The sequence below is a fragment of the Pseudomonas sp. TE3910 genome (assembly GCF_056279025.1).
Genome location: NZ_JBWBQN010000001.1, coordinates 3,304,232 through 3,417,872, shown reverse-complemented (window position 1 = coordinate 3,417,872; position 113,641 = coordinate 3,304,232). Strand labels below are relative to the sequence as shown.

The following is a 113,641-nucleotide window of genomic DNA, read 5'->3' as shown; positions in this document are numbered from 1 at the left end:
CGCATTGGAGCGCGACCCGGTGGTGCGTACCGCCCACCCGCGCTGGCTGCAGAAGTCGCTCAAGGCCTTCTGGCCAGAGCAATGGGAAGCGATCTGCGCCGCCAACAACGCGCACCCTCCGATGATCCTGCGGGTGAATCGTCGTCATCACAACCGCGACGCCTACCTGCAGTTGCTTGCCGAGGCCGGTATTCAGGCCGCGCCGTGCCAGTACAGCCGCGATGGCATCGTTCTGGCCGAGGCCAGCGACGTGCGCAACCTGCCTGGCTTCGACCAAGGCTGGATCAGCGTTCAGGACGAAGCCGCGCAACTGGCCGCCGACCTGATGGACCTGGCCCCAGGGCAACGGGTGCTGGACGCTTGCTGCGCCCCGGGCGGAAAAACCTGTCACCTGCTCGAAGCAGAGGCCGGGCTGCAACAAGTGGTCGCCATTGACCTGGAGGCCAAACGCCTGACACGCGTACGGGAAAACCTCGACCGTCTGGGCCTTGACGCACAATTGATCGCCTGCGACGCACGGGATACCGCCAGTTGGTGGGACGGCAAGGGCTTCCAGCGCATCCTGCTCGACGCCCCCTGCTCGGCAACCGGGGTCATCCGCCGCCACCCGGACATCAAGCTGACCCGTCAGGCCGAGGACATTCCGGCCCTGGCCAGCCTGCAGGGCGAACTGCTCGATGCCCTGTGGCCAACCCTGGAGGTCGGCGGGATCCTGCTCTACGCCACCTGTTCGAGTTTGCCAACGGAAAACACGGAAGTAATCGACGCCTTCCTCGCCCGCACGCCAGGTGCCCGCGAGCTGGACCTGGCGACTGCCGCTGGGCTGCGTCAACCTCATGGTCGCCAGCTGCTGGCGCAAGAGGGTGGGCACGACGGTTTCTATTACGCCAAGCTGATCAAGATCGCCGCGGCTCGCGGATAACGACAATGGAAGGGGAGTAGTGGATGAAGATCATCATCCTGGGTGCGGGGCAGGTTGGCGGTACGCTGGCCGAACACCTGGCCAGCGAAGCCAACGACATCACCGTGGTCGATACCGATGGTGATCGCCTGCGCGACCTCGGCGACCGCCTGGATATCCGCACGGTCCAGGGCCGGGGTTCGTTCCCGACGGTCCTGCGTCAGGCCGGTGCCGACGATGCCGACATGCTGGTTGCGGTGACCAACAGTGACGAGACCAACATGGTCGCCTGTCAGGTCGCCTACACCCTGTTCCATACCCCGACCAAAATCGCCCGGGTACGCGAGTCGGCCTACCTGACCCGTGCCGGCCTGTTCAATAACGAGGCCATTCCGGTCGATGTGTTGATCAGCCCCGAACAGGTGGTGACCCACTACATCAAGCGCCTGATCGAACACCCGGGTGCCTTGCAGGTGATCGACTTCGCCGAGGGCAAAGCCCAACTGGTGGCGGTCAAGGCCTATTACGGTGGCCCGCTGGTGGGCCAGCAACTGCGCCAGATCCGTGCGCACATGCCGAATGTGGATACTCGCGTCGCGGCGATCTTCCGCCGTGACCGGCCAATCCTGCCCCAGGGCGACACCGTGATCGAGGCCGACGACGAAGTGTTCTTCATCGCCGCCAAGGCGCACATCCGCGCCGTGATGGGCGAGCTGCGGCGTATCGACGAAACCAACAAGCGGGTGGTCATCGCCGGTGGTGGGCAGATCGGTGAGCGCCTGGCCGAGGCCATCGAAAGCCGCTACCAGGTCAAGATCATCGAAATGAACCCGGCACGCTGCCGCTACCTGTCCGACACCCTGGACAGCACAGTGGTCCTGCAAGGCAGCGCCTCGGACCGCGACCTGATGGTCGAAGAGAATATCGCCGAAGCCGACATTTTCCTGGCCCTGACCAACGACGACGAAGCCAACATCATGTCTTCGCTGCTGGCCAAGCGCCTTGGTGCGCGCAAGGTGATGACCATCATCAACAACCCGGCCTATGTCGACCTGGTGCAAGGTGGCGAAATCGACATCGCCATCAGCCCGCAACTGGCGACGATCGGTACCTTGCTGGCCCACGTACGTCGAGGTGACATCGTCAGCGTCCACTCGCTGCGCCGAGGGGCGGCCGAGGCCATCGAGGCCATCGCTCATGGCGACTCGAAATCGAGCAAGGTCATCGGCAAGGCCATCGAAGACATCGCACTGCCACCGGGCACCACCATCGGCGCGATCATCCGCGACGAGGAAGTGCTGATCGCCCACGACGACACCGTGATCGAAGCCGGTGACCGGGTGATCCTCTTTGTTGTGGATAAAAAGTACATCCGTGACGTCGAGAAACTCTTCCACGTTGGCTTGAGCTTCTTCTAAGAGGAACGGCAGATGCGCGAATCACTGGAAAAAATGCTCGCCAAGGGTGTGGATAACGCCCTGTTGCGCTTCGGTCTGGGCAAATCCTGGCTGGATGAGGGCAACGCTGCCGAAGCCGCTGTACACCTGCAACGCTGTGTGGATTTCGATCCGAAGTATTCCGCGGCGTGGAAGCTGCTGGGCAAGGCACATCAGGCGCAGGGCGACCTGACAGCGGCACGCCAGGCTTGGCAGCAAGGCCTGGACGCAGCAAAGGCGCATGGCGACAAGCAGGCGGAAAAAGAGATGACGGTGTTTCTGAAAAAGCTCGACAAAGCGCAACACTGAGGCGTGTTTGTCGCAGGCAAGGCCGGCACCTGCAGGGCCCGACCTTGCCAGTGACGCAACCTCAATACCAGCGTGATTCGCCTGCCGGGCGCTTCTTGAAGCGCTTCATGCTCCACATGTACTGGCTCGGGTAGGCCCGCACATAACGCTCGATCACCTGGCTCATCGCCGCAGCCGAGGTTTCAGTGTCTTCGCTGTACATGGCCTCAGGCGCTGCCTCGAGGATGACCTTGAAACCGGAACCGTCCGGCAGGCGCAGCGCATGCAGGAACACCCCTACGGCTTTGCCACCGGCCAGCATGTTCGGCACGAACTTGCTGGTCAGCGCCTGGGTGGCGAAAAACGGTACGAATATGCCTGCCGATTCGGCTGGCTCAGGGTCGGCAGGAATCCCCACCTGACCGCCCTTGCGCACTTCCTTGATGATGCTGAGGATGCCTTCCTTGGTCGACGCCGCGACACGGTTACCCAGCTGTACACGCTGTTCACGCAGCAGGTCATCGACCGCCTTGAGTTTGGGCGGACGGTAGAAAATGATCGGTTTGCACTGGCTGCAGTAGAAGTGGTTGAGCACTTCCCAGTTGCCCAGGTGGCTGGTGATACCGACGACCCCCTTGCCCGACGCCAGGGCTTTTTCCAGCACCTCAAGCCCTTCGACCTCACGCACCAGCGCCAGCGAGCGCTTGGCTGGCCAGATCCAGGCACAGGCGCTCTCGGTGAACGACTTGCCGATGTCCATCAGCGTACGGCCTACCAGCCGCTCGCGTTCGGCGGCGTCCATCTCCGGAAAACACTTGGCCAGGTTGATGCGCACGACATTGCGCGAGCTGTTCGGCAGCTTCCACATGATCCAGCCGATTGCCGCGCCGACCCGTTGCACTGCGCCCCATGGCAGCTTGGCAAACAACCGCAGCACCCCGACCATCAAGGCGCCCTTGAATTTATCCACAGGCAGGTTCCTCCTTCTGCAAGCCGGGCATTGTACCCCTCAGCGCAGCAAGGCGGCGTAGCGATCACAATTGATGGTGTGATCCATGACCATGCCCGTGGCCTGCATGAAGGCGTAACAGATGGTGGGCCCGACAAAGGTGAACCCGGCTTTCTGCAGTGCCTTGCTCATGGCCTGGGCCTCGACAGTCACTGCGGGCACCTCACTGCGCTGGCTGAAATGATTGATCTTCGGCTCACCGCCGACGAACGACCAGAGCCAGTCGGCCGGGTTTTCAAGTTCAAGCCAGGCCCGGGCATTGCGCCGGGCGGCATTAAGCTTCAGACGGTTGCGAATGATGCCCGGATCAAGCAGGCGCTCCTCGATTTCGTCGTCACTCATCTGTGCCAGTCGCTGTGGATCGAAGCCAAACAGTACCTGCCGGTAACGCTCTCGCTTCTTCAATACGGTGATCCACGAAAGCCCTGCCTGAAAGCCTTCAAGCAGCAGCATTTCAAACAACCGGCCGGGATCTCGCAGCGGAACACCCCACTCCAGGTCGTGATAGGCCTGATAAAGTGGATCGTCGGTACACCAAAAGCAGCGTGGCATAAGGCTCCAGAGGTAGAGGCCCGCAAGAATCGGGTTATACTCCCGCTCTTTATATTCGCAGCCCTAGAAACAGGTGAATTTCGTGAGCCAGCCTACGCCAGCCGTGCGTACCTTCCAAGACTTGATTCTCGCCCTGCAGAACTACTGGGCCGAGCAAGGTTGTGTGGTACTTCAGCCCTACGATATGGAAGTAGGCGCCGGCACTTTCCATACCGCCACGTTCCTGCGCGCCGTCGGCCCGGAAACCTGGAACGCCGCCTATGTACAGCCAAGCCGTCGCCCGGCTGACGGCCGTTATGGCGAAAACCCTAACCGCCTGCAGCACTACTACCAATTCCAGGTGGTGCTCAAGCCGAACCCGGCGAACTTCCAGGAACTGTACCTGGGCTCGCTGAAAGCCATCGGTCTTGACCCACTGGTCCACGACATTCGTTTCGTTGAAGACAACTGGGAATCGCCGACCCTCGGCGCCTGGGGTCTGGGCTGGGAAATCTGGCTCAACGGCATGGAAGTCACCCAGTTCACCTACTTCCAGCAAGTGGGCGGTATCGAGTGCTTCCCGGTCACCGGTGAGATCACCTATGGCCTGGAGCGTCTGGCGATGTACCTGCAGGGTGTCGACTCGGTCTACGACCTGGTCTGGACCGACGGCCCGTTCGGCAAGGTGACCTACGGCGACGTGTTCCATCAGAACGAAGTGGAGCAGTCGACCTACAACTTCGAACACGCCAACGTCGAGAAGCTGTTCGAGCTGTTCGACTTCTACGAAAGCGAAGCCAACCGCCTGATCGAGCTGGAACTGCCGCTGCCAACCTATGAAATGGTTCTCAAGGCATCGCATACCTTCAACCTCCTCGACGCCCGCCGCGCCATCTCGGTAACCGAGCGTCAGCGTTACATCCTGCGTGTACGGACCCTGGCCCGGGCCGTGGCACAAAGCTACCTGCAAGCCCGCGCCAAGCTGGGCTTCCCGATGGCATCCCCTGAATTGCGTGATGAAGTGTTGGCTAAGCTGGAGGCTGCACAATGAGTGCTCAAGATTTCCTGGTTGAACTGGGCACCGAAGAACTGCCACCCAAGGCCCTGAGCGCCCTGGGCGACGCTTTCCTCGCCGGTATCGAAAAAGGCCTGCAAGCTGCCGGCCTGAACTACAGCGACAAGGTCGTGTTCGCCGCACCACGTCGCCTGGCGGTATTGATCCGTCAACTCGATACCCAGCAGCCTGACCGCAGCATCAATGTCGATGGCCCACCGCGCCAGGCCGCGTTCGATGCCGAAGGCAACCCGACCCAGGCGGCCCTGGGCTTCGCCAAGAAGTGCGGCGTAGAGCTGGCGCAAATCGACCAGAGCGGTGCCAAGCTGCGCTTCTCCCAGCACATTCCAGGCAAGGCCACCGCCAGCCTGCTGCCGACCATCGTTGAAGACTCGCTGAACGACCTGCCGATTCCCAAGCGCATGCGTTGGGGCGCGCGCAAGGAAGAGTTCGTCCGTCCAACCCAGTGGCTGGTCATGCTGCTGGGCGATGAAGTGGTCGATTGCACCATCCTTGCCCAGAAAGCCGGTCGTGAATCCCGTGGCCACCGTTTCCACCACCCGGAAAACGTACGCATCAGCTCGCCGGCCAGCTACCAGGAAGACCTGCGCAAGGCCTACGTACTGGCCGACTTCGCCGAGCGCCGTGAGCTGATCAGCAAACGTACCGCTGAGCTGGCGATGCAGCAGGAAGGCACCGCGATCGTGCCACCGGCACTGCTCGACGAAGTGACCGCGCTGGTTGAATGGCCAGTGCCGCTGGTCTGCTCGTTCGAGGAACGCTTCCTCGAAGTGCCACAGGAAGCCCTGATCACCACCATGCAGGACAACCAGAAGTACTTCTGCCTGCTGGACATCGACGGCAAGCTGCTGCCGCGCTTCATCACCGTGGCCAACGTCGAGAGCCGTGATCCGAAGCAGATCATCCAGGGTAACGAGAAAGTCGTGCGCCCACGCCTGACCGACGCCGAGTTCTTCTTCAAGCAAGACAAGAAGCAGTCCCTGGAAAGCTTCAACCTGCGCCTGCAGAACGTCGTCTTCCAGGCCCAACTGGGCAGTGTCTTCGACAAAGCCGAGCGCGTAGCCAAGCTGGCCGCCTTCATCGCTCCGCATATCGGTGGCGATGCCAAGCGTGCCGCCCGTGCCGGCCTGCTGTCCAAGTGCGACCTGGCCACCGAGATGGTCGGCGAGTTCCCCGAGATGCAAGGCGTAGCCGGTTACTACTACGCACTGAACGACGGTGAGCCGGAAGATGTCGCCCTGGCCCTGAACGAACAGTACATGCCACGCGGTGCAGGTGCCGAGTTGCCGTCGACCCTGACCGGCGCAGCCGTGGCCATCGCCGACAAGCTCGATACCCTGGTCGGTATCTTCGGCATCGGCATGCTGCCAACCGGCAGCAAGGACCCCTATGCCCTGCGCCGTGCCGCGCTGGGTGTGCTGCGTATCCTGATCGAGAAGCAGCTGGACCTGGACCTGAACGATGCCGTGGCCTTCGCCGTGGCCCAGTTCGGCCACACGGTCAAAGCCGCTGGCCTGGCCGATCAGGTGCTGGAGTTCATCTTCGACCGCCTGCGTGCACGTTACGAAGACGAAGGCATCGACGTCGCCACCTACCTGTCGGTTCGTGCATTGAAGCCCGGTTCCGCACTGGACTTCGACCAGCGCGTGCAAGCCGTTCAGGCCTTCCGCAAGCTGCCGGAAGCCGAAGCCCTGGCCGCCGTGAACAAGCGGGTTTCCAACCTGCTGAGCAAAGCCGAAGGCACGGTTGCCCACCACGTCGAGCCGAAGTACTTCGACAACGCCAACGAGTTCTCCCTGTACTCGGCGATTCAGCAAGCCGATCAAGCGGTGCAGCCAATGGCCGCAGCGCGTCAGTACAGCGAGTCGCTGGCACGTCTGGCAGCCCTGCGTGAACCGGTCGATGCCTTCTTCGAGGCAGTGATGGTCAACGCCGAAGACGCCAAAGTGCGGGCCAACCGTTATGCCTTGCTCAGCCGCCTGCGCGGTCTGTTCCTGGGCGTAGCTGACATCTCGCTGCTGGGGTAAGCCTTGAAACTGCTGATTATCGATCGGGACGGGGTGATCAACGAGGACTCCGACGCGTACATCAAGTCGGTGGAGGAGTGGATACCGATCCCCGGCTCGATCGAAGCGATCGCGCAGTTGAGCAAAGCCGGCTGGACGGTGGCAGTCGCCACCAACCAGTCCGGCATCGCACGCGGCTACTACCCCACGGCCACCCTCGACGCCATGCATGAACGCTTGCGCGGCCTGGTGGCCGAGCAGGGTGGCGAGGTCGGCCTGATAGTCCATTGTCCGCACGGCCCGGATGACGGTTGCGATTGTCGCAAGCCGAAGCCGGGTATGCTCAAGACCATTGCTGCGCACTATGCCGTGGAATTGGCCGGACTTTGGTTTGTCGGTGACAGCAAGGGTGACTTGGAAGCTGCGCTGGCCGTCGATGCACAACCCGTTCTGGTAAAAACCGGGAAGGGTGAACGGACCCTGAGCAAAGGGCTACCAGCAGGCACCTTGGTTTTCGAGGATCTGGCGGCCGTCGCCAGAGCACTTATCCACACGTAGAGCGCCGCCGAATATTCGTCGCCTCCAGGGCCGCAGTAGTGGTTCTGCGACGAGCGTTCCCCCGGTGCACTCCAACAGGCGGGCGAGCCCGCAACGGTACATGCCGCTATGTCGATCCTGCAGGCGATCAGAATATTTCTTTTTTACCTGCTGTTGGGTACCAGCTCCTTGCTCTGGTGCACCCTGAGCTTTTTTATTGCGCCGTTCCTGTCGTTCCGCGCCCGATACCGTTTCATCAACGTGTATTGGTGCCGCTTCGCACTGCTTCTGGTTCGGGTTTTTCTCGGTATACGGTTCAAGGTAACCGGGGCTGAGAACATTCCTGAACAGCCCTGTGTGATTCTTTCCAATCACCAGAGCACCTGGGAGACCTTTTTCCTCTCCGCCTATTTCCAGCCCTTGAGCCAGGTGCTCAAGCGCGAACTGCTTTATGTACCGTTCTTTGGCTGGGCGATGGCCATGCTCAAGCCCATTGCCATTGATCGCGACAACCCCAAGGCCGCGTTGAAACAGGTCGCCAGCGAAGGTGACAAGCTACTCAAGCAAAACATCTGGGTCCTGATTTTCCCGGAAGGCACCCGTGTGCCATTTGGCACCATCGGCAAGTTTTCCCGTGGCGGTACCGCCTTGGCGGTAAATGCCGGGCTACCGGTGCTGCCGATCGCCCACAACGCTGGCAAGTACTGGCCCAAGGAAGGCTGGGGTAAATTGCCCGGCACCATCGAGGTCGTCATCGGTGCGCCAATGTGGGCCGAAGGCACCGGGCCACGGGCTATCGCCGAGCTCAATGACCGCGCAGCTGCCTGGAACGAGCAGACCCAACGCGACATGGGCTCCCTGCCGCCCGTGGCGCAAAATGAAGCCCAGAGCACACACTGACGATCTGTGGATAACTTGTGTACAGTATTTTGATAAATCACCACTACGATGAGCTAAGTGCTTAATTTAAATACTTATTTCTCTGTATGACTGTTTTCTGAAAATCGTGCATAAGTTTTTTCACGGCATAAAAAAACCGGCGTTTACGCCGGTTTTTTTATGCCATCAGATCAGACCTTGTCGATGTCCACGTCGCGGGTTTCTTTCAAGCAGAACAGCCCCACCACCAGGCTGATGCCGGTAATCAACACCGGGTACCAGAGGCCATAGAAGATATCGCCGGTGTACACCACCAAGGCGAATGACACCGTCGGCAGGAAGCCACCAAACCAACCGTTGCCAATGTGGTAGGGCAGCGACATCGAGGTGTAGCGAATGCGGGTCGGGAACAGCTCGACCATCACCGCCGCCAGCGGGCCATAGGTCATGGTCGCAATCAGGATCATCACCACGATCAGCAAAACCACCATCGGCTGGTTCACCGAAGCCGCATCTGCCTTGGCCGGGTAACCCGCCTTGTCGATAGCTGCACGCATCGCCGCTTCATCGAAACCACTGATTTGCTGATCGCCAATGGACACGACCACAGGGCTGCCAGCGGCTGCCGTCTCGGAACTGTATGGCAGGCCCTGCTTGACCAGGAACGTCTTGACCTTGTCGCATGGGCTGTCGAAACGCGCCTTGCCCACCGGATCGAACTGGAAGGTACAGCCTTGTGGATCGGCAATGACCACAATCGGCGCCTGGCGGCTGGCTGCGTCGATCTGCGGGTTGGCGTAATGGCTCAGGGCTTTGAACAACGGAAAGTAGAGCAGGGTGGCCAGCAGCAGGCCTGTCATCAGGATCGGCTTGCGCCCGACCCGGTCCGACAGCCAGCCGAAGAAGACGAAGAACGGCGCGCCGATGACCACGCTGATGATCAACAAGGTGTTGGCCTGGCCAGGGTCCATCTTGAGCATCTGGGTCAGGAAAAACAGCACATAGAACTGCGCGGTGTAGAACGTCACGGCCTGCCCGGCATTGATACTGAACAGCGCGGTGAAGACCACCTTGAGGTTTTCCCAGGAACCGAAGGACTCGCGAATCGGCGCACGGCTGGTTTTACCCTGAGCCTTCATTTTCACGAAGGCCGGCGATTCGTGCATGCTCATGCGAATCCAGGTGGAGATCGCCAGCAGCACAATCGACAGCAGGAACGGCAGGCGCCAGCCCCAGACTTCGAACTGATCACCACTGACGTAACGGCTGGCCAACACCACCAGCAGGGACAACAGCAATCCCAGGGTGGCTGTGGACTGGATGAAGCCGGTATGGAAACCACGCTTGCCGGGCGGGGCGTGCTCGGCAACATAGGTCGCGGCGCCGCCATACTCACCACCAAGCGCCAACCCCTGAAGCATGCGCAACACTACCAGAATGATCGGTGCGGCAATGCCAATGCTTGCATAGGTCGGCAACAAGCCGACGGCAAAGGTCGACAGGCCCATCAGTACAATGGTCACCAGGAAGGTGTACTTGCGCCCGATCATGTCACCCAGGCGGCCGAACACCAGCGCCCCGAATGGGCGTACCAGGAAACCGGCAGCAAAGGCCATCAAGGCGAAGATAAAGGCTGTGGTGTCGTTGACCCCGGCAAAGAACTGCTTGCTGATGACGGCCGCCAGGGCGCCATAGAGGAAAAAGTCATACCACTCGAAAACCGTCCCGAGGGATGACGCAAAGATGATCTTGCGTTCTTCCCGGCGGCTATTCACCACCGTTGCCGCGCCACGCTCTTGGATGTAGTCCGACATCGTTGTTGTCCTCGGCCTTGAGGCCACAGTGATTATTGTTGTTGTTCCACTGTCGGTGCCGGGCGACTGCATCCGGCGCTCCGTTTACCACATCACCCTGTCAGATCAGGGTGTAACAACTGCCGCTGTAACGGTCCCCCTTGGGCTTACCGCATTGTTGAGTATCAGCTGTGCCGCCTTCTCGGCGATCATCAGGGTCGGCGAGCAGGTATTGCCCGAGACAATCTGCGGCATGATCGACGCATCGGCGATACGCAGACCGGATACGCCGTGTACACGCAATTGAGCATCCACTACATCCAGCGGCCCGCTGCCCATACGACACGTACCGACCGGATGGAAGATGGTGGTACCGATCTTGCCGGCCGCTTCGTACAGCTGTTCCTCGGTCTGCAGCGCCGAACCCGGCAGGTATTCCCGCGGCTGGAAAGGCGCCAGGGCAGGTGCCCGCACGATCTGCCGGGTGAGGCGGATGGCCTGGGCGGCAACCTTTAGGTCCTGCGGGTCACTGAGGTAATTGGGATCGATGGTTGGTGCGGCTGCTGGATCTGCCGAACCGATGTCGACCCGGCCACGGCTGGCCGGGCGCAGGTTACAGACCGATGCAGTGAAGGCCGGGAAGCGATGCAGCGGCTCCCCAAAACGCTCCAGTGACAACGGCTGCACGTGATATTGCAGGTTGGCGCTGGCCTGCTCCGGCCCGGAGCGCACGAAGGCCCCCAATTGGCTCGGCGCCATCGCCAATGGCCCGCTACGGTCGTACAGGTAGCGCAAGCCCATGCCGACCTTGCCCCACAGGCTGTTGGCGACCTGATTCAGGGTTCGGACATTGCTGACCTGGTAGATCAGGCGTAACTGCAGGTGATCCTGCAGGTTGCCGCCAACCCCTGGAAGTTCGTGCCGTACAGCGATGCCCAAGCGCTCAAGAAGAAGTCGTGGACCGATGCCGGAACGTTGAAGAATGCCTGGAGAGCCGACCGCGCCAGCACACAGAACGATCTCTCGGCGCGCCGTAAAGCGTTGCCAGTGGCCCTGCCAACGAGCATTGACTGCCGTGGCACGCCCGTCTTCCAGTACCAGGTTGTCGACCAGAACATCGGTCAGTACGGTCAGGTTGGCCCGCGCCTGAACCGGCCGCAGAAAGGCTTTTGATGCATTCCAACGCACACCGGAGCGCTGGTTGACCTGAAAATATCCACAACCCTGGTTATCACCGCCGTTGAAATCACTCACGCTGGCAATGCCGCTCTGGGCCGCCGCTTCGCGAAACGCGTCGAGAATCGCCCAAGAATAGCGCTGTTGTTCGACCCGCCACTCACCGTCGGCACCATGCACGTCGCTGGCACCGGCAAAATGCTTTTCACTGGTTTTGAACAGTGGCAGGACATCCTTCCAGGCCCAGCCGGGGTTGCCTGCCTCTGCCCAGCGGTCATAGTCCTGAGCCTGGCCACGCATGTAGATCATGCCGTTGATCGAGGAACAGCCGCCCAGCACCTTGCCCCGTGGATAGCCCAGGCTGCGGCCTTGCAAGCCGGGTTGAGCCTGGGTCTTGAAGCACCAGTCGGTGCGCGGGTTACCAATGCAATAGAGGTAACCGACAGGGATATGAATCCACGGATAGTTATCGCGTCCCCCTGCTTCCAGCAGCAGCACCCGGCAACCCGGATCGGCAGAAAGCCGATTGGCCAGGAGACAGCCGGCAGGGCCAGCGCCGACGATGACATAGTCGTAGGAATGATCGGCTGATGCCATGAGGGACCTCGCGCCTATTTATTATTCTTGTCCCGGACCATGTTATTGATTAATTTCGCGATGAAAACGTTAGATTTCGCTCAAGTGCTGTGCGTTTTAGAACAACGCACGTGAATACCTGATTCACAAGGAAAAGCATGTTCGACTGGAATGATCTGCGGTTTTTTCTCGAGTTGCAGCGCAGTGGCCGGCTACTGACCGCCGCCAAGCGCCTCAACACTACCCACAGCACTGTGGCCCGGCATATTGAAAGCATCGAACAAAGCCTGGGCACCCCCTTGTTCGTGCAACATGCCCAAGGCTACGAACTGACCCCGTCCGGCCAGGCCCTGCTCAAGCACGCCGAAGCCATGGAAAACGTTGCCCTGCTGGCCCAGGAAGAAATTACCCAGGCCATGACGCCGCTGGGCAAGATTCGCCTGGGCGTCACCGAAGGCATCGGCATCATGTTCTTCACCCCACGCATGGCGGGCCTGTTCGAGCGCTATCCGGGGCTGGAGGTGGAGTTGGTGGCCGTGCCACGCTTCGTCAGCATCCTCAACCGCGAAGCCGAAATCAGCATTCACCTGGAACGCCCCAATGCCGACCTGCTGATCACCCGCAAGCTCACTGATTACCGCCTGGCGCTGTATGCCAGCCCTGATTACCTGGCACAGGCGCCGCTTTTGAACTGCCGCGAAGACCTGGCTCGGCATAACTGGATTGGTTATGTAGACGACCTGCTGTTCAGCCAGGAGCTGCTGTTTCTCAACAGCTTCTGTCGAGCCCCGAATGTGGTTTTCCGCAGCACCAGTGTGATCGCTCAACATCAAGCTGCACGGGCGGGGTTGGGTATCGCTGTGCTGCCCAACTACATGGCCCGTCACGACCCGGGGCTGGTACGCGTGCTGCCCAGCGAAACCATCCAGCGCAGTTACTGGATCTGCACCCGTCGCGAGCTGCACAAGTCGGTACGCTTGAGAGTGGTTTGGGACTACCTGCTGGCACTCTGCGCCGAAGAGCAGAGCGCCTTGCTGGCCGAGTAGGGCGCCGTATCAGGCGCCCAGGGTCTTGACCATGAGCAGCAGGGCGGCGGCAATGCCGACCAGAGCAAACACCTGCTGAAGTCGAGGCCCGGCGACTTTGTGTGCAAACTGCCGGACGATGACCAAACCGACCACCGCGCCAATGGCAAAGGGCAGGCCAACGCTCCAATGCATCACACCGCCCAGGCTGGCACTCACCACACTGCCAACGGACACCAGGGCAATCACCGCCAGTGAAGTGGCGACAATGCTCCTCATCTCCAGGTTGGTGTAGCGGCTCAAGGCCGGGATGATTACAAAGCCACCGCCCACCCCCAGCAAACCCGACAGCAGCCCGGAGAGCAGGCCCGTGAAGGCCAGTGCTCGGGCACAGGGCAACGTCCACCGCAGGCGCCCCTGCAGAGGGTTCAGGACACAGGGCTGAACATCACGCGGCAGCGATCCACACCCCCCTTTCAGTTCATGCCGCGCCTTGAGCAACATCCGCACGCAGACATAGATCAGAACCACGGCAAAGGCCAACGCCAACGGCGCGTTGGGCAGCCGATGCGCCAGCAGCAAGCCCAGTGGCGCCGTGAGCAACCCAAGCGAGGCAACGAACAGCGCTGCACGGTAGCGCACCACGCCCTGACGCAAACCCAGCACTGCACCAACGCCTGCGGCCAGGCCCACCGCCAGCAAGCCAACGGGCGCAGCTTCGGCCATCGACAAGCCCAAACCGAACACCAGAAGCGGCACGGCAAGAATGCCACCGCCAGCACCGGTCAGCGCAAGAATGGCCCCAATGATCGCGCCCAGCCCGGCCCCCAGAAATTCATGCTCGATCACTGATGGGCCTCACGTGGTGCGGGTAACGGCTTGGCCATCCACTCACGGCCTTTGAGCATGCAACGCCAGTACAGCGGCGGCAGGATACGCTCCTTCAACAGCCAGGCCAGACGGGTCGGCTTACGCCCATCAAGCAGCCAACGAGGGAAGCTTGGGGCAACCTTGCCGCCATAGGTGAACTCGGCCAACACGATCTTGCCGCGCTCCACGGTCAACGGGCAGGAACCGTATCCGTCGTAGTGCACGACATCCGCCAGGCGCCCCAACGCGACCAGTACGTTATTGGCAACCACAGGGGCCTGCTTGCGCGCAGCGGCGGCGGTCTTGGCATTCGTGGTGTTGGTGGCATCGCCAAGGCCATGGATATTGGCAAAACGACGGTGGCGCAGGGTTGCCGGATCGACATCGATCCAACCCGCTGCGTCCGACAAGGGGCTGTTACGTATGAACGTCGGCGGCACTTGCGGGGGCACCACATGCAGCATATCGAATGGCTGCACCAGGGTTTCGCTGCTGCCGTCAGGCAGGGAACGCACAAAGGTTGCCTGCTTCGCCGGCCCATCCACCGCTACCAGACGATGGGCGTAGTTCAGATCGACCGCATACTTGTCGATGTACTCCATCAGCGCAGGCACGTAGTCGGCCACCCCGAACAACACCGCGCCGGCATTGAAGAACCGTGCCTGGATATTGTCCAGGCGGCCGCTGCGCAACCAATGATCGCACGACAGGTACAGGGCCTTCTGCGGTGCGCCAGCGCACTTGATCGGCATCGGTGGCTGCGTGAACAGGGCCTTGCCTTTCTCCAACTGCTGAACCAGCTGCCAGGTGTAAGGCGCCAGGTCATAACGGTAGTTGGAGGTCACACCATTGCGCCCCAAGGTTTCACTCAGGCCTTCAATCGCATCCCAGTCAAGCTTGAGGCCCGGACAGACAACCAGTTGTGCATAACTGATCAGCCGACCATCCTCCAACTGCACCGTCTGCGCCTGAGGGTCGAAGAACTGTGCGGCACCCTTGATCCAGGTCACGCCCTTGGGAATAGCCGAGGCCATACTACGCACCGTGCTCTTGGGCTGGAACACGCCAGCTCCGACCAGCGTCCAGCCAGGCTGGTAGTAATGAACCTCGGCCGGATCAATGATTGCCACATCGAGGGACGAATCGCGTGCCATCAGGCTGGAGGCAGTGGCAAGGCCTGCTGCGCCGGCACCGATGATCAGGACTTTGTGGTGCGCACAGGCGGGCGACGTTGAAGATGATTGAGCAAGCATGGCAGTGTTTCCTAAATAATAATTCTGTCGCGCCGGAATCAGATGGCGTTGAGCGGGATCTTCAAGTAGCGCACGCCGTTGTCTTCAGGCTCGGGCAACTGACCGCTGCGCATGTTGACCTGCACCGAGGGCAGGATCAGCACCGGCATCTCCAGGGTCGCGTCGCGGGCTTTGCGCATCGCCACGAACGCCTCTTCGCTGATACCTGCATGCACATGAATGTTGTTCTCCCGCTGCTCGGCGACCGTGGTCATGTAACGCAGCTCGCGACCGCCTGGCAGGTAGTCGTGGCACATGAACAGCCGGGTATGGTCAGGCAGGGCAAGGATGCGCTTGATCGAGCGGTACAACGTGCCTGCGTCTGCACCGGGGAAATCACACCGCGCAGTGCCGTAGTCAGGCATGAACAAGGTATCGCCGACGAACGCTGCAATTTCACCGCCCGCTTCAACGATGTACGTCATGCAGGCCGGGGTATGACCTGGGGTATGCATGGCCCGCGCACGCAAGCCGCCAATCAGGAATTCGCTACCGTCCTCAAAGAGCACGTCGAACTGACTGCCGTCACGGGCGAATCGACTATCGGCATTGAACAGCGCACCGAAGACTTTCTGCACTTGGGTGATATGGCTGCCAATGGCGACCTGCCCACCGAGCTTCTCTTTCAGGTACGCCGCCGCCGACAGGTGATCAGCATGCACATGGGTTTCCAGAATCCATTGCACCTTGGCACCCAACTCGGTCACCCGCGCAATCAGTTTGTCCGCCGAGCACGTATCGGTACGGCCAGACTTGGGATCGTAGTCCAGCACACTGTCGATCAGTGCACAGTGTCCGCTGTCGCGATCCATCACCAGATAACTGATGGTCCAGGTCGCGCTGTCGAACAGTGCTTCCACATACAGGTTGCCGCCAATGATCATGACCTTCTCCCGATAAATCCATTGATGCCAACGTAAGGCATAGCTGGCAGTCGCAGGGCTGTCATCAAGATATGTGCCATCGGTCGGGAAAGGCGTAGCCCCCGCGTTTACAGGGCCCGGCTGTACCTCAGCGAACAGACTGCCGCGCCATTTGGCAGTGATGTGGCAGTACCTGGCAGTTTTTGGCAGTCTTCGTCGCCTTCGGGTAAGCTCTTGGTGTGATTGCCTAGGTGTCGCCATGTCTCAGTTGATTACCGTTGCCCCGAAAATCCCCGCCGTTCAGGCGCTGGTGTCATACCTCGAACATGACCCTCAGCCCACCATCGTGCTGGATACCCACTACAACATCCTTGCTGCCAACAGTGCGTACCAACGTCAGTTCGGCGTAGAAGGCCAATCAACCCTTGGCGCGAAGTGCCACCAGGTCTCCCATCACTACGCCGTACCCTGCGATCAGGCCGGCGAGCATTGCCCGATGCGCAAGGCGAGAGAAAGCCGTGTGCCCGAGCGGATGCTGCATATTCACCACACGCCGCGTGGTCCGGAACATGTCGATGTAGAACTACGGCCGATCCTCGATGAGCAGGGTGAGGTGGTCGCGTTCGTCGAGCGCCTGACCAGCATCACCGTGGCCTCGGCTCAACCCCAGCAACATGGCCTGGTTGGCCGGGCGCCAGCGTTCAAGCAGGCACTGGCCAGCCTGCAACGTGCGGCACCGTCACAGATTCCGGTACTGCTGCAAGGTGAGTCCGGCACGGGCAAAGAGCTGTTCGCACGTGCGCTGCATCTGAGTGGCCCACGCGCCAACGGCCCGCTGGTGGTCGTTGACTGCACCGGCCTGACCGAATCACTGTTCGAAAGCGAGCTGTTCGGCTATGAAAAGGGCGCCTTTACCGGCGCTCTGCAACGCAAGATCGGTCTGGCGGAAGCCGCACATGGCGGTACCCTGTTTCTCGATGAGATCGGTGAAGTACCACTGGCAATGCAAGTGAAGCTGTTGCGTCTGATCGAGTCAGGCAGCTTCCGCCCGGTGGGCAGCCTGCGTACTGTTCACTCGGACTTCCGCCTGATCTCGGCCACTCACAAACCCCTCAAGGAAATGGTTGCCAACGGCACCTTCCGTGAAGACCTCTACTACCGGATCAGTGCCTTTCCGATCCGCCTGCCGTCATTGCGCGAGCGGGTCGAAGACCTGCCGCTGTTGATCGACAGCCTGTTGCAACGCATGGCCGGCGCCCAGGCACCGCGGGTAGATCCGCAGGCCATGCACTGGCTCAGCCTGCACACCTACCCGGGGAACATTCGCGAGCTGAGAAACATCCTCGAACGCGCTCGCTTGTTTGCCGACGATGGCCTCATCAGGGCAGAGCACTTACCCGACGATGTGAAACCTGACAATGCCACGGCAGGGCAATCGCAGCGACGGAAAAAGGATCACCTTGGCCAACTGGCACAAGCACTCCAAGCCTTTGAAGGTTCGCGCAGTGAATTGGCCCAACAGTTGGGAATGAGTGAGCGAACACTGTATCGGCGCTTGCGCGAGTTGGGGCTGTGAGCCGCGCCGGGCATGCCGGCCCTTAACCCTGTGCGAGAAAATCAATAACACCATTCCTTGATTTTCAGTTGCCGAGACAACAGTTTCTTCACGGTCCCTCGGGCAAGATCTTGGCTGAATCTGCCTAGCTCTTGATGGGGTCCCGCTTTATGTCGTTGTCTTTCACAGGGTCGAACCAGCGCGCAAGAAACGTGCTTATCACTGTACTTGCAGTCGTGCTCGTAATTGTCGGTTCGTACTTTCTATTCAGAACCCCCCGGCTGACCAATCTTGCCCAGAGCAACGCTGCACAACTGGCCCCGCTAAAATCGGCATGGGCCAGTGGTGACGCTATTGTCGTGATTCGCCATGCGGAACGCTGCGACCTGTCCAGTGCGCCGTGCCTGGATGCCCCAGATGGCATCACCAAACGCGGTAAAGACATCGCCGTAAAGTTGGGCAAGCATTATCAAACACTCGGCCTGGACCAGGCTGATATCTTTACCAGCCCCCTGACAAGAACCCGGCAAACCGCGAACTTCATGTTTAACCATGATGTCGAGCCGCAGCAGTGGCTCGCCGCCTGCAAAGGCATCATGCTTAAGACCGCGCTTGAAACTAAACGCCCAGGACACAACCTGATTCTGGTTACACACAGCGATTGCATTCGGGAAATAGAAAAGCACTTGAATGTGCATGCCCCTGAAAAACCACCCTATGCCTCGTCACTGTTCATCGTCCTGGGTCAGGGCGACAAAAAGCCACGGGCGCTGGGTTTCTTTTATTCGCGAGACTTTAATACCGAATGGATGAGCCAGAAGTAATAGCCGTCATCGCTGCACACCTGAAGACGTTTTGGTTTTCCTGACGAAGTAAAAAACGCCCCTTGAACCGGGGCGTTTTTTGATCCTGCTTGTACGCAAACAACTCAGGGTTTGCAGGGGACTCAATTAGTTGTCAAAGCAACCGTTACCCATTGCAGCGTACTGCATGGTGTGTACCTGACCCTGGTGGTCTTCGTAGGTCATTTTCATCTGCACCACACCACACACATCAGGGATACGATCCTGGTGGATCACGTGGGCAATATCAGGGTGGCTACCGTACGTGTATTGCTCTACTGCAGGTGCTTCGGCAGCGAATGCCATTTGAGTGCCGATCATTACACAAGCAGTGGTAACCAGAGCGGTAAACAGTTTCATTTTTACAGTGTCCCAACGATGCAAACGATCTACGTCTTCAGTCGGAATCGGTAAGGCTGAAGGCTCTGCGAAACGTGGCAGGGTCGTTTGCTTACACCCTTTGGAGTCTGCGTTTCGCGGCTTTGTTTGGAAGCTGTGTACAGTCTATTCCGCTGAACTTTTAGATAAATGCCAATGTTGGCAAAGCATTCTTTAGCGAAATGGAACAATCGCTTCGCGACGACCGCCCTCGTATCTACAACCTGCCCCAAAACGGTTTGAACACAGGGTATTTTGCAGAGGTCGCATTACGCCAAAGAGGAAAGCGGCGGCAATGTGCAGCACGCCGCCATGTTGCTTGTCACGGCCAACATCATGGTCAGCAGGCCACCAATGCTTGGTCAGCCCAGAGGGCCAAGAGAACATGCCAGGCACTCGATAATGCTGTTTGCATGATCTTCACTCCAGATCGGAATTACGAAGGAAAGCGGCCAGCAACCTCATTGCTGGCCACTATCGACACCACCAGTTCAATCAGTGCTTGAACATCACATGGCGTACAGCGGTGTAGTCCTCCAGCCCATACATGGACATGTCCTTACCGTAGCCAGAGTGCTTGACCCCACCGTGAGGCATTTCACTGGTCAGCATGAAATGCGTATTCACCCAGGTGCAGCCATATTGCAGGCGCGCAGACAGGCGATGGGCACGACCGACATCCGACGTCCAAACCGACGAGGCCAGGCCGTAGTCCGAATCGTTGGCCCAGCCCAGCACCTGCTCTTCATCATCAAACACCGTGACCGAAACCACGGGGCCGAACACCTCGCGACGGACGATTTCATCGTCTTGGCGAGCGCCCGCAAGCACGGTGGGTTGAAAGAAGAAGCCAGGGCCTTCGACACGATGACCACCAGTGACCACCTGAATGTGCGGCAAGGCGCTGGCGCGCTGGACAAAGCCTTCGACGCGCTCCAGGTGTTGCTCGGTAATCAGCGGACCGAGTTCGGTGGCCGGGTCGTCCTGCAGGCCCGGCTGGATGCTGCCCACCGCTTCGCCAAGCTTGGCCACGAACTGCTCGTAGATACCTTTCTGTGCATAAATGCGGCAGGCGGCGGTGCAGTCCTGGCCGGCATTGTAGAAGCCGAATGTACGGATGCCTTCTACGGCGGCGTCGATATCAGCATCATCGAAGATGATGACCGGCGCCTTGCCGCCCAGCTCCATGTGCATGCGTTTCACACTATCGGCAGTGCTACTGATGATCCGCGAGCCCGTGGCGACCGAGCCGGTCAGCGAGACCATACGCACCCTAGGGTGGGTGACCAGCGGCTCGCCAACGCTCGGACCTCGGCCGAACACCATGTTCACCACGCCAGCGGGGAAAATGTCGGCGATGAACTCAGCGAGCTTCAGCGCGGTCAACGGCGTCTGTTCCGAGGGTTTGAGCACCACCGTGTTGCCGGCGGCCAGGGCGGGGCCCAGCTTCCAGGCAGCCATCATCAGTGGGTAGTTCCACGGCGCGATGGAGGCAACCACGCCCACCGGGTCGCGGCGAATCATGGAGGTGTGGCCGGGCAGGTACTCGCCTGCTGCCGAACCGCTCATGCAGCGGCTGGCGCCGGCGAAGAAGCGAAACACGTCGGCGATGGCCGGCAGCTCGTCGTTCAAGGCGGCGGTGAAGGGTTTACCGCAGTTCTGCGACTCCAGGCGGGCAAGTTCCTCGGCATGGGCGTCAATGGCATCGGCGAGCTTGAGCAACAGGGTGGAACGGTCCTTCGGCGAAGTCTGAGACCACAGCGCAAAGGCATCATCGGCGGCGCGCACGGCAGCATCGACCTGGGCCGCGCTAGCCTCAGGGATTTCCACCAGAGCGGTCCCCAAGGACGGGTTGAGCACGGCGATGCTGGGGCCTTCGCCAACAACAAGTTGGCCGTTGATCAGGAGTTTGGTTTGCATGATTCAGTCCTTCGGTAGCCTTAGCCCCTTCTCCCTGAAAGGAGAAGGGGGGGCAGCATGAGTAGGGAGGTTTGATAAAGGCGTTGGCTTAACGCACTGGCACGCCAGCAACGTTGGCGGCCTTGGGCAGAGGCTTGGAGAACTTCCAGGCGTCGCCGGCCGGGGCCGTACCTTTGTCATAGGGCTTGGCCAGCAGCATGTAGAGGAAGCCTGCGCCCATCACCACCACCGTGGTCAGAATCATCGAGTAGTTGATGTACCAGGCCGCATCAGGACTGCGCGGCCAGACCATATTGATGATGGCGCCAACACCGTAGATCAGCGCGGCGATGTTCACCAACAGCCCCCAGCCACCGAGGCTGAACTGGCCGCTCGGGCGCCAGCCCTTGCCACGGGCGATCAGTGCAGCGATCACAATCAACTGGAACGCCACATAGATGCCAATGGCGGCGAAGCCGACGATGGTTGCCACGGCATCGGCCATGAACAGGCCAAGGCAGACAATACACGCCGGCATCACGCCGCTCACGACCAGCGCGAACGACGGTACATGGTTAGCGGACAAGCGCTTCAGCAGGTTGCTGCCAACGATCATCTCGTCACGTGCGTAGGAGAACAGCAAACGGCTGGCAGCAGCTTGCAGGCTCAGTACACAAGAGATGAAGGAGACCATCACTACCGCCATCACCAGTTTCGAACCTACCGGGCCGAAGGCATTGGCGAGGATGGTGGCAACCGGGTCAGTATCTTCGCCAGCGATCACTTTCTGCATGTCCGGGACTGCCAGAATCAGCGCCAGGCAGGCGAACATGGCCGCAGCACCACCAATGTAGATGGTCATGCGCATGGCCTTGGGGATGCGCTTGCCGGGGTTGGGGGTTTCTTCCGCCACGTCACCGCAGGCCTCGAAGCCGTAGTACTGGAACAGGCCCGCCAGGGAGGCAGCGAGGAAGGCTGGCAGGTAGGAGCCGTTGACGTTGAGCTCAAAGGTGTTGAACAGCACGCTGATCGGTTGATGACGCTCGAAGATCAACAGGTAGCCGCCCACCAGAATGGCGCCCACCAGTTCACAGAGGAAGCCGAACATGGCCACTCGGGCGAGCAGCTTGGTGCCCACCAGGTTGAGTGCGGTAGACATCAGAATCAGGCCGAGGGCGATATAAATGTTGGCGTTTGAGCTGGCGTCAAAACCAAGCATGGCAGCCATGTAAGGGCCCGCACCGACGGCGACACCGGCGATGGTGGCGCACAGCGCCCAGGCATAGACCCAACCCACCATCCAGGCCCAGCGCTTGCCGACCAGGCGTCGCGCCCAAGGGTAGACGCCACCAGAGATGGGGAACTGCGACACCACCTCACCGAACACCAGACACACCAGCATCTGGCCGAGGCCAATCAGCAGGTAAGACCAGAACATCGGCGGACCACCTGCCGCGAGGCAGAGGCCGAACAGGGTGTAGACGCCGACCACCGGCGACAGATAGGTGAAGCCCAGGGAGAAGTTTTCCCACAGGCTCATACTACGGTTGAAGTTGGAGCTGTAGCCGAGCGCACGCAGTTGCTCGGCGTCCTGATCGAGAGAAGCGGTTGCACTTGCCGCAGAAGACCCACTCATATTGTTTTCCTCATTTGAATGGCAGTCGTTTGCATGGCGGCGGGTCGCTGCCCGCCGGTGCTCATCGAAGAGCCTTTATTGTTATGGGTGAAGCGAGATGCGCACTTATCCAGCCTTGGCCACCTCCTCATCTCGGCCGTCGTCAAACTGCGAGAGCCATTCAACGGCGGCATCGCGGTACCGGGTGAAGCCCTTGTAGTCCACCAGTTCCTGATTCAGGGTCTTGAGCACGCGGTGCATGCGTTTGGCCCAGGCTGGGTTGGTGGCGATGTCTTCCAGGTTCAGCAGGTAAGTGCGAATCGGGAAGACGATGGCGTTGCTGCGCGGCAGGCGGTGCAGGGGTTGCAGTTCAATGCGCAGATAAACCAGCTTGCCGGCGTTCTCGGCGGTGACCATGGTGCGGTCGGGCGCCCAGTCCGGCAGGCTTTCGGCAGAGACATCGAGCCGCGGATTGACCGTCAGCGACCAGTTCAGGCGGCGTACCGGATGGCCGCAGCGCAGACGCAGAAGGAACTTCAGCGCACGGTCGAGCATGCCGGTTTCCTTCAGCAGCGGCACCGGGCCGTGAAATTCGTGCCAGGCCATGCCGAGGTTGAAACGCAGCGAGTAGTCGGCGCGCTGGGTAGCGATACCGGCGCCCCAGTAGAGGGTGCCGTCACGCTCTTCCTGCAGTACCCAATCGCCCTGAGCCTGGCGGGTGATGTACTCCATTGGCTCATAGGGCAAGGTGGACGGATCACCGAAGGTAAAGGTGTCATCGATGTTCAGCAGCGTGTTGGTCCAGTGCCAGCGAGTGCCGTCCTTCTCCAAAGTGAAGTACTCGGGGTAGTCGCTGGCGTAGGACTCCATGATCAGCTCGAGCAGGTCCCACTGCGCTTCCATCATGTGCGGCGCCGACACGTAGTGCATGCCCGGATCTTTCTCCAGCGTGATCGCACGGTCACGGCACTCGCTGATGTAGTGCTCATCGATGTCGAAGACGGCCTTCAGCGCACCGTCGCCCACCGACACGTGAGGCTCCAGGTTCATTGAGTACATGTACTCGTCGTCCGGGAAGGGGAAGGGCGCACGGGCGATGCACTCGGGGCTGTTCGCGTAGGTGTAGTCGTCGCGGTAGGTTTCGTCGGGTCGGAACTGGATGGTCATGGTGGTTCTCCGTTCAGCAGTCGATGACCAGCCGCGAGCACTTGGCACGCGACACGCAGGGCATGATTTTTGTGTTGGCGGCCTTGTCTTCGTCGGACAGCCAGTCGTCGGTGTGGACGATTTCGCCGTCGAGTTCGAGCACGCGGGTTTCGCACTCACCGCAGGCGCCGCCACGGCACAGGTAAGGAATCGAGTGGCCGGCCGCTTCAGCGGCTTCCAGCAGGCTCTGGTCAGGCGACACTTCGATGGTCGCGCCGCTGCGCGCCAAGGTAACGCTGAAGGCCTCGCCGACACTGCCTTGTTCTAGAAAGCGCTCGTAGTGGATGTGGCTATCGGTCCAGCCTTGGGCATGGGCACTGTCGATGGCATCCTGGATCATGGATTCAGGGCCGCACACATACAGGTGGCTGCCCAGCGGGCGAGCGGCGACAACAACCGAGATATCCAGGCGCTGGCCGATATCGTTGCGATACAGGCGTACGGCATCGCCATACTCGCGCACCAGCTCTTCGCCCAAGCGTGCGTGCTCGGCACCGCGTACGGCCAAATGCACCTCGAACGGCGTGCCACGCAGACGCAGTTCGGCCAGTTGCGAACAGACCGGGGTAATGCCGACACCACCGGCGATGAACAGGTGCAGACGAGCATGCTTGCTCAGCGGGAACAGGTTCACCGGGCGCAGGATTTCCAGCACATCACCTTCGTTCACGGCTTCGTGCATCCGCAGTGAACCGCCACGCCCTTCGTCAACACGGCGCACGGCGATCTGGTAGGCACTGGAGTCGTACGGCGAACTCATCAGCGAGTAGGCATTGCGGTAGGTGCCGTTTTCGTGAGGGATCAACACCACCACGTTGCTGCCGCCCGAGAAGGGCGGCAGGTGCGCGCCATCGGTGGCCACCAGGGTAAACCGCTTGATTTCCGGTGTGACAGCTTCGATGCGGGCAACCCGCACACTCAGGGTTCCGTTGCTCAAGCTCATGTGTCGAGCTCCTCTGCTTCTGGCAATTCGCCGGGGACTTCGGCGTCGGCCTTCACGGCCTGGAAGGCGGCGAGACGGCGGGAATAATGGTCACGCACCACCAACATTGCGTTGCAACCAGGGCACTGGAACACGCGCTGGGTGACGTTCTCGGTGTAGCTGTCGCAGTGCACGCACCAGATACGACGGACGAACGACCCGGCATGCTCGCGGAGCACCTCGTCACTGTTCATGTCGTAGTGGGTGGCCACCTGCATGGCGGTACCGATAAAGCTCTCCGAGCCCGAAAGGTAGAGCCGGGTGCCCATGCGGGCATTGCCCAGGATGCGCTCCAGATCCGCTACCAACTCATGATTGCTGGGGTACACACGCAGCTCGGCGACCTGCCGCTGCTGCAGTTCGGCGAGGTAGTCCAGGCCGGAGAAGGATTCCTGTGAATAGAGCAGAGTGGTCTGCATGCCTTGCTCGGACATTTCATCCAGCAGACGCAGCATGGCGCGGCCACCACTACCCTGGCCTGCGACGAGGTGGCGGATTCCACCCGGCAGGGGGCGCAGTTGGTCATAGACCGGCCGACTCTTGATACCTGTGATCAGCATTGTTGTTTTACCTCCAGGACCGCCAATGCCCGATAGGGCATTCAGCATCGATGCAATGACCCATCAGCTGGATGGGTTGCAGGCTGATATTGCACATGCTGTGCCAATTTTTAAGTCACTGAAATTTATGGATTTTTATTATTCGCAGGCATTAACGTAGGCAAAAATAGCGTGTGCCGTAGGCATTCTTGCAGCGGTATGGGAGGCGGCGGAGGGGGAAAATTGCAGCAGACGGCACATCCCTGTGCCGGGAAAATCAATCGCGTTGCAGCTTGCGAATCAGGGTACCGATATCAATGCCCAGTTGCTGGGCTGCCTTGCGTTTGCTGCCTTGGCTCTGGACTGCCTGGAGAATGAGCTGGCGCTCATAGCGCTGAACCTGCGCCTTGAGGCTTTCACCCAGTTCGTCGTCGGCTGGCAGCTCTGTATCCATTTCCTGGCGTGGAGTCGTTGGCCTGATGGAAATCGGTGCGATCAGCCCCAGCAGTTCCGGTGGCAGATGCTGTTCACTGGCCTCGTCATCAGCCAGCACAGCCAAGCGCTCAAAAATATTCACCAGCTCGCGGATGTTGCCCGGATAGTCATAGCTCAGGAGCCGTTGACGGCAACCGCCGGACAACCGCAGCGTGGGCTGGCGGTCACGGTTGATGCGCATCAGCAGGATGTCCATGAGCACTGGCAGGTCTTCCAGGTGCTGGCGCAGTGGCGGGATCTCTACCGGCAGCACAGCAAGGCGGTAGTACAGGTCGGCACGGAACTCGCCGGACTCGACCAGCCGCCGCAAGTCCTTGTTGGTGGCGGCGATCACCTGGACTTGTACCGTCTTGCTCAATGGCGAGCCGACCGACTGAATGCTGCCGTCTTCAAGGAACTTGAGCAGCTTGGCCTGGACATGCAGAGGGATTTCGCCAATTTCATCAAGGAACAGGGTGCCCCCTGAAGCACTTTCGATGTAGCCGCGCTTGCCACTCTGCAGGGCTCCCGTGAAAGCACCGCGCTCGTAGCCGAACATCTCCGACTCAAACAGGCTTTCCGGAATGCTGCCGCAGTTGACGTGAATGAAGGGCCGGTCGCCCCAACCCGCAGCGCGGTGGATATGCCGGGCAATGGCGGTCTTGCCAACGCCGGGCTCCCCCAGCAGGAGCAAGCGAGCGCGGCGGCGAAATGCACGTACGCCAGTGTCGGCGATGCTGGAGAGCAGCGGCGAGAGGTGCAGGGCGTTGTCCTGTGGATCGCCAAGGCCGTTGTTTTCCACAGGGGCGAACGCCTGCTGCGACGTGCGACGAGGGCTCTCACGGCCTTCAAAATCGCGCTGCACCAATAGCGTATAGGGCTTTTCGTAAGCGCCGGTGGGAACCGCCTGAGTGCTGGTGAGGAACATGCGACCATCGCGGGAGCGGGTCAAAGCGCTGTTACCACCACGTCCAACAGCTTGCTGGAAATCATCGAAGCTCACGGCCGAACGCTGGAAGAACTCGGCATTGGGCAAGCCGATCGCGTCTTCTCGAGACAGGCGATTCACCCGCTCCGCGGCAAGATTGAGAAAGCGCACACGGGACTCACCATCGCACAGGATGATTGCCTCACTGAAGCTGTCCAACAGGGCGTGCAGCGCAGGGGTTTCCAACAGCGCGGAAAGCACTTCGCTGCTGACATTGACCGAAGATCGCATGCCCATCTTCAGGGGCGGCAAGAGACTTTTCTCGATCATGGATGCAGCTCGCCGTTGTGCTGGATAGTGCGCTCCGCCGCGCGCAGCACTGCCACCTTCCAGGCCACGCCTTCTTGCATGAGGATGCGCGAGCAGTGGACATTGAACAGTTGCAGGTGACCACTGAGATTGATCAAGTGCAGACTGTGCCAGGTGCGTTCAGGCAGTGACCGGTCGAGCAGGGCGTGGGCGATGCTCGCACCTTGGGTGATACCGAAGGCCTGCTCAAAGGCGGCGTTACGCCACCGCGGTTGCAACTCTTCGTCGATCACCAGCACAGCGTCCGGTACCGCATCGAAGACCCGGCGCAAGGCATCGATACGCTGCTCAGCATCGTGCTGCATACGCAGCTCCTGGCTGACGTCACGGATGCTGCCCCACATACGCAACAGGCGACCGTCGTGGATGGCGGCACGGACATCGTTCTCCACATAGGCAGGGGAACCATCGTGGCGGCGGTCCACCGAAAGCGCGCCGTCGACACAAAAATCGGTTTCCACCAGGCGCCTTACGAACTCTTCGTTGGCCGGGCTGCGCGGCCAGTAAAGCCGCACCGGCTGCTGATTAAAGTCGACGTCCGCCGGCATCTCGTAAACATCCGCCATGGCACGGTTACACATGCGCCAGTAAGAGCGGTTTTCGAACACCTGACGGACGACTTCATCGGGTGTCTGGGTAATGTCCACCGCTTCAGCGAACTCGATGCACCAGTACGCTACCTTGGCGCTGTAGAGCATCTGGGTCATGACTTCGTTGGCGTTTTGCAGTTCACTCAAGCGGTGACTCAACGAGCCCAGCGGTATAAACACGAGGTGAATACTGGGAGCGTCGGCGTCACGCCATTCGAGGAAGCCGCTGGCTAGCACGGGAAACAGGCTTGTGCTGTGACGGATGAACGTAAGCGCCAGGCTGCTCAGCTTTTCATCTGCCGGCGGGCAGGAAAACAGTTTACGCAGAAGGTGCGTGGATTCAGCAGTGAAGATGCTTTCGATGCTGCAGTTCTGCATCTCTACCGGTGAGTAACCGAGTTGGTCACTCAACGACGAAGAGACGTTGGTCATGCGTCCACTTTTACAGACCGTGCAGCTAAGTAGGGCACCCCGATCAGCGAGGGTTTGAATAAGCGACATGTGTGCGTCCGAACAGTGGAAATGGGCTCGGGGCTAGATGCGCACAATGCATGCCAACCTCAAGCAGCAGAAAGACCAAGGCTCTCAGCGAGAAAACGCCCCCCGCTGCTGCATTTTCGCAGCACCTGACCTCAAAAATGCAAACCCTCCCTGGCAGGCGTGCTGAGGGAATTTGATTTCCGAACGCACACAAAAAAGGCCAATTCAGAGAATTGGCCTTTTACGTCACTATTCACGAGATTAGCAGATCATCTGCTTTGTACTCACGGGCAACCGGCAGACGTTGAGGAGGGGAGTTTCATCACCACAAGCGTTTGCAGCCATGAGAGTATTTGTTCTTCCCAAAAACGCCACACAGGAGAGTGTATGACGGATAACACTTACAGCTTCAGCTTGGGTGCTGACGCCGAGGCCATGGCGGTAGTGCGCCAAGGCCTGGAACACTTCAATGTGGGGCAGATTGGCCCCTATACCTATGCGGATTTCCAGCTCTATGCCCGCGATAGCAGCGGCCAGGTCGTTGGCGGCCTATTCGGCCACAGTGGAATGGGCTGGCTCTACATTGACTATTTTTGGTTGAACGACACCCTGCGCAGCCACGGCCTGGGCCGCAACTTGTTGAAGCGGGCAGAAGAAGAAGCACGACGCCGGGGCTGCCAGGGCGTTTTTCTTTATACCTACAGCTTCCAAGCACCCGACTTCTATCAGAAGCAGGGCTACCAGGTGATGGGCGTGTTGGAAGACTGCCCACCTGGACACCAGCGTTACTACCTGAAAAAGCCACTGAAGGACTGAGGAAACGCTGAAGAAGACGAGCCGGTGTAGTGGTCTGATCAAATCGGACACCCAGCCGGCTTCTACGCTCCGTGCAAAACTTGCCCGGCATCCTCTTCCACCTCCGAGTCGTCCCAGCTAACGTCACTCAAATTTCTTCAGTCTCTACCTAGCAGTTCGTCAAGGATGCTCAGGTTGAAATGTCGTTGCAGCGTAACGGCAAAAAACTGCTCGGCAATCTCGGGAACCTCCGCGTAGAGCTGGAGCGAGCCGCTCTTCAGTTCATCCTGCACCACGACCGCCGGAAGCAAGGCGAGATCCCCCGAGTCGCGAGCCAGGAGGCGCAGCATGGCCATGTCGTCGACTTCTGCGCAAATGATCGGAGTAAAGGCGTGGCTATTGCAGTAGACCTCAAACTGGCTGCGGATATCGCTACTGCGGCCCGGAACGATTAGACGCGCACGGTTCAGGTCGCGGCTCAGGTCGAAGGGTTGTCCTGCACTGCGTGGTGGCCCGACCAAGCACACAGCCTGACGATCCAGGAGGCGGCATTGCCAGGTGCGCTGGGCGTCGGCGCTGACGGCCTTGTTGGTCAGCACGACATCCAGCTTGTGTAACGCCAAGCGCTCCAGCAACTCGTCCAGGCTCCCGGACTCGAGGGTTATGCGCAGATCTTTGCGGCCCAGGAATGGGCGCAGAAGATTCTCCTGGAAATTTCGCGACAGGGTTGCCACAGCGCCAATGTGCAGCGCCTGGCTGGCCTGCTGGCTACTCAGAAGAGTCGTTTGCAGCTCACTGCCGAGGGCGAAGATCGTATCCGCGTAGTCCAGCGCCATCCGGCCCGCCTCGGTCAGCAGCAAGCTTCGACCAGAACGGATGAACAGCGGGTGTCCGAGCTGGTCCTCCAGAGCACGGATCTGGGTCGACAGGGACGACTGCGAAACGTGCAGGAACTGCGCGGCGCGGGTGAGGTTGCCTTCCTTGGCCACGGCCCAGAAGTAGTGCAGGTGGTGGAAGTTCAATCGGCGCATGGTTTGTTCTTAAAAAGGGAACGATAGATTCTGATCTATCTATTTTTCATAGATCAAGTGCTACCGGAGACTATCGCCATCGACTCGCCATGGAGAAGCTCCCATGCCAACCATTCTTTACCACCTCGCTTCGCTTTTGCCTTGGGTCTATGCCCTGGCGCTGTTACCGACGACGTGCAGCCGTACCCCGACGCGCTTCTGGTTGCCCGCCCGCATAGCAGGTCACGTGGGGCTGATCCTGGTGCTGGGCGCTTGGCTGCAAGCCGCCATAGATGGACGCGACAACGACCGCCTGGGGCTGGCGATGGCCGGGCTGGTGAGTCTGCTAGCGCTGGTCATCATCGAATACTCCCGGCGCTACCTAGAGGGAGAACCGGGCCAGCGGCGCTATGTCCTGGCACTGCTGGGCACTCTGAGTTCGGTAGCCACGGTGGTGACCGCCGATGATCTGTTGCTACTGGTTGGCGCCTGGATCATCTCTAGCCTGTGCCTGCACCAGTTGCTCACGTTCTACCGCGACCGCCCAATGGCTCTGGTGGTGGCGCACAAGAAGTTCCTGGCCAGCCGCCTAGCCGATGCCTGCATGCTTCTGGCCACCCTGCTGTTGGTGCACGCTGCTGGCGGCAGCAGCATGGAGGCGATTCTCGAACACGTCACGATGCGGCTGCAGGCTTCCGGTGCCCTTGGCTGGGACCTGCAACTAGCAGCCGTGCTGCTGGCCTTGGCAGTGATTCTCAAGTCCGCGCAACTGCCGGTGCATGGATGGCTGATCCAAGTGATGGAAGCGCCCACCCCAGTCTCGGCGCTGCTGCATGCAGGGCTGGTCAACCTTGGCGGCTTCCTGTTGCTGCGCTTTGCGCCGCTGATTTCCGCCGCAGTACCCGCTCAGACCTTGCTGGTAGCAATCGGCGGCTTCACGGCAGTGCTCGCCGTCCTCGTGATGATGACACGCATCAGTATCAAGGTCCGCCTGGCCTGGTCCACCTGCGCGCAGATGGGTTTCATGCTGCTGGAGTGCGGTCTGGGGCTCTATGAGCTGGCCCTGGTGCACCTGCTGGCACACTCGCTCTACAAGGCGCACGCCTTCCTGGCTGCGGGCGAGACGGTTACACAGGCGCGGCACCATGCACTACAGCCGCCAGCCCCCGCGATCAGCCTGGGCGGGCTCTTGCTGGCCCTGCTACTGGCGGCTCTAGGATTACTGCTGGTACAGGGGGCCTGGCAGTGGTTGCTTCCTGGTCACGTATTGCCCCAGGTGGCCCTGGTGATCCTCGCCATCGGTCTGGCGCCATGGGCCCTACTACGCCAGGGCGCCAAGCTTTACGGGCTAGCCATTTTCAGCCTGCTACTGGGGGCATACCTGCTCTGGCACCAAGCCGCGGCCTGGATCCTCGGTGCGAGCCCGGCGCATGCGGTTCATCCACCGTACCTGACCCTGCTGGCGCTGCTGCTTTTCGCTGCACTCTACATGCTGCAGTCCTGGATCCTTGCTCGCCCGCAGGGTGCACTGGCCCGGCGGTTGTATCCCCTGGCTTTTGCCGGTTTCTACTTGGATGAGCACTTCACTCGCCTGACCTTCCGCCTGTGGCCGGTACGCAAGCCCCAGCCCACCCCATCCTTCGCCGGAGACTGCCCATGACCGCACTCGAACCCCTTGCCACCTTTCAGCGGGATGCCCTGATCGCGGTAGCCCGGCAAGCATGCGCGCGCATTGCGCCGACCTGGCCGCTGGATCGCATGATCGCGGTCAGCCCGCTCTGGGAACGCCGCGGGCAGCCCTGGCACGAAGTCGCCGAACAGCTCTGGAGGCGTGCTGGCAGCCGCCTGACGCTGGGACCTGACGACTATCGGCAGGCCTGGCGAGACGGGCGTATCGCCGATCGCCACCTGCGCCAGGCCCTCGCCGAGACCGTGCAGGACTTCACCCCGACGCAGCTAGTGCAGGCCCTGGACGGCCCGCCAGCGACTGCCCGGAGCCTGCCACTGCTGGAGGACATGGCCGAACCTGGCCTGCCGCTGCCGGGCTGGCCGGTGCTGATCACACAGCAGATCGGTCAGTGCTGTGCCGCTTGGTTCGATCGGGAGCAAGCCGACTGGCGGCCGGGCGAGGCGGGCGGGCTCTACCGGGCTTGGCGTGCGACCCTCCTGGAGGACCGGGGCCTGAGTGTACTCAGCGCCTGCCCACGTCTCAGCGAGCGCATCGCAGAGCTACCGGATGCGCCGCAGGTAGCGCTGGAGGCGGCCGTGCAGCACCTGGGCCTGCTTGCCGATGAATGGGAGGAATGGTTCGACTGCCTGCTGTTACGCAGCATCGGTTGGGCCTCCTGGTGCGCCTATCGGGGCTGGCAGGCGCGACTGCAGGGCAATGACGACGACACGCTGCTGGATCTGCTGGCCATTCGTGCAGCCTGGGAATGGTTGGTGGACGACCGTCAGCGAGAGCCGCAAAGCCGCTGGCACAGCTGGCGAGCGGCCTGGCAGGAGGGGCGTCTACAGTCGCCCGGAACAGCTTGGCAGGCATTGCAACTGTGGCAGCGGGCCGATGAGTTGGCTTGGCAGGAACAATTGCAGCGGCGCCTGTGCCATCCCCTGGCGTCTGCACCGGTACAGGCACCGCTGGCCAAGCTGTTCTTCTGCATCGACGTGCGTTCCGAGCCGCTGCGCCGTGCGCTGGAAGCAGTCTGCCCAGAGCTGGAAACCGGAGGTTTCGCCGGATTCTTTGGCCTGCCCATCGCCTACACCCCACTGGGGACCGCTGCCACGCGACCGCAACTGCCCGGCCTGCTCGCACCACAACTGCAGGTCGGCGATAGCACCGGTGATGAGCGACAGGACGATCTGCTGGCGCAGCTGCGTAAGGCTCGCCTTGCACGAAGTGGGCGCTGGCGCCTGTTTGAACGCCTGCCAGCTTCGACCTTCACCCTGGTGGAAAGCGTCGGATTGGGCTATGCCGGCGCGCTGCTTGGCCGCACTTGGGGGCTGCTCCGGGACCGTGGCGAGGCGCACCGGGCTGCCTTGCGTGGAGCGGAGTGGCAACAACTCAGGCCGGTACTGCCGGCACTGACACCGACCCAGAAAGCAGAGCTGGCCGCTCGTATCCTTCGCGCCATGGGTCTTGGCGCAACGGTTCCGCCGATACTGGTACTACTCGGGCACGGCAGCCAGAGCGCCAACAACCCTCAGGCGGCGGGGCTCGACTGCGGCGCTTGTTGCGGCCAGAGCGGCGAGGTCAACGCCCGTCTACTCGCCGACCTGTTGAACGATGGAGAGGTGCGCATGGCGCTGCGCGAGCAGGGATTGGACTTGCCTTATCACTGCCATGTGCTCGCCGGACTGCACAACACCAGCACCGACGAAGTGCAGGTGTTCGCCACCGAGAGCCTATCGCCCGCGCTGCAGCCTGCCTGGCAGCGGGTGCGCCAGGCGCTGGACGAAGCAAGTTTCCGGGTGCGCAGCGAACGGGCCTCGCAACTGGGGCTGGCGGCCCTGGCGGATCGTCCGCAGAAGCTGCTTGCTACGCTTCGCCGCCGCGCCCGCGACTGGGCGCAAACCCGCCCGGAATGGGGGCTGGCGGGCAACGCGGCATTCATAGCCGCACCGCGCGCGCGCACCCGTGGCGTGGATCTGCAAGGGCGCGCCTTCTTGCACGACTACGACTGGCGCCAGGATGGCGAGGGCCAAGTGCTGGAACTGATCATGACCGCGCCGATGGTGGTGGCGCACTGGATCAACCTGCAGTACTTCACCTCGACCACCGACAACCTGCGCTTCGGCAGCGGCAACAAGGTGCTGCATAACGTGGTGGGCGGGCATATCGGCGTGTTCGAGGGCAACGGCGGCGATTTGCGCATCGGCCTGTCACGCCAGTCGCTGCATGACGGTGAGCACTGGGTGCACCGGCCGCTGCGCCTGAGCGTCGTGATCGAGGCGCCGCGGAGCATGATCGACAGCGTGATCGACAAGCATGAGGTGGTGCGCAACCTAGTCGATCACGGCTGGCTGAACCTGCTGCGCCTGGATAGCAGTCCGGCGCGACTGGAGCAGCGCGTAACCGGAGGCTGGCGGGAGCTGGAGCAGGCCTGAACGGCGCTGTGCAGCACCCAAGCGAGGAGCCCGGCTTGCGCACCCGCCATTCGCGCAGCCGGACCTCAACCTCAGGTAGGCGTGAGTTAGCGGTTAGGCTTCCCGCAACAGAAATGTGAGCTTCGCTAAAACGGAGCACGGGGAGGGGGAATTTTCCTCGCCACAGACTTCAGGCGTAAAAAGAAAAGCCCGCTTACGCGGGCCGTTCTCTTGGCCTACCAACCTTGAAGGGCTGGTTCTGGCCGGTCACTTATTTGTGAGCCTACAGCTAATCAGAAGTCCAGGTTGGACACTGCCAGTGCGTTGCTCTCGATGAACTCACGACGCGGCTCGACCGCATCGCCCATCAAGGTGTTGAAGATCTGATCGGCAGCGATCGCGTCTTCAATGGTCACCCTGAGCATGCGACGCACGCTTGGGTCCATGGTGGTTTCCCACAGTTGGTCCGGGTTCATCTCGCCCAGCCCTTTGTAGCGCTGGATGGTGTGGCGCTTGGTGCTTTCAGTCATCAGCCAGTCAAGGGCTTCCTTGAACTCGGTGACGGCCTTTTTGCGCTCGCCACGTTGAACATAGGCGCCGTCGTCCAGCAGAGTGACCAACTGCGAACCCAGAGCGGTAACGGTCCGGTAGTCGTTACTGCCAAAGAAGTCACGGTTGAAGGTCACGTAGCTAGCCAAGCCGTGAGAGGTGATTTCCACTTCTGGCAGCCAGACATTACGCTCGCGGTCTTCACGCAGGCTGGCCTTGTAGACCAGGCCGGACTTCTCGCTGGTGCGCAGGCGCTCGTCGAACTTGGCCAGCCAGGCTTGCATCCCGGCATGGTCAGACAGTTGTTCAAGCGATACCGCCGGCAGGTAGATGAAGTGCTCGGTCAGCTCCTGTGGGTACAGGCGCGACAGACGCTTGAGGGTCTTCATCACGGTGCGGAACTCGTTGACCAGACGCTCCAGCGCCTCACCGGAAATCCCCGGGGCCGAGTCGTTCAGGTGCAGGCTTGCGTCTTCAAGGGCCGACTGGGTCATGTACTCTTCCATGGCCTCGTCGTCCTTGATGTACTGCTCCTGCTTGCCTTTCTTCACCTTGTACAGCGGTGGCTGGGCAATGTAGATATAGCCGCGCTCAACCAGTTCCGGCAACTGACGGAAGAAGAAGGTCAGCAGCAGGGTACGAATGTGCGAACCGTCAACGTCAGCATCGGTCATGATGATGATGTTGTGATAACGCAGTTTTTCGATGTTGTACTCGTCGCGCCCGATACCACAACCCAACGCGGTGATCAGCGTGCCGACTTCCTGGGAAGAGATCATCTTGTCGAAACGTGCTTTCTCGACGTTGAGGATCTTACCTTTGAGCGGCAGGATTGCCTGGGTCTTGCGGTTACGGCCTTGCTTGGCCGAACCACCTGCGGAGTCACCCTCCACCAGGTACAGTTCGGAAAGGGCAGGGTCCTTCTCCTGGCAGTCAGCCAGTTTGCCCGGCAGGCCGGCGATATCCAGCGCACCTTTGCGGCGGGTCATTTCCCGAGCCTTGCGCGCTGCTTCACGAGCACGCGCCGCGTCGATCATCTTGCCAACAACGGCCTTGGCTTCGTTCGGGTTCTCCAGCAGGAAGTCGGAGAAGTACTTGCCCATCTCCTGTTCCACTGCCGTCTTCACTTCAGAAGAAACCAGTTTGTCTTTGGTCTGGGAACTGAACTTCGGATCTGGAACCTTGACCGAGATGATCGCGGTCAGACCTTCACGGGCGTCGTCGCCAGTGGTCGAGACCTTGTTCTTCTTGGCCAGACCTTCCTGCTCGATGTAGTTGTTCAGGTTACGGGTCAGCGCCGAGCGGAAACCAACCAGGTGAGTACCGCCATCACGCTGTGGAATGTTGTTGGTAAAGCACAACAGGTTCTCGTTGAAGCTGTCGTTCCACTGCAGGGCAATCTCGACACCCACACCGTCTTCACGCTGGACATTGAAGTGGAACACCTGGTTGACCGGCGTCTTGTTGGTGTTCAGGTACTCAACGAATGCGCGCAGACCACCTTCGTACTTGAAGTGTTCGTCCTTACCGGAGCGCTCATCCTTCAGCAGGATGCCGACGCCCGAGTTGAGGAACGACAGTTCGCGAATACGCTTGGCCAGGATGTCCCAGCTGAAGTGGATATTCTTGAAGGTCTCAGCCGATGGCTTGAAGTGGATCTGGGTACCAGTCGTTTCACTTTCACCAACGATTTTCATCGGTGCCTGTGGAACACCGTGAACGTAGATCTGTTCCCAGATCTTGCCGCTGCGGCGAACGGTCAATACCAGTTGCTCAGAAAGGGCGTTTACTACAGAAACACCCACACCGTGCAGACCACCGGAGACTTTATAGGAGTTGTCGTCGAATTTACCGCCAGCGTGCAGAACGGTCATGATGACCTCTGCTGCGGAGACGCCTTCTTCTTTATGCACATCGACCGGGATACCACGGCCGTTGTCGCGGACGGTGATGGACTCGTCCGGGTGAATGATTACGGTGATGTCGTCACAGTGGCCAGCGAGGGCTTCGTCGATCGAGTTATCGACCACCTCGAACACCATGTGGTGCAGGCCGCTACCATCATCGGTGTCGCCAATGTACATACCGGGACGCTTGCGCACGGCATCCAGCCCTTTCAGCACTTTAATGCTGGAGGAGTCGTACGTTTGATTTTCGCTCATGCCTTCACTCCCGATGGTCGTGGGTCTGGGTGATACGGCCCTGTTCCACGTGGAACAAGGCAACTGGCGTTTCCGTCTGCCAGCCTTCCCTCAATAATTCGTGATCTACACAGGTGATAAATACCTGGCAGCGTAATTCTTCCAACAAACGACAAAGCGCGTGGCGGTGCTGCTCATCCAACTCGGACGGCAAGTCATCCACCAGATAAATACACTGACCTCGCCGAGCCTGGCTGACCAGATGGCCTTGGGCGATACGTAATGCGCACACCACTAGCTTTTGCTGGCCCCGGGAGAGAATCTCCGCGGCGTTATGCCCGCCTAGCCTCAAGCGCAGATCCGCACGTTGCGGCCCGGCCTGGGTGTGGCCCATTTGCTGATCCCGCTGCAGGGAGCTGGCGAGAACTTCACTAAGCTCCCGATCCTTGTCCCAACCGCGGTAATAGCTGAGGGTCAATCCTTCAAGCTCGACCAACTCACTCAAGGTTTGCTCGAAAACCGGCTTCAAGGCTTTGATGTAAGTACGGCGGTATTCATCCAATTCCGCACTGGCCAGGCACAATTCCCGGTCCCATGCCGCTTGCGAAACTGGATCAAGTGTACCATGCCGCAACCATGAGTTCCGCTGCCGCAGGGCCTTCTGCAGTCGCTGCCAGGTTCCCATGAAGCGAGGTTCCACGTGGAACACCCCCCAATCGAGAAACTGCCGGCGGATTTTCGGAGCGCCCTCAAGGAGGCGAAAGCTGTCCGGATTGATCAATTGCAACGGCAGAATTTCAGCCAATTGAGCCGTGCTACGGGCATTCTGCCCGTCGATACGAATAGTGAACTCCCCTTGGCGATCCCGGGAAATACCCAGGTTGCTTGAACCACCCTCGGCCAATTCAACCTGACCGAACACGGTACAGGCCAACTGTTCATACTGAATAACCGGGTTCAAACGTGTGCTGCGGAAGGAGCGGGCAAGACCCAACAAATGGATCGCTTCAAGAACGCTGGTTTTTCCGCTGCCGTTGGCGCCATGCAGAATGTTGATGCGGGGGGAGGGGGAGAATGTCACCGGGTGCAGGTTACGCACCGCGGTGACAGAAACGCGACTGAGGGACATCTAGACTATGCGAGACAAGGTTACAGACGCATCGGCATGACGACGTATGCGGAATCGTCATTGCCTGCTTCCTGCAGCAGGGCACTGCTGTTGGAGTCAGACAGAATCAGACGAACCTGCTCGGTGGTCATGACACCCAGTACGTCCAACAGGTAGCTGACGTTGAAACCGATTTCCAATGAGCTGCCGTTGTAGTCGACGCTGATTTCCTCTTCCGCTTCTTCCTGCTCCGGGTTGTTCGCCTGAATCTTCAGCTGGGCATTGGCCAGTTGCAGACGAATACCACGGTACTTTTCGTTGGACAGAATTGCGGTACGGCTGAATGCCTCACGCAGTGCCTGACGGTCGCCCACTACCAGCTTGTCACCGCCCTTGGGCAGCACGCGCTCGTAGTCCGGGAACTTGCCATCGACCAGCTTCGAGGTGAACGTGAACTCGCCAGTGGTTGCACGGATATGGTGTTGGCCAAGCACAATGCTGACAGTGCCTTCAGGCTCGGTCAGCAGACGCGCCAGCTCAAGAATGCCCTTACGTGGCACGATCACCTGATGACGATCCGCTTGATCGATGTTTGCGCTCATCGAGCACATTGCCAGGCGATGGCCATCGGTAGCAACGGCTCGCAGTGTGCCTGTGGATACTTCCAGCAGCATACCGTTGAGGTAGTAACGAACATCCTGTTGCGCCATGGCAAAGCTGGTGCGCTCGATCAATCGGCGCAGCTTGCTTTGCTCCAGGGTGCAGGTCAGCGAACCCGGGCCTTCCTCGACTGTCGGGAAATCGTTGGCAGGCAGGGTCGACAGGGTGAAGCGGCTGCGACCCGCCTTGACCAGCAGCTTTTGCTCATCGACCTTGATGTCGATCAGCGCATCGCTCGGCAGGCTTTTGCAGATGTCCATCAGCTTGCGCGCAGGTACCGTGATCTCGCCTGGTTCGGCAGGCTCTTCCAATTGCACACGGCCAACCAGTTCCACTTCCAGGTCGGTACCGGTAAGCGACAGTTGTTGGCCTTGGACAACCAGCAGCACGTTGGACAATACCGGCAAGGTCTGACGGCGCTCGACGACGCCTGCGACCAGTTGCAGGGGTTTCAACAGGGCTTCGCGTTGAATGGTGAAATGCATGGTCTAGTCCCTTGCCTTTAATAAGCTGCGCTGACAGTCATCACGTTGTCAGCGTCCGCAGCAGGTTCTTGTAGTCCTCGCGGATATCCGCGTCGGATTCCTTGAGTTCGTTAATCTTGCGGCACGCGTGCAACACTGTGGTGTGGTCACGACCGCCAAATACGTCGCCAATTTCAGGCAAGCTGTGGTTGGTCAGTTCCTTGGACAACGCCATCGCTACTTGTCGTGGTCGCGCGACCGAGCGGGAACGCCGCTTGGACAACAGATCGGAGATCTTGATCTTGTAGTACTCGGCAACGGTGCGCTGGATGTTATCCACACTCACCAGTTTGTCCTGCAGCGCCAGAAGATCCTTGAGCGACTCCCGAATCAGTTCAATGGTGATGTCACGGCCCATGAAGTGCGAGTGGGCAATGACCCGCTTGAGCGCACCTTCAAGTTCACGGACGTTGGAACGAATCCGCTGAGCGATAAAGAACGCCGCATCGTGCGGGAGATCGACCTTGGCCTGATCGGCCTTCTTCATCAGGATCGCCACCCGCGTCTCCAGCTCCGGTGGCTCGACGGCAACCGTCAATCCCCAACCGAAACGAGACTTCAGGCGTTCTTCCAGGCCTTCGATTTCCTTCGGGTAACGGTCACTGGTGAGAATGACCTGCTGACCGCCCTCAAGCAAGGCGTTGAAGGTGTGGAAAAACTCTTCCTGCGAACGCTCTTTACGGGCAAAGAACTGAATGTCATCGATCAGCAGCGCATCGACCGAACGGTAGAAACGCTTGAATTCGTTGATGGCATTGAGCTGCAGTGCCTTCACCATATCCGCAACAAAACGCTCGGAATGCAGGTAGACAACCTTGGCATTCGGATTTTTCTTGAGCAGGTGGTTACCCACAGCATGCATCAAGTGCGTTTTACCCAGGCCAACGCCCCCATAAAGGAAGAGGGGGTTATAGCCATGTTTCGGGTTGTCGGCCACTTGCCAGGCAGCCGCACGGGCCAACTGGTTGGATTTACCTTCGACAAAGTTCTCGAAGGTAAAGGTACGGTTCAGGTAGCTGGTGTGTTTCAACGCACCTTCAACCTGCACGGTTCGTTGTTCGGCCCGGCCGCCAGAAGCAGGGGGGGCGTTGTTTTCCCCCATGGCATCGAAGCTATCGCGTGAAGGCGCATCCTCGATTTGAGCCACAACTGGCGCAGCGATCGGTTCAACGACCGGCGGGGCGACTTGAGCGGCTTGCGCCTGGGAAGCGGCAACAGCGGCCGCCAGCGGCGCATTGGGCGCAGCGCGAGGCGCAGAGCTGCGTCTGCTGCCTATTAATAAGGAAAGCGCTGGCGCAATGCCGTTGCCCTGTTCGCCTAGCAGTTCGAGCAGACGCCCAAGGTACTTCTCATTGACCCAATCGAGAACGAAACGGTTGGGCGCATACACGCGCAACTCGTCGCCTTCGGCTTCGACCTGTAGCGGACGGATCCAGGTGTTGAATTGCTGGGCAGGCAGTTCATCGCGCAGAAGCTCTACGCACTGCTGCCAAAGTTCCACTGACACGGATATCCCCTGAGTTTGAAAGCCGGTGAGGCAAAAACAAGCAGCCATTGTACCCGACCGGCCGCGCAGTTATCCACATGCCGATGCGATGAGCGTGGTGATAGATCAGCGACTTAGTGAACAAAATGATGCCGGAGGGGTGTGAATAAGCCCTGTGGATAACCGCGCCTGAGGTCTTTGCACAAGTCCGGGTCGAAATCTGTTGATAACTCGCATGTTGATAACTCGCTTTTTTATCCACAGATTTTCCGAGCGTTCGGCACAGCCAGAGCACCGCTTCCCGACAAGGTTTAAATTCTCTGTACGCCATGAAAATAAAGGCCTGTAGAACCTTATCCACAGAATTCTTCTACATAAGCTTTATAAGATTTACAGAAAAGCTTTAAATAATTCCTCTCTCTTTTTTTATGTTTAGGTCTGAACGCTGTACCTCGACACGTTCACACCCAACCCCCACCCACGTGACCACCTATAAGGAAAAGCTGGTTGGAAATTGACCTATGGCCTTGCTTTCTCTAGAATCGCCGATCTCTTAAAACGGGGGCCATTCCGGCCCGTAGTCGACGAACCAGGTAACACGCCATGAAACGTACTTTCCAACCAAGCACCATCAAGCGCGCTCGCACTCACGGTTTCCGTGCCCGTATGGCCACCAAGAACGGTCGTGCCGTTCTGTCGCGTCGTCGTGCCAAAGGCCGTAAGCGTCTGGCCGTTTGATCATTCGGCACAGGTGGTGAGTCAGGACTTCAGTCGGGAAAAGCGTCTGCTGACCCCCCGACATTTCAAAGCGGTCTTCGACTCCCCAACCGGCAAGGTTCCAGGCAAGAATCTTTTGCTCCTTGCCCGCGAGAACGGTCTGGATCATCCCCGCTTGGGGCTTGTGATCGGGAAAAAGAGCGTCAAGCTCTCCGTTCAGCGAAATCGACTCAAGCGATTGATGCGCGACTCATTCCGCCTTCACCAAGATCTATTGGCAGGTTGGGATATCGTTATCGTTGCGCGCAAAGGCCTGGGCGAGATCGAAAACCCAGAATTGCACCAACATTTTGGCAAGCTCTGGAAGCGTCTTGCGCGTAATCGGCCCGCTCCAGCGCCAACCGAATCCGTAGGGGTAGACAGTCCAGATGCGTAAACTGGCACTCGTTCCGATCCAGTTTTACCGTTACGCCATTAGTCCTCTGATGGCCAATCACTGTCGTTTCTACCCCTCCTGCTCCTGCTACGCACTCGAAGCCATTGAGTCTCATGGTCTTCTGCGTGGCAGTTGGCTGACCGTTCGTCGACTGGGGCGTTGCCATCCGTGGAACCCTGGTGGATACGACCCGGTTCCGCCCGCTTCTTCTTCCCGTACTTCTTCGATAGCCGAGTAATCATGGATATTAAACGCACGATCCTGATCGTCGCCCTGGCAATCGTGTCTTATGTCATGGTTCTTAAGTGGAACCAGGACTACGGACAGGCAGCCTTGCCGACCCAGAACGCCGCCACCGCGCCGGCGTTGCCGGACACCGCGCGGGCCGCAAGCAATTCCGCCAGTGCCGATGTTCCGAGCGCCAACCCCGAGTCGAATTCGACCGAACTGGCCCCGGTTGCCATCAGCAAAGACCTGATTCGGGTCAAGACCGATGTTCTTGATCTGGCTATCGATCCCAATGGCGGTGATATCGCGCAGCTGATGCTGCCGAAATACCCGCGCCGTCAGGACCATCCCGATATTCCGTTCCAGCTGTTCGACAACGGCGGCGAGCGTGTTTACCTGGCACAGAGCGGTCTGACCGGTACCAACGGCCCGGATGCTCGTCCATCTGGTCGCCCGCTGTACGCTACCGAACAGAAAAGTTATCAACTGGCCGACGGTCAGGATCAACTGGTCGTCGACCTGAAGTTCAGCGACAACGGCGTCAACTACATCAAGCGCTTTACACTCAAGCGCGGTGAGTACGACCTGACGGTCAGCTACCTGATCGACAACCAGAGCGGTCAGGCCTGGAGCGGCAACCTGTTTGCCCAGCTCAAGCGCGATGCCAGCTCGGATCCGTCCTCGAGCACTGCCACCGGTACTGCCACTTACCTGGGTGCTGCCCTGTGGACAAGTGCAGAGCCGTACAAAAAAGTGTCGATGAAAGACATCGACAAGGGCAATCTGAAAGAAAATGTGTCTGGTGGTTGGGTAGCCTGGCTGCAGCACTACTTCGTGACGGCCTGGATTCCGAACAAGTCTGACAACAACATCGTTCAGACGCGCAAGGACAGCCAAGGCAACTACATCATCGGTTTCACTGGCCCGACACTGGAAGTCGCTGCAGGTGGTAAAGCCGAAACCAGCACCATGCTGTATGCCGGTCCGAAAATTCAGTCCAAGCTCAAGGAGTTGTCCCCAGGCCTGGAACTGACCGTCGACTACGGCATTCTCTGGTTCATTGCCCAGCCAATTTTCTGGCTGCTGCAACATATCCACAGCCTCCTGGGTAACTGGGGCTGGTCGATCATTGTCCTGACCATGCTGATCAAGGCACTGTTCTTCCCGCTGTCGGCTGCCAGCTATCGTTCTATGGCGCGCATGCGTGCCGTGGCACCCAAGCTTGCTTCGCTGAAAGAACAATTTGGCGATGACCGGCAGAAAATGTCGCAGGCCATGATGGAGCTGTACAAGAAAGAGAAGATCAACCCGCTGGGCGGCTGCCTGCCGATCCTGGTGCAGATGCCAGTCTTCCTTTCGCTGTACTGGGTGTTGCTGGAAAGCGTGGAAATGCGCCAGGCACCTTGGATGTTCTGGATTACCGACCTGTCGATCAAGGATCCGTTCTTCATCCTGCCGATCATCATGGGCGCGACCATGTTCATTCAGCAGCGCCTGAACCCAACCCCGCCGGATCCGATGCAGGCCAAGGTGATGAAGCTGATGCCAATCATCTTCACCTTCTTCTTCCTGTGGTTCCCTGCAGGTCTGGTGCTGTACTGGGTTGTGAACAACGTGTTGTCCATCACTCAGCAGTGGTACATCACCCGTAGCATCGAAGCGGCTAGCAAGAAAGCTGCTGCATAACGGGTTAGCCAGCTAACCTGTGGATAAACGCCCCCTCGTGGGGCGTTTTGCTATCTGTCGTTTTTGTCGTGAGGCCGTCGATCATGAATACTCCGCGTGAAACCATCGCTGCCATCGCCACCGCCCAAGGGCGCGGAGGGGTAGGGATTGTGCGTATCTCCGGCCCCTTGGCGAGCCAAGCCGGGTTGTTGATCGCTGGCCGGACACTAACCCCGCGCTACGCGCATTACGGGCCGTTTCGCGGTGACGATGGCCAGGTCATCGACGAAGGGCTGGCGCTGTACTTCCCTGGACCGAATTCGTTTACCGGTGAAGACGTACTCGAACTCCAGGGGCACGGTGGCCCGGTGGTGCTGGACATGCTTTTGCAGCGTTGCCTGCAGTTGGGCTGCCGGCTTGCTCGCCCTGGTGAATTCAGCGAGCGTGCTTTTCTCAACGACAAGCTTGACCTGGCGCAGGCCGAAGCAATTGCCGATCTAATCGAGGCCAGTTCTGCACAAGCGGCACGCAACGCCTTGCGTTCGTTGCAGGGTGAGTTTTCCCGACGTGTGGATAAACTCACCGAGAGGTTGATCAACCTGCGCATCTACGTGGAAGCAGCCATCGACTTCCCTGAAGAGGAAATCGACTTCCTTGCCGATGGCCATGTCTTGAGCATGCTTGATCAGGTACGTGCTGAATTATCCACAGTACTGCGCGAAGCCGGGCAGGGGGCCTTGCTGCGCGATGGCATGAACGTGGTTATTGCCGGGCGCCCCAACGCGGGCAAATCCAGCCTGTTGAACGTGCTCGCCGGTCGCGAGGCAGCCATCGTCACTGATATTGCCGGTACTACCCGGGACATTCTTCGTGAACATATCCACATCGATGGCATGCCGCTGCATGTCATCGATACCGCCGGTTTGCGTGACACCGACGACCATGTGGAAAAGATTGGTGTAGAACGCGCACTGAAAGCCATTGGCGAGGCCGACCGGGTATTGCTGGTGGTGGATAGCACCGCACCTGAAGCCAGCGATCCATTTGCGCTCTGGCCAGAGTTCCTTGATCTGCGCCCGGATCCAGCCAAGGTCACCCTGATTCGCAACAAGGCGGACCTCAGTGGTGAGCCGATCACCATGACGCACAGCGATGATGGCCATGTCACCATTACCTTGAGTGCCAAGGATACGGACATGGGGCTTGATCTACTGCGCGAACACCTCAAGGCCTGCATGGGTTATGAACAGACCGCCGAGAGCAGCTTCAGCGCTCGCAGGCGCCATCTGGAAGCGCTCCGCCAGGCCAGCGACAACCTTGAACACGGTCGTGCACAGTTGACCCTGGCTGGCGCTGGTGAGCTTTTGGCTGAAGACCTGCGTCAGGCACAACAAGCACTTGGTGAAATCACCGGTGCATTCAGCTCTGACGACTTGTTGGGCCGAATCTTCTCCAGTTTCTGCATCGGCAAGTAAGCACCTTATCCACAGTCGGCTCAGTTTCGAGCCGACTGCTGCGCGTCATCTCCCGCCTTTCTCTCCCGACACGAATGCCTTCACAGGTCACGCCTGAGGATTTTTCCTGCCCGTGTGCTGGCTACCTGTGAATTAAGCCCTGTGGAAAACTCACCTTCAGCTCCGTTGATAACTGGCCTTCAAGGTTGGAGATAACCTGCACTGTGGGTAACTAGCCATTTGATCCACAGGCTTAAAGCGCTTATCCAGAACGCTCAGACCCACTAGATCACAGGCTTATAAATCGCTGTACATGACGTAGATAAAGGCCTGCAGCACTTTATCCACAGAAAGGTGGCTGCATAAGAATAAACATAAAAACAAAGCTTTAATAAATTTCTCTCTTTAATTTCTATTGCCTGCCACTCATCCACAGGCTGGTTAAATTTTGTGCAAAAGGTTCCTTTAGAGGGGGGGAAGTCCCTATACTTGTCGGCTATCCCTTATTTATTCGCGAAACAGGCACGAGGTGCGTGGTGGATTTCCCTTCCCGTTTTGAAGTGATCGTCATCGGCGGCGGCCATGCCGGTACCGAGGCTGCGCTTGCGTCAGCACGCATGGGTGTGAAAACCCTGCTGTTGACCCACAACGTGGAAACCCTCGGTCATATGAGTTGCAACCCGGCCATCGGTGGTATTGGCAAAAGCCACCTGGTCAAGGAAATCGATGCACTCGGTGGCGCAATGGCGCTGGCAACCGACAAGAGTGGTATCCAGTTCCGCGTTCTGAACAACCGCAAAGGTCCGGCAGTACGTGCCACCCGTGCACAGGCAGACCGTGCGATCTACAAGTCGGTAGTGCGCGAGATCCTTGAGAACCAACCCAACCTGTGGATATTCCAGCAGTCGTGCGACGACCTGATCGTCGAGCAGGACCAGGTGCGTGGTGTGGTCACTCAAATGGGCCTGCGTTTCTTCGCCGATGCAGTGGTACTGACCACCGGTACTTTCCTTGGTGGACTTATCCACATCGGTTTGCAGAACTACTCCGGTGGTCGTGCCGGTGATCCACCGTCGATTGCCCTGGCACATCGCCTGCGTGAATTGCCATTACGGGTTGGTCGTCTGAAAACCGGCACTCCGCCGCGTATCGATGGCCGTTCTGTGGATTTCTCGGTGATGACCGAACAGGCGGGTGACACGCCCACCCCGGTGATGTCGTTCATGGGGTCGCAGCAGATGCACCCGCGCCAGGTCAGTTGCTGGATTACCCACACCAATGCCCGCACCCACGAAATCATTGCGTCGAACCTTGATCGTTCGCCAATGTATTCCGGTGTCATCGAGGGTATTGGCCCGCGTTACTGCCCTTCGATCGAAGACAAGATTCACCGCTTTGCGGACAAGGAGAGCCATCAGGTCTTTATCGAACCTGAAGGCCTGACGACACACGAGCTGTATCCGAACGGGATATCCACATCCCTGCCATTCGACGTGCAACTGCAGATCGTTCGCTCGATCCGCGGCATGGAGAATGCGCACATCGTTCGTCCGGGTTATGCCATTGAGTACGATTACTTCGATCCACGAGATCTCAAGTACAGCCTTGAAACCAAAGTGATTGGCGGCCTGTTCTTTGCTGGCCAGATCAACGGCACCACCGGCTACGAAGAAGCCGGTGCACAAGGATTGCTGGCCGGGACCAACGCCGCATTGCGTGCACAGGGCCGTGAAAGCTGGTGCCCGCGCCGCGATGAAGCGTACATCGGTGTGTTGGTCGACGACCTGATCACCCTCGGTACTCAAGAGCCGTACCGCATGTTCACTTCTCGGGCCGAGTACCGGTTGATCCTGCGTGAAGACAACGCCGACCTGCGTCTGACCGAAAAAGGTCGCGAACTGGGCCTGGTCGACGACGCCCGTTGGGCGGCCTTTACCGCTAAACGCGAAGGTATCGAGCGCGAAGAACAACGTTTGAAAAGCACCTGGGTACGCCCTGGTACGGCGCAAGGCCAAGCCATTGCAGAGAAATTCGGTACGCCGCTGAGCCATGAGTACAACCTGCTCAACCTGCTCACCCGTCCGGAAATCGATTACGCCGGTTTGATCGAAGTCACCGGTAGCGAAGGCATTGATCCGCAAGTTGCCGAGCAGGTCGAAATCAAGACCAAGTACGCCGGCTATATCGATCGCCAGCAGGAAGAAATTGCTCGTCTGCGTGCCAGCGAAGATACCCGTTTGCCCGAGGATATCGACTACACGAACATTTCCGGGCTTTCCAAGGAAATTCAGAGCAAACTCAGCCAGACTCGTCCGGAAACATTGGGTCAGGCATCGCGTATCCCTGGCGTAACCCCGGCAGCAATTTCACTCTTGCTGATTCACCTGAAAAAACGCGGCGCAGGCCGTGAGTTGGAGCAAAGCGCTTGAGTTCCATGGTCACCCCTCAACATGCCGAAGAGTTGTCCACAGGCGCCCGCGAACTGGGCGTCGAGTTGAGTGCCAGCCAGCAGGAGCAACTGCTGGCGTACCTGGCACTGCTGATCAAGTGGAACAAGGCGTATAACCTGACCGCTGTGCGTAACCCGGACGAGATGGTTTCCCGTCATTTGCTCGACAGCCTGAGTGTAATGCCGTTTATCCACAGCGAGCGTTGGCTTGACGTCGGCAGCGGCGGTGGCATGCCCGGTATTCCATTGGCTATCCTGCATCCGGAAAAGCAGGTCACGGTGCTCGACAGCAATGGCAAGAAAACCCGCTTCCTGACTCAGGTAAAGCTGGAATTGAAACTGGATAACCTGCAAGTTATCCACAATCGGGTTGAGGCGTTCCAGCCGGAGCGCCCTTTCACCGGAATCATTTCGCGTGCTTTCAGCAGCATGGAAAACTTCACCAACTGGACGCGGCACCTGGGGGATACCCAGACGCAGTGGCTGGCAATGAAAGGGCTGCATCCAGCTGATGAGCTGGTAGCATTGCCGGCAGATTTCAAAGTGGATAGCGAGCAGGCCTTGACCGTACCGGGTTGCCAAGGCCAGCGCCATCTGCTGATACTGCGCCGCACGGCATGACTGGGAACACAAGCAAGAATGGCTAAGGTATTCGCAATCGCGAACCAGAAGGGTGGTGTGGGTAAGACCACCACCTGTATCAATCTCGCAGCATCGCTGGTGGCGACCAAGCGCCGCGTGCTGCTGATCGATCTCGATCCACAGGGCAACGCCACCATGGGCAGTGGTGTGGATAAACACGTCCTGGAACATTCGGTCTATGACCTGTTGATCGGTGAATGCGATCTGGCCCAGGCCATGCGCTTCTCCGAGCACGGTGGTTATCAACTGCTGCCGGCCAACCGTGACCTGACCGCCGCCGAGGTGGTGTTGCTGGAAATGCAGATGAAGGAGAGTCGCCTGCGTACCGCGCTGGCGCCGATTCGTGAAAGCTACGACTACATCCTCATCGATTGCCCGCCGTCGCTGTCGATGTTGACCCTCAACGCCTTGGTCGCGTCCGATGGCGTGATCATTCCGATGCAATGTGAATACTTTGCGCTGGAAGGTTTGAGTGACCTTGTGGATAACATCAAGCGGATTGCCGAGCGGCTTAATCCACAGCTGAAGATCGAAGGCTTGCTGCGGACCATGTACGACCCGCGCCTGAGCCTGATCAATGATGTATCGGCGCAGCTCAAGGAGCATTTCGGTGATCAGCTGTACGACACCGTGATCCCGCGCAACATTCGCCTGGCCGAGGCACCAAGCTTCGGCATGCCGGCGCTGGCCTATGACAAGCAATCGCGCGGTGCCTTGGCCTACCTGGCCCTGGCCGGTGAGATGGTGCGTCGCCAGCGTCGTCAATCTCGCACTGCACAAGCAACTTAAGGAATCCGTATGGCCGTTAAGAAACGAGGTCTCGGACGTGGGTTGGATGCACTGCTGAGTGGTCCGACTGTCAGCGCGCTCGAAGAGCAGGCTGTCAAAGTCGATCAGAAAGAACTGCAACACCTGCCGCTCGACCTGATCGAGCGCGGGAAGTACCAACCTCGCCGCGACATGGATCCGCAGGCGTTGGAGGAATTGGCGCACTCGATCCGTAGCCAGGGCGTCATGCAGCCGATCGTGGTTCGTCCGATCGCTGACAATCGCTACGAAATCATTGCGGGTGAGCGCCGCTGGCGCGCCAGTCAGCAGGCCGGCATGGATACCATTCCGGCAATGGTTCGTGATGTGCCCGATGAGGCGGCCATTGCGATGGCGCTGATCGAGAACATCCAGCGCGAGGACCTCAACCCGGTGGAAGAGGCGATTGCCCTGCAACGGCTGCAGCATGAGTTCCAGCTGACCCAGCAGCAGGTTGCCGATGCCGTGGGCAAGTCGCGGGTTACCGTGGCCAACCTGTTGCGCTTGATCACCCTGCCGGAAGTCATCAAGACCATGCTCTCTCATGGCGATCTGGAAATGGGCCATGCACGTGCATTGCTCGGATTGCCGGATGAGCAACAGGTTGATGGGGCGCGACATGTTGTCGCACGTGGACTGACGGTGCGCCAGACTGAAGCACTGGTCCGTCAGTGGCTCAATGGCAAGCCTGAACCGGTCGAACCGGCCAAGCCTGATCCGGACATCGCACGCCTTGAACAGCGGCTCGCAGAGCGGCTGGGCTCGGCTGTCCAGATCCGTCATGGGAACAAGGGCAAAGGCCAGTTGGTGATTCGTTATAACTCGCTGGATGAGTTGCAGGGCGTCCTTGCTCACATCCGCTGAAACAATTCCTGTTGTAGCGCACAGTCGGAAATCACTACCCAGCAGTTGAATAGGGGTTAAACCGCCCCTATACTCTGCGCGCATTTTGTCGGCACAAATTATGCCAAGTCAGAGTTGACGGGTTGGCCGACTTTTGAGGAGCAGTTGTGATGGAAACCCGCACGCCAAACCGCTTGCCTTTCCATCGCTGGGCGGTTTTTCCGGTACTGCTGGCTCAGTGTGTCGTGTTTCTGTTGGCAGCCTTGGCGTTGTGGCAGTGGCGCGGGGCAGTCGACGGATATTCAGGCCTCTGCGGAGGGCTGATTGCCTGGCTACCGAATGTGTACTTTGCTTGGAAGGCTTTTCGGTTTACCGGAGCCAGGGCAGCGCAGGCCATCGTCAAGTCGTTTTACGCTGGCGAGGCAGGCAAATTGATTTTGACGGCAGTGCTGTTCGCGCTGACGTTTGCAGGAGTGAAGCCATTGGCGCCATTAGCAGTATTCGGCGTCTTTCTGCTGACCCAGTTGGTCAGCTGGTTCGCGCCCCTGCTAGTGAAAACAAGACTTTCGAGACCTTAGGGCGTTTGAGGCAAACATGGCAGCAGAAACCGCTTCGGGCTATATCCAGCACCACTTGCAGAACTTGACCTACGGTCAACTACCAGACGGCGGTTGGGGCTTTGCCCATTCCGCAGCAGAAGCCAAAGCAATGGGCTTCTGGGCGTTCCACGTGGACACCCTGGGTTGGTCCTTTGCGCTGGGTCTGATCTTCATTCTCCTGTTCCGCATGGCGGCCCGGAAAGCAACTTCCGGTCAACCTGGCGGCCTGCAGAACTTCGTTGAAGTGCTGGTGGAGTTCGTCAACGGTTCGGTCAAGGACAGTTTCCACGGTCGTAGCCCGGTTATCGCACCGCTGGCGCTGACCATCTTCGTCTGGGTCTTCCTGATGAACGCCATCGACCTGGTACCGGTCGACTGGATTCCTCAACTGGCCATGCTGATTTCCGGCGACAAGCACATTCCTTTCCGTGCAGTCTCCACGACTGACCCGAACGCTACCCTGGCCATGGCCTTCTGCGTGTTCGCGTTGATCATTTTCTACAGCATCAAGGTCAAGGGCATCGGCGGTTTCCTCGGCGAACTGACCCTGCATCCGTTCGGCAGCAAGAACATCTTCGTTCAGATCCTGCTGATTCCGGTGAACTTCCTGCTGGAATTTGTGACCCTGATCGCCAAGCCAATCTCCCTGGCACTGCGTCTTTTCGGCAACATGTACGCCGGCGAGCTGGTGTTCATCCTGATTGCCGTGATGTTCGGTGCTGGTCTGCTCTGGCTCAGCGGCCTGGGCGTGGTGCTGCAGTGGGCGTGGGCGGTGTTCCACATCCTGATCATCACCCTGCAAGCGTTCATCTTCATGATGCTTACCATCGTCTACCTGTCGATGGCTCACGAAGATAACCATTAAGACCGCCTGGCGTGTCTGAAGACCCTTTCGCCGGTACGGGCAAGGGTCGCAAAAGGTCCGCAAGGGCAGCTGTACAAAACGATTTTGCTTTACCGCTTCAAACTAAAAAACCTAACCAATACGACGTAAAAGTCGGGAGGAAAGATGGAAACTGTAGTTGGTCTTACCGCTATCGCTGTTGCTCTGCTGATCGGCCTGGGTGCACTGGGTACCGCCATTGGTTTCGGCCTGCTGGGCGGCAAGTTCCTGGAAGGCGCTGCTCGCCAGCCAGAGATGGTTCCAATGCTGCAAGTTAAAATGTTCATCGTTGCCGGTCTGCTCGACGCCGTAACCATGATCGGTGTTGGTATCGCTCTGTTCTTCACCTTCGCTAATCCCTTCGTTGGTCAAATCGCCGGCTAATCACTCGAATTTTCGAGTGGTTTTGTGTGATGGACAAAGAACGAGCGAGGTGTTGGCGTGAACATTAATGCAACCCTGATTGGCCAGTCCGTTGCGTTCTTCATCTTTGTGCTGTTCTGCATGAAGTTCGTGTGGCCTCCGGTCATCGCGGCATTGCAAGAACGTCAGAAGAAGATCGCGGATGGACTGGACGCTGCCAGCCGAGCAGCTCGCGACCTGGAGCTGGCCCAAGATAAAGTGGGTCAGCAACTGCGCGAAGCGAAAGCTCAGGCAGCCGAAATCATTGAGCAAGCCAAGAAGCGCGGTGCTCAGATCGTCGAGGAAGCCCGTGATCAGGCCCGCGTCGAAGCTGACCGTGTGAAGGCTCAGGCTCAGGCCGAGATCGAACAGGAACTTAACGGTGTCAAAGACGCGCTGCGCGCCCAACTGGGTAGCCTGGCCGTTAACGGCGCTGAGAAGATCCTTGGTGCCACAATCGATCAAAACGCGCATGCGGAGCTGGTTAACAAACTGGCCGCTGAAATTTAAGCGAGGGCGATCATGGCAGAATTGACCACGTTGGCCCGACCTTACGCTAAGGCTGCCTTTGAGCATGCCCAGGCCCATCAGCAACTGGCCAATTGGTCAGCCATGCTCGGCCTGGCTGCTGCGGTGTCGCAAGACGGCACCATGCAGCGCCTGCTCAAGGCCCCGCGACTGACGAGCGCAGAAAAGGCCGCCACTTTTATTGAAGTGTGCGGTGACAAGTTTGATGCCCAGGCACAGAATTTCATTCATGTTGCCGCGGAAAACGACCGTCTCCTGCTGTTGCCGGAGATTTCGTCGCTGTTCGAGCTGTACAAGGCCGAGCAGGAAAAATCCGTGGACGTGGAAGTCACTAGTGCTTTTGCGTTGAACCAAGAACAGCAAGACAAACTCGCCAAGGTTCTCAGTGCACGGCTCAGCCGGGAAGTGCGACTGCACGCTGTGGAGGATACCTCCCTCATAGGTGGTGTCGTGATCCGCGCCGGCGACCTGGTAATCGATGGCTCGATTCGCGGCAAAATCGCGAAACTGGCCGAAGCATTGAAATCTTGAGTTTGAAGGGGCAGCAGAGCAATGCAGCAACTCAATCCTTCCGAAATTAGTGAAATCATTAAGGGTCGCATCGAGAAACTCGATGTCGCCTCTCAAGCCCGCAACGAAGGTACTGTCGTCAGCGTTTCTGACGGTATCGTGCGGATCCACGGTCTGGCCGACGTTATGTACGGTGAAATGATCGAGTTTCCGGGCGGCGTCTACGGTATGGCCCTCAACCTGGAGCAAGACTCCGTTGGTGCGGTAGTACTGGGCGCATATACCTCCCTTGCCGAAGGCATGAGTGCCAAGTGCACCGGCCGCATCCTGGAAGTTCCGGTTGGTAAGGAACTGCTGGGTCGCGTAGTCGACGCACTGGGTAACCCAATCGACGGTAAAGGCCCACTGAACAACACCGAGACCGATGCGGTCGAGAAAGTTGCTCCGGGCGTTATCTGGCGTAAATCGGTAGACCAGCCTGTACAGACTGGCTACAAATCCGTCGACGCCATGATTCCAGTCGGCCGTGGCCAGCGTGAGCTGATCATCGGTGACCGTCAGATCGGTAAAACCGCCATGGCGGTTGACGCGATCATCAACCAGAAAAACAGTGGCATCTTCTGCGTCTACGTCGCCGTTGGTCAGAAACAATCGACCATCGCCAACGTTGTTCGCAAGCTGGAAGAAAACGGCGCTCTGGCTAACACCATCGTTGTTGCCGCCAGTGCTTCGGAATCCGCCGCACTGCAATTCCTGGCGCCATACGCCGGTTGCACCATGGGCGAGTTCTTCCGTGACCGCGGTGAAGACGCGCTGATCGTTTACGATGACCTGTCCAAGCAAGCTGTTGCTTACCGTCAGATCTCCCTGCTGCTGCGTCGTCCACCAGGACGTGAAGCGTACCCAGGTGACGTGTTCTATCTCCACTCCCGTCTGCTGGAGCGTGCATCGCGCGTTTCCGAAGAGTACGTCGAGAAGTTCACCAACGGTGCAGTAACTGGCAAAACCGGTTCCTTGACCGCTCTGCCGATCATCGAAACCCAGGCTGGCGACGTTTCCGCGTTCGTTCCGACCAACGTGATCTCGATCACCGACGGTCAGATCTTCCTGGAATCGGCCATGTTCAACTCGGGCATCCGCCCTGCAGTTAACGCCGGTGTTTCGGTATCCCGTGTAGGTGGTGCCGCTCAGACCAAGATCATCAAGAAGCTGTCCGGTGGTATCCGTACCGCTCTGGCTCAGTACCGTGAACTGGCTGCATTTGCCCAGTTCGCTTCTGACCTGGACGAAGCCACCCGTAAGCAACTCGAGCACGGTCAACGTGTTACCGAGCTGATGAAGCAGAAGCAATACGCGCCAATGTCCATCGCTGACATGTCGCTGTCGCTGTATGCCGCTGAGCGTGGGTTCCTGGTCGACGTTGAAATCGCCAAGATCGGTAGCTTCGAACAAGCGCTGATTGCTTACTTCAACCGTGATCACGCCGAACTGATGGCGAAGATCAACGTGAAGGGTGACTTCAACGACGAAATCGACGCTGGCATCAAAGCCGGTATCGAGAAGTTCAAGGCCACCCAAACCTGGTAAGCCGCAGCGGGGGCTTTGCAGCCCCCGCTTGCTAACCTGATAGGTGTTACATGGCAGGCGCAAAAGAGATTCGCAGTAAGATTGCGAGCATCAAAAGCACGCAAAAAATTACCAGCGCCATGGAAAAAGTGGCGGTCAGCAAGATGCGCAGGGCTCAACTGCGTATGGCTGCTAGCCGTCCTTACGCGGAGCGCATCCGCCAGGTGATTGGTCATCTGGCCAACGCCAACCCGGAATACCGCCACCCGTTCATGATCGATCGCGCCATCAAGCGTGTCGGTTATATCGTGGTGAGCAGTGACCGTGGTCTGTGCGGCGGCTTGAACACCAACCTGTTCAAGGCCCTGGTCAAGGACATGTCGGCAAACCGCGAACAAGGCGTCGAGATCGACCTGTGCGTGATCGGCAGCAAAGGTGCGGCATTCTTCCGTAACTTCGGCGGTAACGTCGTTGCTGCAATCAGCCACTTGGGCGAAGAGCCATCGATCAACGATCTGATTGGTAGCGTCAAAGTCATGCTGGACGCATACCTGGAAGGCCGTATCGATCGCCTGTCCGTGGTGTCGAACAAGTTCATCAATACCATGACGCAAAAACCAACGGTCGAGCAGTTGATTCCGTTGGTCGCAACCCCGGATCAAGAACTCAAGCACCACTGGGACTACCTCTACGAACCCGATGCCAAAGAGCTGCTGGACGGCCTGATGGTGCGTTACGTGGAGTCGCAGGTCTACCAGTCGGTAGTCGAGAACAACGCGGCTGAACAAGCTGCGCGGATGATCGCAATGAAAAACGCCACCGACAACGCCGGCGACCTGATCAGCGATTTGCAGCTGATCTACAACAAGGCACGTCAGGCTGCGATCACCCAAGAGATCTCGGAAATCGTCGGCGGCGCTGCCGCGGTTTAACGGTTCAAATATTCAGAGGATCCAGCTATGAGTAGCGGACGTATCGTTCAAATCATCGGCGCCGTCATTGACGTGGAATTCCCACGTGACAGCGTACCGAGTGTCTATAACGCGCTGAAAGTACAGGGCGCGGAAACTACTCTGGAAGTTCAGCAGCAGCTGGGCGACGGCGTAGTACGTACCATTGCGATGGGCTCGACCGAAGGCTTGAAGCGCGGTCTGGACGTCGTTGACACCAAGGCAGCCATCTCCGTTCCAGTCGGTAAAGCGACTCTGGGCCGTATCATGGACGTCCTGGGCAACCCAATCGACGAAGCCGGTCCGATCGGCGAAGAAGAGCGTTGGGGCATTCACCGTGCCGCGCCTTCCTTCGCAGAACAGGCTGGTGGCAACGACCTGCTCGAAACCGGTATCAAGGTTATCGACCTGGTTTGCCCGTTCGCCAAGGGTGGTAAGGTTGGTCTGTTCGGTGGTGCCGGTGTAGGCAAAACCGTAAACATGATGGAACTGATCCGTAACATCGCCATCGAGCACAGCGGTTTCTCCGTGTTCGCCGGTGTGGGTGAGCGTACTCGTGAGGGTAACGACTTCTACCACGAGATGAAGGATTCCAACGTACTGGACAAGGTTGCTCTGGTATACGGCCAAATGAACGAGCCACCAGGAAACCGTCTGCGCGTAGCGCTGACCGGCCTGACCATGGCTGAGAAGTTCCGTGACGAAGGTAACGACGTTCTGCTGTTCGTCGACAACATCTATCGTTACACCCTGGCCGGTACCGAAGTATCCGCACTGCTGGGCCGTATGCCTTCGGCAGTAGGTTACCAGCCGACCCTGGCTGAAGAGATGGGCGTGCTGCAAGAGCGCATCACTTCGACCAAGCAAGGTTCGATCACCTCGATCCAGGCCGTATACGTACCTGCGGACGACCTGACTGACCCGTCGCCAGCGACCACCTTCGCCCACTTGGACGCCACCGTGGTACTGTCCCGTGACATCGCCTCCCTGGGTATCTACCCAGCGGTCGATCCACTGGACTCGACTTCGCGTCAGCTGGACCCTCTGGTCATCGGCACCGAGCACTACGAAACCGCTCGCGGTGTTCAGTACGTGCTGCAGCGCTACAAAGAGCTGAAGGACATCATTGCCATTCTGGGTATGGACGAACTGTCCGAATCCGACAAGCAACTGGTATCCCGTGCTCGTAAGATCCAGCGCTTCCTGTCCCAGCCGTTCTTCGTGGCTGAAGTCTTCACCGGTGCTTCGGGTAAATACGTTTCCCTGAAAGACACCATTGCTGGCTTCAAAGGCATCCTCAACGGTGACTACGACCACCTGCCAGAACAAGCGTTCTACATGGTCGGCAGCATCGAAGAAGCGATCGAGAAAGCCAAGAAACTGTAATCCCGGCGCCCCGAAAGGGGCGCTAATCAGGTTGAGGCAAGCAGATGGCTATGACAGTCCATTGCGATATCGTCAGCGCGGAAGGAGAAATTTTCTCCGGTCTGGTCGAGATGGTGGTTGCGCACGGCAACCTGGGTGATATCGGTATCGCTCCAGGCCACGCCCCGCTGATCACTGATCTGAAGCCGGGTCCGATCACGCTGACCAAGCAGGGTGGCGACAAGGAGGTGTTCTACATCTCCGGTGGTTTCCTCGAGGTCCAGCCGAACATGGTCAAGGTGCTTGCCGATACCGTGCAACGCGCTAGCGACCTGGATGAAGCCTCCGCTCAGGAAGCCGTCAAGGCTGCTGAAAAGGCCCTGCACGAAAAAGGCGCGGAGTTCGACTACGGTTCCGCCGCTGCACGTCTGGCCGAAGCCGCAGCCCAGCTGCGCACCGTCCAGCAGATCCGCAAGAAGTTCGGCGGTTAAGCCAAGCTTCTGTAGTGCGATTGAGTTAAAGGGTAGCCTCGGCTACCCTTTTTCTTTTTCTGTAACTCCTTCTTTTTGGTCACAGTCGCTGACCACCCAGGATTGGTAGCCAGTCATGTCTCTCGATATCGTTATTCTCGCCGCGGGCCAAGGCACACGCATGCGTTCAGCCTTGCCCAAGGTGCTGCACCCGGTTGCGGGCAACTCCATGCTTGGCCATGTTATCCACAGCGCCCGGCAACTTCAGCCACAGGGTATGCACGTGGTAATCGGGCATGGTGCGGAAGTGGTTCGAGAGCGTTTGGCTGCCGACGATCTGAATTTTGTACTGCAGGACAAACAACTGGGCACGGGCCATGCTGTCGCACAGGCGCTGCCACACCTGACGGCCGATACCGTGCTGATTCTTTACGGTGATGTGCCGCTGATCGAAGTCGACACCCTCAAGCGGTTGCTGGCCAAGGTTACTGCGCAGCAACTGGGCTTGCTGACCGTTACGCTGAACGACCCGACAGGCTATGGCCGTATCGTGCGTGATGCACAGGGTCAGGTGGCGGCAATCGTCGAGCACAAGGATGCCAGCGAAGCACAGCGGGCTATCAAGGAAGGTAACACCGGTATCCTCGCCGTCCCGGGGGCACGTTTGGCTGAGTGGCTTGGTCGGCTGTCTAACAACAATGTGCAGGGTGAGTACTACCTCACCGACGTGATCGCCATGGCCGTTGCGGATGGCCTGGTGGTGGCCACCGAGCAACCGCACGACCCGATGGAGGTGCAAGGCGCCAACGACCGTCGGCAACTGGCTGAGCTGGAGCGTCATTATCAGTTGCGTGAGGCTCGTCGGCTCATGGCGCTGGGCGTCACCCTGCGTGATCCGGCGCGTTTCGATGTACGTGGCGAGGTTACCGTTGGTCGTGATGTGCTGATCGACATCAACGTGGTCCTGGAAGGCCGCGTCGAGATCGAAGACGACGTGGTGATCGGTCCTAATTGTGTGATCAAGGACAGCACCCTGCGCAAAGGCGTGGTGGTCAAGGCCAACAGCCATATCGAAGGTGCCATCATGGGCGAGGGCAGCGACGCCGGCCCATTCGCGCGTCTGCGCCCTGGCAGCGTGCTGGAAGCACGAGCCCATGTGGGTAACTTTGTCGAGTTGAAGAATGCTCACCTGGGCGAGGGTGCCAAAGCCGGTCACCTGACCTACTTGGGCGACGCGGAAGTCGGCGCACGAACCAACATAGGCGCAGGCACCATCACTTGCAACTATGACGGTGCGAACAAGTTCAAGACGGTGTTGGGTGAGGATGTCTTCATCGGTTCCAACAACTCCCTGGTTGCGCCTGTGGATATCCTTTCTGGTGCTACAACGGCAGCCGGTTCGACCATTACGCAGAATGTCGATACGGCTCAGTTAGCCGTTGGTCGGGCACGTCAGCGCAACATCGATGGCTGGAAGCGGCCAGAGAAGATCAAGAAGAACTGACGTTATCCACATGTGAATAAAAGAGCCGACTGGATTGTGCATAAGTCGGCTTTTTTTATGCCAGGCGCTCTAGGCCGGGATTTGTGGATAAAAGCGCCAGTCATGTCTAGTTATGCACAGGCAAAAACATACGCATCGTCCTTGACGAAGTGAAAGCTTTAGGTTTTGATTGGCTTCATTAACTTACGAAACGAAACTTAAAGCCAAAATGTCGAAACGAAACACTCCACAACGACGGCACAACATCCTCGCGCTGCTGAATGAGCTGGGCGAGGTCAGTGTCGATGCGTTGGCCAAACGTTTCGAGACCTCGGAAGTCACTATCCGCAAAGACCTGGCGGCTCTTGAGGCTAATGGTCTGTTGCTGCGTCGCTATGGCGGTGCGGTCACGCTGCCTCAGGAACTGATTGCCGATCAGGCCCAGCCGGTGTCTGCCTATAAGCAGGCCATTGCCCGCGCTGCAGTGGGCAGGATTCGTGAGCATGCGCGAATCATCATCGACAGTGGCAGTACGACCGCCGCCATGATCCCTGAGCTTGGCCAGCAGCCGGGCCTGGTGGTGATGACCAATTCGTTGAATGTCGCCCGCGCCCTTAGCGAGCTTGAGCATGAACCGGTGCTGTTGATGACCGGCGGTACCTGGGATCCGCATTCCGAATCCTTCCAGGGCCAGGTCGCCGAGCAGGTACTACGCTCTTACGATTTCGACCAGTTGTTCATTGGCGCCGATGGCATCGACCTGGTGCGTGGCACCACCACATTCAATGAGTTGCTGGGGTTGAGCCGGGTCATGGCCGAGGTCGCGCGGGAAGTGATTGTCATGGTCGAGTCGGACAAGGTCGGTCGCAAGATCCCCAATCTCGAGCTGCCCTGGAGCAGCGTCAATACCCTGATTACTGATGAGCGCCTGCCCCAAGCGGCACGTGAACAGATTGAAGCCCGCGGCGTAAACGTTATCTGCGCCGCAATCAGCTAGGAGTAATTTCTATGTGTGGAATCGTTGGCGCCGTCGCTGAACGTAACATCACCACTATCCTCATCGAAGGCCTCAAGCGCCTGGAGTACCGGGGCTATGACAGCGCCGGCCTGGCCGTCTACAGCGCGCAAGGCGTCCTGGAGCGCCGTCGTCGTATCGGCAAGGTCAGTGAGCTGGAAGCTGCCGTTGCCGCCGAACCGCTGTCGGGCCTGCTGGGTATCGCCCATACCCGTTGGGCAACCCACGGTGCGCCCAGCGAGCGCAATGCACACCCTCATTTTTCTGGCCACGACCTGGCGGTGGTGCATAACGGCATCATCGAGAACCATGAGGAGCTGCGCGAGCAGCTCAAGAGCCTGGGTTATGTGTTCAGCTCGGAAACCGATACCGAGGTGATCGTTCACCTGCTGCATCACACCCTCAAGACCCAGCCTGACCTGACCGAAGCGCTCAAGGTAGCGGTCAAGCAACTGCACGGTGCCTATGGCCTGGCCGTTATCAGCGCCAAACAACCGGATCGCCTCGTCGCTGCGCGTAGCGGCAGCCCGCTGGTGATTGGCCTGGGCCATGGGGAAAACTTCCTGGCGTCCGACCAGTTGGCCCTGCGCCAGGTCACCGACCGTTTCATGTACCTGGAAGAAGGTGATATCGCCGAGATTCGCCGCGACAAGGTCAGTATCTGGAACCAGGCCGGCCAAGCTGTTCAGCGTGAAGCGGTGCAGTACCACGAAGGTGCAGAAGCGGCTGACAAGGGTGAATACCGCCACTTCATGCTCAAGGAAATCCACGAGCAACCTACCGTGGTTCAGCGCACGCTGGAGGGTCGTCTGGGCACTGATCATGTGCTGGTACAGGCCTTTGGCCCGCAAGCCGCCGAGCTGTTTGCCAAGGTTCGCAATGTGCAGATCGTTGCCTGTGGCACCAGTTACCATGCGGGTATGGTTGCGCGCTACTGGTTGGAAGAACTGGCCGGTATTCCGTGCCAGGTCGAAGTGGCCAGCGAGTTCCGCTACCGCAAGGTGGTTGTGCAGCCCGACACCCTGTTCGTTTCGATCTCCCAGTCTGGTGAAACAGCAGACACCCTGGCAGCGCTGCGCAATGCCAAGGAGCTGGGCTTCCTGGCCAGCCTGGCCATTTGCAACGTCGGGATCAGTTCGCTGGTACGTGAATCGGACCTGACCCTGCTGACCCTGGCCGGCCCGGAAATCGGTGTGGCCTCGACCAAGGCGTTCACCACCCAACTGGTTTCGTTGATGCTGCTGACCCTGGCCCTGGGCCAAGTGCGTGGCACCTTGGGAGCAGGCGTTGAGGCCGATCTGGTCGAGCAATTGCGCCGCCTGCCGGTTCGCCTGGGCGAAGCGTTGGCGATGGATGCCACCATCGAGAAAATCTCGGAGCTGTTCGCCGACAAACACCACACCTTGTTCCTTGGTCGTGGTGCGCAGTTCCCGGTGGCGATGGAGGGGGCGCTCAAGCTCAAGGAGATCTCCTATATCCACGCCGAAGCTTACCCGGCTGGTGAGCTCAAGCACGGCCCGCTGGCGCTGGTGGACAACGACATGCCGGTGGTCACCGTGGCGCCGAACAACGAGCTGCTGGAAAAGCTCAAGTCCAACCTGCAGGAAGTGCGCGCCCGTGGTGGTCAACTGGTCGTCTTTGCTGATGAGCAAGCCAGCATGAGCAATGGTGAAGGGACTCACGTGATCGCGATGCCGCACATCGCAGATGCCCTGGCGCCGATTCTCTACACCATTCCGCTGCAGTTGCTGTCGTACTACGTTGCCGTGCTCAAAGGCACCGACGTTGACCAGCCACGCAACCTCGCCAAGTCGGTGACCGTGGAGTAAGGCTGCTGTTGAGGCGAGCGCGTTGCTTACCAACGCTGCTCGCCTGCTTCAGACCGGCCTAGAGCTTGAACTGGCTGACAATTTCATCCAGCCGTCGAGCGTCTTCACCAGCCGCTCGGCCACTGGCCAGTGTGCTCTCAGACAGTTCTGCGGTACGGCCGGCGACATTCGCCACGCTGCTGATCCGCTGGTTGATTTCATCGCTGACCATGGACTGCTCGCGAGCCGCTTCAGCGATGTGCAAGCTCATCCCCGATACCGAGGCCATCAAGGTACTGATGTTCACCAGTGCCTGACCGGCTATTTCGGCCTGCGTGACACCTTTTTCGGCATAGGTACGGCTTTCCTGCATGACTGCTACGGCCTCTTGGGACGCACTCTGCAGGCGCTCGATCATGCCCTGGATTTCTTGGGTCGAGGCTTGGGTACGGCTGGCCAAGGTGCGGACTTCATCGGCTACCACGGCAAAGCCCCGGCCTTGCTCGCCTGCGCGTGCTGCTTCAATGGCCGCGTTCAATGCCAGCAAGTTGGTTTGTTCGGCAATGGTCCGTATCACTTCCAGCACCCCACCAATGGAACGTGAGTGGGTTTCCAGGGTTTGAATCACTTCGGATGCCCGGCCCACTTCGTTGGCCAAGGTACGAATCTCGACAATTGTCTGGTTCACCACGCCAATCGCTTCTTGCGTCTGGCGATCAGCGTCACCGGTTTGGGCCGAGCTTGCCTGGGCATTGGCGGCCACGCCCTGTACGGTGGCGGCCATCTGATTGACTGCTGTGGCCACCTGATCCACTTCCGAACGCAAGGTTTCGGCGCTCGCTTCGGCGGCTTGCGCATCATTGACCAAGTGCGTCGATGACTGGCCCAAGGTGCAACCTACTTGGGCTACCGTCGCAATTTGGCCCCTGAGGCCGGCAACGAACTGATTGAAGCCCGCAACCACTTCACCGATCTCATCGTCGTTGTCCTGGCGCAGTGTACGGCTGAGGTCACCATTACCGGTGTTCAAATCGCGTAACGAACTGGACATCCGGTTGAGGGGGGGCAGGACGCGGCGGCTGATCAGCCAAAGGGTGCCAAGGATCAACAGCAACGCTATGCCCCAGGCCACGAGCGTATTGACCTTCAGGGACTCACGCACTTCGCTGGTTTCGCTGAGGGTTGTCTTGTACTTGGCCGACAGCGGGTCACGTAGCCCGGCGAACGCACGAATCACTTCTGCCGAACGCTGGTCGAAGTCTTCCATCACCTTGTCGCCAGCCTCCTTGCCGGGGCCGGTGTAGGCCTGGAACATGCGCAGGCCCACATTGTCGAGCCGTTCTGCCGGGGCGTTCATCGCCTCCAGTTCGAGGCGGAATGCTGGAATTGCCTGTTTGAGTTCGTTCAGCTTCTCCTGCATCCGCTGAAAGTGCCGATGGGCGGTGGCGGCTGCCTCGTTTTCGCCGGTCAAGCTTGCGTCGGTGTAGAACTGCTGAATTTGCGCCGTGTGGTAACGAAGTTCTTCTACCTCTTGCTGGGCACTACTGAGGTTTTCCAACTGTCGGCTGAGATCATCCAGGCGGTTGACCTGATGAGAAATCCAGAATGACAGCCCCAGCGCCACAAGGATCAGTGCTGTTGCGCTGCTGATCATCAGGCGGGTAATAGTGAACTTCACGAAACGCTCCTTACAATGTAGTTAAATCGTGCAATCTAGAACATGAGCCGCGGTGCACAGTGCGTCAGCCGAAGCATTTTTCATTCGGCCAATAGTGCCTTGCTGATAAATCAGTTTATTAACGATCGTTTCCAGCGATGGGATAACACAGGGCGCGAACGTGAGGATGCGGGATAGTTATTCGCCTATCTTACTATTGAGCGAGCGCCCGTGCGCTTACATTTTCAACGGGTTTTCATGTACTTAAGTACTGGTTTTGTTGAAGGCAACAGGCAAGCGACGCGATATTAATCAACACCATCACCTGACGGTGATGCTGTATTGATTCAGGTCAATTAGAACAGTATTAGTTGAGAGTGATACGCAACTAAAGGCCTATTCAGAAGTGCAGTACAGATTTTGTAAGTTGTTGATTTTTATAGTTTAAATTTCAACTAACAGTTTTTCCCTTAGCCCTTGGCATCTGCAAGGTTGCCCTGCACTGGCGCCTCAGGCGTTGTTATCCACAGCCTGCATCTGTTCAATCAGAGCCAGGCAGTGCTTGAGCAGGGGTGAGTTATCCCCAGCCCGGCGGCTGAGAATGATGGGTGAAACCGCCGAGGTCTCGGTCAGTGGTGCGTAGACGATGTCTGCGCGGTGCTGGGTTTGTACCGACGCGGGTACCAGGGTTATCCCCAGCCCCGCCGCCACCAGCCCGAGGGCGGTCTGCAGTTCGTTGGTCCATTGCACTACCCTGACGCTGAGGCCATGGTTGGCGAACAGCGCCATGATGTGGTCGGCGTAACTTGGCCGTGGCGTGGCGGGGTAGAGCACAAAGGGTTCGCGGGCCAACAGCGCCAGGTCCAGCGGCTGCCCCAGTAAGGGATGCCCGCAAGGCAAGGCGGCAACCAACGGGTCTTCGCGCAACACATGCTGTTCAATGGCCGGGTCATTGATGCGGATACGACCGAAGCCGATATCGATGCGCCCGGCCTTCAGGGCCTCGACCTGTTGCAGGGTAATCATCTCCTGCAGGCCCAGCTCCAGATCCTCGGAACGACGCAGTCGGCGGATCAACTCCGGTAGCAGGTCGTACAAGGTCGAAGGTGCGAAACCGATCCGCAACCACTGGCGCTCACTGTTGGCAATGCGTCGGGTGGCTTCGGCGACTTGTTCAAGCTGGTCGAGCAGGGCGGCGCTCTGTTCATGGAAGAAGCGCCCGGCTTCGGTCAGGCGCAGCGGACGGCTTCGCTCCAGCAGCTCTACGCCAAGGGTTTCCTCCAGTTGGCGGATCTGTCGACTCAGCGGCGGCTGGGCAATGTGCAACTGTTCGGCGGCGCGGGTGAAATTCAGGGTCTGCGCCAGCACGCGGAAATAACGCAAATGGCGCAGTTCCATGATACCTCCAAGGTATGGTTACCCACTTAACGGATATTGGACTGCCCACATCGACTAACGCAAGCTGGTCGCCTGTGGATAACCAGACCCTGTGGATATCGACATCATAATAATAAAACGAGGCCAGCCTATGAGCAGCCACCTGCTGAGCGAGCGCAGCCGTGTATTCGAGCGCGCCGACCCTTATGTGGTCTCCGACTACGTCAATCAGCATGTCGGCGGCCATTGCTTGCGCCTGCCCAGAACTGGCGACCTGCAGGCCAGTATCAACCATCGCAAGTTCGCCAGCCTCGACTTGTGTCGCCTGAGCTATGGCGGCAAGGCGCGGGTTACTTCACCTGCGCTGGGCAGCCTGTATCACTTGCAGATCCTGCTCAAGGGCCATTGTCTTTCGGCTTGCCGTGGCAATGAGCACCCTTACGTTCCAGGCGAGTTGCTGTTGATCAACCCCGATGACCCGGTAGACCTGACCTATTCGGCCGACTGCGAGAAGTTCATCCTCAAGCTGCCGGCCAGCCTGCTCGAACAGACCTGCCTGGAACAGCGCTGGCAGGTGCCTGAGGGCGGCATTCGCTTCACATCGGCCCGTCACAAGACCCAACCGCTGGATGGTTTCATCGGTTTGCTCGGGTTGGTCTGCGCTGAGGCCGAGTCCGACCATTCGCTGTTACAGGTTCAGGAACACTACGGCCGTATTGTCGCCAGCAAGCTGCTGACCCTGCTGGACAACAACATTCAACGGGGAGAGCCGCAGGTTCAGGCTCATTCCTTTGAGCAGTTGGTGGAGTACATCGACGCCAACCTGAATCAAGACATCAGTATCGTGCAGTTGATGAACGTGGCGCGGGTCAGTGAGCGAACGCTGTATTCACTGTTTGAGCGCCATGCAGGCCTGTCGCCGAAGGGGTATGTGCGCCAGCGCAAACTGGAGCGTATCCATGCGGTCTTGCAGGATCCGGCCAGCAGCGTACGCAACGTGACGGAAATCGCCCTGGACTACGGTTTTCTGCACTTGGGGCGCTTTGCCGAGAGTTATCGCCAGCGCTTTGGCGAACTGCCCTCGGTGACCTTCAAACGCCACCGCTGACACCTGGTCAGCCCCTGCGCTATCTGGATAGCGATTCGCAGGAAATGGCTATTGCCATGCTCGACGTCTCCCTAACCTGAGTGTGCGAACACCGCCAGGCCCCAGCGCCGAGTGGGTATTGCGCCTTCGGGTTTCGATAACAACAACAAAAGAGACGCGCACCATGCGAGCAGTCGATATCAATGCCCTGATCGATCAGGCGAAGTTCAATCCCTTTCACTGGCGCGTGCTGTTCTGGTGTGCGCTGATCATCATCTTCGACGGTTACGACCTGGTCATTTATGGCGTGGTGCTGCCGGCATTGATGCAGGAGTGGGGCATGACCCCGCTGCAGGCCGGTGCCCTGGGTAGCTATGCGCTGTTTGGCATGATGTTCGGTGCACTGGTGTTTGGCCCGTTGTCGGACCGCATCGGTCGCAAGAAGGCAATCACCCTCTGCGTGATCCTGTTCAGTGGCTTTACGGTACTCAACGGTTTCGCCCGTAACCCTACGGAGTTCGGTCTCTGCCGGTTTATCGCCGGTTTAGGAATCGGCGGCGTCATGCCCAACGTGGTGGCGCTGATGAACGAATACGCACCGAAGAAAATTCGCAGCACCCTGGTCGCGATCATGTTCAGTGGTTACTCGGTGGGCGGCATGCTGTCTGCCGGGCTGGGCATTGTGCTGTTGCCGGCCTTTGGTTGGCAGTCGGTGTTCTATGTGGCGGTCATTCCGCTGCTGACGCTGCCGTTGATCTTGCGCTTTTTGCCGGAGTCCCTCGGTTTTCTGGTACGTCAGGGCCGGGTAGAGCAGGCTCAGCAACTGTTGCAGCGGGTTGAGCCGAGCTATCAGCCGCAAGCGGGCGATCGGCTTGAAGCCGCCGCAGGCAAGGCGCCGGGTGCGGCGGTACCGCAACTGTTCCACGAAGGTCGGGCGCTGAACACGCTGATGCTCTGGGTGGCGTTCTTCTGCTGCCTGCTGATGGTCTATGCCCTCAATTCCTGGCTGCCGAAATTGATGAACAACGCAGGTTATGGCTTGGGTTCCAGCCTGGCGTTTCTGCTGGTACTGAACTTCGGCGCGATCTTTGGCGCCGTGGGTGGTGGCTGGATTGGCGACCGCTTCAAGCTGGACAAGGTGTTGGTGGTGTTCTTTGCGGTGGCGGCCCTGTCCATCAGCCTGTTGGGCTTCAAAAGCCCGACACCGGTGCTTTACCTGCTGATCGCGATTGCCGGTGCGACCACCATCGGCACGCAGATTCTTGCCTATGCCTGTGTTGCACAGTACTACCCGATGGGCATCCGCTCGACGGGCCTGGGTTGGGCCTCGGGCGTTGGTCGCAGTGGGGCCATCGTCGGGCCGCTGTTGGGGGGCGCATTGCTGGGTGTCCAGTTGCCTTTGCCGCTCAACTTCCTGGCGTTCGCGGTACCGGGTGCCGTCGCCGCCTTGGCGATGATGGTGTTCGCCAGCCGCTCGCCGTTTGCCAGCCAGGCGTCGTTGCCTGCCAAGGCCTGAGCACCAAGCGGCCGGCTATGCCGGCCATCAAAGCTCCGCGTAGCACCGGTTAAAACAACAATAAAAAGAGCACGTTACCCATGAACAACCTCCGTCATTCCTGGTTGCTGTCCACCCTTGCCTTGTGTGTTGGTGCCAACGCCGCTGAGCCCGGCTTTGTCAGCGGTTCGAGCGCTACGTTGCAGGCCCGCAACTACTACTTCAGCCGCGATTTCTCCGATATCGTCGGCGCCAACAAGCAGTCCAAGGCCGAGGAGTGGGGGCAGGGCTTTATCTTCAACTTCAAGTCTGGCTATACCCCTGGCTTGATCGGTGTGGGTGTCGATGCCATCGGCGTGGTGGGGTTCAAGCTCGACAGTAGCCCTGATCGTACGGGTACCGGGCTATTGCCGGTGCAGGGCGATGGTCGCGCCGCTGATGAGTACAGCCGGGTCGGCGGCACCCTCAAGCTGCGTTACTCGAAGACTGAGTTGAAGGTCGGCGAATTGCAAACCAACCTGCCTATTCTCCAGTACAACGACTCAAGGCTGCTGCCGCCGACCTATCAGGGGGCAAGTATCACATCTTCAGAACTTGAGGGCCTGACGCTACAAGCCGGGCACTTGAGCTCCACCAGCCTGCGCAACGAGGCCGGTGACGAGAAAATGATTGCAGTGCTCGGCCATGTTCCCCAGCGTAAAGCCGATAGCGATGCGTTCAATTTTGCCGGGGGCGACTACAGTTTCAACGGCAATCGCAGCACCTTCAGCCTTTGGTACGGACAGTTGGAGGATATCTACCAACAAGGGTTTGTCGGTTTCAAACACAACCAGCCGTTGGGCGATTGGACGCTCGGCGCCAACCTCGGCTACTTCTCTGCCCGTGAGCAAGGAGCCAGCAAGCTGGGGGATATCGACAACCAGGCGTTTTACTCGTTGCTCTCAGCCAAACGTTCCGGGCATACCTTCACGGTGGGCTACCAGGCAATCTATGGTGATGATGCCTTCCCCCGTGTGTTCCCGAACATTTCGCCATTGGGCAACGAAGTGCCGACCTATGAGTTCGCCTACACCGACGAACGTTCGTGGCAGGTGCGTTACGACTATGACTTCGTTGCCATGGGCATTCCTGGGCTGACAGCAACCGCACGCTACCTCAAAGGCGATAACGTCAACACCGGTTTGGGGTATGAGGGCCGGGAGCATGAGCGCGATTTCGATCTTGGCTACGCGGTACAGGGCGGAGTCTTGAAAGGCTTGGGAATCCGCGTGCGCAATGCCATGGCGCGCTCGAACTACCGTTCTGACATCGATGAGAATCGCTTGATCCTGAGTTACACCTGGATCTTGTTGTAAGGGCTGGCAGGGTGGGTTCCCACAGGGGACCACCCATCTCACGTTTATCCACAACCCCTGAGGATCACATAGACTGAGCAGACAAAAACAACGAGTACCCTGGTATGGATAGTCCCCTGCTTAGTCATCGCAGCCGGGTTTTTGAGCGTGCCGACCCCTATGCCGTGTCGACCTACGTTAACCAGCACGTCGGTCAGCATCATATTCGACTACCGCGCAATGGCCTCCCGGAGGCCAGCCTCGATCACCGAAAGTTTGCCAGCCTGGACCTGTGTCGGATCAGCTATGGTGGCGAGGTGAGGGTGCTGTCTCATGCCCTGGAAAGTGTTTTTCATCTGCAGATTCTCTTGCGGGGGCACTGTATGTGGCGCCGCGGTCGGGCCGAGCGCCTGCTCGGTCCGGGTGAGCTGTTGTTGATCAATCCGGATGAGCCGGTGGACCTGGCGTATTCCGCCGACTGCGAGAAGTTCATCCTCAAGCTGCCGGCTCGCCTGCTCGATGCGGTTTGTGATGAGCAGCGCTGGCAGCGCCCCAGTGAAGGCGTCCGGTTTATCCACAGCCATTACCAACTGCTGGCGCTGGAAGGTTTTGCCGGGCTGTTGACGATGGTCTGTCATGAGGCCGAGGCCTTTGATTCGCTGCAGCGTGTTCAGGAACACTACAGCCAGATCGTTGCCAGCAAGCTGCTGACGCTGATGCAGACCAACGTCAGCCGCGAGAGCCTGGGCAGCCAGGCCGTCACCTTTGAGCGTATTGCCGAGTACATTGAGCGCAATCTCAAGCAAGACATCGGCATTGAGCAACTGGCGCAGCAGGCGAGCATGAGCCTGCGTTCGCTCTATGGGTTGTTCGAACGCAATGCCGGTACCACCCCGAAGCACTACATTCGGCAGAAGAAGCTTGAACGCATTCGTCGCAACCTCAGCGACCCGGACTGCAGCGTGCGCAACATCACCGAACTGGCCCTGGAATACGGCTTTGTTCACCTGGGCCGATTCTCGGAAAGTTACAAAGCGCTGTTTGGCGAGCTGCCCTCCGATACCCTCAAGCGTCGCCCCTGACGTGTTTGCAGAAAACGGATAAAGGTCTGCACAAAGCGGATATTTACCTGAGCCTGCGCTCCCTACCCTGACATGGCCTGAACAATAACAACGGAGGCCCCGGCCATGTCCCTGGGATTCGAATACCTTAATTCCCTGCTTGAAGAAGATCAGGAGAAGGGCATCTACCGCTGCAAGCGCGAGATGTTCACCGACCCCCGTCTGTTCGAACTGGAAATGAAACACATCTTCGAGGGCAACTGGATCTACCTGGCCCACGAAAGCCAGATTCCCGAGAAGAACGACTTCCTGAGCACCACCATGGGGCGCCAGCCGATCTTCATCGCGCGCAACAAGGATGGTGTACTCAACGCCTTCCTGAATGCCTGCAGCCACCGCGGTGCGATGCTCTGCCGGCACAAGAGTGGCAACCGCTCTTCCTATACCTGCCCGTTCCACGGTTGGACCTTCAACAACTCCGGCAAACTGCTCAAGGTCAAGGATCCGGTCGATGCCGGTTACCCGCAGAGCTTCAATTGCGAAGGCTCCCATGACCTGACCAAGGTTGCGCGTTTCGAGTCTTACCGCGGCTTTCTGTTTGGTAGCCTGAACCCGGATGTACTGCCTCTGGTCGAGCACCTCGGCGAGTCGGCCAAGATCATCGACATGATCGTCGACCAGTCACCGGACGGCCTTGAAGTGCTGCGTGGTTCTTCCACCTACATCTACGAAGGCAACTGGAAGCTGACCGCCGAGAACGGCGCCGACGGCTATCACGTCAGTGCCGTGCACTGGAACTACGCCGCCACCCAGAACCAGCGCAAGCAGCGCGAAGCGGGTGAAGAGGTCAAGACCATGAGTGCCGGTGGCTGGGCCAAGAATGGCGGTGGTTTCTACTCCTTTGACAAGGGCCACCTGCTGCTCTGGACGCGCTGGGCCAACCCGGAAGACCGTCCGTTGTTCGAGCGTCGTGATGAACTGGCTCGCGATTTCGGTCAGGCCCGTGCCGACTGGATGATCGAAAACTCGCGCAACCTGTGCCTGTACCCCAACGTTTACCTGATGGATCAGTTCAGCTCGCAGATCCGTATTGCCCGGCCGATTGCCGTGGACAAGACCGAGATCACCATCTACTGCATTGCGCCCAAGGGTGAAAGCGCCGAGGCCCGTGCCTTGCGTATTCGTCAGTACGAAGACTTCTTCAACGTCAGCGGCATGGCGACACCGGATGACCTGGAAGAATTCCGCTCCTGTCAGATGGGTTACCAGGGCAACCGTGGCTGGAATGACATGTCCCGCGGGGCTACGCATTGGGTTGAAGGCGCCGACGCCGCGGCCCAGGAAATCGACCTGCATCCACACCTCAGCGGTGTGCGTACCGAGGATGAGGGCCTGTTTGTACTGCAGCACAAGTACTGGCAGGAAACCATGCTCAAGGCCCTTGAAGCCGAGCAGCAGTTGATCCCTGTGGAGGCCGTGCAATGAGCATTTCCTACGAAGCAGTGCGTGACTTCCTTTATCAGGAAGCCCGCTACCTGGACGACAGCCAGTGGGATCAATGGCTGGAATGTTATGCCAGCGATGCCACGTTCTGGATGCCGGCATGGGACGACAACGACCAGCTTACCGAGAACCCGCAGCGGGAAATCTCGCTGATCTGGTACGGCAACCGTGGCGGTCTGGAAGACCGGGTGTTCCGGATCAAGACCGAACGCTCCAGTGCGACCATGCCCGACACCCGCACCTCGCACAACATCAGCAACCTCGAACTGCTTGAGCAGAGCGATGGGCTGTGCCACCTGCGTTTCAACTGGCACACCCTGAGCTTCCGCTACAAGACCGTGGACAGTTACTTCGGTACCAGCTTCTACACCCTTGATGTGCGTGGCGATCGCCCGCTGATCAAGGCCAAGAAAGTGGTGTTGAAGAACGACTACGTACGCCAGGTCATCGACATCTACCACATCTGACCCGGTTTTCGAGCAACAACCTGATCCACGAGGTGCGCCATGCACAAGATCGCCTTGAATTTCGAAGACGGGGTCACCCGCTTCATTGACGCCGCTGGCGGCGAAACCGTGGCCGATGCGGCCTACCGCCAGGGTATCAACATCCCGCTGGACTGCCGTGATGGCGCTTGCGGAACCTGCAAGTGCTTTGCCGAGGCCGGTCGTTACGACCTGGGCCAGGAATACATCGAAGACGCCCTAAGCGAGGAAGAAGTGGCCCAGGGCTACGTGCTGACTTGTCAGATGCGCGCCGAAAGCGACTGTGTGATCCGCGTACCGGCCTCGTCACAGGTGTGCAAGACCGAACAGGCCAGCTACCAGGCCAGCATCAGTGACGTGCGCCAGCTCTCCGATAGCACCATTGCGCTGTCGATCAAGGGTGAGGCGTTGAGCCGCCTGGCATTTCTGCCGGGCCAGTACGTCAACCTTGGCGTACCGGGCAGCGAGCAGACCCGTGCCTATTCCTTCAGCTCACTGCAGAAGGACGGCGAAGTCAGCTTTCTGATCCGCAACGTGCCGGGTGGGCTGATGAGCAGCTTCCTCACCGGCCTGGCCAAGGCCGGTGACAGCATGACCCTGGCCGGTCCGTTGGGCAGTTTCTATCTGCGCGAGATCCGTCGTCCGTTGCTGTTGCTGGCTGGCGGTACCGGGTTGGCACCGTTCACCGCAATGCTCGAGAAAATCGCCGAAGAGGGCAGTGCGCATCCGCTGCACCTGATCTACGGGGTCACGAACGACTTCGACCTGGTTGAACTGGATCGTCTGCAAGCCTTTGCCGCGCGCATTCCCAATTTCACCTTCAGCGCCTGTGTGGCCAACCCCGACAGCCAGCACCCTCTCAAGGGCTATGTCACCCAGCACATCGAGCCGCGCCACCTCAATGACGGTGATGTCGATGTCTACCTGTGCGGCCCGCCGCCCATGGTCGAGGCAGTCAGCCAGTACATCCGCGAGCAGGGCATCACCCCGGCGAACTTCTACTACGAGAAATTCGCTGCGTCCGCGGCCTGATCCTTTTTTGGAGCCGTTCGCATCGTGCGGGTACGGGCGGCTCTTTTTTATTCGAGGTTGTCATGGGCAACAGATTCGACAACAAGGTCGCGCTGGTTACGGGTGCGGCGCAGGGTATCGGTCGGCGCCTTTCCGAGCGCCTTCTGGAAGAGGGTGCCGTACTGGTCGCGGTTGACCGTTCGGAGCTGGTGCATGAGCTGCAGGCCGAAGGTGTATTGACCCTCACCGCCGACCTGGAGCAGCACAGCGAGTGCCAGCGCGTGATGGCGGCAGCGGTGGAGCACTTCGGTCGGCTCGACGTGCTGATCAACAACGTCGGCGGGACCATCTGGGCCAAGCCTTTCGAGCATTACCAGGCCGACCAGATCGAGGCCGAAGTGCGTCGTTCGCTGTTCCCGACCCTTTGGTGCTGCCACGCCGCGCTGCCGTACATGCTTGAGCAGGGCCACGGGGCCATCGTCAACGTCTCCTCGATTGCCACGCGCAGCATCAACCGCGTGCCTTACGGCGCGGCCAAGGGCGGGGTCAATGCACTGACCGCGTGCCTGGCCTTCGAGACTGCCGAGCGTGGTGTGCGGGTCAATGCCACGGCGCCGGGCGGCACGCAAGCACCGCCCCGTCGCGTGCCGCGTAACAGTGCCGAGCAAAGCGCGCAGGAACAGGGCTGGTATCAGCAGATCGTCGACCAGACCATCGACAGCACCCTGATGAAACGCTACGGCAGCCTCGACGAACAGGTCGGCGCGATTCTTTTTCTCGCCTCCGACGAGGCCTCTTACATCACCGGCACGGTGCTGCCGGTCGGTGGCGGCGACCTCGGTTGAGCCCCCCTGGAGAATCCTGATGAGTTACCCCCTGATCGAGAGCATCTCGACAACCATCGTCGACCTGCCGACCATCCGCCCGCACAAGCTGGCCATGCATACCATGCAGCAGCAGACCCTGGTGATCATTCGCCTGCGCTGCACTGACGGCATCGAAGGTCTGGGCGAGGCCACCACCATCGGTGGTCTGGCGTATGGCAATGAAAGCCCGGAAAGCATCAAGCAGAACATCGACAGCTACTTTGCGCCGATGCTGATTGGCCTCGATGCCAGCAACATCAACAGTGCCATGCAGCGCCTGGACAAGGTGATCAAGGGCAATACCTTCGCCAAGTCGGGCATTGAAAGTGCCTTGCTCGATGCCCAAGGCAAACGCCTGGGCCTGCCGGTCAGCGAGTTGTTGGGCGGTCGGGTGCGTGACAGCCTGGAAGTCGCCTGGACCCTGGCCAGCGGCGACACTGTCCGCGATATCGCAGAAGCCGAGCAGATGCTCGATCAGCGTCGTCACCGCATTTTCAAACTGAAGATCGGCGCCAATGAAGTGGCCCATGACCTGCGCCACGTCATCGCGATCAAGCACGCCTTGGGCGACCGCGCCAGCGTGCGGGTCGATGTCAATCAGTACTGGGACGAGTCTCAGGCGATTCGCGCCTGTCAGGTGTTGGGTGACAACGGCATCGACCTGATCGAGCAGCCGATCTCGCGCATCAACCGTGCCGGTCAGGTACGCCTGAACCAGCGCAGCCCGGCACCGATCATGGCCGACGAGTCCATCGAGAGTGTCGAGGACGCCTTCAGCCTGGCCGCCGACGGTGCCGCCAGCATCTTCGCCTTGAAGATCGCCAAGAACGGTGGCCCGCGCGCGGTGTTGCGCACCGCCCAGATCGCCGAAGCCGCCGGGATCGCCCTGTATGGCGGAACCATGCTCGAAGGTTCGATCGGCACCCTGGCCTCGGCGCATGCCTTCGTCACCTTGAACGCGCTCACCTGGCACACCGAACTGTTCGGCCCGCTGCTGCTGACTGAAGAGATCGTCGTCGAGGCACCGGTGTACCGCGATTTCGCCTTGCACGTCCCGCGTACCCCAGGCCTGGGCCTGACCCTGGATGAAGAGCGCCTGGCGTTCTTCAGCCGCCGCTGAATAGGAGAGCCCACATGTTGTTCCACGTGAAAATGACCGTGAAATTGCCCCTCGACATGGACCCGGCCCAAGCGGCCCGGCTCAAGGCTGACGAAAAGGCGCTGGCCCAACGTCTGCAGCACGAGGGTATCTGGCGCCACCTGTGGCGCATTGCCGGGCATTACGCCAACTACAGCGTCTTTGACCTGCCCAGCGTCGAAGCGCTGCACGACACTCTGATGCAACTGCCGCTGTTCCCCTACATGGACATCGAGATTGACGGCCTGTGCCGGCATCCCTCGTCGATCCATTCCGATGACCGTTGATCGCTGATTACTGATAACAACAATTCGAGGTAGCCAATCATGACCGTGAAGATCGCTCACACTGCCGATGTGCAAAAATTCTTCGAAGAAGCCAGCGGCTTGCTTAATCAGGAAGGCAATCCACGCCTGAAGACCCTGGTCAATCGCATCATCAATGACGTTGCCCGGGTCATCGAAGACCTGCAGGTGACGCCGGATGAGTTCTGGAAAGCAGTGGATTACCTCAATCGCCTGGGCGCACGTCAGGAAGCCGGTTTGCTGGTGGCCGGTCTTGGCCTGGAGCACTACCTGGACCTGCAACTGGATGCCCAGGATGAAGCCGCAGGTTTGTCCGGCGGAACGCCGCGAACCATTGAAGGCCCGCTGTACGTAGCCGGTGCGCCATTGGCCGAAGGTGAAGTGCGGATGGACGATGGTCTTGATGCTGGCACCGTGATGTTCCTGCAAGGGCGGGTACTGGATGAGCACGGTCAACCGGTAGCCGGTGCGGTGGTCGACTTGTGGCACGCCAACACCCAGGGTACGTACTCCTACTTCGACAGCACGCAGTCGGACTACAACCTGCGTCGTCGCATCATCACCGATGCAGAAGGCCGTTACCGTGCGCGCAGCATCGTGCCGTCGGGCTATGGCTGCCCAGCGGACGGTCCAACCCAGGAGCTGCTTGACCAACTGGGCCGCCATGGCAATCGCCCAGCGCATGTGCACTTCTTTATCTCTGCACCGGGTCACCGTCACCTGACCACCCAGATCAACCTGTCCGGTGATCAATACCTGTGGGATGATTTCGCCTACGCCACCCGCGATGGGCTGGTCGGTGAACTGCGCTTCGTCGAAGATGCTGCGGCTGCCGATGCCCGGGGTGTCGAAGGACGCTTTGCCGAGATGGACTTTGACTTCCAGTTGCAGGCCGCACCGCAGCCAGCCTTTGAACTGCGCAGCAATCGTCCGCGTGCCTTGCAGGATGCCTGAGTAACGCACTCGGTTTGACGCCGGCATAGCCGACGCCTGCTCAATGGTTCGTATCATTGATGCAGGCGTCGGCTTTGCCGGCGATCTGCGTTAAGACAAGCACAAGCCCTGGGTGGTCCGATGAAGCCTCTGTTCCACGACTTTTCTGTGTCCGCCCTGGTGGCCGGCCTGATCGCCACAATGATCTCTTATGCCGGGCCACTGGTGATCGTCTTTCAGGCTGCCCACAGCGCACAGTTGTCGGCGGCCGAATTGTCTTCCTGGGTCTGGGCCATTTCCATTGGCAGCGGTCTGCTTGGGGTGGTCCTCAGCCTGCGCTACAAAGTTCCTGTCGTAATCGCCTGGTCGGCGCCTGGCTCGGCGTTGCTGGTGGCGCTGCTGCCCAACATTGCCTTTGCCGAGGCGGTAGGCGCCTACATCGTCGCCAACCTGATCATCCTTGGCGTGGGTGTGTCCGGGGCGTTTGATCGGATCATCAGCAAGCTGCCGTCAGCCATTTCGGCGGCCATGTTGGCCGGCATCCTGTTCAGTTTCGGTACGGGTCTGTTCCTGTCGGTGAAAGCGCAGCCCGTGCTGGTCTTGGCGATGTTTGTCACCTACCTGCTGTTCAAGCGCCTGGCCCCGCGCTATGCCGTACTTGCGGTACTGATCTGCGGGGTGAGCCTGTCTCTGGCCAATGGCGAGTTGAAAAGTTCGGAGCTGGTCATTGGCCTTGCGACACCCGTCTTGACCCTGCCGGAGTTCAGTTGGAACGCGGTGCTGAGTATCAGCTTGCCGCTGGTGATGGTCGCACTGACCGGGCAGTTTGTACCGGGGGTTGTCGTGCTGCGTAATGACGGTTATGCCACAGCCGCCAGCCCGATCATCAGCAGCAGTGCGTTCACCAGCCTGTTGCTGGCGCCCTTTGGTTGCCATGGCCTTAACCTTGCGGCGATTACTGCGGCGATCTGCACCGGTCGTGAATCTCATGATGATCCACATCGGCGCTACTGGGCGGGTGTTTGCGGTGGTGCACTGTATGTGTTGCTGGGCGTGTTCGGCGCGACACTGGTGTCGTTGTTCAGTGCCTTTCCGGCCGCTTTGATCGCAGCCCTGGCCGGGCTGGCGCTGTTCGGTGCCATTGGTGGTGCGCTTGCCGGTGCGATGAGTGTGCCGGCTGACCGCGAAGCTGCGCTGATCACCTTTCTGGTGACGGCATCCGGGATGTCGTTTCTGGGGCTGTCGGCCGCTTTCTGGGGGCTGATCTTTGGCTTGTTCGCTCATCTGTTGCTGAACCTGCGGCGGGTCACGCCGCAGGTTCGCAGGTCAGGTGTGCAGGCAGACTGAGGTCAGATCTGCATCGCCATGCCTTCGACGTTCATGGCCGCCTGGCGCAGGGCCTCGGAGCGGGTCGGGTGCGGGTGGCAGGTGAGGGCGATGTCCTCGGCCGAGGCGCTGAACTCCATGGCCACGCAGTACTCACCGATCATCTCGCTGACGCTCGGGCCAACCAGATGCACGCCAAGGACTTCGTCAGTGTTGGCATCTGCCAGGACTTTGGCGAACCCTTCGGTTTCATGGTTGATCTTGGCCCGGCTGTTGGCGGTGAACGGGAACTTGCCAACCTTGTAGGCCCGGCCTTCGGCCTTGAGTTGTTCTTCGGTCTTGCCGACGCTGGCCAGTTCCGGACGGGTGTAGATAACCCCTGGGATCAGGCCGTAATTGACCTCGTGCGCCTTGCCGGCAATTCGCTCGATACAGGCGATCGCTTCGTCCTCGGCCTTGTGCGCGAGCATCGGCCCCGAGGTGACGTCGCCAATGACCCAGATACCCGGAACCGTCGAGCGATGGCCTTCGTTGGCGAGCATGCCACGCTTGTCGGTTTCCAGGCCGACGGTCTCCAGCCCCAGGCCATGGGTATAAGGGCGCCGTCCGATGGCCACCAGCACATAGTCGGCTTCCAGCGTTTCGGCAGCACCGCCAGCGGCAGGCTCCAGAGTCAGTTGCACAGCGTTCCCGACGACACTGGCCTGGGTCACTTTGGTGCCCAGCTTGAAGGTCATGCCTTGCTTGGCCAGTGAGCGTTGCAGGGTTTTCGCGGCCTCTTCATCAGTGCCTGGGCAGATACGGTCCAGGTACTCGATGACGGTGACCTGGCTGCCAAGGCGACGCCATACCGAGCCCAGCTCCAGGCCGATGACACCTGCTCCGATCACGACCAGGTGCTTGGGCACTTCGGCCAGGGAGAGGGCGCCGGTGGAGTCGATGATGCGTTGGTGATCAAGGAGCACCCCTGGCAGCGGCGTAGGTTCGGAACCGGTGGCAATGACAATGTCCTTGGCCTGCAGTTCGCTGACGGTCCCTTGCGCGTCGGTTACCTTGACCTTGCCGACGCCGTCGAGACGACCCCAGCCCTTGATCCAGTCGACCTTGTTCTTGCGGAACAGGTACTCGATTCCTTTGGTCAGGCCGGTAACGCTGTCATCTTTTTGCTTCATCATCTGGGCCAGGTTCAAGGTCGGTTTCACCTCGATACCCAGTGTGGCCAGTTCGCCATTGCTGGCGGCGTCGTAGAGTTCAGAGGCATGCAACAGCGCCTTTGACGGCATGCAACCGACATTCAGGCAGGTGCCGCCCAGGGTTGAACGACCTTCCACACAGGCGACGCTAAGGCCCAATTGCCCGGCCCGAATAGCAGCGTTGTAGCCACCCGGCCCCCCGCCAATGATCACGATATCGTAGCTTTTCATTGCTGTACTCCAGGATGAGGTATCGACAATGGGCGCAAGATTAGTCCGTGATTGATGGATTGTATACAATCAGTGGTGTGGACTTATTCAGAAAGTTCTCGCAGATGAACTACCCTTTTCCTCGTGACGTTCTAAGACAACGGGAGGTTTTTTCATGCTTGCGCAACTTCCAGCGGCTCTGCAAAACGTACGGCTGCCACTTCGCCTGAAGTTTTGGAATGGTCTCCACTTCGATCTGGGGCCTGGGCCACACGTCACCATTGTGGTGAAGGACCCACAGCTGATGAGTCAGCTTACCCGTCCTAGCCTTGATGATCTGGGGTCGGCATTTGTCGAAGGCAGGCTGGAGCTGGAAGGTAATATCGGCGAGGTTATCCAGGTTTGCGACGAACTGACTCAAGCGCTGCTTCTGGATGATGACGAGCCACAACCCCAGCGTGCTGCGCATGACAAGACGACTGACGCGGCTGATATTTCCTACCATTACGACCTGTCCAACGATTTCTATCAGCTCTGGCTCGACCAGGAAATGGTCTACTCCTGCGCCTACTTCAAGACGGGCAATGAAACCCTTGAGCAAGCCCAGCAGGACAAACTCGAGCATTTGTGTCGCAAGCTACGGCTGCAGCGCGGTGACTACTTGCTGGATGTCGGTTGTGGTTGGGGTGGCCTGGCGCGGTTTGCCGCCCGCGAGTTCGGTGCCAAGGTCATGGGTATCACCTTGAGCAAGGAGCAACTCAAGCTGGGTCGGGAACGGGTCAAGGCGGAAGGCCTGGAGCAGCAGGTTGATCTAAAAATCCTCGACTACCGGGATCTGCCGCAGGATGGCCGTTTCGACAAGGTGGTGAGTGTTGGCATGTTCGAGCATGTTGGCCATGCCAACCTGGCGTTGTACTGCCAGCGCCTGTTTGGCGCTGTCCGTGAAGGTGGCCTGGTGATGAACCACGGCATCACCGCCAAACATATTGATGGTCGGCCAGTCGGGCGGGGGGCAGGCGAGTTCATTGACCGCTATGTGTTCCCCCATGGCGAGCTGCCGCACCTGTCGATGATCAGTGCTTACATCAGCGATGCCGGGCTAGAGGTGGTCGATGTGGAAAGCCTGCGTTTGCACTATGCCCGGACATTGCACTTCTGGAGTGATCGACTGGAGGCGAAGCTTGATGAAGCCGGACGTCTGGTGCCTGAACGCGCGCTGAGAATCTGGCGATTGTACTTGGCCGGTTGTTCATACGCCTTCGCCAAGGGCTGGATCAACCTGCACCAGATTCTGGCGGTAAAGCCGCTGGCCGATGGCAGTCATACCCTGCCATGGACCCGGGCGGATCTTTATCGCTGACGATGCCTCGCCACTAGAGGATGGGGGAGATCAGCCTGGCGATACGCATGCCCAGCAACTGCAGTCGATGGGTGTCGCGGCTGTCCTCGGCAGTGATTTCCCGAGCCTGTTCGAAGTCGTGCTTGAGCATGGCTTCGACCTGATCGGCAAAGGTCCTGTCGATGGTCAGCAGCATGATCTCGAAGTTCAGGCGGAAGGAGCGGTTGTCCAGGTTCGCGCTGCCGATCGCACTGACTTCATCGTCGATCAGTACGACCTTCTGATGCAGGAACCCGGGCTGGTAGCGAAAGATCCGCACCCCGGCGCGCACCGCCTCGAAGGCAAACAGGCTGGAAGCGGCATAGACGATCCGATGGTCGGGACGTGAGGGCAACAGGATACGCACATCGACGCCACGCAGAACGGCCAGTCGTAGCGCGGCGAAGATCGCCTCATCGGGAATGAAGTACGGGCTGGTTATCCATAGGCGCTCACGCGCTGAATGAATCGCCTCGATAAAGAACAGTGAGCAGGTCTCCTGAGGATCAGCTGGCCCGCTGGCCAGCACTTGGCACAGTACGCCCTCGTCCGGGTACTCATCCGGCAGGATCAATGGTGGCAATTGCCGTGCGGCCCAGAACCAGTCTTCGGCAAAGGATTCCTGCAGGCAGGCCAGCACTGGGCCGCTGACCTGTACGTGGGTATCGCGCCAAGGCGACAGTTTGGGGTTGCCCCCCAGGTATTCATCGCCAACGTTGTGCCCACCGACGAAGCCTTGCAAGCCGTCGACGACGACGATCTTGCGGTGGTTGCGGAAGTTGACCTGGAAGCGATTGAACCAGCCGTGACGGGTGCTGAAGGCACGTATCTCAACGCCGCCTTCACGCAGCGTCTGGCAGTATGCCGAGGGCAGGCCGTGGCTGCCGACACTGTCGTAAAGCACATAGATCTTTACGCCTTCGGCGGCTTTTTTCAGTAGCAGTGTTTGCAGCCGCCGGCCCAGTTCATCGTCATGGATGATGAAAAACTGCACCAGCACCGTATTACGGGCTTGGGCAATGGCATCAAGGATGGCGCTGAAGGTGGCCTGCCCATCGATCAGTAGTTTGATTTGATTGTTCGCCAAGCAAGGCATGCGACCGAGTTTCGGTAATGCGCGCAAGGCGGCGTAGGAGCTGGAGCTTCGCGCAGCTAATGCTTCTTCCACCCACGGGCGCCAGTTCAGGTCAGTGATGGCCAGGTGCATCTCGCGGTTGGCCTGACGTCGTGCTTTGATGTACGCATCGAAGGTTCGGCTGCCAAACACCAGGTAAGGAATCAGTGTCAGGTAGGGTATGAACAACAGCGACAGGGCCCAGGCGATCGCACCCTGCGCAGTACGGACGCTGACCACGGCGTGGAGTGCGGCACCCACACCCAGCAAGTGGATCAGGCCGATCAGGTAACCGAAGAAGTAGGGGCTGTGGTAATCCATACACATCCTGCTGTCCGCTGGCACTGCCTCTACCAGAGCATGTTCCGGGCAGTACTTGCAACCGAAAGCGTAAATCAGCGTCTAAACCATGTTCCGGCCCGACGCCGGCGTTTCGAGGAGTGACTAGATGAAGATTCGTCTGCCAATACTGGCGCTGGTCTTCGGGTTGGCGAGCCCGTTGGTGAATGCACAGATGTTGCAGCCAGGCCTGTGGGAGTTGACCACCAGCAACATGCAGGTTGATGGCAAGCCGCTGCCGGATATGCAGTTCATGCTCGGCCAGTTGAAAAACCTGCCGCCCGAGCAGCGTGCAATGATGGAGCAGGTGTTGGCCAAGCAAGGTGTCACTGTGGCGGGGAATGGCGTGCGCTCCTGCCTGACTCAGGAGCAGGTCAACAGCGATAACATCCCCTTGCAAGACCCCAAGTCAGGTTGTCGCCAGGAAATCACCGAGCGCAACGGCAATGTCTGGAAATTCCGTTTTAGCTGCCCCAAAGCCCAAGGCGCCGGGCAGGCTCAGTTCCTCAGTGACCGTGAGTTCCTGACCAAGGTCAACGGCACCTTCAACGCTTCGGGAACGCAGCAACAGGGCAGCATGGAAACCCGTGCGGTCTGGCTCGGCAGCAACTGCGGCACCGTCAAGCCACGCACCTAGAACTCGTTCTGCAGCGCCTTGTAGCCCCGCACCAGGTCAACGTTGGTGCGGGCTACGTCTTCGGAGAATTCCGAGGCGCTGATGCTCACAGGAGGAAACTGAGAGAGATCCGTGCTGGCACCCATTCGCGTTGTTGAGGGCACATAAAATTGCGCCGGCAGGTTGCAGCCATCGACCACCGAGTTGTGCCGTACCACGCTGCCGTCGCCAACGGTGCAGTTGAACAGTACGCTGTTGAAGCCGATGAACACCCGATTGCCAACGGTGCAGGGGCCATGGACGATGGAGCGGTGAGCAATCGAGGTGAACTCGCCAATGGTCACCGCGGCCCCTGACTTTGAGTGGATCACCACACCATCCTGAATGTTGGAGTTGGCGCCAATAGTGATGGGCTCCATCGCGCCGTTGCTGTCCACTTCATCAGCCCGAATGACCGCATAGGGCCCAACGAACACATTGTCGGCGATGATCACCTTGCCGCAGATGATTGCCGTTTTATCGACATAAGCGGATTCGGCGATCACCGGTAGATCACCGCTTGGGTTCTTGCGAATCATGGCTATTTCTCCCTTACCAATGAACTACCACTGCCACTGGCTGCGGGCGACTGCATCGTGAGCATGCAAGCTCTCGGCATGTTCAACCTGCAGGCTGAACCCGTCGATCCAGGCATGGCGCCTTAAGGCCAGGTGTAAACGGCGTACGGCATCTTCGCAGAACATCAGGTTCTGACCGTTGGCCAGTGCGAAGGCTTGCTCATCGGCGCGTTTCACTGCGGTCTGCACCGCCGTACCCAGTGCCCCTTCGGCATGATCAATCAGTGCGACGATGGGAAACACACTAACGTCTTGCGTTAAACGTACCTGCAACGTTGCCAGGCTGCGTTGGCTATGGGGCGTGGCAACGATGCCCGCGGCACTGCCTAGCCAGGAGAGCAGCGCATCATGGCTGAGTGGTTGGTTAGCGAAATCGGCGAGAAATTGCTGTTGAATCAGTTGCCTTGCGAGTGCTGCGGAACAGGGGCAGGTTGAGGAATAGGTCACGTGCACATTTAGTTCCACGTGGAACACTTCTTGTTCTAGGCGTGCAGTCAGCACCACGGGATAGGCCTTCCAGCCTGACAGCGGGCTGACCAATGCTGGCTGTTTCAGCATGACTTCAAATTGCAGGCGCAGGTAAGCGCTGTCAGAAAGACCGCAGTGGCTTTCCAGAAAGTGTTCAAGCACCTGATGAATCAGTGCTGGGCAAAGTTCTTTTTGTTCCAGTGCTTCCAGTGCCAGGTACAAGCGCGACATGTGTATCCCGCGTGATTCGCCGTTATCCAGGCTGACGCCGGCATCGGCACTGGCGCGCAGCCGTTGAGCGTTGAACGTCACCGGCAAGGCAATGCCGCACATGCCCACCCAGTTCAGTGGTAGTGGCTGGTGTAGTGCCTGAGTGGCAATGTCGGGAAGAGGCAGGGCAGTCATGGGCTGTTCGTCGTGGCGGAAAAGTAGTTTGTTATATTATAACAATGCAGTGCTCTACAAGACTGCAGGGATTACTGGCAACCGCCTACTCGACTGCAGCGCACGCCAAAGCGCTGTCCGCTGGAACTGGATACGCGGTTGATCGTGGTCCAACCGACGCGACGGCTGTAGCCGACCCAGGCTTCACCGTCACTGGCCAGCCCGGTGAAGAATGTCAGTTGACCGTAGCGGTCGCTGGTTTGTGCCCAGCGACGTTTGCCCTCTATCTCGTACCCGCGCAAAAACACGGTGCTGCCTTTGGTTTGCACACTGTAGTAATTGCCCTCGAGATCCTTGCAGGCCAGCAGGTTTGCGCTGCGCGTGCAGTGCGCCAGCGTGTCGCTGGGTAGTGCCTGCGCGAGGGCGTGCGGGGCAAGTGCAGCGAGGCAAACAAGCCAAGCCCACGGTTGATTCATCAAGACTTCCTCGAGGTGGCTAGCGGTCGTGCGCTTGCGAAGGTGCTTGGAATAAGCGCACCGTTATAATATAACATGTCGTAAAGCATCTATCGAATGCTGCCCCGATGAGGACCCCACCATGCCCGACCGTCTTCCCGTTACTGTGCTCTCTGGCTTTCTCGGCGCAGGCAAGAGCACGCTGCTCAATCATGTCCTGCGCAATCGCGAAAACCTCCGGGTGGCAGTGATCGTCAACGACATGAGTGAAATCAACATCGATGCCAGTGAGGTGCAACGTAATGTCAGCTTGAACCGTGCCGAGGAAAAGTTGGTCGAGATGAGCAACGGTTGCATCTGCTGCACCTTGCGCGAAGACCTGCTCGAGGAAGTCGGGCGACTGGCTCGAGAAGGTCGGTTCGATTACTTGCTGATTGAGTCGACCGGTATTTCTGAACCACTCCCCGTGGCTGAAACCTTTACCTTCCGGGATGACCAAGGCCGCAGCCTGGCCGACCAGGCGCGGCTCGATACCATGGTCACGGTAGTCGATGGTTTGAATTTCCTGAGTGATTATCAGGCTGCGGAAAGCCTGGCGAGCCGTGGCGAAACCCTTGGCGAAGAGGATGAGCGTTCGATCAGTGACCTCTTGATCGAGCAGGTGGAGTTCGCTGATGTGATTCTGGTCAGCAAGATCGATCTGGTGGGTAGCCACAGCCGTGACGAACTAATGGCGATCCTGCGTAGCCTTAACGCTCACGCGCAGATTGTTCCAATGGTCATGGGACAGGTGCCGCTGGAGCGGATCCTCAACACCGGCTTGTTCGACTTCGACAAGGCCGCGCAGGCGCCCAGTTGGCTTCAGGAACTGCGTGGTACGCATGTGCCTGAAACGCAGGAGTATGGCATTTGCTCATGGGCCTGGCAGGCTCGGCGTCCGTTGCATCCGCAGCGCTTCTTCGACTTTATCCACAGCCCCTGGACGAATGGGCGACTGCTGCGCTCCAAGGGCTTTTTCTGGCTGGCCAGTAAACGGAGTGATGCCGGTAGCTGGTCTCAGGCAGGTGGCATGGTTCGACACGGATTCGCCGGTCGTTGGTGGCGTTTTGTGCCTCGTGAGCATTGGCCACAGGATCAGGACAGTCAGGCGGCAATCCTCAAGCATTGGAACAGCGCGTGCGGTGATTGTCGGCAAGAACTGGTGTTCATCGGCCAGCATATTGATTTTGCCAGGCTTGAAGCTGAGCTGGCGGCCTGCTTGCTGAGTGACGCTGAAATGGCGCTAGGCGAAGACGCCTGGAGTCAGCTGCCGGACCCCTTTGGTCCGTGGTACGAAGAGGACGCTGCCTGATGTTGGCACCAACGCCTCGTTACGTTCCGCGCCAGGTACTTGGTGAATCACCTCAGGTCCTGGGTGAAGCCTTGCAGGACGGGGTCAATCTGGCCGTTTGGGAGCGGCAACTGCCTGTGCATATCGCCGATTTTGCCAGCCTGTTGTTGTCATTGAACCAACCATTGGCGGAGTCGTTCACGTTGGAATTGGACGACGACGGGCAACTTCCGGCATTGCCTGCGGTGGCCAGAGGCTATGCCGACCTGACAGGCTACGATGGCTTCGTCGCCGATGTGGCCTGGCTGGTTGGAGCCTATGCCTGCCTGCTTGATGCTCGTCGGGTTGGGGTACGTCTTACGGCACTGGACAACGCCATGTGCCCGCGTTGGCATGTCGATCACGTACCCTTGCGGCTGCTCACGACCTATGCCGGGCCCGGCAGCGAATGGCTGGAAGAGGCTGTGGATAAACGCGTCCAGCCGCTGCCGGCAGAGGTCGAGCCGGCGCGGGTTCGTCAGTTGGGCTGTGGTGCTGTCGCCTTGCTGAAGGGGGAGAAGTGGTTGGGTAATGAAGGCTGCGGGCTTATCCACAGGTCGCCAGCACTGGCCAACGGTGAGCGCCGTTTGATCCTTAGCCTTGACTGGATGGCCTGAGTCCAGCGCATAGTGTGCGATCTTCCAGGCCTGTTGATGACCATGCTGCAGAACATACCTACCCACGTGATTGCCGGGCCCTTGGGGGCCGGTAAGACCAGTCTGATTCGCCACTTGATGGCTCATCGCCCGGCCACTGAGCGCTGGGCGGTGTTGATAAACGAGTTCGGTCAGATCGGCCTGGATGCGGCGCTGCTCAGCACTGCAGATGACGGCATTGCCATGGGCGAGGTGGCTGGAGGGTGCTTGTGTTGTGTGAACGGCGCACCGTTTCAGGTTGGCCTGGGTCGGTTGTTGCGCAAATCCAGACCAGACCGGCTGTTTATCGAACCTTCAGGGCTTGGTCACCCGGCGCAGCTGTTGGCGCAACTGCGCCAGCCACCATGGCAGGGTGTGCTGGATGTGCAGCCCTTGGTGATGGTGCTGGATGCCCAGATGTTGGCGGGTGGCCAGCCGCTAGCGGACAGTCAGCAAGCCGCATTGGTTGAGGCAGGGTTGTTGGTGCTGAACAAAGCCGAGGCTGTGGATAGTGAAAAACGGGTGTGGATAACCTCCCGATTACCCACCGTGCCGTGCTATTGGACGGAACAGGGTCGGTTACCTCTGGATGAGCTGCTGAAGCAGTCCACCGCAATTGTGGATAAGCCGGCTGTGGATAATTCTGCGTTGCCTGACGGTACCGCACCACTCGGCGCTCTGTGGACAAGTCCATCCGAGCCGATCTGCCTGCACCATCAATCAACTGACGGCTGGAGCATTGGCTGGCGCTGGCACCCGAGTCAGTTGCTCGATGCGCAGCGTATAGAGGGGTTTCTTACGGGGCTGGTGTGGCGCCGGGCCAAACTGGTTATCCACAGCCCGGAAGGTTGGCAGTCTGCTAACGCATTGGAAGGTAAACCCCTGGTCTGGCAGTCGAGCCACTGGCGGCGTGATTCGCGTATCGAACTGATCTTTGCTCAGCCCCAGGATGCTGAAGCGCTGCAACAAGGCATGGCGGCATGCCTGTATTGATCAGTTGTGCCAGCGGTTGTGCTCCTGGCGCCACTGCTTCATTTCAATCACGTTGTCATGGTGTTGCACCGGCTTGATCTCGAACGGGTAGGGCGCCAGTTCGATTTGCATGGCGTGGGCGCCAAATTGAGTGATGGTGCCGGGGTGGCGTTGCTCCCCGGTTACCGTGAACTCAAAGTTATACACACGGGCCAGGCGCTTCCTGCCATTGGCATCACGGATAAAGGCGATACGTTTGAGCGCGACGTTGCCGTCGAGCAACTCCAGGTCGAGCTTGGCGCAATGCTGTTTGACCCTTTCCAGCGCTTTTTCACGCAGCCCGTGGTTGTGCCAAAGCCAAGCACCGACGGTAGCCAGCAGCATCAGTACGGAGAGATTTTCGAGGGTCAACATTACATAGGCTCCAACGAGGTGTACTCAGCTTAACCGCCTCCCAGCGCTGTCGTACAGGTGGTATTTAGCGCCATACTGCATGCCTTGTCTCTATTACAACGCATCGGAAGCCTTGCATGAAACGTACGCCACACCTGCTTGCTATCCAGTCTCATGTGGTCTTCGGTCACGCCGGCAACAGCGCTGCGGTGTTCCCCATGCAGCGTGTGGGGGTCAACGTCTGGCCACTCAATACCGTGCAGTTCTCTAACCACACACAGTATGGCCAGTGGACTGGAGAAGTGCTTGCGCCAGCGCAAATTCCTGCGCTGGTGAACGGAATCGCGACGATCGGTGAGCTTGGCAATTGCGATGCGGTGTTGTCCGGTTACCTCGGCAGTGCGGCCCAGGGGCGTGCAATCCTCGCGGTTGTGGCGCAAATCAAGGCGGCCAACCCGGCAGCGCTGTACCTGTGCGATCCGGTGATGGGGCACGCAGAAAAAGGCTGCATCGTGCCCGAAGAAGTCAGCGACTTTCTACGAGAGGAGGCGCTGGCGGCGGCCGATGTGTTGTGCCCGAATCAGCTTGAGCTGGACAGCTTTTGCGGTCGTCGCGCTGAATCGCTCGACGATTGCGTTGCAATGGCACGGTCGTTGTTGAGCCGTGGGCCGAAGGCGGTATTGGTCAAGCACCTGGCCTATCCGGACCGGCAAGCCAATGATTTTGAGATGCTGTTGGTGACCGCTGAAGGCAATTGGCACCTGCGTCGCCCGCTGCTGGCCTTCCCGCGCCAGCCGGTGGGTGTCGGCGACCTCACTGCCGGGTTGTTCCTGGCTCGGCTGCTGTTGGGCGACAGTTGGGTCGCGGCATTCGAGTACAGTGCCGCAGCTGTGCATGAAGTACTGCTGGAAACCCAGGCCTGCGGCAGTTATGAACTGGAACTGGTGCGGGCCCAGGATCGTATTGTGCATCCACGGCTGCGTTTTGAGGCGCAGCGCCTGGCGTTTTAAAGGGCGTCGGCCTTGAGCTCCTGGTAGCGTTTTTCCAGCTCCTGGCGAATCAGGCGGCGCTGCTTACCCTGCAGGAAACGACGCTTTTCTTCGCTGGTTTCCGGCTGACGTGGCGGCACAGGCACGGGCTTGCGGTCGTCGTCGACGGCGACCATGGTGAAGAAACAGCTGTTGCTATGGCGCACCGAGCGTTCGCGGATGTTCTCAGTGACCACTTTGATGCCCACCTCCATGGAGGTGGTGCCGGTGTAGTTGACCGAGGCCAGGAACGTCACCAATTCGCCGACATGCACCGGCTCGCGGAAAATCACTTGATCAACCGAGAGTGTCACCACATAGCGGCCAGCGTAGCGGCTGGCACAGGCATAGGCGACTTCATCGAGGTACTTGAGCAGGGTACCGCCGTGTACGTTGCCAGAAAAATTGGCCTTGTCCGGAGTCATCAGGACGGTCATCGATAGCTGGGCGTTTCCAGGTTCCATAGTGTGCTCACGGTGAGGTTGCGCTGAGTGGGGGGCGCCTGAACGGACGCTTCTTTCCCCGTTACGATTCCCATCATAAAAACGGGACGCTGGCAGGCTCCTTGCCGTCACGCGTTTCAGGTCATTTGGTCGGGCAAATCTGTCGATCTGTTTCTACATATTGCATCGCCAGCCTCATGCAGTGGCGGGTGTTAACCTCAGTTGGCCCATGCAAGGTGGGTTATTCCTACAGATAAAGCATAAAACAGGTGCCGCTCAATCAGATCACTCTGACAGGTACTTGTTTGTTTTTTGTACGTATTCAGGAGGTGTCCGCCATGCATGCCATCAGCTTTATTCAGGATTTGGCGGTGATCATGCTGGTTGCCGGGGTCGTCACCGTGCTTTTTCATCGCCTCAAGCAGCCGGTGGTCCTGGGTTACATCGTTGCCGGGTTCATCATTGGCCCTTATACCCCACCGTTCGGCCTGATTCACGACGAAGACACGATCAAGACCCTGGCCGAGCTCGGGGTGATTTTCCTGATGTTCTGCCTGGGCCTGGAGTTCAGCCTGCGCAAGCTGTTCAAGGTCGGGGCAACCGCCTTTATCGCCGCTTTTCTGGAAATCGTCCTGATGATCTGGATCGGCTTCGAGATTGGCCGCTGGTTTGGCTGGAGCACCATGGATTCGTTGTTTCTCGGGGCGATTCTGGCGATTTCCTCGACCACGATCATCGTCAAGGCGCTCAATGACCTGAAGATGAAGAACGAGCGCTTCGCCCAGTTGATCTTCGGTGTACTGATCGTTGAAGACATTCTGGGTATCGGCATTATTGCCTTGTTATCGGGCATTGCCGTCAGCGGTACGGTCAGCTCCGGTGAGGTGTTTTCCACGGTCGGCAAACTGTCGCTGTTCATGATTGTGGCGTTGGTGGTCGGCATTCTTCTGGTGCCGCGTGTGTTGGCCTACGTGGCGCGCTTTGAAAGCAACGAGATGCTGCTGATTACGGTGCTAGGGCTGTGCTTCGGCTTTTGCCTGCTGGTGGTCAAGCTTGAGTACAGCATGGTGCTGGGTGCGTTCCTGATTGGCGCGATTATGGCTGAGTCGCGGCAGTTACTGAAAATAGAGCGCTTGATCGAGCCGGTTCGTGACCTGTTCAGTGCCATCTTTTTTGTCGCCATCGGCATGATGATCGACCCGCGGGTGCTGCTCGACTATGCCTGGCCGATTGCGGTGATTACCGTTGCCGTCGTGCTGGGCAAGGTGCTTTCTTGCGGCATGGGAGCGTTTATTGCGGGCAACGATGGGCGCACGTCGTTGCGTGTCGGCATGGGCCTGTCACAGATCGGCGAGTTCTCTTTCATCATCGCGGCGCTGGGGATCACCCTGCAGGTCACCAGTGACTTCCTCTACCCGGTCGCGGTGGCCGTGTCGGCGATTACCACGCTGCTGACGCCGTATTTGATTCGCAGTGCAGATCCGTTGTCACAGAGGCTGGCCAAGGTCATGCCGCAGCGTCTGGGCCGAGTACTGTCGCTGTATGGTGAATGGTTGCGCAGTATTCAACCACACGGCGAGGGCGCGATGCTGGCGGCCATGATCCGGCGGATTCTGTTGCAGGTTGGGGTCAACCTGGCCCTGGTGGCCGCGATCTTCTTTAGTGGCGGTTACTTCGCATACCGCATCAGCGCCTGGTTGAGCGGCTGGATCAGCGACACAGGGCAGCACAAGGCCTTGATTTGGGGCGCAGCGCTGTTGTTGTCGCTACCGTTCCTGATCGCGGCTTATCGCAAGCTCAAGGCGCTCTCGATGCTGTTGGCGGAAATGGGGGTGAAGCCGGAGGTGGCGGGGCGACATACCCAGCGTGTTCGACGGGTAATCGCCGAGGTGATTCCGCTGCTGTCGTTGTTGGTGATTTTCCTGCTGTTGTCGGCATTGTCGGCCAGTATTCTGCCGACCAGTGAACTGCTGCTGGTGATCGCGGTGGTCGCTGCGGGCGTGGTCGCGTTGCTCTGGCGCTGGTTCATCCGGGTGCACACGCGGATGCAGATCGCTTTGCTCGAAACGCTAGAGCATGATGACGGCCATCACCGCTAGGGTGCGGTGATGGCGCGTCCTGCCAGCGCCAATCAACTGCCCGATGGCTGTTGATGCTTCAGGCGATGTTCAGGTCAGCTTTCCAGCCAGACATCCCGAGCCCAGTGCCAGACCGATTCCCAGCTTTCCTCGGTGACGCATTCTTCTTCGCCCGACCACAACACTACGGTGCCGTCTTCTTCGACGCAGTAGTAGTCATCGCCGTCCTGGCAGAGCGGGATCAGGTCGCGCGGTACGCCCGCATCCCAGGCATTGGCGGCGACTTCAGGCAGGTAGGTGTGCGATTGTGGGTCGGTCGCGGTCACCGGTTCCAGGCTACCGTACACGACATCGCTGACGGTCAGCAGGAACTCTTTGAAGACGAAGGGAATGTTGATGAACAACTGCTCTTCGATCTCGACCAGTTGATCCTCGTCGGGCAACTCCAGTGGAACCGGCACAGGTTCATTGGCTTCACGGAGTTGTTCAATCACTTCTTCCACGGCTCTATCCTCTTACCTTGATGACACGCTGCGCGTTATACCCTAGTAGCGCAATCCGGCAAAAGCAAAACCCCGGGACAGGCCCGGGGTTTTTTGTGCAATGCCTGAAAATCAGCCGTTCTGGCGGATCCCGGCGACCAGCCACGGCTGGTTCTCGCCTTGGGCACGTTCCATGTTCCAGCTTTCGCTGAACACTTCGCCCTGGTCGAAGCGCGAGGTTTTCGACACGCCGCTGAAGGTCAGAGTGGCGATGGTCTTGTCGGCGCGGTCGTCGACACCTTCCAGTTGCACATTCAGGTCATCGATGTAGGTGGACTGGAAGCCCTCGCCCAAGGCCGCGCGCTCCTGCTTGAGGAACTGCAGCATTTGTGGCGTGACGAACTCGGCGATCTTGTCCATCTCGTTCGCGTCCCAGTGCTGCTGCAGCGACTGGAAGTGGTTGCGTGCTGCAGCCAGGAAGCTCTGCTCGTTGAACCAGGCCGGTGCGTTGATGACCGGGCGGGCCGACGAGGCTGGCGAACCACCGAATACCTGCGGCTGTGCTGGTTGCTCGTAGGCTTCACGCTGGAACGGTGCGTGACCTGCTGGCGCCATCTGTGGCTGCTGTTGCTTGCGACGGCGGGCGGCAATGAAGCGGAACGCCAGGAAGGCGATCAGCGCCATGATGATGATGTCGAGGAACTGCATCCCCTCGAAGCCATCACCCATGAACATCGAGGCCAGCAGGCCACCGGCGGCGATACCTGCCAATGGGCCGAGCCAGCGCGAGGCGCCGCTGGCAGCGGCAGGCGCACGGCCTGGCATTGCGGGGGTGGCTGCCGGAGTGGATGGGGCGGCCTGGCGGGTTTGATGGGTCGGTGCTGCGCCCGAGCTCTTGCCGCCGCCGAAGCGTTTGGCATTGGCGTCGAGGCTCATCGTCAGGCCAATGCACAGCGCTAGAGCGATGCTAAGAAAACGTTGCATAGTATGGGAATTCCCGTTTTGTGGATTGCACGCGCGTCATGGTGCACAGGTTGTAGGCTGCATGACCAGCACCATAATGTTTCCAGCTTTTGCTTGATTATGCCTTCATGCTTGACTCAAGCCTGTTGCACGATCAGCTAATACCTGGGGGCCGGTGGCTATGGGGTCAGGCGGCAAGGGCCCAGAACGTCCATGAGGAAAAGAAGCCCGAGCCCATTGCGTTACCTTTGTCCAGAAACGCGACTTAGATGGCTTCCAGCTTGGCATAACCCAGCATCAGCCACTTGCTGCCTTCGGCGAAGTTGACTTGCACGCGTGCCTGCGCGCCGGAGCCTTCAAAGTTCAGGATCACGCCTTCGCCAAACACTGCATGCTGTACCCGCTGGCCGAGGTTGAAGGCGGTTTGCGGGATGTTAGCGCTACCGAACAGGCTGCTCGAATTCTGCTTCTGGCCAGAACCGAATGGGCGGCTGACGCTGTTGGACAAACGCACTTCCTGAATCAGTCCGGCCGGAATTTCACGTACGAAACGTGACACCTTGTTGTAGGTCTCGCTGCCGTACAGGCGGCGGGTTTCGGCGTAGGTCATGACCAGTTGCTGCATGGCCCGGGTAATGCCGACATAGGCCAGGCGGCGTTCCTCTTCGAGGCGCCCCGGCTCCTCCAGGCTCATCTTGTGCGGGAACAGGCCTTCTTCCATGCCCACCAGGAACACGTAAGGGAACTCCAGGCCCTTGGCGCTGTGCAGGGTCATCAACTGGATGCTGTCTTCATGCTCATCGGCCTGGGCCTCACCGGCTTCCAGCGAGGCATGGCCGAGGAATGCCGAGAGCGGCGAGAGGTCTTCGTCGTCTTCACTGGTTTCAAAGTTGCGCGCTGCGCTGACCAGTTCCTCAAGGTTTTCTACCCGTGCCTGGCCTTTCTCACCTTTCTCTTCCTGGTGATAGACGATCAGCCCTGATTGCTCGATCACTGTCTGGGTCATCAGGTGCAGCGGCATTTCCAGCACCTTCGCCGCCAGGTTTTCGATCAGTTCGATAAAGGCGCTCAGCGCGCTGGCTGCACGGCCCTTGAGGCCCTTGTTGGCGAGCAGCAGGGCCACGGCCTCCCACATCGAGACCTGGGCATGGCGGGCATGCTCGCGAATGGCTTCGACGGTTTTCTCACCGATGCCACGCGGCGGCACATTAATGACCCGCTCCAGTGCCGCGTCGTTGCCACGGCCCTCCAGCAGGCGCAAATAGGCCATGGCGTTCTTGATCTCGGCGCGCTCGAAGAAGCGTTGCCCCCCGTAGATTCGATAGGGGATGCGTTCGCGCAGCAGGGCCTCTTCGAGCACCCGCGACTGGGCGTTGGAGCGGTAAAGGATGGCGATATCGCTACGCGCCGCACCGGTCTTGATCACGCTTTCGATGGTTTCCACCACGTAGCGCGCTTCGTCGTGTTCGTTGAAGGCGGCGTAAAGGCTCAGTGGTTCGCCGTCGCCACCGTCGGTCCACAGCTCTTTGCCCAGGCGCCCGCTGTTGTTGGCGATCAGGGCGTTGGCGGCTTTGAGGATGCCGGCGGTCGAGCGGTAGTTCTGCTCCAGGCGGATCAACTCGGCGTCGGGGAAGTCGCTGGTGTACTGATGAATGTTCTCGATCTTGGCACCGCGCCAGCCATAAATGGACTGATCGTCGTCGCCGACCACCATCAAGCTGTCGCCACCCTTGGCCAGTAGCCGCAGCCAGGCATATTGCACGGCGTTGGTGTCCTGGAACTCATCCACCAGCAAGTGGCGGAAGCGGCGCTGGTAATGCTCCAGCAGACCGGGATGGTCGCGCCAGAGGTCCAGGGCGCGCAGCAGCAGTTCGGAGAAGTCGATGACGCCAGCGCGCTGGCAGGCGGCCTCATAGGCTTCATAAATGCTGCGCATGGTGCCCAGGAACAGGTCGCCGCTGGCTTGAATATGCTGTGGGCGCAGGCCTTCGTCTTTCTGGCCATTGATGAACCATTGCGCCTGGCGTGCAGGCCAGCGCTGTTCGTCCAGGCCCAACTCGCGGATTACGCGCTTGACCAGGCGTTGCTGATCGTCGCTGTCGAGAATCTGGAAATTCTGGTTCAGCCCGGCTTCTTGCCAGTGCGCCCGCAACAGGCGATGGGCCAGGCCGTGGAAGGTGCCCACCCACATGCCTGCCGGGTTGATACCCATCAGTTGCTCGATACGCTGGCGCATCTCGGCGGCAGCCTTGTTGGTGAAGGTCACCGACAGGATCGAATGCGGTGAGGCCTGCTCGACCTGGATCAACCAGGCGATACGGTGCACCAGCACACGGGTTTTGCCGGAGCCGGCACCGGCCAGGACCAACTGACGGCCAACCGGGGCCGCTACGGCCTGACGTTGGGCATCGTTGAGGGAGTTCAACAGGAGAGAGAGATCATCGCGCATCCGGCCATTCTAGGGGGCAGGGGAGTCAGGGGCAAACCTGGCGTGGAAAATCCGTCGGGGTGACGATCCGCTGGTCATGGCGTGCAGGCCTTGGCCCGCGTGCTTGAGCGGTCGCCATGGTCATGGAGCGTGCATCAGGTTGGTGAATATTTATAACGCAGAGCAGTTTGGTAGTGGTCGATGCTTGTGTATGCTCCGTGCCACGTTTAAGGCTCACCATTACAAGAATACTGCCTATGACCTTCGGTTCAGGCTCTGCGAGCGTCCCTCAGGAAGCACGCCGGAGCATTCGAAAGCAATTTGCCACGCAACTGGCCGTCGAGCGCACCCGCTTGTTGTATCAGGGGTCACTGCTGCCAACGTTGTTCATGCTGCTCAATGGCCTGGTATGCGCCTGGTTGCTGTGGAGCCCGCCACGCTATTTTCAGATCAGTATCTGGATGGTCTGGCTGATGGCCCTGGTTGCCTTGCGAGTGATCCAGGTCGCGGCATTCGACGCGGCCATGCCAGAACGTCAGGCGCAACCGACCTGGTGGCGAATGTTCCTCCTGGGTTCGGCTTTCAGTGGCCTGACCCTGGCCAGCGCAGCGATCGCCCTGGTGCCTACGGATAATTTCGTACAGCAAGCCTGGGTCTTTGGCCTGCTTGGCGCGGCGACACTTTCGGCCAGCATTGCCTACGCTGTCAGCTTGCCCGCCTTCCTCAGCTTCACCTTGCCATGTTTGTTGCCGCCGATCCTCTACCTGTTCTGGAGTGGTGCCGACGAGCACCTGGGTTGGGGCTGGTTGGGCCTCATCCTGCTGGGGGCCTTGTTAGTGGTTGCTTGGCAGGTCAATCGCCTGATTGAGAACGGGTTGCTGCGCCGCTTTCAGAATCAGGCGCTGATTGAACACCTGCAGGCTGCACAGCATCGCAGTGAACAGCTCAACCAGGCCTTGGCCAGTGAAGTCGAGCGGCGACGGCTGATCGAAGACCAGTTGCGTCAGGCCCAGGTCGGCCTGGAGTCGCGGGTGGCGCAGCGCAGCCAGCAACTGGACGCAGCCAATCAGGCGTTGAGCAAGAGCGAGCAACGCCTGGCGTTGGCGCTGGACGCCAGTGAGCTGGGTTTATGGGACTGGAACCTGCAGAGCGATGAGGTTCACCACACCCAGCTTCGCGAGTTGTTTGGCCTTGATCCAGAGCAGGTCAAGGCGATGCTGGCTCACCTCAAGCCGCGCTTGCACCCCGACGACCTGCCGTCGCTCAAGCGCACGCTGGTCGAGCATTTGAAGGGGCGCACCGAGGATTACCGTATCGAGTACCGGGTTCGTCACAGCCAGGGCCATTGGTGCTGGGTCGAGGACCGTGGCCGGGCCGTCGAACGCGATGCCGACGGGCGTGTTGTGCGTATGCTGGGGACGCGGCGCGACATCAGCGCAAGCAAGGCTCAGGAAGAGCAGCAACGCTTGGCGGCCACAGTGTTCGAGGCTGCCAGCGAAGGTATTGCCATTCTCGACCCGGATTACGTGCTGCTGGCCGTCAATCAGGCATTCTGTCGAATCACCGGCTACGACCGAGAAGAGTTGCTGGCGCGCAACGTGCTGGAGTTGCCCTGCAGCCGCGACGCGCGGCGGCACCTGTCGGCGATTGACCAGGCCCTGGAGCAGCAGGGCGGGTGGCAGGGTGAGCTGGTTGAGGCGCGCAAGAGTGGCGAACTCTATCCCCAGTGGCTGCAACTCAATGGTGTGCGGGATGCACAGGGCAACATCAGCAGTATTGTTGGCTTCTTCAGTGATCTCTCTGCGCGGCGCGAGTCGGAAGAGCGTTTGCGCTACCTTGCGCATTACGACGAACTCACGGGCCTGGCCAACCGTGCGCTGTTCCGATTGCGTTTGCATGAAGCCGGGCAGCGCTTACCTTTGAGCGGTCGTAGCCTGGCCTTGCTGCATATCGACCTCGATCGCTTCAAGCTGTTGAACGAGAGCCTTGGGCATGAGATTGCAGATCAACTGCTGACCCAGATGGCCCGGCGTATCAGCAATGCGTTGCCTGAGGCCGATACCGTTGCGCGGCTTTCCGGGGACGAGTTTGCCGTGCTGTTTGATGGGTACACCAACCTGTCGAGCCTGGTGCGGGTTACGACACGCCTGCTCGACAAGCTGCGTGCACCGTTGCGGGTTGCGGGTCATGAGTTGGTGATCAGTGCATCAGTCGGTATCAGCCTGCTCTCCGACACCACTCGGGAGGTCAGTATGCTGGTCAGCCAAGCGAACATGGCGATGCAGCACGCCAAGCACCTGGGGGGCGACAACTTCCAGTTCTACACCGAAAGCCTGCAGGCCAGCACGTTGGAGCGTCTGCAACTGGAGAATCAGTTGCGCAGGGCGATCGAAGAACGCCAGCTGGAGGTCTACTACCAACCAAAACTGTGCCTGGCCACAGGGCGTCTGACAGCAGCCGAAGCCTTAGTGCGCTGGCATCATCCGCAATGGGGCATGGTACCGCCGAGCGAGTTTATCGGGTTGGCCGAGGAAACCGGGCTGATTGCGCCGATGGGTGAGTTCGTCTTGCGTCAGGCGTGTTGGCAAGCCTGCGAATGGCAGCGTCAGGGCTTGGCACCGATACGTGTCTCGGTAAACCTTTCGGTTCATCAGTTACGTCAGGGCAAGTTGGTCAGCCTGGTGCGTCAAGTGCTTGATGAGAGCGGGCTGGAGCCTCATCTGCTGGAGCTGGAGCTGACCGAAAGCCAGTTGCTTGACAGTGTCGAGCACATCATTGCGACGTTCCGTCAGTTGCATGAGTTGGGGGTGAAGCTGGCCATCGACGATTTTGGAACGGGTTACTCGTCCCTGAGTTACCTCAAGCGATTCCCGGTGGACTACGTCAAAATCGATCAAACCTTTGTTCGCGGCCTGACTGAAGGCAGTCAGGATGCAGCTATCACCCGAGCAATTATCGTCATGGCCCATAGCCTGGCGCTCAAGGTGGTGGCCGAGGGTGTTGAAACGCAGGAGCAGTTGGCTTTTCTACGTGAGCAGGGCTGCGATGAGGTACAGGGGTATCTGATCAGCCGGCCGGTGGCGGCGGCCAATCTGATGAGTTTGCTGTCGATGCCGCCTGTGTGGTGATGCAGTCGCGTGGCTGCATACCCTTCAAACAAAAAACCTGCCTGGCATTGCGGGTACCAGGCAGGCAAGGGGAGAAGCGTTCGCGCTCAGCCAAGCGCCGGGGTTCAGTATCGGATCAAACGAATCACTATCGGTATTACATAGTAGTCGCTCATTGGCGCGTGTCATGTGCTCAGTTGTGCCATTCCCGGCCTTGATGGGCCAGCAGGCTATGTGCCTGGTCGGGGCCGTTGGTGCCAGCGTGGTAGGGCCTGGGGGCCTGGAAGTATTCCTGCCAGCCGTTGAGGATCGGGTCAATCCAGGCCCAGGCGGCCTCGACTTCGTCACGGCGCATGAACAAGGTTGAATCGCCCTCCAGCACATCCAGCAGCAGCCGTTCGTAGGCTTCCCAGCGACGTGTCTGGCCGAACACCTGGGCCAGGTTCAGGTTCAGTTCCACAGGCTCCAGGCGCATGCCTTTGCCTGGGCTTTTGGTCATCATCTGCAGGCTGATGCGTTCGTCCGGCTGCAACTGAATCAGCAACTGATTGGTCTGTGCGCCCTCGAACAGTTGGTGCGGTACCGGTTTGAACTGAATGACAATCTGCGATGACTTCTTCGCCATCCGTTTACCGGTACGCAGGTAGAACGGTACACCGGCCCAGCGCCAGTTGTTGATATAGGCTTCAACGGCGACGAAGGTCTCGGTATCGCTGTCGTTGTCGACATCTTTCTCGAAGTAATACGCCGGTACTTCCTGCCCGCCGATCTTGCCCGCGCTGTACTGGCCGCGCACGGTCCGATCCTGGACATCCTGGCCGGTGATCGGCTTGAGGGCCCTGAGGATCTTTACCTTCTCATCGCGCACGGCTTCGGCGTTGAATTGAGCCGGTGGCTCCATGGCTACCAGGCAAAGCAGTTGCAGCAGATGGTTCTGCAGCATGTCGCGTGTCGCGCCAGCGCGGTCGTAGTAGGCCCCGCGGTTTTCGACGCCCAGGGTTTCGCACACACTGATCTGCACATGGTCGATCTGATTACTGCGCCATACCGGTTCCAGCAGGGCGTTGGCAAAACGCAGGGCCATGAGGTTCTGTACGGTCTCCTTGCCCAGGTAATGGTCGATCCGGAACACCTGCGACTCGTCGAGCACGGCGCCAATGGCACTGTTGATTGCCGTTGCCGATTCCAGCGAGTGGCCGATAGGCTTTTCCAGTACGACCCGCGCGTCGCTGTCAGCCAGCCCGGCAATCTGCATATGGCTGATGATCGGCACGAACAGGTCGGGTGCCGTGGCCAGGTAGTAGATCCGCGTCAGCCCGCCTGGTTCGCCGAGGAAGCGCGCCAGACGGCCGAAGTCGGCGCTCTGCGAGGCGTCCATGGGAAAGTAGTCGAGACGCGCCGAGAAACGCTTCCAGACCTCTTCATCGAAGTCATGGCGGGCAATCTGGGCCCGGCAGCGACGCTCGGCAAGCAAACGATAGTCGCTGCGCGGCAGATTTTTTCGAGCCAGCGCAACGATACGCACTTCAGGGTGCAGGCGTGCTTCGCGATACAGGTGGTAGAGCGCCGGAAGCAGCTTGTGCAGGGCCAGGTCACCGGTGCCGCCGAATACCATGATGTCGCAAGGGATAGTCAATACCACCACTCTCCTAGATCGTTTAGCTGGGCGGGTCGCTGGTCATGTAGTATAACTACAAGAAAGCTACAACCCGGTCAGTCGATCATAACCGAGTCCTGCCCTTGAATCTGTTGCAACACATCGCCCAGTCGCGCCATCTGCTACGTAAGTCGGAGCTCAAGGTTGCCGACCACGTGCTGCTCGACCCAGCAGCCGTCATGCATAGCTCCATGGCCGACCTTGCCCATAGCGTCGGCATCAGCGAGCCGACCATCGTGCGCTTTTGCCGCGCTATTGGTTGCTCCGGGTTCCAGGACCTCAAGCTCAAGCTTGCCCAGAGCCTGGCGGCCGGGGCCAGTTTTGGCCAGTTTGCGATCCATGAGGACGATTCGGTTGCCGACTACAGCCTGAAGATCTTCGACACCACCCTGCACACCCTGATGGAAGTGCGTGAGCACCTCGATGCCCAAGCGCTGCAGCGTGCCGTGACCGCCATGGCCCAGGCCCAGCGCGTCGAGTTCTACGGGTTTGGCGCCTCCGGCGCGGTGGCTGCCGATGCGCAGCACAAGTTCTTCCGTCTGCTGCTCAGCGCTGCTGCCTATTCCGACCCGCACATGCAGGCGATGTCGGCGGTCACCCTGAAACCGGGTGATGTGGCCATCTGCATTTCCCAGTCCGGGCGCTCCAAGGACCTGCTGATCACCGCCAACCTGGTGCGCGAGAGCGGGGCAACCCTGATTACCCTGTGCCCGAGCCAGACCCCGTTGGCTGAGCTGTCGAGTGTCAACCTGGCCATCGACGTTCATGAAGACACCGAGATCTATACCCCGTTGACCTCGCGGATCGCCCACCTGGTGGTGATCGACGTGCTGGCAATGGGCGTTGCCATGGCCCGTGGCCCGAGCCTGGTCAACCACCTCAAGAGCGTCAAACGCAGCTTGCGCAGCCTGCGCCTGTCACCCAAGTCGATCAAGGCCCTGGACGACTGACCGCCGCCGACTGTCCCCGTACGGTCGGCAAGGTTCATGGTTTTGTCATCGCCGCGCCGCCAAATCGTCACCGCCATTGCGCACCCTGAAACTCCCGTACTTGACCAGGGAGATTCGCAATGGCTCGTGAATTTGATCGTCCGTACCCGTCCAACGCCAAGGCCCGCAAGCAGCAGGAAAAGGATCAGCGCCGCATGGAGTATCGCCGTGCGATTGAAAGCTATTCCGAGCAGCGCCGCCTGTTGCAGGAAATTGCTGACTACCCCGAATTACAGGCCGTCAACCTCTGGCAGGTATCGGCGGCAGAGTCCCCGAGAAACGCTCAACAAGTGCGCTGATTTGCGCGCGTTCGCTGCGGATGTATGCAAGAAAGGCCAGGGCTACCGGCGACTGCCGCTTGGCCTTGGCCTGTACCACGCACCAGCTTCGGTACAGCGGTAGCTCTTCCACGGGCAGTTCGCGCAACACGCCGGTGGCCAGTTCCAGGTTCAGCGCATGACGCGTCAGCAGTGCGATCCCGAGCCCGGCAATGACGCACTCGCGTTGAGCGTCGGCAGACGCCACCTCCAGTGTCTGGGAGAAGTGTACGCGTTTGTCTTTGAAGTACTCTTCGCAGGCTTTGCGCGTGCCTGAGCCTTGCTCGCGAACCAGCAGCGTGTGGGGCTCCAGGTCTTGCAGGCGCAGGCGTTCGAGCTTGCAGAGCGGGTGGTCAGGTGGCGCCACGGCAACGATCGGGTTGTTCAGGAAGGGCATGAATTCCAGGCCCATGTCCTGCGGCACCATGGACATGATGATCAGGTCATCACGGTTGTCCGAGAGGCGCCGAATCGCCTGGGCGCGGTTGACCACGGTAAGGGTCAGGTTGACCTCGGGATGAAGCTTCTTGAAGGCGGCAAACAGGTGCGGCACGAAGTACTTGGCGCTGGACTCCACCGCCAGTTTCAGTTGCCCCTGCAGAGAGCCTTGCATGTCCGAGAGCTGCATGTCGAAGCTCTCCAGGCGGCCGAAGATGTCTCGGCTGGCGCGCTGCAAAGCCTCAGCGGCTTCGGTGAGGTAGAGCTTCTTGCCCACGTACTCAAACAGCGGCTGGCCGACCAGTTCTTCGAGCTGGCGGATCTGTAGACTAACGGCGGGTTGCGTCAGCGACATCTCTTCGGCGGCTCGGCTGTAGGAGCGCAGATCGCAGACTTCGTTGAAGACTTTCAACTGCCGTAATGTCATACGCATCAATGACTTACGCATCTCTCATCCGGCTCCGGACAAACCTTGTTACGGCACTATAAGCTTTTGCTAATGCAAGGCCTAATAAATATTGATTTTTGTTTATTAAGCGACGGCGCTAGGGTACTTATGCGACTGGCCAGCAACGTATGGTCACGCGCCGACCGGTCTCGCCGGTTCGTCTGTTCCAATGGCTTGGGAATATTCCAGTGATAAAAAAAATCCTGATCGCCAACCGGGGTGAGATCGCAGTACGGATTGTCCGTGCTTGCGCCGAAATGGGCATTCGCTCGGTGGCGATCTATTCCGATGCCGACCGTCATGCACTGCACGTCAAGCGTGCAGACGAGGCTCACAGTATTGGTGCCGAACCCCTGGCCGGTTACCTGAACCCGCGCAAGCTGGTGAACCTGGCGGTAGAGACCGGCTGCGATGCCCTGCATCCTGGCTATGGTTTCCTGTCAGAGAACGCCGAACTTGCAGACATCTGCGCTGAACGTGGGATCAAGTTCATTGGTCCTGCGGCAGAGGTCATTCGCCGGATGGGCGACAAGACCGAAGCGCGGCGCAGCATGATCAAGGCCGGCGTACCCGTGACCCCGGGCACCGAAGGCAACGTCGCGGACATACACGAGGCGCTGCGCGAAGGTGATCGCATTGGCTACCCGGTCATGCTCAAGGCTACGTCGGGTGGCGGTGGTCGTGGTATTCGCCGCTGCAACAGCCGTGAAGAATTGGAACAGGCGTTCCCGCGGGTGATTTCCGAAGCGACCAAGGCCTTTGGTTCGGCGGAAGTCTTCCTCGAAAAATGCATCGTCAACCCGAAACACATTGAGGCGCAAATCCTCGGTGACAGCTTCGGTAATGTGGTGCACCTGTTCGAGCGCGATTGCTCGATTCAGCGCCGCAACCAGAAGCTGATCGAAATCGCCCCCAGCCCTCAGCTGACCCCGGAACAGCGCGCCTACATCGGCGACCTGTCGGTACGTGCGGCCAAGGCGGTCGGTTATGAAAACGCCGGTACCGTGGAGTTCCTGCTCGCCGATGGCGAGGTGTACTTCATGGAGATGAACACCCGGGTGCAGGTGGAACACACCATCACCGAGGAAATCACCGGCATCGACATCGTACGTGAACAGATTCGTATTGCGTCGGGCCTGCCGCTCTCGATCAAGCAGGAAGACATCCAGCACCGCGGCTTTGCCCTGCAGTTCCGGATTAACGCCGAAGACCCGAAGAACAACTTCCTGCCCAGCTTTGGCAAGATCACCCGTTACTACGCACCCGGTGGTCCTGGCGTGCGTACCGACACGGCGATCTACACCGGCTACACCATCCCGCCGTTCTACGATTCGATGTGCTTGAAACTGGTGGTTTGGGCCCTGACCTGGGAAGAAGCCATGGACCGCGGCCTGCGGGCGCTGGATGACATGCGCGTGCAAGGGGTAAAGACCACCGCCGCTTATTACCAGGAAATCCTGCGCAATCCGGAATTCCGCAGTGGCCAGTTCAATACCAGCTTCGTGGAAAGCCATCCGGAACTGACCAACTACTCGATCAAGCGCAAACCCGAAGAGCTGGCCCTGGCCATCGCTGCTGCCATTGCAGCCCACGCAGGCCTGTGAGGAATACGAAAAAATGTCCAAGAAAATTCATGTAACCGACACGATCCTGCGTGACGCCCACCAGTCCCTGCTGGCAACCCGCATGCGCACCGAAGACATGCTGCCCATCTGCGACAAGCTCGACAAAGTCGGCTACTGGTCGCTGGAAGTCTGGGGTGGCGCGACGTTTGACGCCTGCGTACGTTTCCTCAAGGAAGACCCGTGGGAGCGTCTGCGCAAGTTGCGTGCGGCACTGCCGAACACCCGCCTGCAAATGCTTCTGCGCGGGCAGAACCTGCTCGGCTACCGGCACTACAGCGATGACGTGGTCAAGGCGTTCGTGGCCAAGGCAGCTGTCAACGGCATCGACGTCTTCCGCATCTTTGATGCCATGAACGACGTGCGCAACCTGCGCGTTGCCATTGAGGCGGTCAAGGCCTCCGGCAAGCATGCCCAGGGCACCATTGCCTACACCACCAGCCCGGTACACACCATCGACGCGTTCGTGGCCCAGGCCAAGCAGATGGAAGCCATGGGCTGCGACTCGATCGCGATCAAGGACATGGCCGGCCTGCTGACCCCGTATGCCACCGGTGAACTGGTCAAGGCATTGAAGGCCGAGCAGTCGCTGCCGGTGTTCATCCACTCCCACGACACCGCTGGCCTGGCCGCGATGTGCCAACTCAAGGCCATCGAAAACGGTGCCGACCATATCGACACCGCGATCTCCAGCTTCGCCTGGGGCACCAGCCACCCGGGTACCGAGTCGATGGTTGCCGCGCTCAAGGGCAGCGAATTCGACACCGGCCTGGACCTGGAGCTTCTGCAGGAAATCGGTCTGTACTTCTACGCCGTGCGCAAGAAGTATCACCAGTTTGAAAGCGAGTTCACCGCCGTTGACACCCGTGTGCAGGTCAACCAGGTACCAGGCGGGATGATTTCCAACCTGGCCAACCAGCTCAAGGAGCAGGGCGCGCTGCATCGCATGAACGAAGTGCTGGCCGAAATTCCGCGGGTGCGTGAAGACCTCGGCTTCCCACCGCTGGTTACGCCGACCTCGCAGATCGTCGGTACTCAAGCGTTCTTCAACGTCCTCGCGGGCGAGCGCTACAAGACCATCACCAACGAAGTGAAGCTGTACCTGCAAGGTGGTTATGGCAAGGCGCCGGGCGTGGTCAACGACCAACTGCGTCGTCAGGCGATTGGCAGCGAAGAAGTAATCGACGTGCGTCCGGCTGACCTGCTCAAGCCAGAGATGGCCAAGCTGCGTTCGGACATCGGCAACCTGGCCAAGTCTGAAGAAGATGTACTGACTTTCGCCATGTTCCCGGATATTGGCCGCAAGTTCCTCGAAGAGCGCGATGCCGGCACCCTGACCCCTGAAGTGCTGCTGCCGATTCCTGAAGCCGGTGCCGTGGGCTCGGCTGGTGGTGAAGGCGTCCCGACCGAGTTCGTCATTGATGTTCACGGTGAGACCTACCGCGTCGATATCACCGGTGTTGGCGTCAAGTCTGAAGGCAAGCGTCACTTCTACCTGTCCATCGACGGCATGCCGGAAGAAGTGGTGTTCGAGCCGCTCAACGAGTTCGTCGGCGGTGGCGGCAGCAAGCGCAAGCAGGCCAGCGAGCCAGGTCATGTCAGCACCACCATGCCGGGCAACATCGTCGATGTGCTGGTCAAGGAAGGCGACACGGTGAAAGCCGGCCAGGCCGTGCTGATCACCGAAGCGATGAAGATGGAGACCGAAGTGCAGTCGGCCATCGCCGGTAAAGTTGTCGCTATCCACGTGGCCAAGGGCGACCGGGTCAACCCGGGCGAGATCCTGATCGAGATCGAGGGCTGAAACAGCCCTCGGTAGTAAACGGTTAACCTCTGGGGGGCATATGCCCCCCTTTTTTTTATGCGCGATTTGGCGATGCGGCGTCAGTGCCGATAGCCTTTGCCGTAGTGCCGCTCCAGGCGCACCTGGAGCAACTCCAGGGCAAACGACAGCAGCCAGTAGATGGCGGCTGCAGTGGTCAGCATTTCCAGGTAGCGGTAGCTGGAGCGGCCATAGGACTGCGCCAGAAACATCACTTCCCAGACCCCCATCACCGAAATCAGCGACGAATCCTTGAGCATGGAAATGAACTGGTTGGCGCTTGGCGGAATGATCGTACGCATGGCCTGGGGCAGGGTGATGTGCCAGAAAATTGCCCGTGGGCGCATCCCCAGGGCCATGGCCGCCTGCCGCTGGCCGGGCGCCACGCCAATGATACCGGCTCGGAAGATTTCACTCAGGTAGGCACCGTAGTTCAACGACAAGGCAATGATCCCGGCGCTGATCGCACCAGGTACAACGCCAATTTGCGGCAGGCCCAGGTAGATCAAGAGGATCTGGATCAGCAGCGGCGTGCCGCGAAAGAACGAGGTGTAGAAGCTGGCGATGCCCAAGGCGACAGCGCTGTTCGACAGGCGCGCCAGCGCCGCAGCGAAACCCAGTATCACCGAGCTGAGCATCGAGCACAGGCAAAGGAACAGGGTCAGTGCTGCGCCTTGCAGGAAACCATTCGGTGCCAGGTGCAGCCCGAGCAGGTTAGGCAGCTTGTCGAGGATGATCGAAAACTTCAGGTCGAAGCTCAGGAAGAACCCGACGAACATCACGAATAACGCTGCCCACGTCAGGTAAAGGCGCGTGCGAAAACCGAACAGGCGCTGGCCCAGCGTGCGCGTAGCCTGGCTGGGCGGTGGCTGATAGGCACTCATTTACTGATATCGGCGCCGATCCACTTCTGCGACAGGCGGCTCAGGGTGCCGTCCTGTTTCAGCTCGGCGAACACTTGCTGAACCTTGGCATTCCAGGCCGCATCACCTTTCTCGATGGCCACCGAGTTAGGTTCTTCATACAGCGCCTGGCCGGCCAGCTTGAAGCGCGCATCCTGATTCAGGCGCGGCTGGGCGGTGACCAGGTTGGTGAGGATCGCATCGAGGCGCACGCCGGCACCCAGGCCCAGATCCTGAAAGGCCACGTTGTCGGTGTCATAGGGGGCGATCTGGACGTTCTCGAATGGGTAGTCCAGCGCCTTGTCTTCCGCGCCTTCAATGACGAGGTTCTTGTTCAGGTAGCTTTCGTAGCTGGAGGCGCTGGTCAGGCCGACTTTCAGGCCGCTGAGGTCTTTAGCGCCGTGAATACGGTCATCCTTGGCGTTGACCACGATGACGGCAGGCGAAGCGTAGTACTCCACCGGGAAGTCGAAGACCTGGGCGCGAGCCTTGCTCGGCGTCATCGAGCAGATGCAGATATCGTATCGACCGCTCCAGCGACCGGCGGCGATCACGTCCCAGGATGGGGTTTCCAGGCGCAGTTTGACACCGAGTTTTTCGGCTACGGCCTTCGCCACATCGACATCGAAGCCGTCCAGCTGGTTCTGCTCGTTGAGGAAAGAGAATGGCGGGTAGCTTTCCATCAGCACGCCGACCAGTTCCTTGCGTTCTTCCACGCGTTGCAGCGTTGCCCCCGCCAGGGCTTGGGTGGTCACACTCAGTGCCAGCAGGCTGGCGCCCAACAAGGTGGAAAAACGCATGGAAAATCACCTGAAAAAAGAGTTGTTAAATTGAATGTCAGGCGTATTAAATAGTTATAAGAAAAACTCTACTAGTAAGTTTTATTTATATTCATAGAAGTGGACGTTATATGGGTGAAAGTGCGGTGGTGATTCTCGATGGTGGCATGGGCCGTGAGCTGCAGCGCCGTGGTGCGCCCTTTCGGCAACCGGAATGGTCGGCGCTGGCCTTGAGCGAGGCCCCGGAGGCTGTGGTGGCCGTGCATGCGGCCTACATCGAAAGCGGGGCGCGGGTCATTACCAGCAACAGCTATGCCGTGGTGCCATTCCACATCGGCGAGGCCCGCTTTGCCGCTGAAGGGCGGGCCTTGGCCTCGACCGCCGGGCAACTGGCCCGCGCTGCTGCGGACGCCAGTGGCCAGCCGGTACGGGTTGCCGGTTCATTGCCACCCCTGTTCGGCTCGTACCGTCCCGACCTGTTCGATGCCGCTCGGGTCAGCGAAGTCCTGACGCCGTTGGTTGAAGGCCTGGCTGAGCATGTCGACCTGTGGTTGGCCGAGACCCAGAGCTCCATCGTCGAAGCGCGGGCCATTCGTGCCGGCCTGCCCAACGATGGCAAGCCGTTCTGGCTGTCCTTCACCCTGCAGGACGACGATGTCGATGACCTGCCACGTCTGCGCTCTGGCGAGCCCGTCAGTGAGGCTGCCGAAGTAGCCGCACAGCTGGGTGTGCAGACCTTGCTGTTCAACTGCAGCCAGCCGGAAGTCATCGGCGCGGCTATCGATGCCGCACGCGAAACCTTCGAGCGGTTGGGTGTACAGATTGCCATCGGCGCCTACGCCAATGCGTTCCCGCCGCAACCCAAGGACGCTACCGCCAACGATGGGCTGGACGAGCTACGCGAAGACCTTGATCCGCCGGGCTACCTGCACTGGGCCGAAAATTGGCGTCAGCGCGGTGCAAGCCACCTGGGTGGTTGCTGTGGCATTGGCCCGGAGCACATAGCTGTCCTGGCGCAACGCCTGCGCTGATCCTTCAGGCGGATTCGCGACACGCCTCCAGCGTTCTGAGCTGACCGTCAGGGCGCTGGTTTTCTGCCGCGAGCCAGCGCTCGAAACCGGCAGCGATGGCAGGCCATTCATCGTCGGTGATCGAGTACCAGGCCGTATCGCGGTTCTGTCCCTTGACCACCATGTGCTTGCGAAACAGTCCTTCATAGTGGAAGCCGAAGCGTTCAGCCGCCCGTTTGGAACGGCTATTGGCGTCGTTGCACTTCCACTCCAGGCGGCGGTTTCCCAACTCAAAGGCCAGCTTGCCCAGCAGGTAGATGGCTTCGCTACCTTTCGGTGTGCGCTGCATGGCGGCGCCGAAGGCGACATGGCCAATCTCGATGCGACCGTGTGCTGGCACTATCGACATCAGGCTGAGAATGCCCTGGGCCTGGTTGTTGTGCAGGTCGATGACGGTGTAGAACAACGGATCACTGGTGGCGGCATTGCTGTCGAGCCAGTGGTCGAACGCTTCACGCTCCTCGAAAGGGCCGTAGGGCAGGTAGCTCCATAGCGCAGCGTCAGCATCGGGGCCATTGAACACTTCCCAGAGGTCGTCACGGTGCTGGCGCGGGTTGAGTTTCTCCAGGCGGATGAAACGCCCGGTCAACGGGGTGGCGGGTGGCAGTTTGGCGGGGTGCCAGTTCAGCAGAGTGTTCATGGGACGGCTCCTCGAATTACAACAGTTTGCGGAACTGAATGAAGCCCGGACGTTCGGCCAATTGCTCGTAGAGAGCGATGGCGGTGGTGTTGGTCTCGTGGGTCAGCCAGTGGACCTTGGCGCATCCCGCAGCGCTGGCAGTCGCGTAGACGAACTCGATCAACTGCCGACCAATGCCCAGGCCACGGTGCTCCTGAGTGACCAGCAGGTCTTGCAGGTAGCATGAGTTTTCCGTGGTCCAACAGGAACGATGATAGATCCAATGGACCATGCCCACGGCCTTGCCGTCGACCCAGGCCAGGGCTGCATTAATGGGTTCGGCGGGGTCGAGCATGCGTTGCCAGGTCACTGCGCTGACCTGCTCATCAATCTGGGTTTCGTAGAAACGCTGGTAGGCCTGCCACAGGGGCAGCCAGGCGCTATGGTCGTCGGCTTCGACCGGGCGGATCTGTACGGTGGGCATTTCAGGCTCCTTCAGGGTTGGCGCATCAGGGCGGCCAATTGGTTATCCAGTGGGTCTGGGCTTTCGCTCAGGCCTTTGCGTACGCCTTCAATGTCGGCGCTGTTGCGGTTCTGGCTGGTCTTGCGTTTACCTTGCAAACGCTCAATCGGCAGGGCGAAGCCGACAATCGCTTTGAGCATGCCATTGATATAGTCGACGGGTGCGTCGTCGATCGACCAGGGCTGGGGGCGGCCACGTTCATGGCGCTCACTGAGGCTGTCGAGCAATGGGTGCAAGCGTTGCGGGTCGTCAAACACCTCGGCGCAGCCGTAGGCATGCACCGCCAGGTAATTCCAGGTGGGTACGGCTTTACCGTCCACGGCTTTGCTTGGGTAGAAGTTCGGGCTGACATAGGCATCGGCTCCCGCGAAGATCAGCAGCGCTTCGCTGCCAGTGGCCAGGTCCTGCCACTGGGGGTTGGCTTTGGCCAGATGCCCGTAGAGTGTGCCGTTCGGGCCTTCGTCGCGCTTCAACAGCAACGGCAGGTGGCTCGCCTGCAAGCCCTGCTGGCCGTGTGTGACAAGAATGGCAAGGCGGGTCTGTTCGATTTGCTGGTGCAGGCTGTCGAGATCGGTGTCCCGGAACGCACTGGGTATATACATGACGATAGTCCTTGGCGAATGCAGCCATCCTAGGCAGGCTATTGGCCTATGGTAAGAGCCATTCACTATCGATTTTATAGGTCCAATACCGTGCGCGAGCAGCCCCTGTCATTGCCCTTTGATCCAACGGGTATCGTACTTGATCGGCGTCTGGGGTTGAGTCGCCAGTTGTATCAAGTCTTGCGTGCCAGAGTGCTGGATGGGCGGCTGGGCAGCGGTACACGTTTGCCGGCCAGTCGCGACCTGGCCAAGGCATTGGCACTGTCGCGCAACAGTGTGGTGCGTGCCTATGACCAGCTTTACGCCGAAGGTTTTATTGAAAGCCGGGTAGGGGACGGCACCTATGTTGCTCAGTTGCCAAAACTATCCACAAATGTATCCACAGGGTTATCCCGGGTTTTTTCCACAGCCTTATCCACAAAATCGCCAGAAAACACTGAGCATCTAACCAGTAAAGTTATCCACACCGGGTCTTTGAGTCGGCTTGAAAAGCATCATTTGCCAGCACCGAAAAGCGGGCCTCCGAGGGCATTCCGAGTCGGTGCACCCGCTTTCGATCTATTCCCCTTCGAGACGTGGGCCAAGCTACAAGCGGGTTTCTGGCGTAAGCCCGATCCGGCCCTGCTCGGTTACGGTGATCCGGCAGGCGAGCCGATTTTGCGCGAACTGATTGCGACCTACCTGCGTCGTTCGCGGGGGCTTTCCTGCAGCGCTGAACAAATTGTGATCACCAGTGGCGCACAGCAGGCGATCAGCCTTTGTGCACAGTTGCTGCTGGAGCCTGGCGATGGGGTGGCTGTGGAAAACCCTGGGTACCGGGCTGCCGGGCATGCGTTCGCGCTTGCCGGGGCACGGGTGTTCGGTGTTGCGGTAGATAACGAAGGAATGGATTGCGCAGCCTTGTCGGCACTGCCCCAGTGCCGCCTGAGCTACGTGACGCCTTCTCACCAGTACCCCACGGGCGTCACCATGAGCCTGGCCCGGCGTCTGGAGCTGCTGGCCTGGGCTGAACGCAGCGATGGCTGGATTGTCGAGGACGATTATGATGGTGAATACCGTTACAGCGGTGCGCCCCTGGCGCCCTTGGCTGCCTTGGACCCACATGGCCGTGTGCTGTATGTCGGTACCTTCGGCAAGATCGCCTTTCCGGCCCTGCGCATGGGTTATCTGGTCGTACCGCCGCCATTGGTCGAGGCATTTTCCCGCTGTCGGGCACTGGCGGTGCGGCATTCGGAAGTCGGTAATCAGGTGGTGATGGCGCAGTTCATGGCACAAGGGCATTTTCAGCGGCATATCCGTCGTATGCGCCGGGCAGCGTTGAGTCGGCGCAATGTGCTCAAGGCGGGGTGGCCTGTGGATATCCCCGGCTGTGGGGCAATGCCTGAGGTGGCGGCGGGCCTGCATGTCAAAGTCGATGTGGACAGCCTGGCACGCGAACGTGAACTGATCGCCCGCGCGGAGGCCGTCGGGGTTGAACTGAATCCATTGAGCGATTACTGGCTGGAGGACTCAAGCACCCCTGTGGATAAACGCGCCGGCCTGGTACTGGGCTTTGCTGCGGTGCCTGAAGCCGCGATCGCCGATGCCTTGGCACGGCTGCGGCGTGCCTGGCGTCGCTGATCAGGTGTCAGGCGCCTGGCCAGTAACAGGGTGGCCGGTATCATCACATTCGTGTCGGTGCTGCCGGCGATGCACTCAACGCAGTTCCCCGCACACATCGAGTTCAACCAAGCGACGTACTTCGTCCACCGGCAGCCCCGCGCCCAGCAAGGCCTGCAATTTACCGAAGGCTGCTTCGCGGGTCATGCCGCCGCCAGACACTACGCCCACTTCACGCAGCCGACTGCCGGCCTCATAGACATCCAGATCGACGCCGCCCTCGTGACACTGTGTGATTGCTACCACCACAATGCCGCGGGTCTGGGCGAGCTTCAGGCTGGCAAGAAACTCGACGTCATCGCAGGGGCCCGTGCCGCTACCGAAGCATTCCAAGATGACGGCTTGAACACCACTGTCGAGTACCGCCAGCAGTGGCTGGGCAGCAAAACCGGGCACCAGTGGCAGCACCGCAACCTGGGCGGTTTGCTTGGCGTGACGGTAGTCCAGTTCGGCGGGTAGCGATGCAGCCTTGGCTGCACCACCGAAGCGCTTCAGTGTGGCAAAGGGATGGCGGCCATAACTGCGGACCTTGGCGCAGCGGGTCGGCGTAAGCAGCTCGCCGTGGAAGTACAGTTGCACGCCCGATACTTGCCCGGCGGCCAGTGCTTGCAAAGCGCCAACGATATTTTCTTCGGCATCGCTGTCGGGGGCGCCGGCTGGCAGCATCGAGCCGGTAAACAGCAGCGGTGCCGGCAACCCCAGCAATTGGAAACTCATGGCGGCCGCGCTGTAGGCCAGGGTGTCGGTACCGTGTAGCACCAGCACGGCATCGCAGCCTTGGCTGTCGACCGCGTCGATAACGGCTTCGCGCAGGCGCTGCCAGTATTGCGGGGTCATGTTGGCGCTGTCGATCAGTGGCAGCAGTTCGCGAAACTGCCAATGAGGCAACGCCAGGCCCGTCAGTTGTTCGCGCATCCGTTGTTCAAAGCCTGAGGCCGGCGTCAGGCCGTGGGCGCTTGCCTGCATGCCGATGGTGCCACCGGTGTAGAGCACCATGATATTGCGAGCGGGATGCGCGGTAACGGGGTTCATTCGCCTGTCTCCGTGGTCAGTCTTATTAGAAGCAGACCACAGTACGCCATCGTCGGGAGCCTTGTCTGCGTCAGCAGGGTAAAACCTGTAGATGAAATCGCAGGCAAAAAAAAGGGCCTGGAGCATTCGGCTCCAGGCCCTCAAAAGGTGAGAGGTGTCTAGTCCCTCGACCTGGTGAGCGGTTTGCGTGAGGTACTGAGGGTTAAGCCTTCAGCGGTACCAGACGCGGTGCAATCATGTTTTCCGGGCGCAGGATGTCGTCGAGCATGGCGTCGTCGAGCAAGCCTTCTTCGCGCACCAGTTCCAGTACGCCGCGGCCGCTTTCCAGCGCAATACGGGCGATACGGGTGGCGTTTTCGTAGCCGATGTACGGGTTCAGGGCAGTGACCAGGCCGATCGAGTGCTCGACCAGTTCACGGCAGCGCTGCTCGTTGGCAGTGATGTCGACGATGCAGTGCTCGCGCAGCATGTCCATGGCGCGTTGCAGCAGGCGGATCGAATCGAAGATCTTGTAGGCGATCAGCGGTTCCATCACGTTCAGCTGCAGTTGGCCGCCTTCGGCTGCAATGGTCAGGGCCAGATCGTTACCGATGATGGCGAAGGCCACCTGGTTGACGGCTTCCGGGATCACCGGGTTGACCTTGCCTGGCATGATCGAGCTGCCCGGCTGGCGTGCTGGCAGGTTGATTTCGTTGATGCCGGTGCGCGGGCCGCTGGACAGCAGACGCAGGTCATTACAGATCTTCGACAGCTTGACCGCAGTGCGCTTGAGCATGCCGGAGAACAAGACGAAGGCGCCCATGTCCGAGGTGGCTTCGATCAGGTCGGCAGCCGGTACCAGCGGTTGGCCGCTGATTTCCGCCAGGCGCTGTACGGCCAGGTGCTGGTAGCCTGGGTCGGCGTTGATACCGGTACCGATGGCGGTACCGCCCAGGTTGACTTCCGTCAGGACTTCCGGCGCCAGGGTGCGCAGGCGGTTGAGGTCTTCGGTCAGGGTGGTGGCAAAGGCACGGAATTCCTGGCCGAGGGTCATCGGTACCGCGTCCTGCAGCTGGGTACGGCCCATCTTCAGTACGTGGTTGAACTCTTCACCCTTGGCAGCGAAGGCCTGGATCAGGCTGTCGAGGCTGGCCAGCAGGGCATCGTGACCGAGCAGCAGGCCCAGACGGATTGCGGTCGGGTAGGCGTCGTTGGTCGACTGCGCCATGTTCACATCGTTGTTCGGGTGCAGGTACTTGTACTCACCCTTTTGATGGCCCATGGCCTCAAGTGCGATGTTGGCGATGACTTCGTTGGCGTTCATGTTGGTCGAAGTGCCAGCACCGCCCTGGATCATGTCCACCACGAACTGCTCGTGGTAGTCGCCACGGATCAGACGGGCGCAAGCCTCGCTGATGGCAGCGTGCTTGGTATCGTTCAGGTGGCCCAGCTCGCGGTTGGCGTCAGCAGCAGCCTGTTTGACCATGGCCAGGGCCACGACCAGCTTAGGGTAGTGCGACAGCGGTACGCCGGAGAGGTGGAAGTTGTTGGCAGCACGCAGGGTCTGGATGCCGTAGTAGGCATCAGCAGGGACTTCGAGGGTGCCAAGCAGGTCTTTTTCAACACGGAACGATGCAGCAGCG

Annotated in this window: 101 protein-coding genes and 1 pseudogene (2 of these 102 cut by a window edge); 60 read left to right on the top strand and 42 right to left on the bottom strand. The window is 59.4% G+C overall.

What is annotated here, in order from left to right; all coding sequences use genetic code 11:
- The 3 genes in view from rsmB to ACZ9H3_RS15650 are tightly spaced (at most 23 nt apart) and all read left to right on the top strand, a layout consistent with a single transcriptional unit that may run on beyond the window.
- Positions 1-922, top strand: partial view of a 16S rRNA (cytosine(967)-C(5))-methyltransferase RsmB gene (gene rsmB / locus ACZ9H3_RS15660; RefSeq protein ID WP_102053007.1) — the 3' portion only. Its footprint begins 389 nt before the window's first position; the window shows 922 of its 1,311 coding nt (coding positions 390-1,311); the start codon falls outside the window, past its left edge; it ends in the stop codon at positions 920-922.
- Positions 923-945: 23 nt separating this feature from the next.
- Positions 946-2,319 (top strand): Trk system potassium transporter TrkA, encoded by a 1,374-nt coding sequence (gene trkA / locus ACZ9H3_RS15655; RefSeq protein ID WP_065759107.1) that lies wholly within the window; start codon positions 946-948, stop codon positions 2,317-2,319.
- A gap of 12 nt (positions 2,320-2,331) precedes the next feature.
- Entirely contained in the window at positions 2,332-2,646 is a 315-nt protein-coding gene (locus tag ACZ9H3_RS15650) for a tetratricopeptide repeat protein (RefSeq protein WP_102053008.1), read from the top strand.
- A gap of 61 nt (positions 2,647-2,707) precedes the next feature.
- On the opposite strand, the gene ACZ9H3_RS15645 is transcribed toward ACZ9H3_RS15650, so the two are convergent.
- On the bottom strand, positions 2,708-3,595 hold the full coding sequence (locus tag ACZ9H3_RS15645) for a lysophospholipid acyltransferase (RefSeq protein WP_065759109.1): 888 nt from the start codon (positions 3,593-3,595) through the stop codon (positions 2,708-2,710).
- A 39-nt stretch (positions 3,596-3,634) separates the two neighbouring features.
- Entirely contained in the window at positions 3,635-4,186 is a 552-nt protein-coding gene (locus tag ACZ9H3_RS15640; protein ID WP_476221419.1) for a DNA-3-methyladenine glycosylase I, read from the bottom strand.
- 82 nt (positions 4,187-4,268) lie between these two features.
- On the opposite strand from ACZ9H3_RS15640, the gene glyQ reads away from it, so the two are divergent.
- From glyQ to ACZ9H3_RS15620, 4 genes are all read left to right on the top strand, one after another.
- The gene (gene glyQ, locus ACZ9H3_RS15635) at positions 4,269-5,216 is read left to right on the top strand and encodes a glycine--tRNA ligase subunit alpha (protein WP_099773224.1); all 948 of its coding nucleotides are present in this window, start codon (positions 4,269-4,271) and stop codon (positions 5,214-5,216) included.
- On the top strand, positions 5,213-7,267 hold the full coding sequence (gene glyS, locus ACZ9H3_RS15630; protein WP_065760483.1) for a glycine--tRNA ligase subunit beta: 2,055 nt from the start codon (positions 5,213-5,215) through the stop codon (positions 7,265-7,267). Before glyQ ends, glyS begins: the two co-directional genes overlap by 4 nt.
- Before the next feature lie 3 nt (positions 7,268-7,270).
- Positions 7,271-7,804, top strand: a complete 534-nt coding sequence (gene gmhB, locus ACZ9H3_RS15625) for a D-glycero-beta-D-manno-heptose 1,7-bisphosphate 7-phosphatase (protein ID WP_065760484.1) — start codon at positions 7,271-7,273, stop codon at positions 7,802-7,804.
- Positions 7,805-7,912: 108 nt separating this feature from the next.
- Positions 7,913-8,683: a lysophospholipid acyltransferase family protein gene (locus ACZ9H3_RS15620; RefSeq protein ID WP_065760485.1), complete on the top strand. Its 771-nt coding sequence runs from the start codon at positions 7,913-7,915 to the stop codon at positions 8,681-8,683.
- A gap of 170 nt (positions 8,684-8,853) precedes the next feature.
- On the opposite strand, the gene ACZ9H3_RS15615 is transcribed toward ACZ9H3_RS15620, so the two are convergent.
- Complete coding sequence (locus ACZ9H3_RS15615; RefSeq protein ID WP_409278941.1) at positions 8,854-10,476, bottom strand: MFS transporter; 1,623 nt, start codon at positions 10,474-10,476, stop codon at positions 8,854-8,856.
- Between the two features lie 105 nt (positions 10,477-10,581).
- Positions 10,582-12,228, bottom strand: coding sequence for a GMC family oxidoreductase (locus tag ACZ9H3_RS15610; protein WP_476221414.1), 1,647 nt, complete (start codon positions 12,226-12,228; stop codon positions 10,582-10,584).
- Positions 12,229-12,365: 137 nt separating this feature from the next.
- Between ACZ9H3_RS15610 and ACZ9H3_RS15605 the strand changes: the two genes are divergently transcribed.
- Entirely contained in the window at positions 12,366-13,253 is an 888-nt protein-coding gene (locus ACZ9H3_RS15605; protein WP_065760488.1) for a LysR family transcriptional regulator, read from the top strand.
- A gap of 9 nt (positions 13,254-13,262) precedes the next feature.
- Here ACZ9H3_RS15605 and ACZ9H3_RS15600 read toward each other — a convergent pair whose 3' ends face one another.
- The 3 genes from ACZ9H3_RS15600 to ACZ9H3_RS15590 are packed head-to-tail and all read right to left on the bottom strand — an operon-like array spanning position 13,263 to position 16,278.
- Positions 13,263-14,081, bottom strand: a complete 819-nt coding sequence (locus ACZ9H3_RS15600) for a sulfite exporter TauE/SafE family protein (RefSeq protein WP_102053013.1) — start codon at positions 14,079-14,081, stop codon at positions 13,263-13,265.
- Positions 14,078-15,355, bottom strand: coding sequence for an NAD(P)/FAD-dependent oxidoreductase (locus tag ACZ9H3_RS15595; RefSeq protein WP_065760490.1), 1,278 nt, complete (start codon positions 15,353-15,355; stop codon positions 14,078-14,080). The genes ACZ9H3_RS15600 and ACZ9H3_RS15595 overlap by 4 nt, the downstream gene beginning before the upstream one ends.
- Positions 15,356-15,393: 38 nt before the next feature.
- A complete protein-coding gene (locus ACZ9H3_RS15590; protein ID WP_065760491.1) occupies positions 15,394-16,278 on the bottom strand; it encodes an MBL fold metallo-hydrolase in 885 nt (294 codons plus the stop codon).
- Positions 16,279-16,516: 238 nt separating this feature from the next.
- On the opposite strand from ACZ9H3_RS15590, the gene ACZ9H3_RS15585 reads away from it, so the two are divergent.
- Positions 16,517-17,833, top strand: coding sequence for a sigma-54 interaction domain-containing protein (locus tag ACZ9H3_RS15585; RefSeq protein ID WP_099773219.1), 1,317 nt, complete (start codon positions 16,517-16,519; stop codon positions 17,831-17,833).
- 149 nt (positions 17,834-17,982) lie between these two features.
- Positions 17,983-18,636, top strand: a complete 654-nt coding sequence (gene pmrG / locus ACZ9H3_RS15580; protein WP_330522498.1) for a lipopolysaccharide core heptose(II)-phosphate phosphatase PmrG — start codon at positions 17,983-17,985, stop codon at positions 18,634-18,636.
- 126 nt (positions 18,637-18,762) lie between these two features.
- Here the strand turns inward: pmrG and ACZ9H3_RS15575 are convergent, their stop codons facing one another.
- The 8 genes from ACZ9H3_RS15575 to ACZ9H3_RS15540 all read right to left on the bottom strand — a co-directional run bounded on the left by ACZ9H3_RS15575 (position 18,763) and on the right by ACZ9H3_RS15540 (position 28,066).
- Positions 18,763-19,014, bottom strand: coding sequence for a DUF2790 domain-containing protein (locus ACZ9H3_RS15575; RefSeq protein ID WP_065760494.1), 252 nt, complete (start codon positions 19,012-19,014; stop codon positions 18,763-18,765).
- Between the two features lie 513 nt (positions 19,015-19,527).
- Positions 19,528-20,952: a gamma-aminobutyraldehyde dehydrogenase gene (locus ACZ9H3_RS15570; RefSeq protein WP_065760502.1), complete on the bottom strand. Its 1,425-nt coding sequence runs from the start codon at positions 20,950-20,952 to the stop codon at positions 19,528-19,530.
- A gap of 88 nt (positions 20,953-21,040) precedes the next feature.
- Positions 21,041-22,567, bottom strand: a complete 1,527-nt coding sequence (locus ACZ9H3_RS15565; protein ID WP_065760503.1) for an APC family permease — start codon at positions 22,565-22,567, stop codon at positions 21,041-21,043.
- 105 nt (positions 22,568-22,672) lie between these two features.
- A complete protein-coding gene (locus ACZ9H3_RS15560) occupies positions 22,673-23,713 on the bottom strand; it encodes a heme-dependent oxidative N-demethylase family protein (protein WP_476221408.1) in 1,041 nt (346 codons plus the stop codon).
- 13 nt (positions 23,714-23,726) lie between these two features.
- A complete protein-coding gene (locus ACZ9H3_RS15555) occupies positions 23,727-24,695 on the bottom strand; it encodes a PDR/VanB family oxidoreductase (RefSeq protein WP_099773216.1) in 969 nt (322 codons plus the stop codon).
- Complete coding sequence (locus tag ACZ9H3_RS15550) at positions 24,692-25,294, bottom strand: dimethylamine monooxygenase subunit DmmA family protein (RefSeq protein ID WP_099773215.1); 603 nt, start codon at positions 25,292-25,294, stop codon at positions 24,692-24,694. The genes ACZ9H3_RS15555 and ACZ9H3_RS15550 overlap by 4 nt, the downstream gene beginning before the upstream one ends.
- 256 nt (positions 25,295-25,550) lie before the next feature.
- The gene (locus ACZ9H3_RS15545; protein WP_476221404.1) at positions 25,551-27,005 is read right to left on the bottom strand and encodes a sigma-54 interaction domain-containing protein; all 1,455 of its coding nucleotides are present in this window, start codon (positions 27,003-27,005) and stop codon (positions 25,551-25,553) included.
- Complete coding sequence (locus ACZ9H3_RS15540; RefSeq protein WP_256587546.1) at positions 27,002-28,066, bottom strand: PAS domain-containing protein; 1,065 nt, start codon at positions 28,064-28,066, stop codon at positions 27,002-27,004. Before ACZ9H3_RS15540 ends, ACZ9H3_RS15545 begins: the two co-directional genes overlap by 4 nt.
- 435 nt (positions 28,067-28,501) lie before the next feature.
- On the opposite strand from ACZ9H3_RS15540, the gene ACZ9H3_RS15535 reads away from it, so the two are divergent.
- The gene (locus ACZ9H3_RS15535; protein WP_102053018.1) at positions 28,502-28,930 is read left to right on the top strand and encodes a GNAT family N-acetyltransferase; all 429 of its coding nucleotides are present in this window, start codon (positions 28,502-28,504) and stop codon (positions 28,928-28,930) included.
- A 137-nt stretch (positions 28,931-29,067) separates the two neighbouring features.
- Here the strand turns inward: ACZ9H3_RS15535 and ACZ9H3_RS15530 are convergent, their stop codons facing one another.
- Entirely contained in the window at positions 29,068-29,940 is an 873-nt protein-coding gene (locus ACZ9H3_RS15530) for a LysR family transcriptional regulator (protein ID WP_476221402.1), read from the bottom strand.
- Positions 29,941-30,043: 103 nt separating this feature from the next.
- Between ACZ9H3_RS15530 and ACZ9H3_RS15525 the strand changes: the two genes are divergently transcribed.
- Together ACZ9H3_RS15525 and ACZ9H3_RS15520 are read left to right on the top strand one after the other, a co-directional pair.
- Positions 30,044-31,579: an NADH-quinone oxidoreductase subunit L gene (locus ACZ9H3_RS15525; RefSeq protein ID WP_476221400.1), complete on the top strand. Its 1,536-nt coding sequence runs from the start codon at positions 30,044-30,046 to the stop codon at positions 31,577-31,579.
- Positions 31,576-34,023, top strand: a complete 2,448-nt coding sequence (locus ACZ9H3_RS15520; protein ID WP_476221398.1) for a YbcC family protein — start codon at positions 31,576-31,578, stop codon at positions 34,021-34,023. The genes ACZ9H3_RS15525 and ACZ9H3_RS15520 overlap by 4 nt, the downstream gene beginning before the upstream one ends.
- Before the next feature lie 272 nt (positions 34,024-34,295).
- Here the strand turns inward: ACZ9H3_RS15520 and gyrB are convergent, their stop codons facing one another.
- From gyrB to dnaA, 4 genes are read right to left on the bottom strand one after another with little or no spacing between them, the layout of a single operon-like run.
- Positions 34,296-36,713, bottom strand: a complete 2,418-nt coding sequence (gyrB, locus tag ACZ9H3_RS15515; protein WP_065759559.1) for a DNA topoisomerase (ATP-hydrolyzing) subunit B — start codon at positions 36,711-36,713, stop codon at positions 34,296-34,298.
- A gap of 4 nt (positions 36,714-36,717) precedes the next feature.
- Positions 36,718-37,821, bottom strand: coding sequence for a DNA replication/repair protein RecF (gene recF, locus ACZ9H3_RS15510; protein ID WP_065759560.1), 1,104 nt, complete (start codon positions 37,819-37,821; stop codon positions 36,718-36,720).
- A 20-nt stretch (positions 37,822-37,841) separates the two neighbouring features.
- On the bottom strand, positions 37,842-38,945 hold the full coding sequence (gene dnaN / locus ACZ9H3_RS15505) for a DNA polymerase III subunit beta (protein WP_065759561.1): 1,104 nt from the start codon (positions 38,943-38,945) through the stop codon (positions 37,842-37,844).
- Positions 38,946-38,985: 40 nt separating this feature from the next.
- On the bottom strand, positions 38,986-40,491 hold the full coding sequence (gene dnaA / locus ACZ9H3_RS15500; RefSeq protein ID WP_065759562.1) for a chromosomal replication initiator protein DnaA: 1,506 nt from the start codon (positions 40,489-40,491) through the stop codon (positions 38,986-38,988).
- Positions 40,492-41,073: 582 nt separating this feature from the next.
- Between dnaA and rpmH the strand changes: the two genes are divergently transcribed.
- The 21 genes from rpmH (at position 41,074) to glmS (ending at position 61,311) form a co-directional block, all read left to right on the top strand.
- A complete protein-coding gene (gene rpmH, locus ACZ9H3_RS15495) occupies positions 41,074-41,208 on the top strand; it encodes a 50S ribosomal protein L34 (protein ID WP_002551315.1) in 135 nt (44 codons plus the stop codon).
- 13 nt (positions 41,209-41,221) lie between these two features.
- Positions 41,222-41,623, top strand: coding sequence for a ribonuclease P protein component (gene rnpA, locus ACZ9H3_RS15490; RefSeq protein ID WP_065759563.1), 402 nt, complete (start codon positions 41,222-41,224; stop codon positions 41,621-41,623).
- Positions 41,616-41,861 (top strand): membrane protein insertion efficiency factor YidD, encoded by a 246-nt coding sequence (yidD, locus tag ACZ9H3_RS15485; RefSeq protein ID WP_099776493.1) that lies wholly within the window; start codon positions 41,616-41,618, stop codon positions 41,859-41,861. Before rnpA ends, yidD begins: the two co-directional genes overlap by 8 nt.
- A 2-nt stretch (positions 41,862-41,863) precedes the next feature.
- Positions 41,864-43,537 carry a membrane protein insertase YidC gene (yidC, locus tag ACZ9H3_RS15480; RefSeq protein ID WP_065759564.1) on the top strand — a complete coding sequence of 558 codons (1,674 nt, stop codon included), beginning with the start codon at positions 41,864-41,866 and terminating at the stop codon, positions 43,535-43,537.
- A gap of 83 nt (positions 43,538-43,620) precedes the next feature.
- Entirely contained in the window at positions 43,621-44,991 is a 1,371-nt protein-coding gene (mnmE, locus tag ACZ9H3_RS15475) for a tRNA uridine-5-carboxymethylaminomethyl(34) synthesis GTPase MnmE (protein ID WP_065759565.1), read from the top strand.
- A 515-nt stretch (positions 44,992-45,506) separates the two neighbouring features.
- Positions 45,507-47,399, top strand: a complete 1,893-nt coding sequence (gene mnmG / locus ACZ9H3_RS15470; protein ID WP_099776491.1) for a tRNA uridine-5-carboxymethylaminomethyl(34) synthesis enzyme MnmG — start codon at positions 45,507-45,509, stop codon at positions 47,397-47,399.
- A gap of 5 nt (positions 47,400-47,404) precedes the next feature.
- A complete protein-coding gene (gene rsmG, locus ACZ9H3_RS15465) occupies positions 47,405-48,040 on the top strand; it encodes a 16S rRNA (guanine(527)-N(7))-methyltransferase RsmG (RefSeq protein WP_176717420.1) in 636 nt (211 codons plus the stop codon).
- 18 nt (positions 48,041-48,058) lie between these two features.
- Entirely contained in the window at positions 48,059-48,850 is a 792-nt protein-coding gene (locus ACZ9H3_RS15460; RefSeq protein WP_065759568.1) for a ParA family protein, read from the top strand.
- A gap of 9 nt (positions 48,851-48,859) precedes the next feature.
- On the top strand, positions 48,860-49,732 hold the full coding sequence (locus ACZ9H3_RS15455; RefSeq protein ID WP_065759569.1) for a ParB/RepB/Spo0J family partition protein: 873 nt from the start codon (positions 48,860-48,862) through the stop codon (positions 49,730-49,732).
- 149 nt (positions 49,733-49,881) lie between these two features.
- The gene (locus tag ACZ9H3_RS15450; RefSeq protein ID WP_065759570.1) at positions 49,882-50,289 is read left to right on the top strand and encodes a F0F1 ATP synthase subunit I; all 408 of its coding nucleotides are present in this window, start codon (positions 49,882-49,884) and stop codon (positions 50,287-50,289) included.
- 16 nt (positions 50,290-50,305) lie between these two features.
- Complete coding sequence (gene atpB / locus ACZ9H3_RS15445; protein WP_065759571.1) at positions 50,306-51,175, top strand: F0F1 ATP synthase subunit A; 870 nt, start codon at positions 50,306-50,308, stop codon at positions 51,173-51,175.
- 144 nt (positions 51,176-51,319) lie between these two features.
- On the top strand, positions 51,320-51,577 hold the full coding sequence (gene atpE / locus ACZ9H3_RS15440; protein WP_003097235.1) for a F0F1 ATP synthase subunit C: 258 nt from the start codon (positions 51,320-51,322) through the stop codon (positions 51,575-51,577).
- A 57-nt stretch (positions 51,578-51,634) separates the two neighbouring features.
- A complete protein-coding gene (locus ACZ9H3_RS15435; protein ID WP_065759572.1) occupies positions 51,635-52,105 on the top strand; it encodes a F0F1 ATP synthase subunit B in 471 nt (156 codons plus the stop codon).
- A gap of 12 nt (positions 52,106-52,117) precedes the next feature.
- Positions 52,118-52,654: a F0F1 ATP synthase subunit delta gene (locus ACZ9H3_RS15430; protein WP_065759573.1), complete on the top strand. Its 537-nt coding sequence runs from the start codon at positions 52,118-52,120 to the stop codon at positions 52,652-52,654.
- Positions 52,655-52,675: 21 nt separating this feature from the next.
- The gene (gene atpA / locus ACZ9H3_RS15425) at positions 52,676-54,220 is read left to right on the top strand and encodes a F0F1 ATP synthase subunit alpha (protein ID WP_065759574.1); all 1,545 of its coding nucleotides are present in this window, start codon (positions 52,676-52,678) and stop codon (positions 54,218-54,220) included.
- 50 nt (positions 54,221-54,270) lie between these two features.
- On the top strand, positions 54,271-55,131 hold the full coding sequence (gene atpG, locus ACZ9H3_RS15420; protein ID WP_065759575.1) for a F0F1 ATP synthase subunit gamma: 861 nt from the start codon (positions 54,271-54,273) through the stop codon (positions 55,129-55,131).
- Between the two features lie 27 nt (positions 55,132-55,158).
- The gene (gene atpD, locus ACZ9H3_RS15415; protein WP_102053044.1) at positions 55,159-56,535 is read left to right on the top strand and encodes a F0F1 ATP synthase subunit beta; all 1,377 of its coding nucleotides are present in this window, start codon (positions 55,159-55,161) and stop codon (positions 56,533-56,535) included.
- 44 nt (positions 56,536-56,579) lie between these two features.
- A complete protein-coding gene (locus ACZ9H3_RS15410; protein WP_065759577.1) occupies positions 56,580-57,005 on the top strand; it encodes a F0F1 ATP synthase subunit epsilon in 426 nt (141 codons plus the stop codon).
- A gap of 115 nt (positions 57,006-57,120) precedes the next feature.
- The gene (gene glmU, locus ACZ9H3_RS15405; RefSeq protein ID WP_102053043.1) at positions 57,121-58,488 is read left to right on the top strand and encodes a bifunctional UDP-N-acetylglucosamine diphosphorylase/glucosamine-1-phosphate N-acetyltransferase GlmU; all 1,368 of its coding nucleotides are present in this window, start codon (positions 57,121-57,123) and stop codon (positions 58,486-58,488) included.
- A 208-nt stretch (positions 58,489-58,696) separates the two neighbouring features.
- Positions 58,697-59,464 carry a DeoR/GlpR family DNA-binding transcription regulator gene (locus ACZ9H3_RS15400; RefSeq protein WP_065759579.1) on the top strand — a complete coding sequence of 256 codons (768 nt, stop codon included), beginning with the start codon at positions 58,697-58,699 and terminating at the stop codon, positions 59,462-59,464.
- Between the two features lie 11 nt (positions 59,465-59,475).
- Positions 59,476-61,311: a glutamine--fructose-6-phosphate transaminase (isomerizing) gene (glmS, locus tag ACZ9H3_RS15395; protein WP_065759580.1), complete on the top strand. Its 1,836-nt coding sequence runs from the start codon at positions 59,476-59,478 to the stop codon at positions 61,309-61,311.
- 58 nt (positions 61,312-61,369) lie between these two features.
- On the opposite strand, the gene ACZ9H3_RS15390 is transcribed toward glmS, so the two are convergent.
- From ACZ9H3_RS15390 to ACZ9H3_RS15380, 3 genes and pseudogenes are all read right to left on the bottom strand, one after another.
- Complete coding sequence (locus ACZ9H3_RS15390; protein WP_371917221.1) at positions 61,370-62,095, bottom strand: methyl-accepting chemotaxis protein; 726 nt, start codon at positions 62,093-62,095, stop codon at positions 61,370-61,372.
- Between the two features lie 132 nt (positions 62,096-62,227).
- Positions 62,228-62,557 (bottom strand): annotated as a pseudogene (locus ACZ9H3_RS15385) (HAMP domain-containing protein); the annotation flags it as partial.
- A gap of 900 nt (positions 62,558-63,457) precedes the next feature.
- Positions 63,458-64,345, bottom strand: coding sequence for a LysR family transcriptional regulator (locus ACZ9H3_RS15380; RefSeq protein ID WP_099776435.1), 888 nt, complete (start codon positions 64,343-64,345; stop codon positions 63,458-63,460).
- 130 nt (positions 64,346-64,475) lie between these two features.
- Here ACZ9H3_RS15380 and ACZ9H3_RS15375 point away from each other — a divergent pair, with 130 nt between their 5' ends.
- The 12 genes from ACZ9H3_RS15375 to ACZ9H3_RS15320 all read left to right on the top strand — a co-directional run bounded on the left by ACZ9H3_RS15375 (position 64,476) and on the right by ACZ9H3_RS15320 (position 76,889).
- Positions 64,476-65,432 carry an AraC family transcriptional regulator gene (locus ACZ9H3_RS15375; RefSeq protein ID WP_099776433.1) on the top strand — a complete coding sequence of 319 codons (957 nt, stop codon included), beginning with the start codon at positions 64,476-64,478 and terminating at the stop codon, positions 65,430-65,432.
- A 163-nt stretch (positions 65,433-65,595) separates the two neighbouring features.
- Positions 65,596-66,927, top strand: a complete 1,332-nt coding sequence (locus tag ACZ9H3_RS15370) for an MFS transporter (RefSeq protein ID WP_454240419.1) — start codon at positions 65,596-65,598, stop codon at positions 66,925-66,927.
- Positions 66,928-67,007: 80 nt separating this feature from the next.
- The gene (locus ACZ9H3_RS15365) at positions 67,008-68,261 is read left to right on the top strand and encodes an OprD family porin (RefSeq protein WP_476221385.1); all 1,254 of its coding nucleotides are present in this window, start codon (positions 67,008-67,010) and stop codon (positions 68,259-68,261) included.
- 104 nt (positions 68,262-68,365) lie between these two features.
- Positions 68,366-69,322: an AraC family transcriptional regulator gene (locus ACZ9H3_RS15360; protein ID WP_065759586.1), complete on the top strand. Its 957-nt coding sequence runs from the start codon at positions 68,366-68,368 to the stop codon at positions 69,320-69,322.
- Positions 69,323-69,427: 105 nt separating this feature from the next.
- The gene (benA, locus tag ACZ9H3_RS15355) at positions 69,428-70,786 is read left to right on the top strand and encodes a benzoate 1,2-dioxygenase large subunit (protein WP_065759587.1); all 1,359 of its coding nucleotides are present in this window, start codon (positions 69,428-69,430) and stop codon (positions 70,784-70,786) included.
- The gene (benB, locus tag ACZ9H3_RS15350; RefSeq protein WP_102052756.1) at positions 70,783-71,271 is read left to right on the top strand and encodes a benzoate 1,2-dioxygenase small subunit; all 489 of its coding nucleotides are present in this window, start codon (positions 70,783-70,785) and stop codon (positions 71,269-71,271) included. The genes benA and benB overlap by 4 nt, the downstream gene beginning before the upstream one ends.
- A 39-nt stretch (positions 71,272-71,310) precedes the next feature.
- Positions 71,311-72,321: a benzoate 1,2-dioxygenase electron transfer component BenC gene (benC, locus tag ACZ9H3_RS15345; protein WP_065759589.1), complete on the top strand. Its 1,011-nt coding sequence runs from the start codon at positions 71,311-71,313 to the stop codon at positions 72,319-72,321.
- A gap of 62 nt (positions 72,322-72,383) precedes the next feature.
- Positions 72,384-73,145 (top strand): 1,6-dihydroxycyclohexa-2,4-diene-1-carboxylate dehydrogenase, encoded by a 762-nt coding sequence (locus tag ACZ9H3_RS15340; RefSeq protein ID WP_476221381.1) that lies wholly within the window; start codon positions 72,384-72,386, stop codon positions 73,143-73,145.
- A gap of 19 nt (positions 73,146-73,164) precedes the next feature.
- Positions 73,165-74,286, top strand: a complete 1,122-nt coding sequence (locus tag ACZ9H3_RS15335) for a muconate cycloisomerase family protein (protein ID WP_476221379.1) — start codon at positions 73,165-73,167, stop codon at positions 74,284-74,286.
- Positions 74,287-74,300: 14 nt separating this feature from the next.
- A complete protein-coding gene (gene catC, locus ACZ9H3_RS15330) occupies positions 74,301-74,591 on the top strand; it encodes a muconolactone Delta-isomerase (RefSeq protein ID WP_065759592.1) in 291 nt (96 codons plus the stop codon).
- Positions 74,592-74,630: 39 nt separating this feature from the next.
- Positions 74,631-75,563, top strand: coding sequence for a catechol 1,2-dioxygenase (gene catA, locus ACZ9H3_RS15325; RefSeq protein WP_065759593.1), 933 nt, complete (start codon positions 74,631-74,633; stop codon positions 75,561-75,563).
- A 120-nt stretch (positions 75,564-75,683) separates the two neighbouring features.
- The gene (locus ACZ9H3_RS15320; protein WP_476221376.1) at positions 75,684-76,889 is read left to right on the top strand and encodes a benzoate/H(+) symporter BenE family transporter; all 1,206 of its coding nucleotides are present in this window, start codon (positions 75,684-75,686) and stop codon (positions 76,887-76,889) included.
- Positions 76,890-76,891: 2 nt separating this feature from the next.
- Here the strand turns inward: ACZ9H3_RS15320 and lpdA are convergent, their stop codons facing one another.
- Positions 76,892-78,292 carry a dihydrolipoyl dehydrogenase gene (gene lpdA, locus ACZ9H3_RS15315; protein ID WP_476221374.1) on the bottom strand — a complete coding sequence of 467 codons (1,401 nt, stop codon included), beginning with the start codon at positions 78,290-78,292 and terminating at the stop codon, positions 76,892-76,894.
- A 154-nt stretch (positions 78,293-78,446) separates the two neighbouring features.
- Here lpdA and cfaB point away from each other — a divergent pair, with 154 nt between their 5' ends.
- Complete coding sequence (gene cfaB, locus ACZ9H3_RS15310) at positions 78,447-79,631, top strand: C17 cyclopropane fatty acid synthase CfaB (RefSeq protein ID WP_102052749.1); 1,185 nt, start codon at positions 78,447-78,449, stop codon at positions 79,629-79,631.
- Between the two features lie 13 nt (positions 79,632-79,644).
- Here the strand turns inward: cfaB and cls are convergent, their stop codons facing one another.
- Positions 79,645-81,084 (bottom strand): cardiolipin synthase, encoded by a 1,440-nt coding sequence (cls, locus tag ACZ9H3_RS15305; protein ID WP_102052748.1) that lies wholly within the window; start codon positions 81,082-81,084, stop codon positions 79,645-79,647.
- Between the two features lie 127 nt (positions 81,085-81,211).
- Here cls and ACZ9H3_RS15300 point away from each other — a divergent pair, with 127 nt between their 5' ends.
- Positions 81,212-81,739 (top strand): DUF3617 domain-containing protein, encoded by a 528-nt coding sequence (locus ACZ9H3_RS15300; protein ID WP_099776417.1) that lies wholly within the window; start codon positions 81,212-81,214, stop codon positions 81,737-81,739.
- On the opposite strand, the gene ACZ9H3_RS15295 is transcribed toward ACZ9H3_RS15300, so the two are convergent.
- The 3 genes from ACZ9H3_RS15295 to ACZ9H3_RS15285 form a co-directional block, all read right to left on the bottom strand.
- On the bottom strand, positions 81,736-82,296 hold the full coding sequence (locus ACZ9H3_RS15295) for a gamma carbonic anhydrase family protein (protein WP_065758081.1): 561 nt from the start codon (positions 82,294-82,296) through the stop codon (positions 81,736-81,738). The two genes, ACZ9H3_RS15300 and ACZ9H3_RS15295, sit on opposite strands and share 4 nt — an antisense overlap.
- Positions 82,297-82,320: 24 nt before the next feature.
- The gene (gene folE2 / locus ACZ9H3_RS15290; protein WP_476221372.1) at positions 82,321-83,208 is read right to left on the bottom strand and encodes a GTP cyclohydrolase FolE2; all 888 of its coding nucleotides are present in this window, start codon (positions 83,206-83,208) and stop codon (positions 82,321-82,323) included.
- Between the two features lie 71 nt (positions 83,209-83,279).
- Positions 83,280-83,663, bottom strand: a complete 384-nt coding sequence (locus ACZ9H3_RS15285) for a glutamine synthetase (RefSeq protein WP_476221370.1) — start codon at positions 83,661-83,663, stop codon at positions 83,280-83,282.
- Positions 83,664-83,784: 121 nt separating this feature from the next.
- Between ACZ9H3_RS15285 and zigA the strand changes: the two genes are divergently transcribed.
- Genes zigA through ACZ9H3_RS15270 form a run of 3 tightly spaced genes read left to right on the top strand, consistent with a single transcriptional unit; the run spans position 83,785 to position 86,639 of the window.
- A complete protein-coding gene (gene zigA / locus ACZ9H3_RS15280; RefSeq protein ID WP_476221368.1) occupies positions 83,785-84,993 on the top strand; it encodes a zinc metallochaperone GTPase ZigA in 1,209 nt (402 codons plus the stop codon).
- Positions 84,993-85,628 (top strand): DUF1826 domain-containing protein, encoded by a 636-nt coding sequence (locus ACZ9H3_RS15275; RefSeq protein WP_102052745.1) that lies wholly within the window; start codon positions 84,993-84,995, stop codon positions 85,626-85,628. The genes zigA and ACZ9H3_RS15275 overlap by 1 nt, the downstream gene beginning before the upstream one ends.
- Positions 85,629-85,670: 42 nt before the next feature.
- Positions 85,671-86,639, top strand: a complete 969-nt coding sequence (locus ACZ9H3_RS15270) for a CobW family GTP-binding protein (RefSeq protein WP_476222772.1) — start codon at positions 85,671-85,673, stop codon at positions 86,637-86,639.
- Here the strand turns inward: ACZ9H3_RS15270 and ACZ9H3_RS15265 are convergent, their stop codons facing one another.
- Positions 86,640-87,032: a DUF3301 domain-containing protein gene (locus ACZ9H3_RS15265; RefSeq protein ID WP_065758086.1), complete on the bottom strand. Its 393-nt coding sequence runs from the start codon at positions 87,030-87,032 to the stop codon at positions 86,640-86,642.
- 116 nt (positions 87,033-87,148) lie between these two features.
- On the opposite strand from ACZ9H3_RS15265, the gene pdxY reads away from it, so the two are divergent.
- A complete protein-coding gene (gene pdxY / locus ACZ9H3_RS15260) occupies positions 87,149-88,021 on the top strand; it encodes a pyridoxal kinase PdxY (protein ID WP_065758087.1) in 873 nt (290 codons plus the stop codon).
- Here pdxY and ACZ9H3_RS15255 read toward each other — a convergent pair.
- On the bottom strand, positions 88,018-88,503 hold the full coding sequence (locus ACZ9H3_RS15255) for an acyl-CoA thioesterase (protein ID WP_065758088.1): 486 nt from the start codon (positions 88,501-88,503) through the stop codon (positions 88,018-88,020). The genes pdxY and ACZ9H3_RS15255 overlap by 4 nt on opposite strands.
- 317 nt (positions 88,504-88,820) lie before the next feature.
- Between ACZ9H3_RS15255 and ACZ9H3_RS15250 the strand changes: the two genes are divergently transcribed.
- Positions 88,821-90,581, top strand: a complete 1,761-nt coding sequence (locus ACZ9H3_RS15250; RefSeq protein ID WP_476221365.1) for a cation:proton antiporter — start codon at positions 88,821-88,823, stop codon at positions 90,579-90,581.
- A gap of 74 nt (positions 90,582-90,655) precedes the next feature.
- Here the strand turns inward: ACZ9H3_RS15250 and ACZ9H3_RS15245 are convergent, their stop codons facing one another.
- The 3 genes from ACZ9H3_RS15245 to uvrD form a co-directional block, all read right to left on the bottom strand.
- Positions 90,656-91,063: an SMI1/KNR4 family protein gene (locus ACZ9H3_RS15245; protein ID WP_099776411.1), complete on the bottom strand. Its 408-nt coding sequence runs from the start codon at positions 91,061-91,063 to the stop codon at positions 90,656-90,658.
- A 111-nt stretch (positions 91,064-91,174) separates the two neighbouring features.
- The gene (locus ACZ9H3_RS15240; RefSeq protein ID WP_065758091.1) at positions 91,175-92,026 is read right to left on the bottom strand and encodes a Tim44 domain-containing protein; all 852 of its coding nucleotides are present in this window, start codon (positions 92,024-92,026) and stop codon (positions 91,175-91,177) included.
- A gap of 244 nt (positions 92,027-92,270) precedes the next feature.
- Positions 92,271-94,454, bottom strand: coding sequence for a DNA helicase II (uvrD, locus tag ACZ9H3_RS15235; protein WP_065758092.1), 2,184 nt, complete (start codon positions 94,452-94,454; stop codon positions 92,271-92,273).
- A 236-nt stretch (positions 94,455-94,690) separates the two neighbouring features.
- Here uvrD and ACZ9H3_RS15230 point away from each other — a divergent pair, with 236 nt between their 5' ends.
- Positions 94,691-97,561, top strand: a complete 2,871-nt coding sequence (locus tag ACZ9H3_RS15230) for an EAL domain-containing protein (protein WP_099776407.1) — start codon at positions 94,691-94,693, stop codon at positions 97,559-97,561.
- A 172-nt stretch (positions 97,562-97,733) separates the two neighbouring features.
- Here ACZ9H3_RS15230 and zwf read toward each other — a convergent pair whose 3' ends face one another.
- Positions 97,734-99,176 carry a glucose-6-phosphate dehydrogenase gene (gene zwf, locus ACZ9H3_RS15225; RefSeq protein WP_065758162.1) on the bottom strand — a complete coding sequence of 481 codons (1,443 nt, stop codon included), beginning with the start codon at positions 99,174-99,176 and terminating at the stop codon, positions 97,734-97,736.
- Positions 99,177-99,280: 104 nt separating this feature from the next.
- On the opposite strand from zwf, the gene hexR reads away from it, so the two are divergent.
- Both hexR and ACZ9H3_RS15215 read left to right on the top strand, forming a co-directional pair.
- Positions 99,281-100,147 carry a transcriptional regulator HexR gene (gene hexR, locus ACZ9H3_RS15220; RefSeq protein ID WP_065758094.1) on the top strand — a complete coding sequence of 289 codons (867 nt, stop codon included), beginning with the start codon at positions 99,281-99,283 and terminating at the stop codon, positions 100,145-100,147.
- A gap of 119 nt (positions 100,148-100,266) precedes the next feature.
- The gene (locus ACZ9H3_RS15215) at positions 100,267-100,485 is read left to right on the top strand and encodes a PA3496 family putative envelope integrity protein (protein ID WP_065758095.1); all 219 of its coding nucleotides are present in this window, start codon (positions 100,267-100,269) and stop codon (positions 100,483-100,485) included.
- On the opposite strand, the gene ACZ9H3_RS15210 is transcribed toward ACZ9H3_RS15215, so the two are convergent.
- Positions 100,427-101,374, bottom strand: a complete 948-nt coding sequence (locus ACZ9H3_RS15210; protein ID WP_176717392.1) for a LysR family transcriptional regulator — start codon at positions 101,372-101,374, stop codon at positions 100,427-100,429. The two genes, ACZ9H3_RS15215 and ACZ9H3_RS15210, sit on opposite strands and share 59 nt — an antisense overlap.
- 203 nt (positions 101,375-101,577) lie before the next feature.
- Here ACZ9H3_RS15210 and ACZ9H3_RS15205 point away from each other — a divergent pair, with 203 nt between their 5' ends.
- Together ACZ9H3_RS15205 and oadA are read left to right on the top strand one after the other, a co-directional pair.
- The gene (locus ACZ9H3_RS15205; RefSeq protein ID WP_065758097.1) at positions 101,578-102,993 is read left to right on the top strand and encodes an acetyl-CoA carboxylase biotin carboxylase subunit; all 1,416 of its coding nucleotides are present in this window, start codon (positions 101,578-101,580) and stop codon (positions 102,991-102,993) included.
- A gap of 13 nt (positions 102,994-103,006) precedes the next feature.
- On the top strand, positions 103,007-104,815 hold the full coding sequence (gene oadA / locus ACZ9H3_RS15200; RefSeq protein ID WP_099776405.1) for a sodium-extruding oxaloacetate decarboxylase subunit alpha: 1,809 nt from the start codon (positions 103,007-103,009) through the stop codon (positions 104,813-104,815).
- 80 nt (positions 104,816-104,895) lie between these two features.
- Here the strand turns inward: oadA and ACZ9H3_RS15195 are convergent, their stop codons facing one another.
- Both ACZ9H3_RS15195 and ACZ9H3_RS15190 read right to left on the bottom strand, forming a co-directional pair.
- On the bottom strand, positions 104,896-105,717 hold the full coding sequence (locus tag ACZ9H3_RS15195; protein ID WP_065758099.1) for an amino acid ABC transporter permease: 822 nt from the start codon (positions 105,715-105,717) through the stop codon (positions 104,896-104,898).
- On the bottom strand, positions 105,714-106,535 hold the full coding sequence (locus tag ACZ9H3_RS15190; RefSeq protein WP_065758100.1) for an ABC transporter substrate-binding protein: 822 nt from the start codon (positions 106,533-106,535) through the stop codon (positions 105,714-105,716). The genes ACZ9H3_RS15195 and ACZ9H3_RS15190 overlap by 4 nt, the downstream gene beginning before the upstream one ends.
- Positions 106,536-106,645: 110 nt before the next feature.
- Between ACZ9H3_RS15190 and ACZ9H3_RS15185 the strand changes: the two genes are divergently transcribed.
- Complete coding sequence (locus tag ACZ9H3_RS15185; protein ID WP_099776403.1) at positions 106,646-107,545, top strand: homocysteine S-methyltransferase family protein; 900 nt, start codon at positions 106,646-106,648, stop codon at positions 107,543-107,545.
- A 4-nt stretch (positions 107,546-107,549) separates the two neighbouring features.
- Here the strand turns inward: ACZ9H3_RS15185 and ACZ9H3_RS15180 are convergent, their stop codons facing one another.
- From ACZ9H3_RS15180 to ACZ9H3_RS15170, 3 genes are read right to left on the bottom strand one after another with little or no spacing between them, the layout of a single operon-like run.
- Complete coding sequence (locus ACZ9H3_RS15180; protein WP_476221357.1) at positions 107,550-108,224, bottom strand: GNAT family N-acetyltransferase; 675 nt, start codon at positions 108,222-108,224, stop codon at positions 107,550-107,552.
- A 16-nt stretch (positions 108,225-108,240) separates the two neighbouring features.
- Positions 108,241-108,687 (bottom strand): GNAT family N-acetyltransferase, encoded by a 447-nt coding sequence (locus tag ACZ9H3_RS15175; protein WP_065758103.1) that lies wholly within the window; start codon positions 108,685-108,687, stop codon positions 108,241-108,243.
- An 11-nt stretch (positions 108,688-108,698) separates the two neighbouring features.
- Positions 108,699-109,328 carry an FMN-binding negative transcriptional regulator gene (locus ACZ9H3_RS15170; RefSeq protein WP_454240408.1) on the bottom strand — a complete coding sequence of 210 codons (630 nt, stop codon included), beginning with the start codon at positions 109,326-109,328 and terminating at the stop codon, positions 108,699-108,701.
- A 90-nt stretch (positions 109,329-109,418) separates the two neighbouring features.
- Here ACZ9H3_RS15170 and pdxR point away from each other — a divergent pair, with 90 nt between their 5' ends.
- A complete protein-coding gene (gene pdxR / locus ACZ9H3_RS15165; RefSeq protein ID WP_476221354.1) occupies positions 109,419-110,948 on the top strand; it encodes a MocR-like pyridoxine biosynthesis transcription factor PdxR in 1,530 nt (509 codons plus the stop codon).
- Positions 110,949-111,023: 75 nt separating this feature from the next.
- Here pdxR and ACZ9H3_RS15160 read toward each other — a convergent pair whose 3' ends face one another.
- Both ACZ9H3_RS15160 and aspA read right to left on the bottom strand, forming a co-directional pair.
- Entirely contained in the window at positions 111,024-112,019 is a 996-nt protein-coding gene (locus tag ACZ9H3_RS15160) for an asparaginase (RefSeq protein ID WP_476221352.1), read from the bottom strand.
- Between the two features lie 202 nt (positions 112,020-112,221).
- Positions 112,222-113,641, bottom strand: partial view of an aspartate ammonia-lyase gene (aspA, locus tag ACZ9H3_RS15155; RefSeq protein ID WP_065758110.1) — the 3' portion only. The gene runs 5 nt beyond the window's last position; only the last 1,420 of its 1,425 coding nucleotides appear in the window; the start codon falls outside the window, past its right edge; its stop codon occupies positions 112,222-112,224.

Excerpts from the sequence above, each read along its gene's own strand:
- catA (WP_065759593.1), top strand. The coding sequence starts at position 74,631 with ATGACCGTGAAGATCGCTCACACTGCCGATGTGCAAAAATTCTTCGAA.
- ACZ9H3_RS15295 (WP_065758081.1), bottom strand. The coding sequence starts at position 82,296 with ATGATTCGCAAGAACCCAAGCGGTGATCTACCGGTGATCGCCGAATCC.
- ACZ9H3_RS15590 (WP_065760491.1), bottom strand. The coding sequence starts at position 16,278 with ATGATCATTGGCGGCAACCTGTATGTGGAAGCACTGTTCGACAGCGCG.
- ACZ9H3_RS15180 (WP_476221357.1), bottom strand. The coding sequence starts at position 108,224 with ATGAACACTCTGCTGAACTGGCACCCCGCCAAACTGCCACCCGCCACC.
- ACZ9H3_RS15605 (WP_065760488.1), top strand. The coding sequence starts at position 12,366 with ATGTTCGACTGGAATGATCTGCGGTTTTTTCTCGAGTTGCAGCGCAGT.
- atpA (WP_065759574.1), top strand. The coding sequence starts at position 52,676 with ATGCAGCAACTCAATCCTTCCGAAATTAGTGAAATCATTAAGGGTCGC.
- ACZ9H3_RS15430 (WP_065759573.1), top strand. The coding sequence starts at position 52,118 with ATGGCAGAATTGACCACGTTGGCCCGACCTTACGCTAAGGCTGCCTTT.
- rpmH (WP_002551315.1), top strand. The coding sequence starts at position 41,074 with ATGAAACGTACTTTCCAACCAAGCACCATCAAGCGCGCTCGCACTCAC.
- ACZ9H3_RS15410 (WP_065759577.1), top strand. The coding sequence starts at position 56,580 with ATGGCTATGACAGTCCATTGCGATATCGTCAGCGCGGAAGGAGAAATT.
- oadA (WP_099776405.1), top strand. The coding sequence starts at position 103,007 with ATGTCCAAGAAAATTCATGTAACCGACACGATCCTGCGTGACGCCCAC.
- ACZ9H3_RS15300 (WP_099776417.1), top strand. The coding sequence starts at position 81,212 with ATGAAGATTCGTCTGCCAATACTGGCGCTGGTCTTCGGGTTGGCGAGC.
- catC (WP_065759592.1), top strand. The coding sequence starts at position 74,301 with ATGTTGTTCCACGTGAAAATGACCGTGAAATTGCCCCTCGACATGGAC.
- ACZ9H3_RS15560 (WP_476221408.1), bottom strand. The coding sequence starts at position 23,713 with ATGACCATCCAGTTCCGACCCGACGAAACCTACCGCGACGACTACACC.
- ACZ9H3_RS15610 (WP_476221414.1), bottom strand. The coding sequence starts at position 12,228 with ATGGCATCAGCCGATCATTCCTACGACTATGTCATCGTCGGCGCTGGC.
- folE2 (WP_476221372.1), bottom strand. The coding sequence starts at position 83,208 with ATGACTGCCCTGCCTCTTCCCGACATTGCCACTCAGGCACTACACCAG.
- ACZ9H3_RS15640 (WP_476221419.1), bottom strand. The coding sequence starts at position 4,186 with ATGCCACGCTGCTTTTGGTGTACCGACGATCCACTTTATCAGGCCTAT.
- pdxY (WP_065758087.1), top strand. The coding sequence starts at position 87,149 with ATGAAACGTACGCCACACCTGCTTGCTATCCAGTCTCATGTGGTCTTC.
- atpE (WP_003097235.1), top strand. The coding sequence starts at position 51,320 with ATGGAAACTGTAGTTGGTCTTACCGCTATCGCTGTTGCTCTGCTGATC.
- ACZ9H3_RS15250 (WP_476221365.1), top strand. The coding sequence starts at position 88,821 with ATGCATGCCATCAGCTTTATTCAGGATTTGGCGGTGATCATGCTGGTT.
- ACZ9H3_RS15285 (WP_476221370.1), bottom strand. The coding sequence starts at position 83,663 with ATGAATCAACCGTGGGCTTGGCTTGTTTGCCTCGCTGCACTTGCCCCG.
- ACZ9H3_RS15360 (WP_065759586.1), top strand. The coding sequence starts at position 68,366 with ATGGATAGTCCCCTGCTTAGTCATCGCAGCCGGGTTTTTGAGCGTGCC.
- benB (WP_102052756.1), top strand. The coding sequence starts at position 70,783 with ATGAGCATTTCCTACGAAGCAGTGCGTGACTTCCTTTATCAGGAAGCC.
- zigA (WP_476221368.1), top strand. The coding sequence starts at position 83,785 with ATGCCCGACCGTCTTCCCGTTACTGTGCTCTCTGGCTTTCTCGGCGCA.
- ACZ9H3_RS15565 (WP_065760503.1), bottom strand. The coding sequence starts at position 22,567 with ATGAGTGGGTCTTCTGCGGCAAGTGCAACCGCTTCTCTCGATCAGGAC.
- ACZ9H3_RS15370 (WP_454240419.1), top strand. The coding sequence starts at position 65,596 with ATGCGAGCAGTCGATATCAATGCCCTGATCGATCAGGCGAAGTTCAAT.
- ACZ9H3_RS15595 (WP_065760490.1), bottom strand. The coding sequence starts at position 15,355 with ATGCTTGCTCAATCATCTTCAACGTCGCCCGCCTGTGCGCACCACAAA.
- atpD (WP_102053044.1), top strand. The coding sequence starts at position 55,159 with ATGAGTAGCGGACGTATCGTTCAAATCATCGGCGCCGTCATTGACGTG.
- ACZ9H3_RS15575 (WP_065760494.1), bottom strand. The coding sequence starts at position 19,014 with ATGAAACTGTTTACCGCTCTGGTTACCACTGCTTGTGTAATGATCGGC.
- cfaB (WP_102052749.1), top strand. The coding sequence starts at position 78,447 with ATGCTTGCGCAACTTCCAGCGGCTCTGCAAAACGTACGGCTGCCACTT.
- ACZ9H3_RS15455 (WP_065759569.1), top strand. The coding sequence starts at position 48,860 with ATGGCCGTTAAGAAACGAGGTCTCGGACGTGGGTTGGATGCACTGCTG.
- mnmE (WP_065759565.1), top strand. The coding sequence starts at position 43,621 with ATGAATACTCCGCGTGAAACCATCGCTGCCATCGCCACCGCCCAAGGG.
- lpdA (WP_476221374.1), bottom strand. The coding sequence starts at position 78,292 with ATGAAAAGCTACGATATCGTGATCATTGGCGGGGGGCCGGGTGGCTAC.
- ACZ9H3_RS15535 (WP_102053018.1), top strand. The coding sequence starts at position 28,502 with ATGACGGATAACACTTACAGCTTCAGCTTGGGTGCTGACGCCGAGGCC.
- ACZ9H3_RS15460 (WP_065759568.1), top strand. The coding sequence starts at position 48,059 with ATGGCTAAGGTATTCGCAATCGCGAACCAGAAGGGTGGTGTGGGTAAG.
- ACZ9H3_RS15380 (WP_099776435.1), bottom strand. The coding sequence starts at position 64,345 with ATGGAACTGCGCCATTTGCGTTATTTCCGCGTGCTGGCGCAGACCCTG.
- ACZ9H3_RS15240 (WP_065758091.1), bottom strand. The coding sequence starts at position 92,026 with ATGCAACGTTTTCTTAGCATCGCTCTAGCGCTGTGCATTGGCCTGACG.
- ACZ9H3_RS15170 (WP_454240408.1), bottom strand. The coding sequence starts at position 109,328 with ATGTATATACCCAGTGCGTTCCGGGACACCGATCTCGACAGCCTGCAC.
- ACZ9H3_RS15540 (WP_256587546.1), bottom strand. The coding sequence starts at position 28,066 with ATGACCAACGTCTCTTCGTCGTTGAGTGACCAACTCGGTTACTCACCG.
- glmS (WP_065759580.1), top strand. The coding sequence starts at position 59,476 with ATGTGTGGAATCGTTGGCGCCGTCGCTGAACGTAACATCACCACTATC.
- pmrG (WP_330522498.1), top strand. The coding sequence starts at position 17,983 with ATGTCGTTGTCTTTCACAGGGTCGAACCAGCGCGCAAGAAACGTGCTT.
- ACZ9H3_RS15195 (WP_065758099.1), bottom strand. The coding sequence starts at position 105,717 with ATGAGTGCCTATCAGCCACCGCCCAGCCAGGCTACGCGCACGCTGGGC.
- rsmG (WP_176717420.1), top strand. The coding sequence starts at position 47,405 with ATGGTCACCCCTCAACATGCCGAAGAGTTGTCCACAGGCGCCCGCGAA.
- gyrB (WP_065759559.1), bottom strand. The coding sequence starts at position 36,713 with ATGAGCGAAAATCAAACGTACGACTCCTCCAGCATTAAAGTGCTGAAA.
- ACZ9H3_RS15340 (WP_476221381.1), top strand. The coding sequence starts at position 72,384 with ATGGGCAACAGATTCGACAACAAGGTCGCGCTGGTTACGGGTGCGGCG.
- ACZ9H3_RS15615 (WP_409278941.1), bottom strand. The coding sequence starts at position 10,476 with ATGTCGGACTACATCCAAGAGCGTGGCGCGGCAACGGTGGTGAATAGC.
- ACZ9H3_RS15270 (WP_476222772.1), top strand. The coding sequence starts at position 85,671 with ATGCTGCAGAACATACCTACCCACGTGATTGCCGGGCCCTTGGGGGCC.
- benC (WP_065759589.1), top strand. The coding sequence starts at position 71,311 with ATGCACAAGATCGCCTTGAATTTCGAAGACGGGGTCACCCGCTTCATT.
- ACZ9H3_RS15555 (WP_099773216.1), bottom strand. The coding sequence starts at position 24,695 with ATGAGCTTGAGCAACGGAACCCTGAGTGTGCGGGTTGCCCGCATCGAA.
- ACZ9H3_RS15570 (WP_065760502.1), bottom strand. The coding sequence starts at position 20,952 with ATGCAAACCAAACTCCTGATCAACGGCCAACTTGTTGTTGGCGAAGGC.
- ACZ9H3_RS15190 (WP_065758100.1), bottom strand. The coding sequence starts at position 106,535 with ATGCGTTTTTCCACCTTGTTGGGCGCCAGCCTGCTGGCACTGAGTGTG.
- ACZ9H3_RS15530 (WP_476221402.1), bottom strand. The coding sequence starts at position 29,940 with ATGCGCCGATTGAACTTCCACCACCTGCACTACTTCTGGGCCGTGGCC.
- ACZ9H3_RS15255 (WP_065758088.1), bottom strand. The coding sequence starts at position 88,503 with ATGGAACCTGGAAACGCCCAGCTATCGATGACCGTCCTGATGACTCCG.
- benA (WP_065759587.1), top strand. The coding sequence starts at position 69,428 with ATGTCCCTGGGATTCGAATACCTTAATTCCCTGCTTGAAGAAGATCAG.
- atpB (WP_065759571.1), top strand. The coding sequence starts at position 50,306 with ATGGCAGCAGAAACCGCTTCGGGCTATATCCAGCACCACTTGCAGAAC.
- ACZ9H3_RS15320 (WP_476221376.1), top strand. The coding sequence starts at position 75,684 with ATGAAGCCTCTGTTCCACGACTTTTCTGTGTCCGCCCTGGTGGCCGGC.
- ACZ9H3_RS15400 (WP_065759579.1), top strand. The coding sequence starts at position 58,697 with ATGTCGAAACGAAACACTCCACAACGACGGCACAACATCCTCGCGCTG.
- ACZ9H3_RS15185 (WP_099776403.1), top strand. The coding sequence starts at position 106,646 with ATGGGTGAAAGTGCGGTGGTGATTCTCGATGGTGGCATGGGCCGTGAG.
- yidD (WP_099776493.1), top strand. The coding sequence starts at position 41,616 with ATGCGTAAACTGGCACTCGTTCCGATCCAGTTTTACCGTTACGCCATT.
- glmU (WP_102053043.1), top strand. The coding sequence starts at position 57,121 with ATGTCTCTCGATATCGTTATTCTCGCCGCGGGCCAAGGCACACGCATG.
- ACZ9H3_RS15335 (WP_476221379.1), top strand. The coding sequence starts at position 73,165 with ATGAGTTACCCCCTGATCGAGAGCATCTCGACAACCATCGTCGACCTG.
- ACZ9H3_RS15650 (WP_102053008.1), top strand. The coding sequence starts at position 2,332 with ATGCGCGAATCACTGGAAAAAATGCTCGCCAAGGGTGTGGATAACGCC.
- recF (WP_065759560.1), bottom strand. The coding sequence starts at position 37,821 with ATGTCCCTCAGTCGCGTTTCTGTCACCGCGGTGCGTAACCTGCACCCG.
- ACZ9H3_RS15265 (WP_065758086.1), bottom strand. The coding sequence starts at position 87,032 with ATGTTGACCCTCGAAAATCTCTCCGTACTGATGCTGCTGGCTACCGTC.
- ACZ9H3_RS15210 (WP_176717392.1), bottom strand. The coding sequence starts at position 101,374 with ATGCGTATGACATTACGGCAGTTGAAAGTCTTCAACGAAGTCTGCGAT.
- dnaN (WP_065759561.1), bottom strand. The coding sequence starts at position 38,945 with ATGCATTTCACCATTCAACGCGAAGCCCTGTTGAAACCCCTGCAACTG.
- ACZ9H3_RS15585 (WP_099773219.1), top strand. The coding sequence starts at position 16,517 with ATGTCTCAGTTGATTACCGTTGCCCCGAAAATCCCCGCCGTTCAGGCG.
- trkA (WP_065759107.1), top strand. The coding sequence starts at position 946 with ATGAAGATCATCATCCTGGGTGCGGGGCAGGTTGGCGGTACGCTGGCC.
- glyS (WP_065760483.1), top strand. The coding sequence starts at position 5,213 with ATGAGTGCTCAAGATTTCCTGGTTGAACTGGGCACCGAAGAACTGCCA.
- cls (WP_102052748.1), bottom strand. The coding sequence starts at position 81,084 with ATGGATTACCACAGCCCCTACTTCTTCGGTTACCTGATCGGCCTGATC.
- ACZ9H3_RS15215 (WP_065758095.1), top strand. The coding sequence starts at position 100,267 with ATGGCTCGTGAATTTGATCGTCCGTACCCGTCCAACGCCAAGGCCCGC.
- ACZ9H3_RS15175 (WP_065758103.1), bottom strand. The coding sequence starts at position 108,687 with ATGCCCACCGTACAGATCCGCCCGGTCGAAGCCGACGACCATAGCGCC.
- ACZ9H3_RS15545 (WP_476221404.1), bottom strand. The coding sequence starts at position 27,005 with ATGATCGAGAAAAGTCTCTTGCCGCCCCTGAAGATGGGCATGCGATCT.
- ACZ9H3_RS15620 (WP_065760485.1), top strand. The coding sequence starts at position 7,913 with ATGTCGATCCTGCAGGCGATCAGAATATTTCTTTTTTACCTGCTGTTG.
- ACZ9H3_RS15550 (WP_099773215.1), bottom strand. The coding sequence starts at position 25,294 with ATGCTGATCACAGGTATCAAGAGTCGGCCGGTCTATGACCAACTGCGC.
- ACZ9H3_RS15160 (WP_476221352.1), bottom strand. The coding sequence starts at position 112,019 with ATGAACCCCGTTACCGCGCATCCCGCTCGCAATATCATGGTGCTCTAC.
- ACZ9H3_RS15375 (WP_099776433.1), top strand. The coding sequence starts at position 64,476 with ATGAGCAGCCACCTGCTGAGCGAGCGCAGCCGTGTATTCGAGCGCGCC.
- ACZ9H3_RS15450 (WP_065759570.1), top strand. The coding sequence starts at position 49,882 with ATGGAAACCCGCACGCCAAACCGCTTGCCTTTCCATCGCTGGGCGGTT.
- ACZ9H3_RS15365 (WP_476221385.1), top strand. The coding sequence starts at position 67,008 with ATGAACAACCTCCGTCATTCCTGGTTGCTGTCCACCCTTGCCTTGTGT.
- ACZ9H3_RS15230 (WP_099776407.1), top strand. The coding sequence starts at position 94,691 with ATGACCTTCGGTTCAGGCTCTGCGAGCGTCCCTCAGGAAGCACGCCGG.
- yidC (WP_065759564.1), top strand. The coding sequence starts at position 41,864 with ATGGATATTAAACGCACGATCCTGATCGTCGCCCTGGCAATCGTGTCT.
- ACZ9H3_RS15520 (WP_476221398.1), top strand. The coding sequence starts at position 31,576 with ATGACCGCACTCGAACCCCTTGCCACCTTTCAGCGGGATGCCCTGATC.
- ACZ9H3_RS15275 (WP_102052745.1), top strand. The coding sequence starts at position 84,993 with ATGTTGGCACCAACGCCTCGTTACGTTCCGCGCCAGGTACTTGGTGAA.
- atpG (WP_065759575.1), top strand. The coding sequence starts at position 54,271 with ATGGCAGGCGCAAAAGAGATTCGCAGTAAGATTGCGAGCATCAAAAGC.
- uvrD (WP_065758092.1), bottom strand. The coding sequence starts at position 94,454 with ATGCGCGATGATCTCTCTCTCCTGTTGAACTCCCTCAACGATGCCCAA.
- ACZ9H3_RS15525 (WP_476221400.1), top strand. The coding sequence starts at position 30,044 with ATGCCAACCATTCTTTACCACCTCGCTTCGCTTTTGCCTTGGGTCTAT.